This window comes from Haloarcula sp. HT12 (genome assembly GCF_055271655.1).
In genome coordinates this window covers 439,736-550,082 of the sequence record NZ_JBUXKW010000005.1, presented here as the reverse complement: position 1 = coordinate 550,082, position 110,347 = coordinate 439,736, and the positions used below count along the sequence as shown (strand labels likewise).

The window sequence follows — 110,347 nt, the reverse complement described above, 5'->3', positions numbered from 1 at the left end:
ATGGGCGCGTTCATCCTCGTGATGGTGTTCATCCACTGGGCGGCGTTCCAGCGACTGGCCGACCAGATGCGCGAGCCGGGCGAGGACGTCAGCGAGGCCGTCGCGGCCGACGGTGGCTCGCCGACCGGCGGCGACGGACAGGGAGGTGACGGCGTGTGAGCAACCTCGACCACGGGAAGTTCACGCGCGTGACGACCCTGTTCCACTCGCTGCTGGGCCTCGACGTGTTCCTGCTGTTTTTCACCGGCTACGCCATCATGTTCAACGACGAACTGTGGTGGATGCTGACACTGATGGGCGGGGCATCCGGTGTGACAGCGATCCACCGCATCACCGGTATCGGGCTGATCGCGCTCGTCGTCTTCTGGATTACGCTCCAGATTATCTCCCCGACCGGCCGGAGCAACTTCTCGAAGATACTCCCCGGAAAGGAGGACATCGACGCGTTCATCCAGGACATCCGGTTCGTTCTGGGCCGGGCCGACGAGCGCCACCCGAGCGCACGGCAGTTCGCCGGCTACAAGGCCGACGAGGTCCCGCTGCTGTCCTACATCGGCAAGGGCGTCGTGGCGATATTCTCCATCGAGCTGACGCTGCTCGCGATCTCGGGGCTGCTCATCTGGAGCAAGACCGGCCTCGCCGCGATGTTCCAGACCAAGGCGGCCGCGATGGCCTTCGTCACGTTCCACGGCCTGCTGGGCGTCATCATGCTGATGGGGGTCATGTTCCACATCTTCGAGCACGGGATGCATCCTGCCTTCTACCCCGTCGAGACGAAGGCGTTCATCCCGCGGAGCATGGTGCCCGAACACCACGGCGACGAGGACGAGGAGCCCGACACCACGGGCATCGAGCGGCTCTCGCTGTCGCCGTCCTGGCGCACTGTCTCGACGGTCTTCGGTGCGATGACCGTCATCGGCATCGTCTCGGTGCTCATCGGGAGCATCTTCGACGAGGGGTATCCGGTGCCACGGGAACTGGCTATCGGCGGCGGCCCGTCGAGCATCCTGCTGACCATCGGCATCAACCTCGGCATGGTCGTGCTGGGCGTCGGTCTCGTGCTGTCGATGTACGGGAACGTCCTGCGCATCCGCTGGGAACAGCAGCTAGAGCAGGAGCGGGAGCCGACGACCGCGGCCGACGGGGGCGAACCCCAGACGGACGGCGGTCGACCGAACGCTGACGACGCCGAGTCCGAGAACTAAACCGCCCGAGCGCCGTTTTTTCGGTAACTACGCGATCAGTGCCTGGCCTTCAGGCGAGAGCTCGACGTCGACGTCCTGTCGGGTCTGTTCCTGGATCTGGTTGAGGTTCCGAGTCAGGACCTGAAGGATGTCTTTCGGTTCCGGGTAGACGAGCATGTTGCCATCGCCGTCTTCCATGACTAGTTGCGTATCGGAGAGCGCGACTTGATCGCCCTCGATGCTGGCGACGATGACGTCCAGCGCCTCCGCGCCGCCGGGGTCGCCCTCTGTTACCCTCGTGATATAGAGCGCATCCAGCCCGATGAGGTCTTTGTACTCGCGCACCTGTTCGGCGCAGGCGACCATATCCTGTGTCACAGCCGTCTTCTCAGCGTTACCGTGATCGCCCTCGTAGCAGTGTTTACAGATTCGCAGTTCGAGACGCATGCCCCTGTCTATGTGATAGGGTCTCATTACCGTTGTGGAGCGGACTCGCTCAACCACTAATGTTTACTGGCCCGCCGTGCAATGGTACTACATGGCATCAGCACTCAACGCGGTGTATCTGGCACTGGTCGTAATCGTCGGCGTCGTCGGGACGCTGTTCGTCGCAAGCATCAGATCCGCCGATGTCCGGTCCCGGTGGCTCGAGCTGTCGTCAATCGGGGTCGTGGTACTGTTCCTGCTGGCACTCGGTGTCCAGTTCCTCGCGTAACCCTGTCGCCCTGATTTTACAGGACCTAACAGGATAGTATCGTAGCGATAGCTACTGCTGTGTCTCCAAACGGGAGATAGCTATGGACCGATTAGTTCCGGCACTAGCCAACTATAGTTGTCTACACCCAAAATTATGAACGTATTTTGCCCTATCTATTTTTCGAGTGCCAAACTATATCTATATCTCGAATGCTTAGATATAACCGCGATATTTAGCTATACTACTCCGAAAACCGGTGACTTCGGCAGCTATTTAGAGGGTATACAGTGATAAGAACGCCGTGATCACTGCGGCCGAGTTAGCGTAACAGTAGTACATGCATTATTCACCTGTGGACTGCACCAGCGCCGCAATAGTATCAGTCCTCCTAGATGACAATCGAAACCCGTTCAGTAATAATGAACGGGATGTGTTGACAGTATTCCTGGAGCTGACTCGGAAACTCGGATCCGTTCGTGCGGACTCAGGGTGATTGGACGCGGTTGGAAACCCGTTCGATATACCAGTACGGTAACTACTGGACTGGTGCTGGTCTCCAGCCGCTGTCCGTACCACTGGCCGAACACGGGCGTTACTGTCGAAAATTCGGCTGTTCGGTTATCTTTGCCACAAGGCTGCACTGTCGTTCACTGTTTTTGAACGCCGTCGTCACGAATAGGTGACGTTGAGTTCGATGACGTTTGCGACTTCGAGCACTTTCTGTGGCAGTTCCTCGCGGAACCGGTCGCCGCGGAACCGATTCGTCGGCCCCGAAACGCTGATCGCACCGATGACCTCGTTGTCGTGGTTGAGCACCGGCGCAGCGACACACCGAAGCCCTTCGAGGCGCTCCTCGTCGTCGAAGGCCACGCCGCGTTCCCGAACGTCGGCCAGTTCCGCCTCCAGTTCCTCGCGGGTACTGATCGACTTGCTGGCCTCGCCGCCAAGCCCGTGCCGGTCGACGATCGCATCGACCTCCTCGGTCGACATATGTGCGAGAATGGTCTTTCCCAGCGCAGTCGTGTGAAGGGGGACACGCGTTCCGACGTGGGCCTTGACCTGGACGGCTTTGTCTCCCCGAGCCCGGTACAGGTACGATCCGCGGCCGTGTTCTTCGACCAGAATGTTCGCGAGTTCGCCGGTTTCCGAGGCCAGTCGGTCGACTTCCGGCTTCGCGATCTTGAACAACTTCTCCCGATGGCGGGCGTACGCTCCCAGTTCCAGAAAGCGGAGGCCTACCTTGTACACGCCGTCCCTGTTGACGATGTACTCTTCCTGTTCCAGCGTGCTCAGATAGTTATGAACCGTACTCTTGGGAATATCGAGATGCTGGGCCAGTTCGGTGACACCGGCACCGTCGAGGTCTTTCAACGCGTCGAGGACCTTGAACGTCGTCTCAACGGATTTGACTGGGTTTTGCGCCGTCTTTGCCATACCCCGACATGGCACGCCCTCCTATTAAACAGTTGTTCAATCATCTGGGACAGAACAGGGAGTACTAAGCCGATCTCTACATATATCTATATATCAATATGTATTTGGGCTATCGCCATAGCAGTGTGCCACTGGAGAGTCGGCCGATGGTTGCGGGCGGTTATAACTCCGGTAGATGTGATCAAGCGGATTCTCTCCATCGCGCTACAGCTGTTCATAAATGTTGAACACGTAGGCGGGCATCCAGGATGAAACTGTTCATAAACAGCAACAGATGGGACACCAATCGAACTAACCCTCGTACTCACGGTCCTGTCGTGTGATTATTGAGTGCCGTTTATCGAATCTCTCACTAGAACACCTGTTCAGTAATATGGAACATACGGTCAGTGGATCGTCGCGGCAGCGCCGCCCCGAAATCCGACTTTCCGCGGGTTACTCCCACACCTGAGACACGTCGAACACCGGCTTGCACGTCTCGCCGCCGATGAACGACTCGAAGGCTTCGTCGGCGTCTTCAAGGGAGAACCGGTCGTCGATGAAGGTCTCACAGTCCACGTCGCCGCTGTCGATGAGTCTGAGCGCGCGCTCGAAGTCCTCGTACATCGACGCGTAGGAACACTGGAGGTCGATCTCGGAGCGGACCAGCGGGGAGTACTCCATCGTCGTCTCGCCGGTCTGGCCGACGAGAACGATCTGTCCGCCCTTCCGGACTGCGTCGACCGCCGACGGCAGCCCGGACGGATGGCCGGTCGTGTCGAAGACGACGTCGTAGCCGATGCCGTCCGTCTGTTCGTCGCGGCGGGTCTCGAAGTCGTCCTCGGCGACGTTGATGGTGTCAAATCCCAGATCTCCGGCCAGTGGTAGCCGATAGTTCGCGTCCGGTCCGACGCCCGAAACCGTCACTGTGCCACCCTGTGCGGCGGCGATCTGTGCGGTCAGTTGCCCAATCGGTCCGGGGCCCTCGACCAGCACGCGGTCGCCCGGGGAGACGTGTGAGTTCTCGATGACCGCCCGCGCGCCGATGCTCGTTGGCTCCACGACGGCGGCGTGTTGCTGGGGCACGGAGTCCGGAACCGGATGCAGTGCCCGCTCCGGGACGGTGATGAACTGCTTGTACGCGCCGTCGTGGTCGACGCCGGTGATGACCGCATCCTGGCAGACGTTCGCCGAGCCGATCTCGCACTGATAACAGTCGTCACAGCCGCGGATCGGCCGCTCGACGACGCGGTCGCCGACGGCGAACTTCGTGACGTTGTCGCCGATCTCGACGACACGGCCCGCGTACTCGTGGCCGATGACCGTCGGGAGGTCCATGCGCTCGAACGCGGACTCGAACTCGTAGATCCCCGCATCACTGCCACACAGCCCGGCGTAGTCGATCTCGACGAGCGCCTCGTCGGCTGCCGGCTCCGGCCGGTTTCGGTCGATAAACTCCATCGCGCCGCTGGTACGACTAACTTTAGCTAATCCTCGCATGTACGAGAGAAGACCGCCGGTCCGTATAATTCTATGGGATTTGCCCGCACGATCCCAAAAGCGTAATGTGGGCGAGCGTCGAGTACACGGGTATGGTTGCCTACGAACACACGCCAGTAACGGTCAGTGACAAGCGGGCCGTCGTCGTCGGCGGGACGAGCGGGATCGGACAGGCCATCGCACTGGGCTTCGCCACTGAGGGCGCGGACGTTATCGCCACGAGTCGGAGCGAGGACGCGGTCACTGAGACCGCCGACGCCATCGAGGAGCGGGGTGGGAACACCGCCCGCGTCACCTGTGACGTGACCGATGCCGACTCGCTGGAACGGCTCCGCGAAACAGCCGTCGACGAGTTCGGTGGGATCGACATAGTGGTCGCCTCGCAGGGCGCGATCTCCCGCGAGCGAATCCTCGACATCGGCGACGACGACTGGGACTTCGTCACCGACGTGGCACTCGACGGCGTCCGCCGCGTCACGCAGGAACTGGCCCCGGCGATGGACGGAGACGGCTCGATCATCAACATTTCCTCGCTCGCCGCTCGCCTGTCGATGGCCGACCTGCCGGCCTACGCAGCCGCCAAGGGCGGCGTCGAGGCGTTCACCCGTGCGTCCGCGAAGGAGCTAGCGCCGGGTATCCGCGTCAACGCCATCGCGCCGGGTTTCGTCATCACGCCCCAGAACGAGGAGACCTACGCCGAAGGTACGGAGAAGCGGGCCAAGATCGACGAGCGAGCGCTCGCCGGGCGCGTCGCCGAACGCGAGGAAATCGTCGGCGCCGCGGTGTATCTGGGCAGCGACGCCTCGTCGTACGTGACGGGTGACGTGTTGACCGTCGACGGCGGCTTCGCTGACAGCGCGCTGTAAGTCCGCAGGACTGTTTTTACACGTAGAATCGAGTCCCCGGACAAGCCCTCAGAGTCGAAGCGTCTCTTCGGTGAGGTCGAGCTGCCGGTTGTGCAGCGATGCGCCGGAGCTCCCGTCGAAGAAGTGGACCGCATCCGCCGGAAGCCGGACCGTGGTGTCGCTGTCTTCGGCTACGTCACGGAGCCCTTCGGTAACGGCGACGAGGTTGTCGGACATGGCGTCCGTTCCCGGTCGTGTGAGGTGGACGACGTTCTGGTCGCCCATCGGCTCGACGACGGTCACGTGCATTTCGTACTCGTGTTCCGGATCGCCGCCGACAGCCGTCTCGTCGAGGATCTCGATCTCCTCCGGTCGGATGCCAAGAACCAGTTCCGAGGTTCCGGCGACGGCGTCCTCTATCTCACGGCCCAGCGGGAACTCGAACAGTTCGCTGACGAACGCTCCGTCGCTGTACTCCCCGTAGAGGAAGTTCATCGAGGGCTCCCCGATGAAGCCGGCCACGAACATGTTGTTCGGGTCGTGGTACAGCTCCAGCGGTTCGCCGACCTGCTGGAGTTCGCCCTGGTCCATGACGGCGATGCGGTCGCTCATCGTCATCGCCTCTGTCTGGTCGTGGGTGACGTAGATCGTCGTCACGCCCAGTTGGCGCTGGAGCTGCTGGAGCTCGGTGCGCATCTCCGCTCGGAGCTTCGCGTCCAGGTTCGACAGCGGCTCGTCCATCAGGAACAGCTCCGGGTCCCGGACGATGGCGCGTCCGAGGGCGATCCGCTGTTGCTGGCCCCCGGAAAGTTCACCCGGTTTCCGATCCAGCAGATCGTCGATGCCCATCATCGCCGCTACCTCCTCGACGCGCTCCTTGATGTCGGAATCCGGGAGATCCGTCGACTCTTCGAGCCCGAAGGACATGTTCCCCCGTGCCGTCAGGTGCGGGTACAGCGCGTAGGACTGGAACACCATCGCGATGTCGCGGTCCTGGGTGTCCACGTCGTTGATGACGGTTCCGCCGAGCCTGATTTCGCCCTCGGTGATGGTTTCGAGGCCGGCGATCATCCGCAGCGTCGTCGACTTGCCACAGCCCGACGGCCCGACCAGCACCAGGAACTCCTCGTCTTCGATGTCGACCGAAATGTCGTCGACGGCGACGATTTCCTCGTCGTCGTCCTGGTACACCTTCGTCACGCGGTCGAGAGACAGATCAGACATTGCGCACCTCCACTTCGGATTCGAGACGGCGGTTGTGTAACGCCTCGCCGGTGGCCATATCGAAGACGTGGACGGTGTCCGGATCGACAGACACGACCACCTCGGTTCCCGCGTCTACGACGGTCGTCCCGGCGATGAGCGCGTCTATCGCCTCGGTCTCCGAGGCGTCCGCCGGGTGTCGGAGGTGAACGACGTTGCGGTCGCCGTGGGGTTCGACGACGGAGACGATCATCCGGAACTCGTGGTCCGCGAGGCCGCTAGAACCACTCTCGGGAAGTCGCTTCAGCTCGATGTCCTCCGGCCTGACGCCCAGCACCACGTCGCTGGTGTCGCCGACGTCGTCGCGGATCCCGCTGTCGAAGGGGTACTCGAAGAACTCGCTGGTGAACGTGCCGTTCCGGTGGGTTCCCTCGACGAAGTTCATCGCCGGTTCGCCGATGAAGCCGGCCACGAAGCGGTTCGCAGGGGCGTGGTACAGCTCCAGCGGTTCGCCGACCTGCTGGAGCGTCCCCTCGTTCAGCACGGCGATGCGGTCGCTCATCGTCATCGCCTCCGTCTGGTTGTGCGTGACGTACACCGTCGTCACGTCGAAGCGGTTCTGTAACTGCTGGAGTTCGGTGCGCATCTCCGCCCGGAGCTCCGCGTCCAGATTCGACAGCGGCTCGTCCATCAGGAACACTTCGGGGTCCCGGACGATAGCCCGACCGAGGGCGACACGCTGTTGCTGCCCGCCCGAGAGTTCGTCCGGGTTCCGGTCGAGCATCGACGAGATACCGAGTAGATCCGCGATCTCCTCGACGCGAGCGTCGCGCTCTTCGGACGTGTACCCAGATTCCTCCTCCAGGCCGAACCGGATGTTCTCCCGGACGGTCATGTGGGGGTACAGTGCGTAGTCCTGGAACACCATCGCGATGTCCCGGTTCTGTGGCACCCGGTAGTTCATGTGCTCACCGCCGATGTAGATGCTGCCCTCGGTCGGGGATTCCAGACCCGCGATACAGCGCAGTGTCGTCGACTTGCCACACCCGGACGGCCCGACGAGCACGAGGAACTCGCTGTCGGGGATGTCGAGGGAGAGGTCCTCGACTGCCGTCGTGTCGCCGAACCGTTTCGTCATGTGTGAGATTTCTATTCGTCCCATTGTTAGCCTCCTGTCTTGAGCCCTTCAGCGAACTGTTCTGCGAACGCGACGTAGATGATAATCGTCGGGAGTGCCGCGAGGAACGCCGCCGACATCCGGATGCCGAAGTCGACGCCGGAGGTCGACGCCCCGACGGCCGGCAGCAGCAGCGTCACGACGGCCTCTGGCGTGTCCGACCCGGAGATGAGCGTAAACGCGAAAAGGAACTCGTTGTAGATCTGGGTGAACTGGTAGATGAACACCACGCCGAACATCGGCTTCGAGATCGGCAGGATGATTCGGCGGTAGATCTTCGTGATCGACGCGCCGTCGATCTTCGCTGCTTCGACGTACGACGTTGGGAGTCCCTGGTAGTACGACCGGAAGAGGATCGTACAGATCGGGATCCCGTACGCGATGTGCGTGATGATCAGCGGCACGAGGTTCGCGTGATAGTCCTGCAGGATCGGGAGCGCGACGAACGCCGGCTCCACCATCGACGCGAGCGGGAAGATGTTGTTCCAGAACCGCGCGAGCGGAACCAGCACTGCCTGGTACGGCAGGAAAATGCCGATGAGGAACAACACGAGTACGCCCAGTTGACCGCGCCAGTCGACCATCGTGAGGCCGTAGGCGGCCATGCTCCCGAAGAGGACGCTCCCGATGGTCGCCGGGATCGCCATGAACAGTGAGTTGAAGAACGCACCGGAGAGCGCGTCCAGCGCGAACGCCATGTTATCGAGCGTGAACCCCTCGCCCAGCGGCGGCATGAGCGGAATCGTCTCCGCGACGGCGCGGTTCGTCTTGAACGCCGTCAGGATACCCGTCTCGAGCGGCGCGAGGAAGAACCCGATGAAGACGATGACAAGGACGTACTGGCTGATGCGATAGAGGCTGTAATCCTCGACGAGCGATGCCACGTCGAACGTCTGATCTGATGATGAACCCGCCATTGTTAGAGACTCCCCTGTCTGTACTGGTAGTAGAGGTACGGTGCGATGACACCGAGCGCCAGGATCAGGAGGTACGTGGCGATGGCGGCCGAATACGCCCACTTCCCGAGCTTGAACGCCTGGCGGACCATCAGCGTCGCCAGGATGTCAGTCCCGTTGGGCGGCCGGTAGCGGCCGGTCAGGGCATACAGGAAGGTGAACGCCTTCAGGGCGAACACCATCAACACGACGGCCGCGCTGACCGACGCCTCCTTCATCTGTGGGATGATGATCCGGATGTACGTCTTGAGCGTGCTCGCGCCGTCGACGTGTGCCGCTTCGAACTGGTCGTCGGGCAGGGACCGGAGCCCGGCCAGGTAGACGACCATCGTGTAGCCGCTGAACTGCCAGATGAGGGCGAAGATCACCGATCCGAGGGCGATAGACGGGTTCCCGATCCAGTCGACGGGGCCGATACCGACGGCTCTCGTGATGATGTTCATCAGCCCGAAGTCGTAGTTGTAAATCCAGAGCCAGACCTGTGCCGTGATAACGAACGACAGCGCCATCGGCAGCAGGTAGATCGTCTGCACCGTGTTGTTGTACCTGATGCCCTGATCGAGTAGGATAGCGAGAAACAGCCCCAGCAGTAGACAGATCGTCGTGAATACGATCAACAACACGAGGTTGTTCTGGGCCGCACTCAGGAACGCACTACTCCCCAGTGCTTCCGTGTACATCTCGAAATCCAGGTTAGCTGGGCTGTAATCCGGTGCCCCCAACCCACGAGCGTCTGTCAACGAAATGGCGGTGTTGAAGCCAATGCCGCCGTACACGGCGATCCCCATCAGGAGGAACGGGATCCCCCAGTACGGTGACGACCGAACGAGGTCGCTGTTCAGAAAGTACCGGACCTTCGTTTCCCATCCGACCTCCTCGGTTCGCGGTTTCGTTGATTCTGTTGTGTCAGTAGTACCCATAAATTGGATAATCCATGTTTCCGAAGTAAATCGTTCGGTTCGTTACCACTCACTCCGACACGGCGTCGAGGAGTCCGTCAGCGGCGGCTTCGACGTCGTACGGCCCCATCATGTGTTCGCTCATCGCCGTCTTGCAGTCGCCCATCTGTTCGGGCGTCACGGCGAGCCCGTGGGCGAGCGTCGGCGGATACGCGTCGGAACTGGTGAGGTCCTCGTAGGTCAGCCCGATGAAGTCCCCGAGTTCGCTCGGGTCGATGTCGGTCCGGAGCGGCACGGAGCCCTTGAGGTTGTTGAACGCGATCTGTGCCTCCTTGGTGCCGACGAACTTCTGCCACGCGATGGTTTCTTCCTCGCTCGGGTTGTTGGCCGGTGCGACGATAGCGTCGATGTGGTACGTGTACGTGCCTTCGGTACCGGGGAACGGGATCCAGTCCCAGTGCTCCTCGAAGTTGAACGAGTCGTCGACGCGGAACTGGCCGGCGAGCCAGTTCCCCTGGTGCATACAGGCGACTTCGCCGGCGATCATCTTGCCGCCCATATCGGTGAAGCTGGAAGTCGATGCGTCGTTCGTGATGTAGTTCTCCTGGATCTCTTGGACGAGTTCCAGCGAGTCGATGATCGCCTGTCGGTCGCCGTTGCCTTCGATGAAGTCCATGTACGCGTCGACGCCGGCCTGGCTCTGCAGGACCTGCACCCACAGCTGCAGGACAGTCCAGGGGGCGACCATGGCCTGTCCCATCGGCGCGATGTCGGTCTCCTGATCGACCGCTTCCAGGGCGTCCATCAGCGCATCCATGCTGTCGAGGCTGTCCGGATCAACTCCGGCGTCCTCAAACGCCGAGATATTGTAGAACAGGTTGTTCATCCGGTGTGAGCCCAGCGGGACCGCGGGCATCTGATCGTTGAACGTACACAGCTCGATTGCCCGGCTCTGCATGTTGTCTTTGTACCCTTCGGCGTCCCAGACATCCGCTTCGAGATCTCTGAGGTTCCCGCGGTAGCGTTCGAGGTTTTTGCCCGGCCAGTTGGCGAAGGAACTCATCGGGTTCCCGTTGACCATGCGTCGAAGGATCGTCGCGTTGAGGTTGACGTTCGCGCTCGCCCCGACCGCCTGGAAGTCCGTATCCATCTCGGGGTATTCCTCCTGGAACACCTCGATGAGGGCGTTGATCGCCGCTTCGCCGTCACCGCCAGCCCAGCCGTGGAGGACTTCAAGCGTGTTCGACCATTGGCTGCCACTGCTTCCGTCACCGCTTGTGCTGCCGCCGTCGCTGCCGTCACCGCTACTGCCGTCACCGCCGTCACCGCCGTCATCGCTACTGCCGTCGCCACCGTCACCCGAACAGCCCGCGACGCCTGCGGCGATCCCAGCACCGAGCGCCGCCATGTACTTTCGTCTGTCCGTACTCACTTCGAGTCTGTCATTATCAGTCATACACTATCGTACAGTGCGGGTAATACAGATAAATCTACCGGATCATTATACGACAATCATAGTTAATCCTGTAAAACAGCGGGTGAAACATCTACACCCCTGGGCGAGAGGAACCGAAGTCCGAGCCTTGCCAAGCATTTCTTGTCTGACGGCGCAGACGCGCGCTACACATGCGACGGCTCGGTCCAAACCATCGAGACACCATCCACCAGCCATCAGCGCGAGCCGACACAGTGCTATCGTCGGCTGCGGACGACGGCCGAAAACGCCCACAAACTACTGTTACCGTCCGGTCAGGTCCGCTGTAGTACCTCCCGAAGCCGACGGTCGGTTACTCGTCGAAGAGTTCCTGTCCGTCTGCGAGGTGTTCCTCGACGGCGTCGAAATCGAGCGTCAGGCCGAGCCCGGGCTCTTCCGGGATTCCCATGTAGCCGTCCTCGATGAGGTTCTCCTCCTCGACGAGGTCCTCCCACCAGCCCAGCTCGTAGGAGTGGTACTCGACGGCGAGCGCGTTCGGGATCGCCGCACCGACCTGTGCGGAGGCCATCGTTCCGATGGGTGAGGAGACGTTGTGCATCGCCACCGGCACGTAGAACATATCCGCGAGCGTGGCGATCTTGGCTGTCTCGCGCATCCCGCCGACCTTCGGGCAGTCGGGCGCGATGATGTCGACGGCCTGGTCGGTGATGAGTTGGCGCTGGCCGTGGGTCCGGTAGACGTTTTCGCCGACGGCGATGGGTGTCCCGGTCGACTGGGTCACCTCGCGCTGGACATCGTGGTTCTCCGGCGGGACGGGGTCTTCGAGCCACCAGACGTCGTACTGTTCGAGCCGGCGCGCGAGGCGCTTGGCGCTCCCGCTCGCAAAGGCCCAGTGGCAGTCGAAGGCCACGTCGGCGGCATCCCCGATCCGCTCGGTGACCTTCTCGACGATCTCGGCCTTGTGTTCGATTTCGGGCTGGCGGAGGTGCCGGTTCGCGCGGTCTTTCTCGTGGCCGGAGGGCACGTCAAGGTCGAACTTCAGGGCGTCGTAGCCCAGTTCGTGAACGACCCGCTCGGCCTCGTCGGCACAGGCGTCGGGGTCTGCCTCCTCCTCGGTGTGACAGTCACAGTAGGTCCGGACTTCGTCGCGGTACTTCCCGCCGAGCAGCTGGTAGGCCGGCACGTCGAGGATCTTCCCGGCCACGTCGTGCAGGGCCAGCTCGATGCCGGAGATAGCGGCGATGTCCTTCCCGGCGATGGAGCCCTCGCCGGACATCTTCTGGACCATGTGCTCGTAGAGGCGGTCGATGTCCAGCGGGTTCTCGCCGACGACGAACGGCTTCAGTCGCTCGACGATCTCCGGGATCGCGCCGCCCCAGTAGGCCTCGCCGTTGCCGGCGACGCCGGCGTCCGTATACACTCGGACGAGCGTCCACGGGTAGTTCCCGTCGACAATTACGGTCTGAACGTCGGTGATCTCCACGTCGCGCCTCTCGCCGCGGGAGTTGGTAAGTCCCATCGTCTCCGCCGAGAGGTCGCGCATGGTGTACTCTGCATTCGGGTCTCGTAGATCTGCGTAGCTCATGCGACAGACGGACATTCAGGCCCACAATAAAAACAGTTCCGGGTTGCGATGTGTTATCACGCTTTCCGTTCCAGAGAGTGGCGGCTACCAGTGATCCCGCGGCCACACCCCTGTTCGCTACCGAATCAGACGACGGTAACGGGATTTTTGAGCGTCCCGATGGATTCGATATCGATGACGACCTCGTCCCCTTCCTGCAGTGTGAAATTTTCGTCGGGCACGAGCGAGGTCCCGGTCAGCAACACTGACAGTTCGGGGACCGCGTTGTGCGCGGTGTAATACGAGACGAGGTCCTCACAGGTGCGTTTCATCTCGCTGGTGTTTGTTTCCCCGCGATAGACACACTCACCGTCGCGATAGATCGACATCGAAAGTGACAGCGAGTGCGGGTCTTCGATGTCCGTGACCACGTTCGGGCCGACCGAGCAACAACGGTCGTACACCTTGGCCTGTGGCAGGTACAGCGGGTTCTCCCCCTCGATTGACCGGCTGCTCATGTCGTTGCCGATGGTGTAGCCGACGATCTCCCCTTCGTAGAGGACGACCGCGAGTTCGGGCTCGGGCACGTCCCAGTCCGAGTCAGCACGGATCCCGACTTTTTCGCCGGGGCCGACGGTGCGGTTGGGCGTCGACTTGAAGAAGATCTCCGGCCGCTCGGCGTCATGCACGTACAGATACATCTCCGGCGTGTTGCTCTCTTCTTTCCGTGCCTCTTCGCTGATCTGGTATGTGACACCGGCGGCCCAGACCTCGTCCGCGCTGACGGGATCGATACCGTCCGTTTCGAGGCGCTTTTCCGACACCGCCTCAGCGGCATCGAGGTGGCGGGCACTGAGTTCGTCCGGCGTCGTATCCGCAATCGAGGCAGCCTTGAGCAGGTCGCGGAACGTCCGGAGCTGCGGCTTGACGCTGGTCAAATCGTACGCTCCGTCGTCGGTCCCGACTGCTAACCGCCGTGAGTTACCGTCGCGTAGCTGGTAGTACCTCATACAGAGTAGCAAACTACAACAATATATGAATCTTGTGCTGACAACGTCGTACTTGTCGGGTGGTGCGGACACCGACACCCCTTCCGGGAGACCAAGCTTTCATGAGTTCGTATGGGTTTCACGTAGGCTGTGGCACCTTCCCGGGAGCGTCCAGCGTGAGCTACTTTGCTGTCGGTGGCCGTGTTCCTCCGCCCGAACCGCTGTTCAGCAATACCAAACAGCTCGAATGACAGACGTACATACGTTATTCTGTTACCCCTGTAATCGTGTGGTAAAACATACCGTTACCGTGCCCAGAAACCGGTTCTGTGGAGGTACGGAGGTGCGGAAAGACAATACCACCGTCTGATTGGTGGCACCAACTGTCCCAAATGACTGAACATTCTTTCGTTATCTATGACTGGGTTCCCCATTCTACGGAATGGCTGTACCAATGAAAAGTACTATATAAAATTGTCTGAGCAGACGAAGCCGCTGTGTGAGGGGAACTACAGGCTGCCGCCGACTTCCCATATTTTAATCTACCGGACCAAACAACATCTCGTAGCGGCCAAGCGGATTGTGGTATCGCACACAATCCGGTCAGTCCGTTCCACGTTGGAAAACTGCCCGGTAGTACAGTCCTCTCCACAGGCGTTCACTCAGAATAGGTTGACGAACCAATCCATATGTATATTTTAGATCTCTCTGTAAAAAGCCACTATAGACATCCAAATACCTATGTTATATTTCGAGGTTCGAACGTATCTTCACAACGGTACGCGCCCTCTACCTGCGTACAACATATTGGGCACACCTATCGCTGTTAGGATTACTCCTCGAATCCCAAATCTTGTCGCCGGATACTCTCAGATAGGGGTATCTGTGCGATGGTCCTCACTCAGGGGAGCGGAATACGCGGATAGTATCCCGGTTTCCGTCCATCGAATCGAGTTCAGTAAGCCCATGGGCTGTGAAAACTGCGTTCCAGTCTCGATAGTACAGCGGAACGTTGTCATCGACGTAGTTTACGGTCCCTGCATCGCCACCTTCGTTCTCGACGGTGATCAGCAGGTCGTCGACAATCCGTGCCAGTTCCCCGAACGCCCAGTCAACGTCCGGATGGAGGTGTTGCAGCGTCTCGACGGAGAAGACGACATCGTACGCATCGTCCGCGACATCCGTGACGAACTCCTCGATAGCCATCGCGTGGAACGAGCCGCTAGCCGCAAGATCGGGATACGTCTCCGCGAGGACGTCTAACGCGTCGGCGTTGATGTCGACGCCGGTCAGATCCGAGTAGCCGGCATCGGACAGCGCAGCGAGGTGACGCCCGGAGCTACACCCAACCTCAAGAATAGCCGCGTCCTGCTCGACGTGCTCTGCGAGTATCGACCGCACCAGCTCACTCGTCTCGTCCGCCCCGTAGTACGCATAATACGCGGGAGAGTATTCGCCGGACCGGTCGGCCCACTCCTCGCGGATGTCGTTAGAGTCCACGGTCAACTCCGGAGGTGGGGACGGAAAGCTCTGCCGGCTCACCGTGCTGTTGGCGTCCCGACCGAAAAACGCAACACCGACGCAGTTGACCGGTACGCCATGGTCTGGACAGTGATGCCGGACTTCGAGGGGTACGACGAGGCACGCGACCGGTTCACCTGGGACCTGCCGGCGTCGTACAATCCGGCCGTCGATTTTCTGCGGAAACACGACGACCCCGACAGGGTGGCGCTCGAACAGGCGTACCCGGACGGGCGGCGCGAACAGTACACCTTCCGCGAGCTAGACAGGCTATCGGACAGGCTCGCGGCGGGGTTGGCCGATCTCGGTGTCGAGGCCGGCGACCGCGTCGGTGTCGTCGTCCCGCAAAAGCCACAGAACCCGATCACACACTTAGCGAACTGGAAACTGGGGGCCGTCTCGGTTCCGCTGACCGTCCTGTTCGGGACGGACGCGCTCCGGTATCGGCTGGACGACGCCGGCGCAACCGCCGCCGTTATCGACCCCGCCGTACGCGACGACATCGACGCGGTCAGGGACGACTGCCCGGCGCTGGAACACGTCGTCGAAATCGAAACCGCCGCGCCCGCGGGTGACGCTCACGCCTTCGAAGACGTACTCGCCGCGCCGGAGGATGCGGCTATCGATCCATACGACTCGACGCCGGACACTGACACGGCAATACTGTACACGAGTGGCTCGACGGGACCGCCGAAAGGCGTCCGGCACTCCCACGCACTCTGGCTCGGGCGGGCCGCAGCCGCCTACAACTTCTTCGATCAGGGACTGGGACCGGAGGCAACCGTCTGGACGCCCGCGGACTGGGCCTGGGGCGCGGCGCTCGGGGGGACGCTCTTTGCGACGTGGCACCACGGCGGAACTGTCGTCGGCTACCCCGCCTCGGGGTTCGATGCCGAAGCGGCGTTCAGCCTGCTCTCGGAGTTCGATGTCACCCGGTCGTTCATGCCGGCGACGGCCCTGCGACTGCTGATGGAGATCGAGGACCCGACCGCGGCGCACGATCTCGCCATCGAGACGTTCGCTGTCGGCGGCGAGTCGCTGACGCCCGAAATCGTCGATTGGGTCGCGGACACCTTCGATTCGGTCACGATCAACGAGTTCTACGGCCAGACGGAGCTGAACCTCGTCGTCGCTAACAACTCCAACTGGTTCGACACCCAGCCCGGCAGCATGGGCAAGCCGCTGCCGGGGTATGACCTGGCGATTCTGGACCCCGACGCCGCCGACCGTGGCGTTGCTGAGCCCCTTTCGACCGGCGAACTCGGCGAGATAGCGGTGCGACCCCACGACCGCTCGGTGTTCTTCGACGAGTACTGGCACATGCCCGAGAAGACGGCAGCCAAGGAGGTCGAGGGGTGGTTCGTGACCGGCGACCTGGCCCGGCAGGACGACGACGGCTACGTCTGGTTCAAATCGCGCAAGGACGACGTTATCATCACCAGCGGCTACCGCGTCGGCCCGATGGAAGTCGAGAGCGCGATTCTCGAACATCCCGACGCGGTCCAGGCCGGCGTCATCGGCGTGCCTGACGACACACGCGGCGAAATCATCAAAGCCTACGTCGAGACGGCCGAGGACGGACCGTCTCACGGGACGCTCCGTTCGGAGATCAAATCCGTCGTCAGAAAACACCTCGCCGAGTACGAGTACCCCCGCGAGATCGAGTTCGCCGAGTCGTTGCCACAAACGACGAGTGGGAAAATCCGGCGGAAGGAACTGCAGGAGTGGGACGCCGAAGGGAGTTCCGACGAGGGGTCATCGTAGGGGTATCGAGTTCTGCAACCGCCGAGAACTGTAGGCCATGGTAAAAATTACGACAGAAGCGATCTCTAAATATGAGTTTCACTATCGGCCGCAGAACTGCTGACGGAGTATATGTGTCTGATTTGTACCTGTCCTTATATCCTTCCTAAATACTATTAAATTGCAGCTTTATAATTTTATATTGGTGCTACTGACACACACCTGGCTTCGAACAGTCGAAAACACCCCGAGCGGAAGCATTGTAAAGCGATCATGCATAAAATAACTGGCTATTTAGAAACGGATGGGTCGAAAGCCATCCGGAACCATCGCTCTCTGGTCTCGAAAACAAAGGTATGAATGGAACGGACAGCCAGGATGGCCCGGCGTTCGGACGCGGGTAATCCCGTTTGCCTCCTCCACCCCGCGACCCCACGAGCGACGGGTGTTCGATGGTCCGCTGCTCACTTCCGTGCCTGGCGGAGTGCCATCGTTTAACCACGTGGGCGCACCCCTGCAGGTGCGGCCACGTGGACCGCCGTCCCCGTGGGACGAGGCTTCCATGTTAGCTCACGGGGTCCACGTCCGTCAGACCGGACGCCCCCGGTGTTCGGTCCCCGCTCAAGACCACAGTGCGGGCGAGGAGGGGGGCCTAGCCCCCCGACCTAGTCCGTTCGAAACTCCGCCGCCACCCCATAAGGGCCTTTCGGATGCGCCACAGACCGCTGGACGACGCCCCGGTGGCAAGACGGACCTACAGCAGGTCCAGCGCCCGCGCGAACCACGCGCCACCGAGCGGTATGAGCAGGCCAGCGAGGACGACGGCCCAGCGGTGGTGTTCCATCAGCGTCGACTCGGTCAGCCCCAGTACGAGGCTCTCGGGGACGGTGATCGCCCAGAGGACACTGAGCGCGACGATGAACACGCCCATCCCGATGCTCGCGCCCGCCGCGATACTCGGGTCCGAGCGCCCTTCACGGCCCGCCGCCAGCACGATGATGCAGACCATCGCGAAGACGCCCGGCAACAGCGGTGAGAGCGCCCCCGAACTGTAGTACGCCCCCACGGCACTCGTTGTCTCGACGAGCGCGTACGGGACCACGAGCGCAAGGAGATACAGAACGCAACCGACGATACCAACAGCCGGAGCGAGCCGCAGATCGTCCATATCGTCGCTCGGTCCGGCGGCGTCTTAACAGCGACGTTCGAGCGAAACGAGGAAATGTTCCCTCTCCGTACCTGTGGCTATGGGACTGGGTTCCACCGCGAAAAAGATACAGAAGGTCGCCGACATCGCCGAGGACCTCTACAAGAAAGTCAACGAGCTGAAGACACAGCTCGAAGACTTGCGAAGCACTGTCGACGAGACGAACACTCGCGTCGACGGGATGGAGCGGGAACTGGCTGAACAGCGCGCGCTCATCGAGGCACTCGCCGAAGAACGGGGCGTCGACACAGAGGCCGTCGTGGCTGAGGTCTCCGTTGACACTGATCCCGACACGGCTGAAGTGGCGTCGGAGTAATCCCGTGACTGCGGTCCCGTCGCGCGGCGGAACCGGTTGGTTTAAACCATAACGTCATCATACCATTGTACGTAGGGCGCTTAGCTCAGCTTGGACAGAGTGCTTGGCTTCGGACCAAACCGTCGGGGGTTCAAATCCCTCAGCGCCCGTGCAACGAACCGACGAGCACTGCGAGTCGGTGACGTGAACCGGCACTGCGGATTTGAACCCTGCCAGTCGCGCGCAGCAAAGCGAGCACGTCTGGCTCCGGTCCAAATCCCTCAGCGCCCGTCGCGGATTTTGACGGTACAAATCACCAGAAAGCGACGCGCCGGTATTGCCCACGAACGCAGTGTTGTTGCTTTCGTTCGCTAAACGAACGGTGGTAACTCTGGAGAGAATGCGTCGGTCAGATATTACCGGCATAGTTCGGTTTGGCGTGAGTCAGGCAGCTCTCTACGTCACAGAACGGCGCAATCTTTTTGCATATTACGCAAGCTATTTCGTATTATGCAAGAGCGTACGCGAGTCTGTCTCGATTTTCCGCTCCCAGAGGAGCGTATCTTCCGGTATCAGGCGATGCAAGATATTCTCCATCATCTCGTCAACAACCCGTTCGAAGGCTTCACACAGCAGGAACTGGCCTCGATGACCGGCGCGGACGTCTCTTCTGTCTCACGAGCAGTCGACCTACTCGAGACGGTCGGCGTCGTCACCGTCGAGGACGGGGTTCCGTCGCAGATTCACATCGATCAAGACCATTTCGAACGCGGAGACCCCCTGTTTTCCATACCACAAGCAGAGTTCAGAGCACCTGTCAACGAATTTCTCGGCGAGCTTCGTGACCGTGTCGATACGAAAGATGCAGTGACTGACATCGTCGGCGTCGTTCTCTTTGGGAGTGTCGCCCGTGGCGATGCCGACCGCAGTAGCGACATTGACCTCTTCGTCATCGTCAATGGTGACGGCACGCATGGTCGCCGTCTCGGGACCAAAATTGCCCGAGAGCTGGAAGAACAATCGTTCAATGGCGATCGCTATCAGTTCGAAGTGCTGGTCGAAACGCCCGAGAGTGCGAAGTCGCGTGGTGAGCGTCTGAAAGAGATATTCGACGAGGGGATCGTCTTGCTCCAGACGGACTGTTTGAGCGAGATTTGGGACGCAGCATACCGGTCCGCTGAGGAGGGTACATAGGGATGCCTATCGACCTCGACGATATCGAGCCACTCCTGTCCGATGCGGAAGCCGCATTCCGACGGGGCGGGCAGGAGACAGAGAACGGGCTGGATGTTTCCGATGCCGGGTTCGTCCAGCTACGGAAGGCGTGTCGCTCCCTCTCGGGTGGGGCCGAGCTTCTCGCTGATGGCTTCTACACGCTCGCTATCGAATCTGCGTTTACCTCAATAGAGAAGACGTTCATGTTCTGGCTCATCGCTGAGGGACACCAGGATCCAGCGAATCCGCCCCAGTCACATACAACAGCCATCAAGCGGAGTGCGACTGTCGGGTTCATGTCCACCGAAACGGCCGACCGACTCGTCGACCTCTGGGCGGAGAACCGAGCACAGACGTACTATCAAGATGGGAAGGCGACGCGAGAGCGTGCCGAGGCAATGATCGCACTCGCAGATCGGATCCATTCGCTTATCGTCAATCTCGACGGCGTGCAGCACGAGTGTGTCTGTGAGTGATCCGCCTCACTGAAACCCGGACCATGGGTAAATTGAACTGCCCGATTTCACAGTCTCAGGCCCAACAAGCAGAATCGTTCACACCTCGAACGAGCGCCCTCAGCGCCCGTAATTTCTACGCGAACGACAGTGAGCGCTGAGGAGCGTCGGCTGAGGGATTTGCAGTAGACCACGAACGACCACAGGGAGTGAGTGGGCGTAGTTCAAATCCCTCAGTGCCCGTAGCGTTTGGCTGCGAGCAAACCGCGAGCAGCAAGGTGCCATCTGATACTGCCAGACGGAAGCTGTTCTGGGATTTCGCCATCCTAGGGCGGGGACCGTCTCACAATAGGCACAGCCAGCAGTATGGGATGTAGCGAAGCGACTCCAGCGCCTATCCGACCGCCTTCTCACCCTCTCATACGGATTAGTATAGCAATGTACCGGTGTCTGCCGACCCCGGCGTCGGCGTCATCTGAAAATAATCTACACTAATCCGTATCAGTGGAGCATATCGAGGAGGAATATAGAGAGAAACCCGACGAAAAAGAGCGTCGTCGACACCGGTGTCTCGGGAACCTTCCCGGCCTTCACGAGCAGTTCCTCGGTGACGAGATATAACAGGGCAGCAGAGCCGAAAGCGAGGATAATCGCGATCGGCGCGCCGGTCACCCCTTCCAATGCAAACACGCCACCGGTAACCCCCGTCACGAGCAACAGCCCGAAGGCTGTCGGAACTGCGAGTTTCCGCATCATGCCCAGATCCCGTGGCAACGCGACGACGGCGGCAACGCCGAGAAAGAGCACCTCGATGGCCAGCGCAACGGCAATGATGACGCCGGTGTCGGGATTGTCGAGAAAAGTAACCCCGATAAGAACCCCGTCAATGAGCATATCGATGCCGACAGTGATGAGCAGTCCGGCCGCCCCCGCGAACTGCCCGCCGATATTGCGCTTCTCGATAGTCTTGCTCAGCCGGTGGATACCAAGCATCGTCACGACCCCGATGGCGAACCCGAGAACGACGACCTGGGGAGCCCGACCGTGAACGTCCGGCAGTAGCTCGGCAGCAACCGCAGCGGTAACGACCCCGGCCGCGAAGTGTTGGATGTTGCTTTCCATCTGTGGAGCCGGAGGGCGGTAAACGGCGATCACTCCGCCGACCAAGGCGGCTACGACCGCGAGTGCTGTGTATGACAACGCCTGAACAAGTACCATGCGACTCCATCCTGGTCGAAGCACAAAGAATCTTGAGTGCGTGGTGATGACCAGCCAGCGGGTGGTGTGGCTGCATAGCCAGTTCCGCGCTCGCTCACAGTGAACAGACGCCGACGTGTGCTCAGTCGTCGGCCGGTTCCACGACGCTGTCGAGTCCGGTCATCTCCAGGCCCCCGCCGATTGTGCGGTTCGGGTACGGGATGTTGATGTCCTCGGCGTCGAACCGCTCTTTGACCGAGGTCACGTACTCGCCGCGGATCTTGACGAAGTCGGCGCGACTCGGGTTATCGATCCAGATGCGGGACTGGAGTCCGACCGAGGAGTCGCCGAGTTCGGTCAGTCGAACGGACGGCTCGGGGTCGTCCATGATCTCCGGATGGTCTCTGGCCTCTTCCAGAATTATCTCGGTCGCCTTGTCGATGTCGTCGTCGTATCCGATGCCGAACATGAACTTCAGTCGAAGCTGTTCCTTAGCGACGGGATTCTTGATGACGCCGTCGGTCAGGTTCGAGTTCGGCACGGTCAGCAGCTCGTTGTCGAAGGTCCGGACGCGGGTAACACGGAGGCTGATGTCCTCGACGACGCCGGAGTGGTCGTTCCACTCGATCCAGTCGCCGATCCGGAACGGCTTGTCGGTGTAGATGAACACGCCGGCGACGAAGTTTTTGATGACGTCCTGCATCGCGAAGCCGATAGCCAGCGTCGCCGCGGCGGCAATGGTCGCCAGCGACTGCAGGAAATTCCCGTACTCGGCCATGCCAAAGGCAACGGAGATGGCGACGAAGACGATGCCGATACTGACGACTTTTTTTAGCGGTCGCCGAGCGTGGGCGTCGAGGTCCCGGGACTTGAGCGAGCGGTCGACGATGGGCAGCACAATCGCTTTCCCAAGGACGTAGACGAGGATGAAGACGACGAGGAAGACCACCGCAGAGGCGATGGATCCAGCCGCCGGCACGCCGAGCCCTGCGAGCAGGTCGGCAAGTGGTTGAACCTGCATCATTTCTCGAACACCGCGGTGTGGCCCCGGACCTGAATCACCTCTGCGTTGACCATCTCGGCTAGGTCGTCAGCGAGTTCATCGGCCGTCGTCCCGCCCCGGGACGACCGGAGGAACTTCACCTTCACGAGGTCCGTGTTTTCCAGTTGATCGTCGAGTTCGTCCGCCACCGATTCGATACCGTGTTTGCCGACGCGGAGCGTCGCGTCGAGGTCGTGTATCCGCGACTGTCGAGAAGAGTCACTCATGTAAACCGTTTAGCGAGGACAGCCCCTTAAAACCAGTAGTCGTAAAGAAACCTCAGTCGTACGGGTAGCGGGACTGTGCCCCACAGTCACACGTGATGACGACGTGGCCGGACTGGGTCCGGGACCGGGCGTTGTGTCCGTGCAGCAGGTACGTATCGCAGGCGTCACACGTCGACCGCTCGAAGGACCGCGGCAGGCGCAGGCGGTGGCGTTCGGCGATGCGCCGAGCGCGCCGGACGTACGACCGGGCGCGTTCCTCGCCGCCGGCCTGAACGGCCTCGCGGGCGAGCGACTGGAGGCGCTCGATCCGCTCGCGGGCGATAGTCGCCTCGTCCGTCATTGACGGTACTCGGTCGGCGGCGGGAAAATGCCTTCCGAACGAGCTAGCAATTGTCGACGCGCGATTTGGTCGCTTTGTGAACAGCCAGAAAGCCCCGAGACGCTGGGCTACTGCGACTCGCTGCGCGCTTCGCTCACTCTGTTCGCTCCAGTGCTTACGTCGTCTCGAACGCCCAGCGTCTCGCCCCTTTCAGTCCCACCCTGTGGTTGGGAAATCAGGCGACCCGGCCGGACTTTCTGGCTGTTATAGACTATTGTTTGGAAAGTAAAGACTTCCAATCCCATCCCCACAGACCAATTCGATAGGATTTTCGGCCCGGCCAGAGAGCCCCGAGACGTGCGTGTCCTGAACTATCTCGAACTGGCCGATCACCTCGACCGGTCGGGCATCGGCACCGCCGTGGACCACCAGCGGGCGGCGCTATCCGAAACCGACATCGAGGTGGAGACGACGCCCCTGCGGGATGGCCATCCAGCGTGGGCGCTGGGGGGGAACGTCGCCTTCAACGACCCGATGTTCCGCGAGTTCGACATCGCCCACTGCAACATGATCGGACCCGGCTCCGTCGCCGTGGCGCAGCACGCGACGCAAGCGGATATCCCGCTGGTCCTGCACGCTCACGTCACCCGCGAGGATTTCCGGGACAGTTTCCGAGGGTCGAACCTAGTTGCGCCGGCGCTGGGCCGCTATCTGAAGTGGTTCTACTCGCAGGCCGACCTCGTTCTCTGCCCCTCCGAGTACACGAAGGGGATCCTCGAATCCTACCCCGTCGACGCGCCGATACGGCCGATGACAAACGGCGTCGACATCGACGCGCTGGCGGGCCACGAGGACTTGCGCGAGGACTACCGGAACCGGTACGACCTCGACGGGATGGTCGTCTTCGCTGTCGGCAACGTCTTCGAGCGCAAGGGGCTGACGACATTCTGTGAACTCGCCCAGCAGACCGAGTACGACTTCGCGTGGTTCGGTCCCTACGACGCCGGGCCACAGGCCTCCAAGACCGTCAAGCGGTGGGTGAACGACCCGCCCGAAAACGCGACCTTTACCGGGTGGATCGAGGACATCCGCGGCGCGTTCGGGGCCGGCGACGTGTACCTGTTCCCGACGAAGGCCGAGAACCAGGGCATCGCCGTGCTGGAAGCGATGGCCTGCGGGAAGGCGGTCGTCCTCTCAGACATTCCGGTGTTCCGGGAGTACTACGAGGACGGCCACGACTGCCTCATCTGCGAGGACGAGGCGGAGTTCCGCGAGGCGCTGGAACGACTCGCCGAGAACCCCGACCTGCGGGAGCGACTGGGCGAGAACGCCAAGGAGACGGCCAGAGAGCACAGCCTGGACCGGGTCGGCCGGCGGCTGGTCGAGACGTACGACGAACTGGTCTGAGACGGTCGAAACAGCGCGATTGTTAGGCAGAGAGCGGTTCGCTGTCGACGGATATCGTCGGCGAGCGCCGCCAGACGACCGCGACCAGCACTGCGCCGACCAGCACCAGCGCGCCGGCGACGGCGAACGCAAGCAGGAAGTCGTAGCCGCCGAGCCAGCCGCCGAGTATCGACCCGACGCCGCTTGCCAGCCCGGAGATAGCAGTGTACAGCCCGAGGGCTTCGCCGCGGATCGCCGACGGTGCGAGCTGCGTGACGACGCTGGCCGCGGTGACGGCGATGACGGCCCAGGCGACACCGATGAGGGCGAACACGACGCCGTTGATAATCGTCCCCAGGAGCGTCGCCGACAGCAGGAGTCCCACGACGGCAACAGCCGGATGGAGCGCCGCGCGGGCGAGCAGGCCCCCCACCTGAAGCCCGCTCGGGGCGTACCGCTCGGCGAGCGAGCCGGCGCGGTCGTACCACAGCGCCGAGCCGACGCTGGAGACGAGATACAGTGCGAAGACGAGCCCCGATTCGTAGCCGAGCGTCCGCGAGAGATACAGCGGCAGCGGCCCCCAGAACACGCCGAAACCGACGAAGAAGGCGACGACTGCCCCGAAGTAGATGGTCAGCGAGGGGGAGAAACGGGCCGCGACTTCTCGGGGGTGTATCGACCGCGTGAGCCAGTACAGCCGACCCGGACCGACGGGGAACGTCGCGCTCCTGACCGGAAGCCGACGCGACCGGGCGATGGCCCGCGCCATCCGACTGGCCCGCGGCCGGTCGAGTTTGTCGGGATCGGGCGGCAGCCACTTCGCTGCGAGAAACGCCGACAGGCCGACGGCGGCCGCACACACCCACAGTAGCGACTGCTGGGCGAGGAGGGGACCGAGCGGGACCGACAACAGCGCCGTCCACACCAGCCCGAGGACGAGACCGCCGGCCCAGCCCCAGCCCTGATAGCGGTTCAGGACGGCGAATCGCGCCGGCCAGTCCCGCTCTACGGTTCCGACGGTGACAAGCAGCGTCAGCACCGGCGCGACAGCGCCCGCCGCGAACCACAGCAGGCCGTTGCCGACGATGACCAGCCACGGCTGCTCGGTGAGCGAGACGAGCAAAAGCGCCAGGGTCGCCAGCCCCAGCGCAAGGAGGACAAGCGACCGTCGCTTCCCCGTTTTGTCGGCGATGCGTCCGAAGATGAGCGCGCCCGGCGCACCCGCGGCGGCGGCCACCCCGGCGAGAACGCCCAGCATGAACGTCTCGCCGCCGATGGCGACGAAATACAGCGGGACGAGCAGCGATCCCGCGCCGAGTGCGACCGATGCGATTGCCCAGGCGTACAGCCAGCCATCCCGATCCATTATCCCCAATCTGCCACGGTCCCTGAAAAGAACTCTGGCACCCACACAGGGGTGACAGCCGTCTGACGGGTGGCTTGCCAATGGCAACGGTTTAAGCCCTGGTCCTGCTACGCCGCGGCGATGGCACTGCCGCACGTCGCGACGTTCACCGACACGTACCTACCGACCGTCAATGGGGTGACCTACACGGTCGAGACGTGGCGGGACCGCTGGCGCGACCGCGGCGGTCGCATGGACGTGGTCTATCCGGAGAGCGACCACGACCCCTCCGAAAACGAGTATCCCGTCCGGAGCCTCCCGTTCCCGTTCTACGAGGGCTTTCGTCTCGGAATGCCAGAGATTCCGAACGGTGTCAGGGACGCCGAACTCGTCCACGCACACACCCCCTTCAGCCTCGGAATGGCCGGCCAGCGACTCGCCGGCAAACTCGACATCCCCTTCGTCGCGTCGTATCACACGCCGACGAGCGAGTACGCCGAGTACGTCTCCTTCAACGGCGCTGTCGAGTCGGCGGTCCGCTCAAGCGCCGAGAGCTACGAACGCTGGTTCCTGGGCCGTGCCGACACCGTCATCGCGCCGAGCGAGCGCGCGGCCACCCACCTCCGCGAGGCTATCGGCCTGGATACGACGGTCACGGTCGTCCCGAACGGCGTCGACACGACCGTGTTCGAACCGGTCGACACGGTGGCGTTCCGCGAGCGGTACGACCTCCCTGACGGCCATATCGTCGGCTACACCGGCCGCCACGGCTACGAGAAGTGCCTGGAGGACATCATCACCGCCTGCGAGGGGCTGGACGTGACCGTGGTGTTCGGCGGCGACGGGCCGGCCCGCGAGTCGCTCGAAGAAACAGCCGAAGGCAGCGATGTCGACGTGCGCTTCCTCGGCTTTCTCGACCGCGCGGAGCTGCCCGAACTGTACTCGACGCTGGACGTGTTCGCGTTTCCCAGCCCCGTCGAGACACAGGGCCTGGTCGCCCTGGAGGCCAACTGCTGTGGGACGCCCGTCGCTGGCGTCGACGCCGGCGCGCTCAGCGACACCATCGACGACGGCGAAACCGGCTACACCTACGACGAAGGCGACATCGACGGTTTCCGTCGGGCTATCGAGCGCGTCCTCGATGAAAGAGAGCGTCTTCGAGAGCGCTGTCTTGCCCGGCGGGACGTCATCAGCGTCGAGCACGCCATCGACAAGCTGGTCGACGTGTACGACAGCGTGCGGTAGCTGTCGCCGGCGCAACGCTCGGTTCGCGCGACTCAGTTCCGCGAATGCGACCAGCCGATACCGAAGGCCAATCCGTTGAGTGTTCCAAGCAGTATCCCGAGATAAAAATCGCCCAGCGAAACGGCCAGTATCAGGCCGGCTCCGATTCCCAGCGCCAGGCCCTTCAGGACCGTCGGCCAGTGGAGCCAGCTCAAGCGCCCGTCGTCGTCGCTCATACGCTCTCTCTGGTCGCCGTCGAGTAAACTGTACCCCTTCGTCACGGCTGTCCGCGCTGGTCGAGGGCGGACTGCCGTTCTTCCAGAGCAGCGAGACGGTCGTCGATATCCGGGTGCGATCCGGGCAGCAGTCGCTCGGTGACGGTGTGCCAGCGATGGGCGATCCGCTCGGCCCGCCCCGCCGGCGGGTCGGGCGTCTCATCTGCAATCGCGTACGGGACCACGCAGAGTTCGCGGACGCCGGTCTCGGCGGTCCGGATGTCGTCGGTCGGACGGGGGTTCTCGGTCAGCACTTCAAGCGCGCTGGCAAGGGCTGCCGGGGAGCCACAGATGGCGGCGCCGCCGGCGTCTGCTGCGTACTCACGGATTCTGGACAACAGTCGGTAGCAGGCCGTGCTGGCGAGATACAGCGCCGCGGTGAACGGTATCGCGACGAGTGCGAACGCGGTCAGGGGGATGTGAAAATAGCCGGCGCCAACGGCATTTCTGCTGGGCTCGCCGTCGAGGAGCCAGTGGGTGAACAGCGACGTTTCGAGTATCGTTCTAAGCGCCCTTGTAGCGCGTGCGCTTACGATTGGCAGGAACGCCGCGGCCGTCATCACGAACGAATCGCCGTTTTTCAGATGGGCGAGTTCGTGGGCGAGGACGGCGTCCAATTCATCACCGTCAAGCTGGTCGACGAGCGCCGTCGTGACGAACAGCGTTCGCTCGCCGGGCCGGCTCGCGGCGTAGCTGTTCGGCGTCATCGAGTCGATGACGGTCACGTCGGGCGTCGTTATGTCTGCTGTTCGAGCGAGCCGCCCGATCCGCTTGCGGAGCTGTGTTGCCGTCCGCTCGTGTTTGATCGCAGTGAACCGCTCCCTGGTGGTTTCCGGTTCGGACGCTTCGGGCAGGTCCGGCCCGCCGGCGGCCTCGCGTAGCGTGACCCGGTAGCCGAACAGGAACTGGAGGCCCAGCACGAGCGGCGTTCCGGCCAGGACCACGGGCCGGAGCGGGGCCAGATGGAACCCGCGGGTCCAGAACGACGCCCCGACCGGGAGGCCAAACATCGGGAGCAGGCCGTAGGCGACGTGAGCCAGGACGTACGCTGTGACCACGGCGAGCACGTCGAAGGCGACCAGTCCGATGAGGAGGGCAGCCAGGCGCAGGCGGAGGGTGGAGTGGGTGGCGGGCACTATCGTTCGTATTTCATTACGCTGGAGAAAAAGGTTGACGGGGTGCGGTACCGGCCGGTGCAATGCCGGTTTCTCGGCTGCGGCTTCAGGCCAGCGCGCTGCCAGCCCGGATAATCTCTCGTTCGCCGAACGCCGGCCCGACCAGCTGCAGCCCCACGGGCAGCCCGTCGTCCGTCTCGCCGGCCGGAACCGAGATAGCCGGGAGGTTCGCGAGGTTAACGGGTGTCGTGTTGGCGTCGGCCAGATACATCGTGAGCGGGTCGTCGAGGCTCTCGCCGCGTTGCATCGGCGGCACGGGCATCGTCGGCGACGCGAGCACGTCGGCGTCCTCAAGTGCCTCATCAAAGTCCTGTTTGACCCACGCGCGGGCGTCCTGGGCCTTCTTGTAGTACTTGTCGTGGTAGCCCGCCGACAGGGCGTAGGTCCCGAGCAGAATCCGGCGCTTGACCTCCTCACCGAACCCCTCCTCGCGGGCGTTGGCGAAGGATTCGTTCCAGTTGCCGTCGTAGCCGCCCGATTGCCCGTAGCGGACGCCGTCGAACCGTGCGAGGTTCGAGGAGGCCTCTGACATCGCGATGACGTAATAGGCCTCGACGGCGTGTTCGACGCTCGGGAGGTCGACCTCGTGATAGCTCGCGCCCTTCGCTTCGAGGTCGTCCAACGCCGCCCAGAACGTCTCGACGACGTCCTCGTCGGCTCCGTCCAGCAGTTCCGTCGGGACACCGATTGAGAGTCCGTCGACGTCGCCGTCGGCCGCGTCCGCGTAGGAGCCGTCGGCTTCGGGCGCTTCCTGCGTCGTCGCGTCGTGTTCGTCCGGCCCAGCGATGACGTCAAGCAGTTCCGCGGCGTCTTCGACGGTTGGCGCAATGGGGCCGATCTGTTCGAGGCTGTTGGCGTAGGCGACGAGGCCGTACCGTGAGACCAGCCCGTAGGTGGGCTTGATGCCGACGACGCCACAGAACGCGGCCGGGCAGCGGATGGAGCCGCCGGTGTCGCTCCCCAGCGCAAGGTCGGCATCGCCAGCAGCGACGACGGCGGCCGACCCGCCGGAGGAACCGCCCGGCACGCGGCCCTCGGCGACGGGGTTCTCGACGGGACCGAACGCCGACGTTTCGGTGGTCGTTCCCATCCCGAACTCGTCCATGTTCGTCTTCCCGGGGATGGTCGCGCCGGCGTCTTTCAGGCGCTCGACGACCGTCGCGTCGTACGGCGGGACGTACTCTTCGAGCATCGCCGAGCCACAGGTCGTCCGGACGCCCTCGGTGGAGATGTTGTCTTTGACCGCGACAGTCCGGCCCGCGAGCGGGCCGTCCTCGGCCCCCTCGATGGTCTCCTCGGTGACGTAACCGTTGTACGCCGTCATCTACGACACCTTCGGCCCTTTGAACTGTCCTTCCTCGGTGTCGCTGGCGTTCCGGAGCGCTTCCTCTTGCGAGAGGCTTTCGCGCGTCTCGTCGGGGCGCATCACGTTCGAGAGTTCGGTGTCCCGTTCTGTCTCGGGCACGTCGTCGAGCGCTTCGAACGCGTCGAGGATGTCGCCCAACTGCTCGGTGAACCGCTCGATCTCGTCGTCTGCGAGGTCGACACGGGCGAGGTCGGCGACGTGCCGGACCTCCTCGGGATCGACGGCGGGGTCGCTCATGTCGGGCCGGAGTGCTGGACGCGCGGTAAGCGTTTCGAAACACCGGGGCGAACTCTAGAACCATTAACAAGTAATGAAGGGAATACACAAGAATTGCGAACTCTTGTTTCCCCTTCGGAAAATTGCGCTTCAGAAACGGACAAAAGTTTTAAGTCGCCGTAGATACAACAGTAGGTTACAACACGTTTTTCGGGTTCGATACCCGGTTGCCCCCATCCAACAAATGACCGATACCAGCATCCGCCGATACTCGAACGAGCGCGAAACGGAGACAGAGCAGACGGAAGAAGAGGAGTCTGAGTCACTCGTCTGTCCGGAGTGTAGCGGAGCCCTACTCTCCGACAGCGAGCGCGGTGAAACGGTGTGTGAAGACTGTGGGCTGGTCGTCGAGGAGGACGAGATCGATCCCGGTCCCGAGTGGCGCGCGTTCGATTCGAAGGAGAAAGACGAGAAATCCCGCGTCGGCGCGCCGACGACGAACATGATGCACGACAAGGGCCTCTCGACGAACATCGGCTGGCAGGACAAGGACGCCTACGGCAACTCCCTGTCCTCGCGCCAGCGCGAGAAGATGCAGCGACTGCGCACCTGGAACGAGCGCTTTCGAACCCGGGACTCCAAGGAGCGCAACCTCAAGCAGGCACTCGGCGAGATCGACCGGATGGCCTCGGCGCTCGGACTGCCGGAGAACGTCCGCGAGACGGCCAGCGTCATCTACCGCCGCGCGCTCGATGAGGACCTGCTGCCGGGCCGCTCCATCGAGGGCGTCTCGACGGCGTCGCTGTACGCCGCCGCGCGACAGGCCGGCACGCCGCGGAGCCTCGACGAGATCGCCGGTGTTTCCCGCGTCGAGAAAGACGAGATCGCCCGGACCTACCGCTACGTCGTCCGCGAACTCAGCCTCGAAATCCAGCCGGCCGACCCCGAGAGCTACGTCCCGCGGTTCGCGTCGGATCTGGACCTCTCCGAGGAGGTCGAGCGCCGCGCACGCCAGCTCCTCCAGAACGCAAAGCAGGAGGGCGTCCACTCGGGCAAGTCGCCGGTCGGCCTCGCCGCCGCTGCCGTCTACGCCGCCTCCCTGCTCACCAACGAGAAAGTGACACAGAGCGAAGTCAGCGAGGTCGCCAACATCTCGGAAGTCACCATCCGCAACCGCTACCACGAACTGCTGGAAGCGGAAGACAACATCCACCCCTGATCGGTATCGTAACCTAAACCACCGACTGTGCCCTTCAGTCGGTATGGAGACCACGCGTCATCTTGTCGCGACCGTCTACGTCGTCAGCGAGGGCTGCGTCGCGCTCCACGAACACAGTAAACTCGACATGTGGCTGCCCGCCGGCGGCCACATCGACCGCGACGAACTCCCCCACGAGGCCGCGTTGCGCGAGACGCGCGAGGAACTGGGCCTCGACGTGGACCTCATCGCACCGCAGCAGGACATCGAGAGCGAGACGGTCCAGTCGATACCCCAGCCTCAGCACTTCCTGCTCGAAGACATCAACGTCACTGCCGATGGCGAAGTCGGCCACCAGCACATCGACTTCATCTTCTACGGCCGCGCTGACAGCCGCGCCATCGCGCCAGAGCCGGGCGAACAGCCGGCCGACGACTGGGAATGGTTCTCCGTCGCCGATCTGCAGGACCGGCGCGAGGAACTCCCGGCGGATGTCGTCGAGGTCGGTCAGCAGGCAATCGAAGCGGTGGACCAAGTCTGACACACAGTCCACGGGGCGCGTCGAACGCCCCGCCCCGCGTCGCGTGGTGTCCGTCGCGAGGCCGTTCCGCGTACGCAGACCGGTCCGTTATCGCCAGCTGTTAGGTAGGTGATAACTAACCGCATTGACGGCGTAGTAGTCAGCATGTACCAGGTGGTACTCCCGGTCGATGACAGCGAGGAGCGGGCGACTGCACAGGCCAGTGCCACAACGGGGCTCCCCCACGCCGAGGATTCAGTCACGGCGACGGTCCTGCGCGTGTTCGACGACGAGGGGACGGCCGAGAAAACGTCGGTCGAGCAGACGCCGGCAGGGAAGGTGCTCGTCGAAACGTTGCAGGAAACGGGGGTCGACATCGAGACGGAGACCCGACACGGGGACCCGGAAGTCCAGATCGTCAACGTTGCCGAGGAGCGCGACGCGGACATGATTATCCTCGGCGGCCGAAAGCGCTCGCCGCTGGGCGCGCTCGTGTTCGGAAGCGTCAGCCAGAGCGTGATTCTGGACGCCGAACGGCCGGTCGCTGTGACCGGCAGCGCCAAGTGATTCACTCCACGAGCGATTCGACGTACTGCGTGACGTGGTCGTCCATCCGGCGCTTGTAGCCGGCCTGCCGGGCCAGACGGTCGAGTTCCCGGGCGGCGAGCGAGCCGTACTGTGCGGCCTTCTTATCTCTGGACGCGATTTCATCGGGGAGCGATCCGCGGGCTGCCGCCCGAAGCGCGACCTTCCGCGTCTCGCCGTCGACGAGCAGGTCGCCGTCCAGTCGGAGCGCGGCGGCGACGACGCGGTCGTGTAACAGCGGCGTCACCGGTTCGACGCCGGCGGCCCGCAGTGCGAGCACGTCCCGCTCCAACTGGTCCGGGAGCGAAGCGATCACTTCTCGTTGGGCCCCGCGAACGGTGTCGGCCTCGACACGGGGGTCATCGGGGGCCTTTGCGACTTTCGCGTAGCCGCCGAACAGTTCGTCGGCCCCCTGGCCGAGTGCCAGCCGGTCAAAGCCGTCTGCGGCGACCTGTTCAGCAACGAGGTACAGCGGGAGCGCGATCTGGACCGCCATCGCGTTCGTGCGTGCGGTCGCCCGGGCGATTTCGGGGACCGCCCGCTCGATGGCGTCGTGTGTGAGTTCGACGACGCGGACCTCGGTTCCAAGCAGGTCGGCGGCCGACCGCGCCGCCTCGACGTCGTGGCTGTCGGGGAAGCCGGCGACGTACAGCGGCACGTCGAGCCGGGCCGCAAGCAGCGCCGAGTCGACGCCGCCGGAGAACGCGATGGCGAGGGCATCGGTGTCGACGGCGTCGATGCTCGTCTCGACGGCTTCACGGACCCGCTCGATAGCCATATCGCGGTCGCCGAACGGCTCGGGCGACGGCAGCGTAAAACGGCGTCTGCGCCCCTCCTCGTCGCGGACGTACCCGGCGGGGAACGACCGCGGGTCGGCCAGCGCCGTCGGGTCGTGGCTCCACTGCTCGGGGTCGAGTCGCTCCTCGTCAGAAACAGCACGCTCCACGAACAGCGGGTATCGCCCGAGAACGTCGCGGACGAGCGTCCCGTCCAGTTCACCCGCGAACCCGCCGGTGCTCGGGAGTGGGGCGCCGCTTTCGAGGGCGTCGGCGACGGTGTCCGGATCGGCTCCCTGCATCACTGGAGGAGTTCGGCGATGCCGTTCTTGACGCGTCGCTTCGCCCCGCCGGCGGCCTGCCGGAAGCTGATGCGCCACGGTGTCCGTTTGCCCTCGACGGTGGTCTTGCCATCGCGGACGGCGTCGAGGATCGCCTCGACCGTTCGCTCGTCCGTGCCGACGTTGGTGACCGCCTGCCCGACCATCTCCGCGATATGGGCGTCGCTGCCGGCGGTCATCGGCAGCCCCTCCCGACGGGCGAACCGCTCGGCCTGCCGGTTCGACCGCCCCGTCAACAGCCGCGAGTTGTACACTTCGATGGCGTCGGCAGTCGCGAGTTCGGCCTTCGAGATGTGTTCTAACACGCCGTGGCGGGACTCCTGGAACGGATGCGGGACGACCGCGAGCCCGCCCTGGTTGCGTATCCGGTCGAGGGTCTCATCGAACGGGAGATGGGGCGGGATGGCCTCCTGAATCCCCAGGGCGAGGACGTGTCCGGCGGCACACGTGACCTCCATCCCGGGAATACCGACGAGGCCGTACTCCGGGGCGAGTTCGGCCGCCCGGAGGCTGGCGTCGATTTCGTCGTGGTCAGTCACGGCCAGCGCGTCCAGGCCGACGGCGCTGGCTTGCTCTAAGAGGAGCTCGACTGGGTCCCGGCCGTCGTACGACAGCGACGAATGCGCGTGTAGCTCAACCGACTGCACAGGTGTCGATAACGGGGGGCAGGGCAAAAACGCCCCGATCCGCCCCGGTGCTCACAGAGAACAAACCGGCCGCCGTGTCGATGGCGGCCGAATGCCCGAAGGAACGCCCATCTGTCCCACGAGACTGAGCGTGTGTTTCCCGACGACACGACCGTCAATCGACGGTCGCATGTGACAGTTACCGATACGCATGAATGAGTCGTCGCCCTCAGCTTGGCGGGGTTTAAAATGGGACGGAGAGCTGGCGACTCAGTCGGCTGAACTCCCGCTCGCTACCGAGTTCTCCCCGGTGTCAACGGGCGGCGATCCGCGGATCTCCTCGTCCTCCAGGTAACACTGCGGGTCCGGGGCGAACAGGTCGTCTTCGACGGTGAGGGCCCGGAGCCGGGAGGCTCCGCGGCAGATCTCGGCGTAGCGGCAGTCGGCGCATTTCCCCGTGAGGTGCTCTTCGCGGTTACGCAGCGCCGTCAGAAGCGGGTTCGACTCGTCTTCCCAGATAGCGCCGAACGAGCGGTCGCGGACGTTCCCCAGCGAGTACCCCTGCCAGAACTGCGTGAGGTGGACGTTACCCTGGTAGTCCACATCCGCGACGCGTTCGCCGGTCGGGTCGCCGCCGTTGACCCGCAGGTACTCGTACACCCGCTGGGCCTGCGCGTCGCCCATGTGTTCGCGGGCGTACTCGACGAGGTAGGCCGCGTCGGCGTAGTTGCCGACCAGCAGCGTCTCGATCTCCTCGCCGCGGTCGTGGTACTCGCGGGTCATGTCACAGACCCGCTTTACTGCCTGCCGGCGGTCGTCGGGTGTGAGGTCGGCGTCGACGATCTCGGTCCCGCGGCCGCCGTAGTCGAGGTGGTAGAAACAGAAGCGGTCCACGCCCACGTCGGTCAGCAGGTCGACGACGCCCTCCAGGTCCGCGGCGTTGCGCTCGGTGATTGTGTACCGGAGGCCGGTCTTCAGCCCCGCGTCCAGGCAGTTCTCGATCCCCTGGACCGCGCCCTCGAACGCGCCGTCGACCCCGCGGAAGTCGTCGTTTCGCTCCGGCAGGCCGTCGACGGAGACGCCGGCGTATTTCAGCCCGGCGTCCTTGAGCGACCGGGCGCGCTCCTCGGTGATGAGCGTCCCGTTGGTCGACAGCACCGGCCGGACGCCGACCTCGTTCGCGTAGGCGACCAGCTCTTCGAGGTCCTGCCGGACGAGTGGCTCGCCGCCGGAGAACAGCACCACTGGCGCACCGTAGTCGGCCAGGTCGTCGAGCAGCGCTTTCCCCTCGGTGGTCGAGAGTTCCCCGTCGGCGATTTCGGTGTCGGCGGCGGCGTAACAGTGGTCACAGTAGAGATTACACTGCTTGGTGACGTTCCAGACGACGACCGGCCGGCGCTGCTTCTCGTTCCGGATCTGGCGTTTGGTCGATTCGTTGGCCGCGTCGTACCGGAGGCCGTCCCCCTCGGCGTCGAGGTCACAGAGCAGTTTCGAGACCGATATCATCGGTTCTCTCCCCGGAGCGTCTCCGACTCCATCTCGTCGACGCTCATGGTGGCGTCTTCGCCCGGTTGCCCCGCTCCGAGCGTCGCAGCATCCGTCTGATAGCGGTGCGTCTCGTCGGCGGGACACAACCACAGTGTGACGGCAGTCCGCGCGAACAGTGACGCTGCCTGCTCCCTGGCAATGTCGGCGGACGGCGCGCTGACGCTTCCGACGTGGGTCAGCGGGTCCGCCGTGTCCTCGCGGACGAACACTTCCCACTCGCGACTCGTTGCGCCGCGCGGGGCGTCTACCTCGTGGTCGAACTCTTCCATACCCCTCTGTTAGACTCCCTCAAAAAAACGGGGCTAGCGCGTTCTCAGCTACTGGGAACCATAGCTAAATTCGATATAGCGGTATGGTATTTACTACGACGTTCGTGCGAGAACTACCCGTATCGAGTCTGCCCTTTGAAATCGTCCGAGAAACAGCGTCTGTGTCGTGGTTACTGCAAATCGAACGCCGGATTACGCTTCGTAACCCGCGTACTCCATCAGCTGTTTGAAGATGTCGGTGTCCATCGCCTCCTTGTAGACGACGCCGGTAACCATCCCACCGGGGTAGGAGTTCCCGTTCATCGCGTGGCTGACCTTGTGACAGTGGGCGAGATAGATCCCGGGATCTGCGTCGGCCTCGAACTCGATGGTGTGCCGTCCGGCGGGTGGGATACTGGTGATGTCCTGGTCGTGGCGGGCGGCTTCCGGTATCTTCCCGCCGTCTTTGTGGGTCACCTGGAAGCGGTGGTTGTGGATGTGCATCGGGTGGTCCATGTACCCGTTGTTACACAGGTGAAGCCGGACCGTGTCGCCCTGCTCAACGATGATCGGCGAGCCGTCCTCCGGGTGGAGCGTTCGGGGAGCGGCCTTGCCGTTGATGGTGAACGTGTCCGGACGGCGGTTCCGGACGTCGTAACTGGCGTCCATGCCCGCCATCTGGCGGTTGAGCCGGGAGTCCCACTCCTTCAGCGTCATGAAGTACTCCTTGTCGGCCGGCTCGTAGCCCTTCGGATCGACACGGAAGATGCCGTACATCCCCATGTCGATGTGGCGGTGAGTCTGGTAGTGGCAGTGGTAGAGGTGCGTGCCGGGGACGTTGGCGGGGATGGTGTAGGTGTGTTTCTCGCCGGGGTCGATGCGGATGCCCGTCGTGGTCGGGACGCCGTCGTCCTCCCACTGCTTCTGGACGGCGTGGAAGTGGACCGTGTGCGGGCGCATACCGTCCGTGTTGTCGAACGTGACCTCCATATCTTCGCCCTCAGTCGTCCGGAGGATCGGTCCGGGGACGCTCGGCTCGCCGTCGTCAGCTTTGAACGCCCACACCTGCGGTAGCTCGACGGGGCCACCCATCGACTCGCCGGGGTGGGCCTCGTGTTTGGCCGGGACAGAGGACAGCGTCACTTCGCCACCCTGTTCGTCGACGTTGACGATCTCCGGCGGCGACGTGGTCGGGAGGTCGCTGTCGGATTGTGCCGGGGTTGTGCTGGTGTCGACTGACTCTTCGGTTGGGACCTCACCCGGAGCGGTACAGCCCGCGAGGGCGACCGTGCCGCCGAGGCCGGACGCTTTCACGAAGTCGCGACGGGAGATGCCCGATCCGGGTGCGCCGATCTGGTCTTCCATAAGCACTTGAGGATAATATCCCACAGTATAAACCCCCTGAAGGGAGTTCCCAGGCCGACAGAACCGTTCTCAGTTTTTGGGAACGGGCCATCGGATACTGATAAATCCCCCATATATTGCGTGCTGTGGGACGGAAACGTCGGCCCTGTCGGGCGGTAAGCGCTCCTAAGTCGGTTAGATTAAACGTCTTGGGCGGGCAGTGTCGGGCAAGGATGGTCCGGGACCCCTTCGCTGACGAGGAGACGCCGGAGTTACAGGCGGTCCTCGACGCACTCGACGACGAGGACTGTCGTGCCATTGTCAGCGTACTGGAGGAACCGTTGACGGCAAGTGAGATATCCGACCGGAGCGGCGTACCGCTATCGACAACCTATCGAAAGCTCGAACTACTGACGGAGTCCTCATTGCTGTACGAGGGCGTCGAGGTCAGATCGGACGGCCAACACGCGAGCCGCTACGCTATCGACTTCGAGGAAGTCGTCATCAGTCTCGACGAGGAACTGTCGCTCACCGTCGACATCTCACACCGCGCTCGGACGCCGGACCAACGGCTCGAAAACCTCTGGTCCGAGGTACGAAAGGAGACATAACCATGGTACACATCCCAAGTTCACAGGTCGGCATCGTCGTCTCGAAGACACTGATCCTCATTCTTGGCGGACTGATAACGTACTACTCGTATCAGGCCTACAGCCGGACGAAAAGCCCCCAGCACAAGTGGCTCACATACGGGTTTGGGGTAGTGACCCTCGGTGCGTTTACCGGCGGTGTCATCGACATCGTTGTCGGCCGGTATCTCGGGCAGCAACTGCTGCCCGTGAGCGTCTTCACGTCGAGTTCACTGACGGCCATCGGTCTGGGCATCATCCTGTACTCACTGTACGTTCGCTAGGACGGCTTCGAGCGGCCTCGGGATAGTGTCTGCAGCTTTTTTGCGCTCGGTATCGAGTGGGTCGACGACGGTTCCGTATCGTGCCGAAGGACTGGTATTCTCACCGGGTGGAAACGCGACTGACGGTATATTTACGAGGACGTATCAAACAGAGGCATGCTTGGAGCGAACGCCGTGTTGTTAATCGGGATGAAGACGGTCACGCTGTTTTGCGGTGTGATACTGACGACGCTGACCTACCGCGCGTATCGCCGTACTGAGGCCCCGGCGATGCGAGCGCTCTGTCTCGGTATCGGGTTCGTCACACTGGGCGCAATACTCGGGGGTAGCCTCCATCAACTCATCGGCATGCCGGTCGCACAGAGCGTCACCGTCGAAGAGCTGTTCACGGCTACCGGGTTCTTCGTGCTGACTTACTCGCTGTACACGGACCAGCCGGCGACGGCGGGGTGAGTTACGAGTCCTCAGCGGGCGTGGGCTCGCGTCCGGTCAGCAGTGTCGGCAGCGATTGCGGGCTGTGTTCGACGAGCACAGCGACGAGGTTGCCTGCGAACAGGGCGGTCCCGAAAAACGCGAGCGCCCCGGCGACCAGCGCCGTGCCGTCCGGCGTCTCAAGCCACTGCGTGCTCACGAGGAGACCGTACGCGAGCGTCAGCGCCACGCCGTCCACGGCGGCGATGCGGTGGTCGTACAGGTCATCGACCATGGGCACGTCTTCGAAGCCGAGGCGGTCGCTGTACCGGTGGACCCAGACGATGAACGGGACGACGTGATACAGCGTCCCGAGAACGACGAACCCGACGCCGCCGACGAGTAGCACTGTCGATGGCTGACCGAGCAGCCCGGCGTACGCCAGCGGGTCGTCCCACCAGGCGACCACTGTCAGCCCTGCCCAGAGGAACAGCGACAGCGCTGCGACGCTGTAGCGGGTCAGCATCGGGGACCACTCGACGCGCGCACCGACGAGCTGTCGCGCCAGCAGCGCCGCCACCACACCGAGACTGACGGCGACCAGAACCGCACCGAGTCGGGCCAGCATGGGCGACCCGACCAGCCGACCGCCGGCGAGCGCAAGAACACCGAACGGATAGACGCCCGTCTCTGCCCGCTGGGCCGCTGCAGCGATTCTGCCCGTATCGGCCTGCGTGAACATCGGAGCGAGTTGGGCCAGTGCGCCCGCGACAGTCGTCAGGACCGCACCGAACACGGCGAGTGTTCCGTGGGCAAGCAAGAGTCCCTGTCGCCCGATGCCCAGAATCGGGAGAATGCCGGCGGCATGGTCCAGCGCTAGCACGAGCCCGGCCCCCGTCACGAGGGCGAAAAACACCAGCGCCCAGCCGAAATGGATAGCCGTGACGTCGGGCTCTGCGGCGAGAAGCGTCCGCCCGATGTTGTAACAGAGGGTCCAGACGCCGACCAGCGCGAGCGCTCCGGCGACCGGTAATAGGGCAGGAGTCGCCGTCAAGAAGCCGGCTGCCAGGCCCGCGAACCCGGCCGAGGCGAGTGGTAGCTGCGCCGCAGCGAGGCGACGCGAATGGAGTTCGACCCCGCACCAGACCGGGACGAACTGCGTCAGCGCGCCCATGATGGTGAGACAGACCCATCCCGCGAGCAGGAGGTGGACCTGTGCGAGATGCCCGGCCCGTCCCTCGACGATGCCGACGGTGACGCCGGCGATCAGAAACGCCAGCGCGACGACGAAATGACGCAGCGGAATCGTCATCGGCGGTGCGGCGTTCGCGTCCACGTCGGCAGGTATCCCGCTCATTACCGTCTAGTACGAGCCTGTCCCTGCTGGCAATGTGGCCGAATATGTTCGGGGAAAGGGTCGGCCCGCTCACAACCGAACCAATACACATGGCCCCGGATCATCAGTCCACAGAGCAAGTCGCGGCCCTGGTTGCCGAGACGGATGCACCCGCTGGCGCGCCGACGGAACGCCTCAATGTGCAGTCGCTCGGGCCGCCGAAGCCGCTCAAGCAGACGCTGGAGCGGCTTGCGGATCTGGACGACGACACCGTCCTCGTCCAGGTCAACGACCGCGCCCCACAGCACCTCTACCCGAAACTCGAAGACAGGGGCTACGACTTCGAAAGTATTGAAACCGACGACGCCACAGTGACTGTCATCTGGCGCAGATGAGTCGGGACACGGAGTCGCCTGTCGACGTCGACGAAGCGATCGCTCGTATCGACAGCCGCGGCGCAAAGATTCAGCGGGAGCAACTCGAAGAGACGCTGTCACAGCTCCGTCAGGACGGTGAGCTCACGGCTTCTCAGCGGGTAGCGGTCGAAAAACTGAGCGAACGGCTCGTCGAGCGACTGCTCGCCGTCCCCCGGGCGAGTCTCCAGGACGCAGCGAGGAGCGCGGACGAAGAGCGGATCGAAACGGCGATCTCCCTGTTCGAGTGACCTACTCCGACGACGCTGCGAGGACGAGCAATGCCTCGCTGTCCGCCGTTGCGGCGGGTGAGATGTCCTGGTCCCCGTCGAACCGAACGATATCTCCGGGCGCGAGCGACAGCGTCTCGTCGCCAAGGGTCAGATCCACGGCGCCCGACCGGAGGTGGAACACGATATCCCGGCCGGGATGCGTGTGGGCCGGAATCGACTCGCCCGCATCGAGGGTCAACCGGATCGTCTTCGGTTCGCCCTCGAACAGTCTCGTCCTGCCGGCCGCGTCACCGTCATCGAGTGAGACCCGCTCCGTTTCTGCGGCAGTGGATTCGCTCATTGTTTCGGGAGATCGGCGACGTACTTCTGTGGTCCTTCCTGCTCGCACCGGTAGTTCGCCGCGTCGAACGCGTCGACTTCGGCTTGCAGCTCGTAGAACAGCGGCTTGGGCTCGTGGTCGTTGATGATCCGAAGCGTCTCCCCGGAGGACAGCGCTTCGAAGGAGTCGTGTATCTTCGGATGGCGTTCCGGCGGCGGCATCTCACGCAGATCAAGTGTGGTTGCTGGCATCACTTGCAGTTCGCCGGGCGTCGGGGAGGGGGTTCCCCCGAACACGTTCGGGAATAGGACCTGATGCGTGCCGCCCGTTCGTTTCAGTATGAGCCTTCTCTCCGGCCTCCGCGGCGGCTCAGACGTCGGGTTCGATAGCTACGGGACGTTCGTTCCCGAACACAACCCTGACCCCGGCCCGTTCCTGTCTGAGACGGCAGTACTGACCGGCACCGACCACGCCGCGTTCCACCGACTCACGATGGATCTGTTCGACGAGCGCGGCGTGTACGACATGACCTTCGGGTACAACCTCGCACGGCTGAACCTCGACCATCGACATCCGGACGCCGGATTCCGCTACGGCCGTGAAACGGACGACAGTGGCGTGTTGCGTGCCGAGTTCACCCCGACGACGGAGTTCTGCCCGCAGAGCGACACCCTGACTGTCGGCGCGTTCCGTGCCTGGAACGGGCTGTCGGACCGCCACGAGTACGACATCGTCCGTGTCCGCGTGAGCCCGGAACACCACCAGAGCACGAGGATCAACGACAAACTCCAGAAACTCGAAACGCAGTACCAGCGAACCGGCGAACTCCGGACGGACGAGGAAGACGAACCGTCCGACGAGAGCGTGCCGTTCTGACCGTAGACGGTCATCAGCGTAGCGCTCTCCGTGAATACAGCTCCAATCGCTGGAATACGTAGCCGGTCTGGCGATCACACAGCTGCATTATTGTGGGGACAGATCGCTTGTTTTGACGGCTAAAGACATGGAAAAAGTTATACCGTTTGCTGAGCGACATATCGTAGACTGACCCTCCTGGATGGGGCAGCAGTGGCCTGGTGGGCTAGTGGAGCTACTCTCCACAACAGCAAGCAGCAAGGTGTCATACACGATGAGAATGGATTACTTCCAGCGCGGCAACGGGGCTGGCCGGAGGAGGGGCTGAGATGGGCAGCGGCGTCTTCCGGGACGCGGACGGCAGGTACAACAAGCGGCTTCTCGGACTGGTACTTCTCGTGGTACTTGCCGTCATCGGGGCTGGCGTCGGGACCCTCGGCCTCACGGATACCAGCGGCTCGGCACCCGATGCCGGGATGACGCCGAGCCCGACAGAATCGACGCCGGACGGAACTGTCGCCGCTCCGACCGAGAGCGGCGGCAGTGGCTCGCCGCCGCCGAGTGCGCTGCTGACCGAAACCCCGACTGAAACCCCGTCTGGCAGTCAGTCAGATGGGCGTACTACCAGCAACGCGACGGATGGATAGTCCGGAAGCGGGACGACGGCTCCTCAGGAAAACAGCAGATTGAGATTGAACGCAGTCACACCGAGTCCCATCACTGTCAGGAGTGCCGGCGGGCCGTAGTACAGCAGCGGGTCCTCCTCGAGGATGCCGCCCCAGATACTCACACCGAGACAGGCGTAAATGACGAGGAGTTTGAGCCCGAGGAAGCCGCCGCCGCCAAAGGACTGGATCGCCCACCGGATCGCCGGGTTTGCCTCCGTAAACGTCGGGACGAAATAGACGATAGCGATCGTGGTAACTACGTCGCCGACACCGTACGTCGCCAGCGCCACCGCCCACACGCTGGAGAAGGACCGTCCGGAGAAGGAACTCCCATCCAGCGTCAGCCAGTCACTATCGGCAGCACCCATACTGTCTTCGGGTATGGCTAGCGGCCATATATACTCCGAGGACCAGTTATCTGATTTGAAAAGGGGATCGACGTGATGCGCATCTCATTGTTGATCCACATTCCTCGGTTTGGCCACAGAGGGGCCATATCGTAGCTCTTGAAACGCCATAGCCGAGGCCAGTACCCGCTCGTATTCATTTGTGATTCTATCATTGAAGTCGAGTGAGGGGTCCCGCAGCAGGCACCCGCTCCAGCAGCTATCGGTCCCACACTGCCGGCGCGGGTGCATGGAAAGGGACTTATCCGGCGGGCGGCCACGGAGAGGTAATGAGCCTGTCCGACGCGGACCACGAACTCGTGGTCGAGGAGATCGGTCGGGAGCCGACACGGGCGGAGGCCGCTCTCTTCGAGAACCTCTGGAGCGAGCACTGCGCGTACCGCTCCTCTCGCCCCCTGCTATCGGCGTTCGACTCCGAGGGCGATCAGGTCGTCATCGGCCCCGGCGACGACGCGGCCGTCGTCTCCCTGCCGACCCACGGTGACGGCGAGGAGATGTACATCACGATGGGCGTCGAGTCCCACAACCACCCGTCGTACGTCGACCCGTTCGACGGGGCGGCGACGGGCGTGGGCGGCATCGTCCGCGACACGCTGTCGATGGGCGCCTACCCCATCGCGCTGGCCGACTCTCTGTACTTCGGCGACTTCGACCGGGAACACTCCCGCTATCTCTTCGAGGGCGTCGTCGAAGGCATCTCCCACTACGGGAACTGCATCGGCGTCCCGACCGTCGCTGGCAGCGTCGCCTTCCACGACGACTACGAGGGGAACCCGCTCGTGAACGTCTCCTGTATCGGCCTGTTAGAGCCCGAGCGGACCATCACCGCCGAGGCACAGGAGCCGGGCAACAAGCTGGTCCTCGTCGGCAACGCGACGGGGCGGGACGGCCTGGGCGGCGCGTCCTTCGCCAGCGAGGACCTCGCGGAGGACGCCGAAACGGAGGACCGGCCGGCCGTCCAGGTCGGCGACCCGTACTCGGAGAAGCTTCTCATCGAGTGCAACGAGGCGCTGCTTGACGAGGACCTCGTCGAGTCGGCCCGCGACCTCGGAGCGGCGGGGCTGGGCGGAGCCTCCTCCGAACTCGTCGCGAAGGGCGGCCTCGGCGCGCGCATCGAACTCGACCGCGTCCACGAACGCGAGCCGAGCATGAATGCCATGGAGTACCTGCTCGCCGAGAGCCAGGAGCGGATGGTGTACGAGGTCGCACCGGAGAACGTGGACCGCGTGGCCGAACTCGCCGAGCGCTACGACCTCGGCTGTTCTGTCATCGGCGAACTCACCGAACCGGGTACGAACTACGTCTGCACGTTCGAGGGCGAGACCGTGGTTGACGTCGGGGCCGAGTTCCTCGGCGACGGCGCACCGATGAACGACCTGCCCAGCACCGAGCCGCCGGAACAGGAGCGGGACCTGCCGACAGTGTCGCTGGACGCAGCCTTCGAGCAGATCGTCGGGAGCCCGAACTGCGCTTCGAAACGGTGGGTGTACCGCCAGTACGACCACGAGGTGCAGGTCCGGACGAGCGTCCTGCCCGGCGACGACGCCGCACTGCTTGCCATCCGCGAAGCCGGCACCGGGCTGGCCTTTTCCGCCGGGGCAGACCCCAACTGGACCGACGCCGCGCCCTACGAGGGGGCCCGTGCCGTGGCGCTGGAGAACGCGACCAACGTCGCCGCGAAGGGCGCGACGCCCCACGCGGCCGTGGACTGCCTCAACGGTGGCAACCCCGAGAAGCCCGACGTGTACGGCGGCTTCAAGGGCATCGTCGACGGGCTGGCGGATATGTGCAGCGACCTCGACGTGCCGGTCGTCGGCGGGAACGTCTCGCTGTACAACGACTCCCAGGACGGACCGATTCCGCCCACGCCGACGCTCGCGCTGGTTGGCGTCAAGGAGGGCTACGACGCGCCGCCGCTGTCGCTCTCGGGTGAGGGCACGGTCGTCGTCGTCGGCGACAGCGCGCTGGAGGGCGAGGCCGACCCGCGACTCGGCGGCTCCGAGTACACCGCCCAGTTCGGCGGCACGGACCGCTTCCCCGAACTTCCGGCGGACTCGACGGGACTCATCGAGACGATTGCCGAGGTCGCCGACGCCGACCACGTGCTGGCGAGCCACGACGTGAGCCACGGCGGCCTCGCGGTGGCGCTCGCGGAGATGGTCCACGAGGACGCCGGCGCGTCGGTCGAGATCGAGACGGTCGAGCGCGGCACCCGGAAACGCCTCCTGTTCAACGAGCGACCCGGTCGCGTCGTGTTCGAGACGACTGACCCGGCGGCTGTCCGGGAGGCCTTCGACGGCGTCGCGCCGGTGACGGAACTGGGCGAGACGAATGGCTCGAACCGGCTCGATATCACCGTCAACGACGAGACGCTGCAGTACGACGCCGCCGACATCGCCGACCTGCGGTCGGTCATCGAGGACGAACTGGCATAGACGCGGCGACGGACTATCTTGAAGTACGATTACTCGGCGAAAAAAGCGAGTCGAGAGTCAGGCCAGCGCCAGCGCGATTCCGAACGTAAGCACCAGTCCGACCAGCAGCACGCCGAGCCCCGTGCCGACCTGGGACATCGTGAACGCGCTCTGTGGTGCCGTCGACCGAAGCGGCGGTTCCCGCGCGGGGAGTTCGACGTGTTCGGGGTCGTAGTCCGGACGGTCCTCCTCGTGGTGGTCGTCTGCCATGAGCGTTGGTTCTGGGGCGGGCTACGTGTAGCTGTCGGATTGCTGCCGGGCAATTGACCGCACGCTTGCACCAGTCGAAACGGTCAAACGGCGCTGTGGCGAACTCACGTGTATCTGATGACGCTCACGAAACGGATCATCCCCTGTATCGACGTCGACGTAGACGAGAACGGGGACGCGGCGGTGTACACGGGAGTCAACTTCGAGGACCTGGAGTACACCGGCGACCCGGTGGAGATGGCAAAGGCCTACAACGAGTCCGGGGCCGACGAGTTCGTCTTTCTCGACATCACCGCCTCCGCCGAGGGCCGGGAGACGATGCTCGATACGGTCTCGGCAGTCGCCGACGAGGTGTTCATCCCGCTGACCGTCGGTGGCGGCATCCGCACCCGCGACGACATCAAGGAGACGCTGCGGGCCGGCGCGGACAAGGTGTCGATCAACTCCGGCGCTATCGCCGAACCCGACCTTATCGACGAGGGCGCGTCGGCGTTCGGGAGCCAGTGCATCGTCATCTCGGTCGACGCCCGCCGTCGCTTCGACGAGGAGGGCGAGTACTACACCGAAGTCGACGGCGAATCCTGCTGGTTCGAATGTACGGTCAAGGGCGGCCGCGAGGGGACCGGACTGGATGTCGTCGAGTGGGCCACCGAGGCGGAGGAGCGCGGCGCTGGCGAACTGTTCGTCAACTCCATCGACGCCGACGGGACCAAGGACGGCTACGACATCCCGCTGATGAAAGCCGTCTGTGACACCGTCTCGACGCCGGTCATCGCCTCGTCGGGCTGTGGTGGCCCGGAGGACATGGAGGAGGTGTTCGTCGACGCCGGCGCGGACGCCGGCCTCGCCGCTTCCATCTTCCACTTTGGCGAGTACTCCATCGCCGAGACGAAAGAATATTTGGACAGCAAGGGAATCCCCGTTCGGTTGTAGTCCCGGACCGAACGGAGTGAGGGCCGGTTTTTTCGCCCACGGTTTTCAACGAGTGGTGCCCGCAGCGAACGGAGTGAGCGAGGACACCCGAGGCGAAACACGGTGGAAACGGGGTATCTGGACAGCAATGGGGATTCCGGGCCGGCCGTAACGCCGTCTCCGATTTAGGATAGCATTATTAAATACCCACACCTGTCATTATCTCTGTATGACGCAGTTCTTCTGTCGCCTCGGATACCTCGGTTTTCCCCGTGTCCCGGCGTTCGATATCGGTTCTGTATGTCAGCCGACATGTCTCTTACAGTCACTGCTAGCAACTGTCAATGGGGTCGAACAGCCCCGATGAGTTACCCAGTGGCCGAGCGACTGTGGGGGAACATCGCCACAGAACCGCAACACCGCGGTTCAACACCGGGCAGGTTTTATCCGGCCAACACGGAGATTCGACAATGAAATGGCGGTGTGAATGGTGTGGGAAACCTCACGAGGAGGACGACCCGCCGTGTGACAACTGCGGGCACGGAACCTTCGAGGAGGCCGTGACGCAGGTCAACGAGGGGGTTGTCGAGGGTGGGCCCCGATGGGTCTGTCTGGACTGCGGTCGCCAACACCAGAAGAACTCCCCGCCGTGCAAGCGCTGTGGCGGGAGTAACTTCGAGCGACGGACCGGACCGCCGGAGGACGACCCGCTCGATGAGATCCAAACCGGCTGGCTGGATGTGATGGAAACGAAGTACGTGATCGGCTACGCCGCCGTAGCGGTGTTGCTCGGACTCATCGTGCTCGCTGCCGTGGGTGGCATCACGCTGCCGGGCTTTGCCGCCGACACTCCCGCCGGCCCACCGGAGACTGCGTCCCCGGCCGGGAGCGGCGACACCGTCAACTCGCTCTCGCTCGCCGGAGTCGAGGACACCTACCTCGACGTGTACAACGTCCGGCGGTCGGGCGTCGGCGGCGGGACGGTCTCGCGGAACGCGACTTTAGACGATGCCGCGGCCTACTACAACAAGGGCCGCGTCGATGCGCGATACGACAACGCGGAACCGCCGACGCGGGAGGGCGTCTCTCGGTTCCCGATCCCGTGTGACCGCCCGGCAGTGGTCAGCTACGAGGTGGCCTACGACCGGACACCGCGGTCACTCGATCAGTTCGGGAACGAGACGGCGCTGGCGACTGCCCTCGTCGATAGCTACTTCGAACGGGGCAACAGGATTCAGCGGGCGGAGGCCGGGCTGGTCGGTCTCGACATCCACGTCGGCCCAGACGAACGCGTGTTCGTCACGTACGTGCTCTGCTAGTTACGCAGCCGCTTCGAACGCGTCGGTGAAACTGTCTGCCTTCTCGATGACGGCGTCGGTCCCGTCTTCGAGAGCCTCCAGTGCGTCAACACCCTCCTCGGTCTTGATGGTCAGAACCGGGTCCGTCTGGCCCCCGGACTGCTCCGGGTTCACGTCGTAGGTCGCCGCGGTGACGCCGTCGGTCTCCAGCAGCGCTCCCTTGATGACGTTCATGAACGTGTGGTCCTCACCGGCGATCTCAATAGAGAGTTCCGTGTCGGATTTATCGATAACGCGAAGGTCCATACCCACTGTTTGGTCGCCTCCGACCCATCAACGCTTCGCTTCCCGCCCGCTTCTGGCGGTGTGGCGTGAGCGCGAACCGCAGGCTACACGAGGGCGTAAATCATCAGCAGGCCGAAGTAGATGAGCACGAGCGCGCCGAGTGCCTGGAGTCGGAACGTCGCGAGCGACTCCTCCTCCTCCTCGTGGGCCGTCCGGAAGGCCTCGACCTCCGCGTCGTCGAGTTCGTTGGGGTGAGCCAGCCCGCGGTGGAGCGCGAGCCAGGACTCGCGGGCGAACGGCCGGCCGCAGTACGCACAGGTGAAGGCCGTGGTGTCGGCCGGAACGTCGTACGTCTCGTCCGCGGCGGTTGTCGATACTGACTGCTCGTCCGTGGTTGCTACTGTGTCAGTCATAGATGGGGGAGTGCCACCTCCGGCTGGCTGACGACCCAGAGGCTCGTCATCGTGTAGAACACCATGACCGCGATGAAGGGGTACTGCGACCGGATCGCCTGCAGTCGCGCGGGAAACAGGTCGTACGCGGCGGCGTGGGCCACCCAGATGGCGACCAGGTGACCGACGATGACCGACGCCAGCGCAATCGCGCCGAACCACTCCGGCAGGTCGACGGTCGGTACCGTCGCCGGGTTCGCAAACGGCGACGTGAGCGCGACGGCAAGTGAGGGCGCGAGCACGAGGAAGTATCCGAGGTAGTGTGCGAAGTGGTAGCCGACGGCGATGGCGACGAGCGGCGGCGCGAACCGCCGTGCGAGCACCGCCGGAGCCAGGTACGTGTCCGACATGTCGCGGGAGAGCCGGACCGCGAGCCGGTACACGCCGAGGAAGCCGGCAAAGCCGACCCCCAGCGCGACCGGATACAGGAGGTGCGGCGGGACGCCGGCCGCGACGAGTGGCGTCGTCAGGTCCCGCCAGGCGGGCGTCGTGACCAGCCCGTCGTAAGTCGTGACCCACAGCAGGGCGACCACGAAGGCGACCTCGTCCGGGCCGTCGACCAGCCGCGGCGTCGAGAGGTCCATGCCGGGGAGCCGAAGTCTGATCCCGTTCTCGTCGCGGCCGATGGGCGCAAAGCGGCCGTAGTAGCGAAACACCCGCTCGACGGGGTCGGCGTGGGCGAACCAGTCGTCGGGACCAAAGACGAATGCGCCCGCGAGAGTCAGGACGGCGTAGCCCGCGACGACCGATGCGAGCAGTCGCGGCTGGTCGGCCAGCGGGCTGACGACCTCCAGCCACACCAGTACGAGCAGGCCGCCGACGGCGGGCCAGGACCCGATGCGGGCCGGGTAGGTCCGGTCAAGCGTCGGGAGGAGCCCGGCGAGCGTCTTGAACGGATTGAGCGTCGCCCAGGCGTTGCCCAGGAGGTACGTCGTCATCGCCAGCCCGGCCCACCAGCCGACCCAGACGAGCAGTATCCCGAGGTTCGTCTGCGCGTTCGTCGGGCCGAGGAAGCCGACGATCAACACCGCGGCGAGGCCGGCAAGTCCGATGAGCTGGCCGGCGAGCCCCAGAACGCGCTCGTACTCGCCCGACAGCGGGCGTCCCCAGTCGTGGATGCGCTCGATGAACGCCCGGTCGGTGACGAACGAAGCCAGCAGGAACGACGCTCCAACGGCCGCGCCGCCAGTACTCAGGAAGAGCCACGTCGGTATCGTCAGCGACTCGCGGCCGCCGCCGGCGAGACTGCCGCCGTGTGCGCTCGCCGTCCCCGTCGCGGCCAGCCAGCCCAGCCCACACACCACCAGCGCGACCGTACGACGCCTCCCAGATGTCATCGTCGACAGTTGGGTCTTCGTCCCCGTGTAGCTTCCGGGACGCCGGCGGGCCACCCGTTCGATAGCGGGGTGGCGGCGGCACACGCCGCAGGGAATTGGATGGGCTTTTAGTATTCCGTTCGCAAGGGCCATAGTATGAGTGTCTCCGATGAACACGCGGACGACGGGCACGGGGAGCACCACCTCCCGGCGACGGAGGACTGGCCCCACGGGTTCGGCGAGGCCAGCTGGTGGCCCTTCGTGACGGCGATAGGTGGCTCAGGGATCTACGTCGGCGCGGCCCTGCTCGTACTCTCGATGGGCGAGAACGCACTTGTCAGCCAGACTATTGGGGCGGCCGCGACGGCCGGGAGCGTCGGCATCTTCCTCGTCGGCCTCTACGGCTGGCTGTATCACGCCTTCGTCTCGGACTTCTGGGAGCGGGGGACGGACTACCACTCGGACAAGACGCTGAAGTTCGCGATGTTGCTGTTCCTCGGGACCGAGCTCGCCACCTTCGGCGCTGGCTTCGTCTACTACTTCATCGTTCGCGGCGGCGAGGTCTGGACGCGGGCGGTAGTGCCCGAGGTGTTCGGATCGCTGGTGATCATCAACACGCTGATCCTGATCGCCAGTTCGGTGACGCTTCACTTCAGCCACCTCGCGCTCCGGAACGGCAACCGGAGCCGGTTCCTGAAGCTCCTCGGTGCGACGCTGTTGCTGGGAATCGTCTTCATCGGCGGACAGGTGTACGAGTACTACGAGTTCATCGTCCACGAGGGCTTCACGGTCGGTGGCGGCATCTACGGCTCCGCCTTCTACGGGCTCACGGGGCTCCACGGCCTGCACGTCACGATGGGCGCCGTGCTCCTGGGTATCGTCTTCGTCCGCGCGTACTACGGGCAGTACTCGGCTGAACGGCACACCTCCGTCTCGACGGCGTCGATGTACTGGCACTTCGTCGACGTCGTCTGGATCTTCCTCGTCGTCGTGCTCTACATGGGCGCGAATCTGGTGTAAGCCGCCGACGAGTTTTAGACGGCCGCCACTCGTTTCACACGCATGGCCCAGCTAGATGTCAGCGGGAGCTTCGACGTACACGAGTACCGTCATGGGCTCAAACTGCTGAAAGACGACCGCGGGACGATGACGCTGTCGAACCGGAACGGGTTCGACTGTCCGGCCTGTGGTACCGAGTTCGAGACACTCTTCATCAGCGAGAAACGGACGAACACGTTCGGAAAGCCTGATTCGCCCTTCTGTCTGGTCCGGACCGACGACCAGCTGCTGGTCCTGACACATTGAGCCGGACCGGCATCGGTAACAAGGCTTATTCCACCGCATCCGATTCGGTGAGGTATGCATCGGATTATCCCCGCAATCGGCCTCGCTGTCCTCGTTGTCCTCTCTGGCTGTGTGACAGCCACCGTCGACTCGACGGTCGCTGCCGACGGCACGGTCTCGGAGTACGACCTGACGCTCGAGATGTCCCCGTCGGCGTACGACGGCCTCCAGAGCCAGGCCCAGCAAGAAGGGTACGATTCGGTCGAGGAGTATCTCCTGGCCGACGTGAACACCACCCGGATGGAGAACCACACGTACGAACAGGAGCTGGAGGGTGAGAACGTCACCCTCTCGATGACGTTCACGGACTGGAACCCCGGCCCCGAAAGTGACGTGTCGACCAACGTCAGCGGGAGCAATGTCACGTACGAGGACCGAACGTTCGTCACTGCGAACGAGGATACCGACGTGGCCTTCGGCGACGGCGTCGCGGTCGAGTACCGCCTGACGATGCCCGCCGACATCACGTCCTCGAACGCCGACCTCGTCCAGAACGAGACCGCCGTCTGGGAGTACGCGGCTGACGAACCGGTCGACGAACCGATCCGCGCGACCAGCCCCGCGCCGTCGTCGGCCTTCGGGCCGGGCATGGGGATTCCAGTCGCTATCGTGGCGCTGCTCGGGGCCGCACTGCTGGCCAGTCGTAGTCGAGACTGAGCGACTGGAACCGTCACCGAACGCAGTAGCTCTCGGATTTTGGATGCAGGGACTACCGGCCCCAGTCTGGTCGCTGTTGCTCTCTACTGACGACGGTAAGCGCACCGTCCGGGATCTATTCGATATTTTATACTGTACGTTTATTGCTGTTTCGCGCTGACATGGAACGATGCGCGCAGCCAGACTCCACGAGTACACGCACGACATGTCGAACGGCCTCTCGATAGACGAGGTGGATGCGCCACAGGTCGCATCCGGGGACGACGTTATCGTCGAGGTCGAAGGGGCCGGCTGGTGTCAGACGGACAACCACATCATCGAAGGGATGTGGGAGCAGTACGTCCCGCAGGACCTCCCGTTGACACTGGGCCACGAAAACGCCGGAACAGTCGTCGAGACCGGCGACGACGTGGACATCGTTTCCGAGGGGGATCAGGTCATCTGTCACCCGGTCCAGACCTGTGGGACCTGCCGGCCGTGCCGCCAGGGCGAGACGATGTACTGCGAGAACGACGCCTTCAACGGCCTGACGACCGACGGCGGCTTCGCCGACCAGTTGCTGACCAGCGACCGGTCTGTCATCCCGCTGCCCGAAGGTGTCGACCCGGCCGAGATCGCGCCCCACGCCGACGCCGGCATCACGGCCTACCACGCGGCGAAGAAGGCCGTCGACGGCCTCAATCCGGGCGACACCGCGGTCGTCATCGGTATCGGCGGGCTCGGCCACATCGGTCTCCAGTGTCTCGACGCGATGTGTGCCGCCGACCTCGTCGCCGTCGACATCAAGCAGTCCGCCCGCGACCTCGCCACCGACCTCGGCGCACACTACACCATCGACCCGGAGAGCGAGGACGTCGCCAGCAAAGTGGAGGCTATCAGCGACGGCGTCGGTGCCGCACAGGTGCTCGATTTCGTCGGGGCCGACGAGACCACGGCGCTCGCGCCCGACATCTGTGCCGCCGGCGGCGACCACCACATCATCGGCTACGGTGGCCACATCCACGAGCCCTCGCAGGCGCTCGTCAACGGCGAGTTCGCCTATCAGGGCAACATCGTCGGCCAGTACACCGAACTCCAGGAACTGGTCGCGCTCGTCGAGCGGGGTGCGGTCGACCTGCACACGACCCAGTACGGCCTCGACGACGTGAACACCGTCGCACAGAAACTCGAAGACCGGGAGATCGACGGCCGGGCGGTCATCACGCCCTGAGTCGCCTGCGGTACGGCGTCGCATCGCCGGACTGGCCAGCAATCCAGCGGCTCAGCGACCGTCGGCGTGGGTCTGTTCCGCCTGGTCGCGGTAGCGTCTGAGAAACTCGCTTCTGTCCACCGTCCCGGCCCCCGCCGCTTCGAGGCGGTCTTCCAGCCCGGTCCGGTCGACGTGCCAGCACTCCTTGTAGCAGGGCTTGCACAGATACTCGAAGGACTTGCCGTCGCGGTTCCAGCGGTCGCCGTACTTGTCGTACTCCCGGGCGTCCGACCGGGCGACCGTTTCACCGCAGGCGATGCAACGGACCGCTTCGTCGGTACCCCGGTGCCAGGCGTTTCTGAAATCCATCAGAACCACACTCCATCCGACTGTCCGCGAGTGCGTCCGTTGTGCCGCTGCGGGTTCGCTGCAGTACCCACCGGTAGTTCGCACTGTGTGACCATCGTTTACAGCCAAAAGTTCCGTCCAGCAGCCCGTTGCCGTATCGCTTCACTGATGAGGGTCGTTTTTATACGGCTCGCGGGGTTCGGTCAGGCCAGCCACACGGTGCCCACGGCTGCTGATAGGTCGTCTTCGGTAGGAAACGTACTTGGCAAAACGACGCTCGAAGGAGGAAGCCGGTAGAGGGAGTAGTGAACCACGGTCGGAGCAACGCTCCTCCCTGATCCAAATCCCTCGTCAGCTTTCGCTCGTCACGTTCGTTCCTCGCAGAGAGCCGGTGGAGGGATTTGAACCCTCGGCCTAATCCTTACGAAGGATTCGCTCTGCCAGTCTGAGCTACACCGGCGCCGCGCTCGCGTACATCAGTCCTTGGACGCATAACCGCAATAAGGATTGCGAATCGGACCCGGCGAGGGAGTCGCTCTCACTCCTCGCGAGCACCGACGACGGTGACCGGGTCGTCCGCCTCAAGCAGGACCTGCTGGGAGACGCTCCCGAACACCGCTTTCCCGGTCGGCGACCGCTTTCTGGATCCCATGACGATCTGGTCGGCATCGAACTCCTCGGCCAGATCGATGATGCCCTCCGCGGGCGGTTGCTGCCCCTCGGCCAACTGGACATCGACGCCGTGGTCTTCGAGGTAGTCGCGCACGAGCCTGACTGTCGAAATGCGCTCGACGTTGCGTATCTCCTCGGGCGCTTCCGCCTCTTCCTTGGTCAGTGCGTGCGTGATGACGGCCGTGATATCGGTATCAGCAGCCGGTAGCTCCGCGACGAAGGCGGCCTGGCCGCGGGCGCGGTCCTCGTCGGCATCGACGGGTACAAGTATCGTGTACATCTGTCAGCCTCCTAGATACAAGCGTCCGACTTCCTCGTCGTTAAGCAGTTCGGTCCCCGTGCCGGTGAACTTGATTTCGCCGCTGGCGAGGACGAAACCCCGGTCGGCGATAGACAGTCCCTTCTCGGCGTTCTGTTCGACGAGCAGGATGGTCGTCCCCAGGTCGTTGAGTTGCTCGATGCGCTCGAACACGTCGTCGATGAACCGGGGTTCGAGCCCGATAGACGGCTCGTCGAGCATCATCACGTCCGGTTCGACCATCAGTGCGCGGGCCAGTTCCAGCAGGCGGCGCTGGCCGCCCGAGAGGGTGCCGGCCGACTGGCTCCGGAGGTCGGCCAGCACCGGGAACTCCTCGTACAGTTCCTCGGCGCGGGCGGCGGCGCGGTCGTCGTCGTTGAACACGTAGCCGCCCATCAGCATGTTCTCGTGGACGCTCATCCCCGGGAAGACGCTGGCGTCCTGCAACACGTAGCTCATCCCGTTGGCGAGGTTCTGCTGGGGCGACCGGCCAGTGATCTCCTCGCCGCGGAACGATACCGTCCCGGACTGGACGTCCGCAAAGCCGTAGATGCTCTTCATCAGTGTGGACTTACCCGAGCCGTTCGGGCCGATGAGACAGGCGACCTGTTGGTCCTCGACGGCGATGCTCACGTCGTGCAGGACGGTTGTGTTGCCGTAGCCGGCCGTGACGTTCTCCATCCGAAGCACCGTGTCCTCGGTCGGTTCGCCCGTGGCGTCTGGTGTGGATGCCATACTCACTCCCTCCCGAGGTACGCGTCGAGCACGCGCTGGTCGTTCTGTATCTCTTCGGGCGTCCCCTCGGCGATGCGCTCGCCGTGTGCCAGGACGTAGATACGGTCGGCGATGTCCATGACGAAGTCCATGTTGTGTTCGATGAGGAAGATGGTCGACTCCTGTTCCTCGTTTGCGCTGCGGATGTACTCGATGAGGTTCCCGAGCATCGAGGGGTTGATGCCGCCGGCGGGTTCGTCCATCAGCAGGATTTCGGGTTCCGACATCAGCTCCATCGCGAACTCGAGCAGCTTTTGCTGGCCGAAGCTCATCCGCCCGGCGCGGGTCTCCGCTAACCCACCGAGATCGACGTAATCGAGTAGCTCATCCGTTCGAGCAAGCAGCGAGCTGTCGGGGCGACGCAGGAGGCTGCTGATATCAGCGCCGCCCTCCTGGGCCGCCAGCAGCAAGTTCTCCCGAACGGTCATGTCTCCGAAGATGCGGGTCTCCTGGAACATCCGCCCCAGGCCGGCCCGCGCGATCTTGTGTTCGGGCCAGTCCGTCACGTCCTCGCCCTGGAGGTAGACACGGCCCTCGTCGGGCGTCAGCGTCCCGGTGATGCAGTTGAACAGCGTGGACTTGCCGGCCCCGTTCGGCCCGATGAGGCCGACGATTTCGCCACTGTGGATCTCGATGTCCACGTCGTCGACGGCGGTCAGGCCGCCGAAGCGCTTCGTGACACCGTCCGTCCGCAGCACCGCACGGTCGCTGTCCGTGTCGGCCGTCGGGCCGCTCGTCGCTTTACTCATCGGCACTCACCTCCGATCCGTCATCGGTGCCCGTGGCGGCCATGCCGCCGTGTTTGTAGTAGTCCATCTGGCTGGCGTATTCGCTGAGCGTTCCGACGACACCCTTTGGGAAGCCGATGACCGTGACGATGACGGCTCCACCGAGCAGGACGAGCTGCCACCCGACCGCGAACGTCTCCACGAGTTCGATGATCGTGTGGAGGCCGAACGCGCCGATGACGGGGCCGGCGACGGTGCCGGACCCGCCCAGCAACGCCATCGCGATGAGTTCTACGTTCCACGCGCCGTTGTAGGCCGTCTGGGGGTCGATGAACGTGTTGAACAGGCTGTACGCGGCGCCGGCAAAGCCCGTGAACAGGCCGGCCAGCATCCACGCGGCCGTCTTGTAGTAGGTGGTGTTGAACCCCATCGCCGTGGCCTTCTCCTCGTCGTCGCGGATGGCGTTCAGAACGAAGCCAAAGCGCGTCCCCGAAATGTAGTACACCAGTCCGACTTCGACGACGAGCAACCCGAGAAACAGGTAGTAGAACGTCTCGGCAGTCGGTGTCTCCAGTAGTATCTTCCCACTTGATCCGCCGGTAATGTCGAGAATCCGTGACACCTGCTGGGCAACCAGCAAGACACCTAACGTTGCGATTGCGAAGTAGTGCCCGCGGAGTCGGAGCACGATGATGCCGATGAACCCCGCGAAGCTGACGGCCAGCAAGCCGGCCAGCAGGAACGCGGTCGGGAACGCGAGCGCGAAGTCCTTCGTCAGGATGGCTGTCGCGTACGCACCGATGCCGAAGAAGGCCATGTTCCCGAAACTCGGATAGCCGGTCTGTCCACCGACGATATCCCAGGAGAGCGCCAGAATGGCGAACAGATACATCTCCGTGAGGACAGTCATGTAGTAGCCGCCCTCCAGGCCGAGAACGGGGAACGAGGCCCCGACCAACGCACCGACCAAGAGCAGCGCCCAGCCGTAGTGGTCACACGTATTGATGAACCAGTCGACCTGCTTCGGCGGCAGTATCGACCGGAGTGCGCCGTCTGACTCCTCTTCTGTCGTGCTCATTGTTCAGCCCCCTCGCCAAACAGGCCCTTCGGTTTGACGACGAGCAACACGATGAGCAGCGAGAAACTCACCGCGAGCGTCCACTGTGAGGAGATGAACCCCGAAACCAGTTCCTCGACGGACCCAAGCAGGAGACCGCCGACGAGCGCTCCGGGAATGCTCCCGACGCCGCCGAACACCACGATAATGAAACTCTTGAGCGTGTAGATGAGCCCCATCTGTGGCTGGATGTTCAGAATGACGGCGATGAACGCGCCGATCCCGCCGGCGATGGCCGATGAGACGCCGAATGTGACTGCGCGGGTGTGCTCGACGTCGATGCCGACCAGCGCCGCAGCCTCCGGGTTCTGTGAGACAGCCCGGATAGCGCGACCCGTCCGGGTCTTCTGGAGAAAGACGTACATGGCGACAGTGAGGACGAGCGCGCCGGCGAAGGCGATGAGTTTCATTTTCGGCACGACAATGCCGCCGAGTGACATCGATTGTTCGGCGAATCGAACCTGGATAGACCGGGGGTTGGCCGTCCACGCCCGGATCGCCAGTTGCTGGATAGCGATGCTCGCACCGAACGTCACCAGCAGGGTCAGAAACACGTCCGTCCCGATGACGCGCGAGACGAGGGTCCGCTGCAGGAAGTACCCGACGACGAACAGCAGCCCGATTGCCACCGGTATCGACGCCAGGAACAGGAACACTGAACTCTCCGCAGTGCCAGTCCCGACTTTCAGTACCCAGTAGGACGTGTACCCGCCAAGCATGACCATCTCGCCGTGTGCAAGGTTGATGATGTCGACCACGCCCCAGATGAGCGCGAAGCCGACAGCAACGGCTGCGAACAGCGCACCGACGAGCAGCCCGTTGACGACGAACTGCGTTGCTGCCATCGCTCTCAGCGCTCGCTCCAGTCCGGCATCGGATAGATGGGCTCGGACTGTCGCACGTTGTCCGGATAGACGGTCTGGAGCCCCGGGTCCGGCTGCCACTGTCTGACGAGCATGTTCTTGTCGATGACGCCGGAGTCGTCGAACTCGACTGTGCCGTACACCGTCGAGAACGACGCCTGGCGGATGTGGTCCCGCACTGCCGTCGGACCGAGTTCGTCAACGCTCTCGAAGGCGTCCTTGAACGTGATGATAACGGCCTCCCCGGCCGCACTGTGGTAGTCCGGCGCGCTGTCGTAGTTGTCGTTGATGGCCGAAACGAAGTCCTGTGTGCCGCCGAACACAGGGTCCTCGAAGTCAGCGTTGATGTCCCAGGACGTCGGGCCGTAGATGTAATCACCGTTGGCGCCGACCTCGTCTTTGAACGAGTCGTTGAGGCTGCCGACGGTTCCCATCGCCATATCGGGGTTGACGTTCTGGCTTTCCATCTGGTTGGCCAGGATGATGTTGTGCTTCTGGTGGGCACAGAGAAGCACAACGTCGGCATCCTCATCCCGAACTTTCCCGAGGCTCGTCGAGAGGTCCGACGTGTCCGACGGGAAGGTCTCATCGACGACAAGGTCGAGGCCCGCATCTTCGATTTTCGAGCGGGCCCCCTCCGCCGTAGACTGGCTGAAGGTGTCGTCTTCCGCGAGGATGGCGACTGATTCAGGCGGCGAGTCCTGTGCCAGTGCCATGTCGAAGCCGCTGAGTGCGTACTTGTTCGCCGTCGGCAGGAGGCCGAAAATCCACTCGTTGCCCTGCGCGAAGATCTCCGGGCTCGCACCGCCCCCCTCGACCATCGGTTTCTGGTTCTGTGCAGCCACGGCGCTCGCGGGCAGGGTCACCGTGCTGGAGTACGGCCCGAGCAGATAGTCGATCCCCTCGCGGTCGATGAGTTCCTGATAGATGGATTTCGACTGGGAGGCGTCGGTCCCGTCGTCCCGGAGGACCATCTCCAGTTCGTAGGTGTTGCCGTCGCCGGCCTCGACGCCGCCGGACTCGTTGATACGCTGTATCGTCAGTTCGTAGGCGTCCTTGTACAACTGCCCGAGGTCTGCGTTGTCCCCGGTGAGACTCATCGAGCCGCCGAGCTTGATGACGTTCGTTCCACTGCCGCTCTCTCCGGTGGACCCGCCATCGCTGCCGCCGCTGCCGTCACTACCGCCGTCGCTACCGCCGTCACTGCCGTCGCCCCCGTCGCTACTGCCATCGCCACCATCACCCGAACAGCCAGCGAGGCCGGTCAGTCCGAGGACACCTGTGCTTCCTGCCGCCTTCAGAAACGTACGCCGGTCTTGTTTTCCAGTCATAGGTCGTTTTGCGCCCGTGTATCAATGATACACGGCCTGTACGTTCCGTTGTGACATACCCTATTAAATGTTAAGGATACCTGGAAAAAATGTAGTTATGCTTATATACACTTCCTCAAGAACGAGCCACACTGAAGAGTGGCCTACCAGAGCACGCGGGGCCAGAGGACCGCGAAGGAAGCGAGGACGAGCCCCGTCAACACGAGCGTCATCAGGACGTTCAGCACGACGCCGGCCCGAATCATGTCTCGTTGCTCCAGGTGGCCGCTGCCGAAAACGATAGCGTTCGGCGGGGTGGCGACGGGGAGCGCGAACGCGAAACTCGCCGCTATAGCCCCGGTAACGGTCAGCGTGACGGCCGCCTGTACCGGTTCGACGCCGAGTGTGCCGGCCAGCACGCTCCCGAGGCCGATGAGGACCGGGGCGAGTATCGTCGTCGTCGCCGTGTTCGATGACAGTTCGGTCACCAGCACGGTAAAAACGATGACGGCGAGTACAACGAGGGCGAGCGGCGCGCCGATTAGCGTGTCGAAGACAGTGCGTGCGAGCCACGTCGTCGCCTCGGTTTCGGCAAGCGCGTCCGCCAGCGAGATGCCGCCGCCGAATAGAATGATGGTTCCCCAGTCGATGTCGACCAAGTTCTCCCAGTCGTCAGCCCCCGAGAGGACGAGTGCTGGGATGGCGAGCAGTCCGACCACCACGAAGTACAGGATGCCGCGATGCCCAGTCAGACCGAACACTGTTTCGCCCCCGCCGCCGAACAGCGTCACGAACACGGGATCGGGAAGAATGCCTTCGAACAGGAACCCGAGCCCGCCGAGAATCCACAGGCCCGCCGTGGCCGCGAAGATGTACGCAGCGCGCCGACCGCTCGCTGACAGCGGTCCTTCCTCTTCGAGGTACGCTTTCGCCTGCGCCTTCGCTCCGCTCACGTCCTCGACCTCCGGGGGATACAGCCAGAACGTCAGGACGTACCAGGTCAGCGGGAGGGTCAACACGACGATGGGAAGCCCGATGGCCAGCCACTGCACGAACGAAATCTCGACGCCGATGAGCCTGTCGAGAAACGCCACGGCGACGACGTTCGGCGGCGTGCCGATGAGCGTTCCGACCCCGCCGACGCTTGCCGCGTAGGCCGTGCCGAGCAAGGTCGCGATACGCATGTTCGAGGCCTCGCCATCGGGGACATCTCGACCGACGACCTCGGCAAGCACACCCAGTGCGACCGGCGTCATCATCGCCGTCGTCGCCGTGTTCGACACCCACATCGAGAGAAACGCCGTCCCGATCATGATCGCCAGAATGAGCAGCCGCGGTGAGCGCCCCATCCAGCTAATCAGGTACAGCGCGATTCGGCGGTCGATGTTGTGGGTCTGGAGCGCCTTCGCGAGCATGAACCCTGCCACGAACAGGTAGATCAGTGGGTCGGCAAAGCCCGAGAGTGCGGCCTCCATCTCGGTGTAGATACCGAACACCGTCAGCAACACCGGTATCAACAGCGCCGTCACCGGGAGCGGCAAGGCGTCCGTCACCCAGAGAATCGCCGCGAAGGCCATCGTCGCCAGCGCGTACTGGGCGGCGATACCGAGTCCGGGCGGCGTCGGGGCCGCGGCTATCGCGGCCGTCGAGGCGAGCGCGACGACGATCGCCGCTGCCGTTCGCCGCGGTCGCGTTCGGCCCGACCAGGTCATGGCCGGCCCCGCTGGTCAGCCGCCGCGTCTCGGCGTCCGTGGAATGTCCGTTCGGTCATGGTTAGAAGTTCGAAACCAGCGCGCGAACCTGCTCGGTGGTCAGTTCCGACTGGTACAGTTCGAACAGCACTTCGAGCCGTTGCTCCGAGAGGCTCCGGTTGTTGTTCTCCAGCATGGAGATGTGAGCCTGCATGATGTCGTCGATTTCCACCTCGACCTCCCGCTGGCCGAACCCCGCCGCGACGCGGAGGAGTCGCCACGCTGTCGGCGAGATGTTGTGGATGTCGATGTCGTCATCCTCGCTCACCTCCATCTGCTACTATTCCCCACCATCAGACGAATGAATATAACTGTTCGTTTCAGCGTGTCAATCGAACGTCGAGAACGACGTTGTGTTCCTTCGGGGCATACGACCGAACGGTGTGGCGCGTTTCGACCGTCACGTCGTAAACCGGCTCCGCAGCCGACCGGATCGCCCGCTCGCCGGGACCGAACAGGTCGTCCTCGTGCTGGATGTCGTAGTAGTGAAGCACACACTCTTCGCCCGCCAGCCGGACAGCGGTCTCCAGGAAGTCGTCGGCGCTGTGGGGCAGGTTCATCACGACGCGGTCGGCCCAGTCCTCGTACTCCACGGCGACCTCGCGGACGTCGCCGTGGATACCCGTCACACGGTCGGCGACGCTGTTCTGTTCCGCATTCGCACGCAGGTACTCGATTGCCGTCTCGTTGATGTCGGTTCCGACGCAGGTCGCCCCGCTCTTGGCGAACGGAATCACGAACGGGCCGACGCCCGCGAACATGTCGAAGGCCTGCTCGCCCTCGCTGACCTGCTCGGTGACGCGATGGCGCTCCGTCGCCAGCCGCGGCGAGAAGTACACCTCGGCGAGGTCGAGGTCGAACGTACAGCCGTACTCCCGGTGAGTGACTTCTGTCCCCTCGCCAGCGAGGATCTCCCAGTCCCGGACCCGCTGCTCGCCTTTGATCTTCGATGCACGGTTCAACACCGCTCGCACGGGGAGGTCCGAATCCATGATCGCATCGGCGAGCAGCCCCGCCCGCTCGTCGTCGTCCTCATCGACGATCGCCACGTCGCCGATGCGTTCGTAGCTCGGCTCGAAGTCGAGACCGTCCGCTGGCATCGTCTGGCCCTCGCGGACCGGCGGGTCTGCCTCCACGACGGTGAGGTCCGACGGCACCGCCGTGGGGTCGGTGACGGGGACGTACAGCTGTCCGTCGACGACTGTGATGTCGTAGCCGTCGTCGACGAGGTTTGCCTCGGCGAGGCGCTGGCGCGTCTCTTCGCCGGCCTCGCGGGGAACGCGAACGCAGGGAACGCCCATACCCCCTCTCCCAGACCGCGGGCGGTAAGCCTGACGCTTCGCGCCCTTTATCCCCGACGGCGACCCACTCCGGATATGCTCACATTCGTCGGACTGGGCCTCTACGACGAGCGCTCGGTCACGGTCGCCGGCCGCGACGCCATCCGGGACGCCGACCGCGTGTTCGCCGAGTTCTACACGAGCCGGCTGGTCGGCACCGACCTCGAAACCCTGGAAGCCTCGCTGGAGACGACTATCGAAATCAGGGACCGGGCCGGCATCGAGCAGAACCCGGAACCGATCCTCGCAGCCGCCGAGAACGAGGACGTCGTCTTTTGTACCGCCGGCGATACGATGGTGTCGACGACACACACCGACCTCCGGCTTCGGGCTGCGGACCGCGGTATCGGGACCCGGATCGTCCACGGGACGACCGCTCAGACGGCCGCCGGCTCGCTGACGGGCCTGCAGAACTACCGCTTCGGGAAGGCCACGACGCTGCCCTTCGAGGACGCCCACGGCGGCGACGGCGTTCCGGACAGCGTCGTGGCGACCATCGAGGACAATCGGGATCGGGATCTGCATACGCTCGTCTATCTCGACATCAAGGTCGACGACCCCCACTGGGACGAGAGCGACGACACGTACATGACCGCCAGCCACGCCGCCGAACTGCTGTCGGAGCCGTTCCCGGACACGCTCGGCGTCGTCGTCGCCAGGGCCGGCAGCCCGGACCCGTTAGTCGTCGCTGATACGCTCGATGACCTCGCCGGACAGACGTTCGGCGAGCCGCTCCATCTGCTCGTGATTCCCGGTTCGCTCCACCCGCTCGAAGCGGACGCGTTAGCGTCGATTGCCGGAGCCGACCTAGAATAGCGCCGTCCCAGTTCAGTCGTCGCCGGGCGTTGGGCTACCGGGCTCGGTCTGGTCTTTTTCGAACGCCGTCCCGAGGTCGTACTCCGTGCCGGTCACCAGAAACAGGAGGTCCTCGACGATGACGGTGAGCTCCGGAAGCTCCCGCATCAGCACCCACGTAAGCCCAACGAGGACGATAACGGAGCCGAACTGCGCCAGAATCCGGTCGACGATGTAGTAGGACACCAGCTGTGCGTCGCTGAGACCGAACAGGGTCATGACCGTCTCCGGGAACAACTGGGCCTTCTGGAGGCCGAAGGCCAGTGCGATTCCGACGTTCCGGAGCAGATTCAGGGCATAGATGATGCCGACAGCCGCGACTAGCACGCGAAGCTTCCGCCGCCACGGAGCCGCGACCGCCAGTATCCCGCCAGCGAATATGGAGATGCTGCCGATGCCCGTACACGCGAGGATTATGGTGTACGTTATCGGCCGCTCGTTGCCGTCAAACCAGAACGTGTTCTCGTAGGGGTACTGCTTCGATGCGATATCAATGCCGTTGTGCGAGAGCCCGCCGACAACCGTCGGGTCGTAGCCGATGAGGGTCATGAGGAAGGCCACCTGATCGGTGACGACCTCGATGATAGCCTGCCGCAACGGGCCGATAGTGAGAAAGGGGACGTAGATGACGCCCATGATACCGATGGCGCGGGTCAACACCAGCAGCGACTCCCGACCGTTCCAGAGCAGGTAGCCGGTGTACAGCGACAGCGGGACGGCGATGACGCTTCCCAGCCCCTCGACGACGCTTTTCTGTATCAGGATGAAATGCGGCGCCAGGACGAGCCAGTACGCCGCGAACACCACCCAGCCGACCGTCCCGACAGGGCGGGCTAACCGCTCGTCGTACTGAGCGACGGCCACGCTCCCCAGAAACGTCGCGAGGACGAGCCACATCAGCGGCTCCGAGACCGTGACCGGGTCGAACGACAGTCCAGCGATGTCGACGCCCGCTTGCAGGACTGTCTCACTCATTGGTCGTACGTTAGCCAAACCGGCGTATATGTTTTGTCGTTGCGCTACTGTGCGGTGTCGCCGTCAGACCGTCTGTCGATAGTGCTACCGCTATCGGCGTAGCGCGCGAAAGAAAGAACGGTGTTCAGGGACCGGAACTGCTCCGGTTAGTTGTCGCGTCGGACAGCGAGGAGCGCAGCGGCGACCAGCGCGATGAGCGCGATGGCTGCCGTGAAGCCGGGACCTTCCTCTGCGGTGGTCTCGGGCTCAGGCTCTTCGGTGTCCATGTCGGTTTCCGTTTCGGTTTCAGTTTCCGTTTCGGTTTCGGTTTCCGTTTCGGTTTCCGTTTCCGTCTCGGTTTCCGTTGCCGTTTCCTCGACGATGGTCACGTTCGCACTGTCCGTGACAGCCGTACCGTTCGAGGTGTACGGACCGTCATCGCCGGGGAAGTCGTACGCTTCGTTGCCGTTGGTGTCGAGGTGCGGCATCGCGACCGCGGTGAAGTCCTCGTCCTGCGGCTCGTCGAGCGTGATCGTGATGTCGTCGTGGCTACCTGCTTCGAGGTAGTCGGAGTTCCCGATGACGTCGCCGGATGCGTTACCGGCGTGGACGGCGATGAAGCCACCCTCGGACAGCTGCGCGCTGTCGACAGTGACTTCGCTACCATCGGATTCCTGGTCGCTGATGCTGACAGTTGCCGTGTCAGCTTCGACGATGCGACCGTCTTCCTCGTCACTGAAGTCATCGTCACCGTCGACGTCTAGCGTCTGGACGGTGAAGTTCGTTCCAGCGGAGTAGTCGCTGAAGTCACCCACGGCGGTGTATGTACCATCGGTGGCGACATCAGTTTCGGGACGGAGGACGAACGGGTTCGCGTCGTTCTCGGACTCCATCTCGACTTCGAGCTCGGAGCCGGGTGCGACGTTCGTCTCGCCGGTCACTTCCTGACCCGCGGCAGCCGAGACCGTGACGAGGTTGTCGTCGTCAAGGTCCAGCTGCGCGTCGCGCTCGGACGTCCGGTAGAGTGCGCTTTCGCTGTTCCGGTCGTCGGTCAGCGGCCCTTCTCGGACGGAGAAGGTGGCGTTGAGGCGCGTGTCCTCTTCCTTGGCGATCGTCTTGCCGTTTTCGAATGCAACGTCGCTCGTATCAACAGCGACGAAGTAGGTGTTGTTGTCCGGGTCGTCGACAACAGTCACCGCGTCACTGCTGTTCGAGAAGTCGATCGGCTGCGGGTCAGCGTTTGCACCGACGTCAGTCCGGTTGACGTAGAGTCGGAGACCCGAAACCGTCGAGTCACCGCTGTTGATGCGGTCCGGCGTGGTGTCGGTAGCTGCGATGAACGCCTCAGTTGCGTCAGAGGCGCTTCCATCTTCCTGTTCGTATTCGAGTGCACCTTCCAGGCCGGAGGCCTGAATCTGGTGGACAACAACGTCCTCAGCCGCGACGTTGTCGGACTGCGTGAGGTTCACACCGATGCGGTCGTAGACATCGACATCATCGTCGCTAATGTCTGCGTCACTCGGTGCGGCCCACGTCTGCATGCTCTCAACGGAGTTGTCGTTGAGTCGGACCGTTCCAACCGTGTCAGGGCTGGTGACGTCCGGGGAGGTTCCAGCGGTCACGTTCATCGAGTAGGAGCCGGCTTCGAGCGTGTCGCCGCTCAGGCCGCCTCGGGCGTAGTCGCCACCCTCCTCGATGTTATCAATGTCGTCGTCACCGGGGACGCTGAGGACCGTACTGTTACTGTAGTCACCAGCGGTGTAGCTGTTGAACTGAACAGTGACTTCGCCGTCACCGTCGTCATCCTCGAGCTGACCCTGGATGTAGTAGTTGTCGTCGTTCTGGTCGCCGACGTTGATGACGGCGTTTTCAGTGTTGTCGACCTGCACTGTGATGTTGACAACGTCACCGACCTCGTCCTGGACGGTCGAGGTTTCGAAGCTCGCCTCACCCTCGTCGGACTCGGAGACGTTGATCTGGTCGGACTCCGCAGAGACGCCGGTCGTGTTGTCCGTCACACGAACGTAGTACGGACTGTCGTCGGCGCTCACGTTGTTGAAGTCGAACACGACGTTGCTGTTGCCTTTCAGCGTCTTGAACTGCGGATTCTCCCTGTTGTTCAGGTCGCTTTCTGCGACCGGGTCGTCATCCGCGTTGAACAGCGTCGCGTTGGCGGTGGAGCCACCGCGGTTCGTCGAAACGTTGACTGCGAGAGTATCCGTGTCGTCGATGTTGGCACCGTCGCCGACATCGTCGTCAATGTTCACTTCGAGGTTGAGGTCGCTGACGGTGAAGGTGTCCTCGTTCTGGCCAGCAACTGAGACGTTGTACGTCTGACCAGTGTCGAGGTTCGAGGTATCGACAGTGTACACCTGACTATCCGTGGCGTAGTTGTCGCGGAACTCAACGCTACCGCCCTGTTCTTTGACTTCAACGCTGGGAGAGGTCCCGGCGTTTGCGGTCGTGTCTTCGATGGCAATGACCTCGCCGCGGAAGATACTCTGGTCCTGGTCGTCACCTGAACCGTCTGCAACGACTTCACTGGATGTCACATCGATATCTTCAGCAGTGAGGACAGCATCGCCGGTGCTGTTCGTAACACCGATCTGGACAGTCAGGTTGCGGCTAGGTTCGACATCCTTGTCGAGGGGGATGAAGACCCGCTGGTCATTCGTGCCCTGCAGGGCACCGCCTTGTTTGCCGCTGTTGTTACTGACTATGTACTTGCTGGGGTTCTTGTCACCATCAATGTAGATGGTGGCGTTGTCAAGCTGGAAGTTGCTGCCGGAGTTGGAACCCGTATCGGTCAGTGCTATTTCGATCTGTGCGGGGTTTGCCCCATTATTCGCGCTATACTCTACTGCCTGCTCAATGCCCACGTTTGCGCCGGCGGCGGCTGCGCCACCGGAGAACGCGATGGTCCCGGCGAATACCGAGAAGACCATCAGCGCCGTGAGGAACAGGCTTCTGATTTTTTCGTTTGTATCTGTCATAGTTTGTGTTTGCTATCGGGCGACCCCAGCAGTTTTCCGCGTGGTCGGAACGCGGTCACCGCAACCGCGCATAGACCGAACCGGCGTACTCACTTCTGGCGTCATGGGTAGGGGTATCGGTACATTACCAGAAGTGTGGTAAATGCTTTGTGGAATGAAGGTGGTAAGTATATTACAAATACCTATCACTCAGTAATGTATTTCAAAATGTACGTATTGTTGTAATGGATGTTTTCTTGACTTGACTGGACATAGAGTGGAGGCAGACCCCCGCTGAAACAACGTTCTATCTGCTGATTCGCACGGTCAGTGTTTCGGATTGGTTTTGCGAGACGAGATCTCACCGGAACGGAGAGTAGTCCGTACTGGCAGTAATTGGTAAGTAAATAATATACAACTGAAGTTGGAAGGATAAGATGAGAAGATGACGCAGTTGTATGATAAACTCCAAGAGTCGCCACAGACGGGCGTCTCTCGGGCGGAGTTGAACTTCGACGAGCGGGCCGAGGTACGGGCGATTCAAGTTACGGGTACCACGGGGTTGGCACAGGCCAACAATCCGGGGAAGTTCACCGACGTGTTCTACCTCGAAGGGGACGAACGGGCGGCCGCGGAGACGTTCGCCGACGTGAACGCCGAGCTACTGGAGCAGGTCGACTTTACCGCTCGAAACGTCCTGCAGACGAGTCTATCGCGAGAGATGTACGACCTGCTCCTCGATGCCGCAGGCGACCGGGACATCACGAAGTTCCCGACCGTTGTCGTGGAAACGCGAGCCGGCGGGACGCAGTGGATCATCAACCGCAACCGTTACGAATCGCAGGTGGACCGACGGTATACGACAAACGAGACCGGAACCGCTCGTATCCCGTCGACGACGTCGCCCCGAGCAATCTACGACAAGCAGGGCCACACAATTGCCGAAGCGGACCTCACGTCGACGACAATCGAGGGAGATGTCCGGCAAGTGCTGGATTACTACCGCGTCGCGCCAGCGTTCGACTGTGATCCAGTCACGACTGATGACCAGCAGTTAGCCGTGCAGAAGCGACCGGAGTAGCTCCCTAGCCGACAACGAGTCGGATGTCGTTCTGCGGACTGCCGGCACTACCGGCGTAGCGCACGAAAGAAAGAACCGTGTTCAGGGACCGGAACTGCTCCGGTTAGTTGTCGCGTCGGACAGCGAGGAGCGCAGCAGCGATGAGCGCAATGAGCGCGATGGCTGCCGTGAAGCCGGGACCTTCCTCTGCGGTGGTCTCGGGCGCTTCAGTCTCGGTATCCATCGGTTCCGTTTCGGTTTCTGGCGGTTCCGTTTCGGTCTCCGTTTCGGTCTCCGTTTCGGTCTCCGTTTCGGTCTCCGTCGGCTCTTCGCCGGAGACAGTCACGTTCGCACTGTCCGTCACGGCGGAGCCGTTGGCAGTGTACGGACCGTCAGCGTCCGGGAAGTCGTACTCCTCGTTGCCGTTGGTGTCGAGGTGCGGCATTGCGATGGCCGTGAAGTCCTCGTCCATCGGCTCGTCTAGCGTGACCGTGATATCGTCGTGGCTACCTGCTTCGAGGTAGTCGGAGTTACCGACGACGCTACCTTCGACTTCTCCTTCGAGGAGGGAGCTGTCGTGAATGACAACGAACCCACCCTCGGACAGCTGCGCGCTGTCGACCGTGACTTCGCTACCGTCAGATTCCTGATCACTGATGCTCACAGTGGCTGTCGCAGCTTCGACGATGCGACCGTCTTCCTCGTCACTGAAGTCTTCGTCACCGTCGACATCTAGCGTCTGGACGCTGAAGTTCGTTCCAGCGGAGTAGTCGCTGAAGTCTCCAGTTGCAGTGTACGTGCCGTTAGGCCCGACAGTCGCTTCGGGACGGAGGACGAACGGGTTCGCCTCGCTCTCGGACTCCATCTCGACTTCGAACTCGGAGCCAGGTGCGACGTTCGTGTCGCCAGTCACTTCCTGCCCTGCGGCAGCCTGAACGGTGACGAATCCGTCATCGTCGAGGTCCAGGTCTGCGTTGCGCTCGGACGTCCGGTACAGCGCACTAACACTGCTCTGGTCGTCAGTCAACGGACCCTCTCGAATGGAGAAGGTGGCGTTGAGCCGGGTGTCTTCTTCGTCGACGATCGTATCACCGGAGTTGGTGAATTCGACGTCGCTCGTATCGACAGCGACGAAGTAGGTGTTGTTGTCCGGGTCGTCAACGACAGTGAGCGGGTCACCCGCGCTGAAGTTGACGGGGTCAGGGTCGGCGTTAGCACCGACGTCACTCCGGTTGAGGTAGAGCGTCAGATCGGCAGTACCGGTGCTGCTGGAGTCACCATCAGTGTCAACGGCCTGTGCGAACGCTTCTGTCGTTCCGCTGGCGCCACCGTCTTCCTCTTCATATTCGATGGCACCTTCGATACCGGATGCCTGAATCTGATGGACGACAACGTCCTCAGCCGCGATTCTGTCTGACTGCGTGAGGTTCACACCAATGCGGTCGTAGACATCGACATCATCGTCGTCGATATCAGCGTCACTCGGTGCGGCCCACGTCTGCATGCTCTCAACGGAGTTGTCGCTGAGTCGCATCGTCCCGACCGAGTCAGGACTGGTGACGTCCGGAGAGGTTCCAGCGGTCACGTTCATCGAGTAGGAGCCGGCTTCGAGCGTGTCGCCGCTCAGGCCGCCTCGGGCGTAGTCGCCACCCTCCTCGATGTTGTCAATGTCGTCGTCACCGGGGACGCTGAGGACCGTACTGTTACTGTGGTCGCCAGCGGTGTAGCTGTTGAACTGGACAGTGACTTCGCCGTCACCGTCGTCGTCCTCGAGCTGGCCCTGGATGTAGTAGTTGTCGTCGTTCTGGTCGCCGACGTTGATGACGGCGTCTTCGGTGTTGTCGACCTGCACTGTGATGTTGACAACGTCACCGACCTCGTCCTGAACGGTCGAGGTTTCGAAGCTCGCGTCACCGTCATCGGATTCGGAGACGTTGATCTGGTCGGACTGTGCAGAGACGCCGGTCTGGTTGTCCGTCACTTCGACGTAGTACGGACTGTCATCAGCGCTCTGGTTGCCGAAGTCGAACACGACGTTGCTGTTACCTTGCAGGTTCTTGATCTGCGTAGCAACCTTGTCATCATCTTCATTGAACAGCGTCGCGTTGGCTGGCTCGCCACCGCGGTTCGTCGAGACGTTGACTGCGAGGGTGTCTGTGTCGTCGATGTTGGCACCGTCGCCGACATCGTCGTCGATATTCACTTCGAGGGCGAGGTCGCTGACTGTGAAGATTGCTTCATCTTGATTGTCGACCTCGATGTCGTAGTCTTCACCAGTGTCGAGATTGCTCGTATCGATGGTGTAGACCTCGCTGTTGTCCGTGTACGTATCAGACAGAACGATACTGTCTGCCCCAACCTCGATGGATGGGGAGTTGTCGGTATCATCTGCACCAGTATCTTCAACAGCGATCACTTCGCCACGGAAGGCGTTGAAGTCCGTGTCATTCGACCCAGTCGTTGTGACCGTTGTGGAGGTCACATCAATGTCCTCAGCGACGACCGTGCCGTCACCGCCGGTAAGATTGCTGACCTTGACAGTCAGATTGCGGTTAGGCTGAACGTCTTGATCTAAACTGAATTCGAGGCGTTCAGTCGTCCCGTCATCAGTCCCGTCAACGGTGATCGGGGTGTAGTTATCCGGATTCTCATTCCCATCGATATAGATATCGATATCTTCCGGACCAACTGCATTCCCAGTAGAGCCATTTAGTGCCAATTCGACTGTTCCGTCGTCGTACTCTGCGGCCTGTTCGACGCTGACGTTCGCGGCGGCGGCTGCGCCACCGGAGAACGCGATGGTCCCGGCGAATACCGAGAAGACCATCAGCGCCGTGAGGAACAGGCTGCGTATCTTGTCTGAATTTCCTGTCATAGTTTGTGTTTGCTATCGGGCGACCCCAGCAGTTTTCCGCGTGGTCGGAACGCCGTCACCGCGACCGCGCATAGACCGAACCGGCGTACTCACTTCTGGCGTCATAGGTAGGGGTACAGTCCTAACGTTAGCTGTCTATTATAAATGTTTTGTGGTTTGGACAACGGTATGTCATGAACTGGTACGTGCAGAAACCGACGAAATCATCGGTTAGAGTGTAATATATGGGTTTTGTGGCTCTTGACAGTTGGCTGTCGTTCGGGCGTCTGACAGCCGGATTTACATAATGCGGATGCTGTCGACGTCTTGAGAAGCCAGGCCTATTCGGGGGCTGACTACCGAATGAGGAACCCCTGTCAAAAGTACCGGAGGCTGCCGCTCAATGCGTGCGGACGTGCCGCAGAACTGACGGTTACCAGCCGTCAGCGCGATCAGTTCGTTACGATTTCGATTTCGCGACCGTCTGGGTCTTTGGTGAATGCGTAGCGGTCGTCACAGCTCTCGGGGTCGCGGTAGTCCTCGGCGTGGCGACCCATCAGCGTCTCCCACGCGTCGTGGAGGTCATCGGTTCGGACTGCCAGATGCCCCCAGGCATCGCCGAGTTCGTAGGATCGGCCGTCGTAGTTGTAGGTGAGTTCGACCGACATCGCTTCCTCGGGGGCGTCCTCGGGCTTGAGGAAGTACAGTGCGAAGTCGTCGAACTCCTCGCGGCGGAACAGGTCGTAGTCGAGCTTCCGGACGTACCAGCCGATAGCCTGCTCGGCGTCCTCGACGCGGATCATGGTGTGGTCGAGCGACCACTTCGCGCCGTGGTCTCGCTCGACGATCTCGATCTCGTGGCCGTCGGGGTCTGTGACGAACGCATACGAGCCACCACAGGAGTCCGGGTCGCGGTAGTCCTCGACGCCGGCGTCCATCAGTTCCTCGTAGGCGTCGTACACGTCCTCACAGCGGACGGCGATGTGTCCCCAGGCGTCGCCCATCGTGTACGAGCGGCCGTCGTGGTTATACGTCAGTTCGAGCAGCGCACCTTCGTCGTGAGAGTCTTCGGGGCCGAGGAAGACATTGGTGAAGGTGTCGGCCTCCCAGCGGCCCTTCTCCTCGTAGTCGAAATGCGTCTGATACCAGTCCAGCGACGCGTCCAGATCCTCGACGCGCATCATCGTATGATCGAATGACCACATACACGGCCCATGGTGCGAGCGGGCGAAAAGGCTACCGCCACAGGTGGTTCCGTCCGGATCCGATACCGTGAGTCACGTGCCGGTCACCCCGAACGGATCGCCGGCAGGTAGTACCACCAGACCACGGCGAGCAGGACGAGTGAGCCGACCGGGACAGCCACGTAGTTGAGCCGCCTGTTGAACCCCAGGAGCAGTGGAATCTGGGACAGCCCCGCGCCTGCCAGGGCCAGGGCTGTGAGCCGAAGGTCCTCACGCCAGACGACGCCGGCAATAGCGCTGGTCAGGGCAAACACGTACAACAGGACGCCTGACCCCCACGATTCGATGAACTGCGGGAGCCTGCCCGTAAACCGGAGGAAGAAGTCATAGACGGGGAGCAGTTCCGGCGGATTCGTATTGAACAGGCCAAACGAGAACACGAGTGTCAGTTCGGTTCCGACCACCACCGCTGTCCAAGGGATGAGTCCAGCAACGACGACAGCGATGAGGCGGCGTCGGGGACCGTGGTCCATACGTGGTGGCAGGACGCCACACCCATGAACGCGTCTACTTCTTCATGCTGTGAGACTACGCGTCTACTTCTTCAAGCTGTGAGAACTAATACTTAGCGCGTACACGCGGACGCCACGACAAACACGAACTACCGATTGGCGACGATTCGCAGGATGTCCTCGTCCGCGAGTTCGTGGTCACGGCCGACCTGCTGTTCGTCGTGCTTGGCACTCGGGCCGGTCACACGGGCGAAGCGGAACCGTTCGTCGAAGCTCCCACCGAGTTTCTCGCAGGCGTCGTCGACGGTGTCGCCCTCGCGGAGTATCAGCGGTTCCTCCCGGTCGACACCCCGACCCGGTTTGTCCATGTAGATCCGAATCAGACCGAGTTCCTCCCAGATCCGTTCCGTGAGGCTGTCGAGCCCTTTCTCCTCCTCGGCGCTGATGAAGATGGCCTCATCGGGGTCGATGTCCCGGTCTCTGAGTTCGTCTTCCACCTTCGGGAGGTAGTCGGGTTCGATGAGGTCGGCCTTGTTGACGGCGACCAGGGAGGGCAGGTAGACGCGGTTGTCCATCACCCCGTCGATGAGCTGGTCGATATCTATCTGCTCGCCGATGGTCACGTCGGCGTTGACGTAGCCGTGCTCGCGCAGGACAGCTTTGACGGTCTCGTCGTCGAGTTCGACGCCGGAAGCCGTGTTGACCGAGATCCCGTCCTTGCCCTTTTTGCGGACGTTGACCCACGGCGGGTCCTGGTCGAGCCGTATCTTGTTCTTGTACAGTTCTTCGCTGAGGCGGTCGTACTGGTCGATCTCGAAGACGGAGATGAGGAAGACGATGAGGTCCGCGGTCCGGACGACCGACAGCACTTCCTTGCCGCCACCGCGGCCGCCAGCCGCCCCCTCGATGAGGCCCGGAACGTCGAGGATCTGGATGTTCGCGCCCTTGTACTTGAGCATCCCCGGATACACGTCGAGCGTCGTGAACTCGTACGCGCCGGTCTCGGATTCGGCGTTGGTCAGGGCGTTCAGCAGCGTCGACTTGCCGACGCTTGGGAACCCGACGAGCGCGACGGTCGCGTCGCCGTGCTTCTCGACGCCGTAGCCACCGCCGCCACCCGAGGAGGCCTGCTGTTCGAGCTTCTCCTTTTTCTCGGCGAGCTTGGACTTCAGCCGACCGATATGGGCCTCTGTGGACTTATTGTAGGGAGTGCTGGCGATTTCGTCTTCGAGTTCCTGAATCTCCTCTTCGAGCCCCATTAGGTGTATGTCGGCCCCTCACACCGAATAAGGCTTTCCTCCCTCACCGACGCCCGCCCTTCGGTATGCATGAACGATGCGGGCCTGGCGTTCGGAATGGTCAAACGACGCTCATGTAATTCGACACACCTATAGGGTATCCTGCGTCATGTGTCGATAATGGGAGCGGCGAGTCGGTTCCGCGACAGCACACAGATACTGCTGCCAGTCGGTGCGCTCGACGGCATTCGCGAGGAGCTCGAACAGCGGTTCACCGTGAGCGTTCACCACGAAGGTGAGCGGGTTCGGATAATCGGCTCCCCGGTCGAGATCAAAGACGCGAGCGATTTCCTCGCGCGAAACGGCGTCACGTTCGCCTGAACTGCCGGAGCTTCAGTCTTTGTCGCGCTGGCCGTACTGCCAATGTGTTCTAAACGGTGAGTGTTCGTGCGTGTGGAGGCCTCACGGGGCGATCCGTGAAACGCAATCCTTTAAACTGCCGCGAGGATTCCACTATGTATGGCTGGAACTATCGAAGTCCTCGTTCCCGGTGGAGAGGCCAACCCTGGCCCGCCACTCGGTCCGGAACTCGGCCCGACACCGGTGGACGTGCAGGCAGTCGTACAGGAGATCAACGACCAGACGGCAGCGTTCGACGGCACCGAAGTCCCCGTCACCGTCGAGTACGACGACGACGGCTCCTTCGAGATCGAAGTCGGTGTCCCGCCGACGGCCGAACTCATCAAGGACGAGGCCGGCTTCGAGACCGGTAGCGGCGAACCGCAGGAGAACTTCGTCGCCGATCTCTCGGTCGACCAGGTCAAACAGATCGCCGAGCAGAAGCATCCCGACCTGCTCTCTTACGACCTCAAGAACGCCGCGAAGGAAGTCGTCGGGACCTGTACCTCCCTCGGTGTCACCATCGAAGGCGAGAACCCACGCGAGTTCAAGGAGCGCATCGACGCGGGCGAGTACGACGACGTGTTCGCGGCCGAAGCACAAGCGTAAGTCGGACTGGCTTGTCGGGCGACTGGCGCGCGTTTTTCCTTGCGTTCGGCGTCGTCGAGCCACCGCACAGTCGACGGAACCCCTATCAACGACTGGCCCCTGCGAACCGGAAACACGCCCGTCAGCGGTCCTTGTGCTGGTTCGACGGGTTTAAGTGTCGCATTGGCGTCTACCCGCACGAGACAGGCATCCGCCTGTTTCACTGACCCGTAGAAGCCGATTGGCGTACTACGGAGGTGAACAATGGCAGATCAGGAAATAGAGAACGCAGTCTCGCGCGCACTCGAGGACGCACCTGAGCGGAACTTCCGCGAAACGGTCGACCTCGCTGTGAACCTGCGCGACTTAGATCTTAACGACCCGTCGAACCGCGTCGACGAGTCCGTCGTGCTTCCTGCTGGCACCGGCCAGGAGACCACTATCGTGGTCTTCGCCGAGGGCGAAACCGCCCTCCGTGCCGAGGAAGTCGCAGACGACGTACTCGACGAGGACGAACTCGAGGAACTGGGTGGCGACGACGACGCCGCCAAGGACCTCGCCGATGACACTGACTTCTTCATTGCGGAGAAGGACATGATGCAGGACATCGGCCGGTACCTCGGGACCGTCCTCGGTCCGCGTGGGAAGATGCCGGAACCGCTCGACCCCGACGACGACGTCGTCGAGGTCATCGAACGCATGAAAAACACCGTGCAGCTCCGCAGCGGGGAACGGCGAACGTTCCACACGCGGGTCGGCGCGGAGGACATGTCCGCCGAGGATATCGCGGACAACATCGACGTTATCCTCCGCCGTCTGCACGCGGACCTCGAGAAGGGCCCGCTCAACATCGACACCGTCTACGTGAAGACGACGATGGGGCCTGCGATGGAGGTGGCCTGATATGAGCGCCGAATCCGAACGCAAGACCGAGACCATCCCCGAGTGGAAGCAGGAAGAGGTCGACGCCATCGTAGCGATGATCGAGTCCTACGAGAGCGTCGGCGTCGTCAACATCGCCGGGATCCCGTCCCGCCAGCTGCAGGACATGCGACGTGACCTGCACGGGACCGCCGAACTCCGCGTTTCCCGGAACACGCTGCTCGAGCGTGCGCTGGACGAAGTCGACGACGGACTCGAAGACCTCAACAGCTACGTCACCGGGCAGGTCGGGCTCATCGGGACCGACGACAACCCGTTCTCGCTGTTTCAGGAACTCGAGGCCTCGAAGACGCCCGCACCGATCGGTGCCGGCGAGGTGGCCCCGAACGACATTGTGATTCCGGAAGGCGACACGGGCGTCGACCCAGGGCCGTTCGTCGGCGAACTCCAGAGCGTGGGTGCCGACGCACGCATTCAGGAAGGCTCCATTCAGGTCCTTTCTGACTCGACGGTGCTCGACACCGGCGAGGAAGTCTCCCAGGAACTCGCGAACGTGCTGAACGAGCTCGGTATCGAACCGAAAGAGGTCGGTCTCGACCTCCGCGCCGTCTTCGCCGACGGCGTGCTGTTCGAACCCGAGGAACTGGAACTCGACGTCGACGAGTACCGGAGCGACATCCAGGCGGCTGCCAGCCGAGCGTTCAATCTCTCGGTCAACACCGACTACCCGACCGCGACGACGGCCCCGACGATGCTCCAGTCCGCTCGTGGCAACGCCAAGAGTCTCGCGCTCCAGGCGGCCATCGAGGACCCCGAGGTCGTGCCTGACCTCGTGAGCAAGGCCGACGCACAGGTCCGTGCGCTCGCCTCGCAGATCGACGACGAGGAGGCGCTCCCGGAGGAGCTCCAGGGCGTCGAGGCCGCCGCTACTGAGGAACCGACTGACGACCAAGACGAGGACACCGCATCCGAGGACGACGGCGACGCCGACGACGCGGCCGAGGAGGCCGACGACGGCGACGATGACGACGATGACGAGGACGCCGGCGACGCGCTCGGAGCGATGTTCTAACAACTCACACTACAACAATGGAATACGTATACGCTGCACTCATCCTGAACGAATCGGGCGAAGAAATCAACGAAGACAACCTCACAGACGTGCTCGACGCCGCTGGCGTCGACGTCGAGGAGTCCCGCGTCAAGGCCCTCGTCGCCGCCCTCGAGGACGTCGACATCGAGGAGGCCGTCGACCAGGCCGCTGCGGCACCGGTGCCGGCAAGCGGCGGCGCGGCCGCACCCGCAGAGGGTGACGCCGACGAAGCCGACGAGGCCGACGAGGACGCCGACGAAGAGGCTGCCGACGACGGCGGCGACGACGATGACGACGAGGACGACGAGGCAAGCGGCGAGGGCCTCGGCGAACTCTTCGGCTAACTCGGTTCAACACAGCTCAGTTTTTCTTTGCGCACAATCGGTGAGAGCCATCTGTTTCGGAGTGTCGCCGCGACCGTTTAGCTGCCGAGTGTCACCGTATCGGAGTCGACTGTAACCGGCGAATCGTTGCCGGTCGCGCCGCTCTCGTCGACGTTCTTCAGATAGATTTCGCCCGTCGCAGTGTCGGCCACGGTGCCACGCGCTGTCTCGTTGTACACGGTCACCTCGTAGGTGTAGTAGCCGGGGTCGAGGGCAACGTCGTAGCCGGCCCACGCCGGGTACGCGTCGGTGCCGGTCAGATCCCCGGTCCCGGCAGTGACCATCTCGGAACCTGTGAAGACGGTCGCCCCGTCGCTTTTGTTCTTGATCGTGAGGTTCACTTCCCGCTCGTCACCCACCGTTCCGTTGTTGCGCACCTCGACGGTCATTCGCTGGGCACCGCCGCGACGCTCGATTAGTTCTGCGGTGTTGTAGTTCTCCGCGCCGATGTTGACCGACTGCGTATCGTTGACGACGAAGTTCGACCGCCCGACGAAGAACGACTGCTCCGGGGACGTGGAGTTCGACGTTTCCACGTAGTAGGTGTAGTTGCCGCGGTCGGTCGGCATATCGAGCGTAAATTGCCGCGTGTCGCCGGGGGTGAGGATCGTCGACATGGTCTTCGAGTCGACGGTTGTGAACGACGGGCTGGGGTCGTCCGTGTTTTTCGCTCGGAGGACAACCGTGTCCGTTCCAGCCTGTCCACCGACGTTGGTGACGTTGACGGTCGCCGTCGCGGTGTCACCGTTGTCAATGACTCCCGGCGCTCGGACCGAATCGACCTGCATGAACTGCTCGTCCAGTTCGCCGACGTAGATGTTCCCGCGCCAGCGCTCGTCAGTGTCGGTGAGCGCCAGATCGTACTGATAAGACTTTTCCGGCGGTTTGCTGTCGGTATCCAACTCGAACGAGACGGTCGCCGTCTCCCCCGGTTCGACGTGTTTCGATTTGCTACCGACCACCGACCCGTCGAACGTGGTTTCGAGCGTCGTCGTTCCGGGCCCGTCGCCGACGTTTCTTATCTTCGCCGTCACATCGGCGTCGCTCGTCTCGTCGACCCGTGCCGGCGCTTCGACGTCGATGATCCGGTATTTCGGGCCTGTTTGTACGTCCTTCTCGATTGCGTTGACCGTGAACAGTACAACGGCGTCGTTGTAGTCCGGGTCACCCTCGTCCCCGGCGTTCGCCGGATCAGCGTTTCTTTTCGAGAGTTCGTAGAGGAACGCACGCTCGCCGTCGCCTAACTGAAGGTGGCCCGTGTCGTTGACGCGGCTTCCGAGTGTGTCCCGGATGTCTCGCTGGTACCACTGTGCCTGTTCGAACGCCGGGAGTTCGTCGCCATCGCCGAGGATGACGAGGTTTTCGCTGTTCTGTGTCTGGCTGACCTCAATCCGCTCGCCGCCCCAGTCGACACAGTGCATAGTATCGTACCCCGCAAGCTGGATCGTCGGATCAGTCTCTCGATGGCCGGAGCAATAGTGTGACTGCGCGAAGACCGAAATCTCCGTTCCGGGATCGAACGAGTCGGAATGAACGTAGGGGTTGTTATGCTCGTCTGAGACAAGTCGCTGTTCGGCGTGTGGCCCGTTGACATCGCCGTTCTCGTAGCCGCGCCAGAGCCCGATAGATCGGGTCTCGGATTCGTTTTGGACGTACAGCGACATCTGGACGGGTGCGTGGATTATACGTGAGTCCCACATACCCTCCAGGTCCGCCCCTTTCAACGAAACTGAGGCGTTGACCGACTGCTTGATCGTGACCGTCGACCCGTTCCCCTCAACTAGGGAGTCCGGCTGGACGTTCAACGTCAACCACCGCGACCGGTTCGCCGTCGAGAACGTCACCGGATACTTCCCGGGTTCTGGGGGGGCGGTGACCGTCCGATTGAGCGTCACACTCTCGCCGGGATCGAGCTGTTCGTTCTCCGCCACCACGGTCGTGCCATTGCGCCTGACACGCAGCGTCTGCTTCCCTTCGGTTCCACCGGTGTTCGTGACGGTGAACTCGACGCTCGTCTGATTGCCCGGTGCGACTGGATTTCGCACGTCCGCGGTAGTGATTTCGAACAACGGCGGCGGCGATGCACCAACGACGAACGATCCCGATTGGGTGGCGTCCGGGGTCTCCACAGCGTAGGTGTAGTGTTGTGGCGAAGCGACTGTTATCGGGCTGCTGGTGACTGATGCGGTCCCCGATTCGGTCCCCCGGCGTGTCCCATTGAGTGTAAGGCTCGTCGTCTGTGACGCGATGACGCTCCCCGTCGAGGCGTTCTTGATACGCACCTCGACAGGGGCAGATTTCCGAATGTCACCGGTGTTTTCGATTGTCGCGTCAACGGTCGCCGTATCACCGCTCTCCAGACCACCCGGCGGCGAAACGGACGCTATTTCGAACACGCCTGCGTCACCGACAACGAAGTAGTGCCCGTCGTCGCTGTATTGTGAGTACGTGTCGTCATCCGTCTCGACACCAAGTTCGTATGTTCCGTTCTCGTGAGTCGGCATCGACGGACCGAAGTCGATGGTCCGGCTCTGTCCCGGGTCGACCACCACGTTCCGCGTCTCGTTCACGGACCCGTTGACGAGGAATGTGACCTCCTGATCCGCGGTCATCTCTCCGCTATTCGTGACCGTGACTGTCGCTGTCGGGACCTGGTTCAGTCGGGCTCTGGCCGGCATCGAGTTACCCGTGATGTCCAACGACGGTGTGCCGGGAACGGTCGTGTACTCGATGACCTCGGCGGCTGTATCGTGATCTGACTCGACACTGAAGTTGTGTGGTTTCGCCGTAGCGACGTCGACCGTGTCGGTCACAGCGGTCGCTTCCCCGCCGTCAAGCGTCACCGTCTGGTCCACCTCGCTCGGACTCCCCGAACGGTTGTGTTTCAACGTGATCCGCTGGGTGTCCTTCAGTCCGCCAGTGTTGGTGACAGTCGCCGAAACAGTTGCATTGCCGGGATTCGATGGATCCGGCGTCACAGTGATATTCTCGACGGCGAACGTCGGGTTCGATACGTCACCGAGTGCAAACCGAATACGGACGGTCTCGCCGCGCTCGACTGTGGCCGGCGTCACGGTGACGTACTTGTCATCGTAGGAACTCCGCGCCCAGTCCGCCCAGGCACGGGCGTAACTGCTGTTCTCGATAGTTAACGTCGCGTTGGCGACCTGCGCTGGAATACACTCATAACTGGGTGTTGAAACCGAGCCGGTTCGCGCGTCCTCGTAAGACACATCGGTGAACAGGGCCATCTGCATTGCCGCCTCGTGTGACCGCTTGGCCGTCGCGTTCGACTGGATCGAAACCGAACTCCCCTCGATCCGCTGGCCCGAAATGTTTGCGAACGATACCGACAACGCCCCGTCGTCGTAGTTTACCGCCGGCGGCGACGACATCGTCGCACCCGACTCCGTCATCCGCCACACGCCACCCCCCTGGTAGCCGACCTGTTGCCCGTTCTTTTGATACCGGATCGTCTGCAGCGAGCGGTTCCCCGTCGAACAGGCCGGGCGGTCGTTCAGCGTCAGATTGTATGTCGCGTCGTTGGAAACGGCGACGTCAGACCGAACCCGATCCGGAATCTCGACTGATTCGTCGGTGTCCGAGCGCTGAAAGCTCTGATCAACCGACAGCAACACCTCCTCAGCGAGTTCGACGTTCGCATCGTCGTTGACATCCCCGATCGTCTGCTGCCCCACCTGCACGATCAGTATTGCGCCGATGATGACGGCACTTGCCAACAACACCACACCCAGTACGTGTGATACACCCCGGTCTCCAGCCCCCCGGCTGCCCCACTCGAACATACTCAATTACATACCAACTATTGTACATAAGTGTATTGTTTCACAGTATTTTAATAAAAAATCTATCACAGGCTGTCGGCTTTGAACTGTAGCCATTCAATCCCGAAACAGCACTGCTTCTGGTGGAAGTGACGGCCTCCGCACGCTGTGGCACATATCTTACCGGTGTTACATCTGACAGTATGGGATCGATGCACCAGAACCGACACAGTACTGCGGCTATCCGCTCCAGACGGACAACCGAGGCTGCTAATTAGATGCCAGTCCCCAGCTATGACAGTAAAATTAGGATGGACTCGCCGGGATTTGAACCCGGGGCCTCTCCCATGCCAAGGGAGTGATCTACCCCTGATCTACGAGCCCTTGCGTGCAATCACTGGTTCCCGATGGGATTGCTTAAACCCATCGAAGCACCGGGACATAGAGAACCGACCCCACACGGTTTCGACACGAACCGGTATTGCACCGCCCTCGCATGGCGTGTGAAAATCTGGTAATCGCAGTTACAGTACGGCCACAATGGTTATAACGCCTGATACCATCCCTACAGTAATCTCAGTTTAGTGACTCAGGCTTATGAACCGTAGGAGAAACGAGACGCAGTCTAACAGCCGGCTTGTCAGCCGGTCATTCTGGATCGACGAGCGCAAACGCGGGCAGACCACGCTCGATTTCGCGATCGGGATGAGCCTGTTTTTGAGCGTGCTGATATTCATTTTCCTGTTCATTCCGGGACTGTTGTCACCGTTTTCCGCGGGGGTCCAAGAGGAGACGGTCACGACCGACAGAGTCGCTGATGGACTCACAATGGGGATGCTCGGTTCGCCACAGCAGCCGTACGTCCTGGACGAACACTGTACACGGGAGTTCTTCGCTGGGAACGCACCGCCCTCTGAGTGTGGCTACGAATCCGGCGGGAGTACGGAAGAGCGGGTGGGACTCGACCCGGTTCGGGAGAACGTGAACGTAACGATCCGGGGGAACGCGACGGCGACGCCAGCCGCCGACGAAATTCTCTGTTGGGACGGAGCGAACGAGGAACTGGTCGAGGCCGGGGCTGGCTGTGGAACGACACTCACTGCGGGTGGCAACCCGCCGACAAGCAACGACGCGTCGGTCACTGCGTTGCGAGTGGTTTCACTGAACGGACAAGACGTCACAGTACGCGTGGTGATGTGGTAGCATGCGTGCGCAGGCGCACACGCTCGAAGCCATCGTCAGCGGGATGTTGTTACTCGCAAGCCTGGTGTTCGCGCTGCAGATGACAGCGGTGACGCCGCTGTCCGCGAGTACGTCGAGCCAGCACATCGAGAACCAGCAGCAGGCAATCGGCCACGGCGTCCTCGCCTCCGCGGCGGCAGAGGACGCACTGAAACCGGCCGTCCTGTACTGGAACAACAGCACGGCACAGTTCCACAACACGGCCGGTGGGCGGGAGTACTACACGAACGGGCCGCCGGACAATCGGTTCGGAGAGTTGCTGGAGCGTGCGTTCGACCAACGGGGAATCGCCTACAACGTGTATATCAGGTTCCAGAACACGGAGGAACGAACCGTCACGACCCGATACATCTACAGCGGCGAACCGAGCGATAACGCGGTGCGTGCCAGCCATACGATCACGCTCATGGACGACGACCACCTGCGCGACGAGGACGGGACGCGCAACAGCACACGGCTCGGCGATCCGACGACCGATTACACGGTGTCGGACACCGGAAAGAACGTCTACAATACGGTTAGCGTGGAGGTGGTCGCGTGGCGCATCTGAACGACGACGACCGCGGACAAATAATCCTCATCGCCGCGTTGGCCCTGGCGGTGACGTTCATCGGGCTCGCGCTGGTCGTCAACTCCGCGATCTACACGCAGAACCTCGCCAGTCGGGGCGAGATCGCCGGGAGCAACGACGCGCTGGAGATGCGGGCGATGGTCGAAACGAACGCCGGACAGGGCGTCACCGCGGCCAACAGGTACAACCACTCGTCCCAGGCAGCGCTCGAAACCAGTTTGCGTGAGAGCATGGGGACCGTCAGTACGCAGACGGAGCGCCAGCGGGTAACCAGCGGGACGCTGGTGAACGCCACCCTCGCCGGTTCGCCGACCTATGGTACGCGAATCGCTCAGACCGACACGTCAACGTTTGAATCCGGCGAAGCGACGCCGAGTGCCGATTGGATGGTCAGAGAGCGGGTCACGCGCCCGGGCGACGGGACGAACGCGACCAGACGGTTCGTCATCAACGCGACAGCACTCCCCAGTTCGGGAAGCGAGTTCGTCGTCAGGGCGAACGGGACCGGCGGCAACCCGAAATGGACGATGCGAATTTGGGGTGCTGTCGGACCCAGTGGAGCCGTGAACGTGGAAGTCGAACCACCGTCTGGCGGGACACAGACGTGCTCCGTCCCCATAGAGGAGCCGTACGCTCATATCGACGTGACCGGCGGAACAGTCCAGGGCGAACCCTGTCTCTCGCTCCAGGGCGGGAGCTTCGACGGGCGGTTCGCCCACGGCGTCGGCGACGAGTACAACATCACCTACGAGTCGGGCGATCAGATTCGGGGAAACTACTCGATGGTCGTCCTCGATAGCACGCCGGCCAACACGCTCGATACAGCACCCGCGTCACCGTTCAGTACGACCGCGATATACAACGCGACCGTCCGCTACCGCTATGACACGTCGAACTTACAGTACGAGGCAAAGATACGGGTGGCCCCGGGTGAGCCGGATGCGTCGTAACCGCGCCGTCTCGACGACGCTGAGCTACACGCTGAGTCTGGCCATCGCCTCGATTCTGGTGTCCGGACTTCTGATTGCCGGCGGAAATTTCGTCGAGAGCCGGCAGGAGCAGGTCATCAGGGACGAACTCGAAGTCATCGGACAGCAGGTCGCCGCCGACATCGCGCGTATCGACCGGCTGGTGGTTGCCGCCGACAACGACCCGACAGCGCGGCTGAATCACACGTTCCCGACGCGGGTGAGTGGCAGCACCTACCGGGTCTCGATTGACCCTCCCGCCGATGAACTCGTCCTCGAATCGACTTCACCGGACGTGTCGGTGACTGTCACACTCAAGAGCCGGACAGATCTGGGTGACTCCACCGCTGGCGGCGGTGTGATAACCGTGTTCTACGACGAATCGAGCGGGCAACTGGAGGTGCGAGATGGCTGACCGCGGTGTCAGTGAGGTGCTGAGCTTTGCCCTGGTGTTCAGTCTCATCGTGGCGTCGATAATTCTCGTCTCAGTGAGCGGCCTGGGGGCGTTACAGAACGCCCGGGACGCGGAGCAGATGGAGAACGCCGAACGGGCGTTCGACGTGCTCTCCGACAACATCGCGGACCTCCACAAACAGGGCGCGCCGAGCCGCGCGACGGAGGTCAGTCTCGGTGAAGCGTCGCTCAGGACGGGCGAAAACACGACGATATCGGTGCAAGTCCACGACGGGACCGCCCCCAAGGACGTCGGGACGTGGGAGATACGACCGATCATTTACGCCGGCAATCAGGAGCGAGAGCTCGTCTACGAAGCGGGGGCCGTATACCGAACGAACCGGGACGGTGGAGTGCAAAAACGGACGCCGCCGATACTCGTCTCGGACGACCGCGTGCTTATCACCGTGGTCGGCACCACCGCCGGTGACCAGCAGAGCCTGGGCGGGTCGACGGTGCTCGTTCGGACGAACCACCGGAACAGCAACGTCTCCTTTGCCGATACCGGCGGCAACATCGAACACGTCAACGTCAGTGTCGACTCGGACCCACAGCGAGAGGCGCTCTGGCAGTCGTACTTCGAGCGGGAGGGGTTCGCCTGTGGGGCCAACGGCTGGTGTAACTTCACGGCGTCCTCGGGTGGAATCGACCGGACGTACGTCGTCTACCACGACATTGCAGTCGGAATCGACCAGTAGCCGGCGACTACCCGCTAGTGACGTTGATCCGGTTCTCCGAGACGTGGAGGTACGTCAGCCGGATGATGTTCGTGTTCTTCGGGACGGCTCGTTCGTTTCTGAGCGCCCGGTCGTAGTGGACCAGCCCGCCGTTATCGACCTCGACGGAGCCGGCGACGAGGCCACCGTACAGCTCGGCCTTTTTCACGTAAACGCTGCTGGCACCAACGCCGCCAGCGGGTGCGTATATCACGCCCTCGAACTGCGGGGTGGCGGTATCGCCCTCGATAGCGGCGTCGAAGTCCGACTGACCGTACACCCAGAACTGCTTCGAGTTCCTGGCGGTATCGATGTCGACGCTCCCTTCCCGGTAGATGTGGAAGTGGTGGCCGCTGGCGGACATGGCGTCGCCTTTGACGTAGAGACGGACTTTGCCGCCGCCGTTGATTTTGATCCTCCCGTTGTTCTCGATATAGACGTAGTCCCGGACGGCGATGGTCACGTCGTCACCGCCCGTGTTAATCGTCAGCGTCTCGCCGCTTAGCGTCAGGTCCTCCAGGTAGTACGTGCCCGCGTCCAGCGTCTGGTCACCGGCGGAAAGCTGGTTCCCGGAGATACTGCCGGTCGCGCTGTTGTTGTTGGTGCTGCTCGCGTTGGCGACTCGTCGGTTCACCAGGCCGTCGATGGCGCCGGCCCCCTCGACGCCCGAGATCTGCCTAACATCGCCGTTCACAGTGCCCTTGATGTGCTTCGTTGTCGAGTACTCCACGTCGCGGGTGACGACGCCGCTCCCCTTGACCTCGACACGCTCACCGGACCGAACGGAGCCGTTTACCTTGCTGTTTCCTTTCACGTAGATGTCACCGGCTGTGGTGATCGTGCCGAACGATCCCCGTGAGGCCGAGTAGTCGCCGACAGACGAGTTGTAGCTGTCCGTTCGGGCGGGGTCGGTGCCGCTGCCGGAGAGCGTAATCTGTCCGCCGGCGGAGGTGGCCGCGACAGCACTCGTCACTTCTCGCGGCCCCGTCGGCACGACTAGCGTCGTGGTGACGCTTTCGTTTTCGTGGTCGTAGTGTGCGTCGCCGTCAGTCCGTTCTTCGAAGTAGCGCCCCCAGGACCGGTAGTACTCGCTCTGGACGGTGATGTTGACCGTCCCGGTATCCAGCGGATTGATGTTCCCTGCCTCCGGGTCGGGATACACCTGCGTCGTGCCGGCTTTCGAGATGCTCGCCCGTGAGCCAAGCGAGCGGTCACCGCGGACGGTAATAAGCGGGAGCGTCAGCGTCGCGTCGCGGTAGTAGAACTCCGGCGGCGAAACCATGACACTCCCGCTGTCGGAGCGCCGCCACACCCCGCCGCCCTGATAGGCGACCTTCTGGTTCCCGTTTTCGTAGATGACCGCCCCGAGTCGCTCGTCCATCAGCGTAACCGTCGTCGGGGGCGACGCCGAGTGGTTGGTGATGTTGACGGTCATCCGACCGGCGGTGTCGTCGATCCGGTACGTGGATTTGTCCGTCCCAACGAGCGACACCCGCTGGCTGTCGGAGTTCCCAAGCGCCACCAGGGCCGCCTGGGAGTCCAACTGGGTCATTCCCGTTTCCGCCCGGGAGACATCAAGCCCGGACTCAGTATCGACCAGCGCCGTCGCTCCCAGGCTGACAACGACGCCCGACCCGACAATGACGAGACTGAGGACCAGTATCAGCCCGAGCGGGGCCGATTGTGCCCGTCGCTGATCCCGACCCTGACCCCAGGGGAGTTGCATTATCCGACAGTAGTTATCACAGCTGATAAGGTTGCTGGCCGGAGCATCAATAGTTGTCACCAGCGGCCATCTCTGGCAGCTACAGTGAAAATAGGCCGCCGGCAAGCCCTACCAACTTTGATAGTGATGCAGTGGACGTGTCGGCTGTCAGTTGGACGTGATATTGACGTCGTTCGTCGAAATGTGGAGATAGGTGATCGCAACCACGCTCGTGTCCTTGGGAATCGTCCGCCGCTGTTGGAGCGTCTGATCGAAATGGACGCTCCCCTGTTGCTCGAGTTCGACCTCGCTCGTTACTACACCGCCGTAGAAATCGCTCTGCCGTATCTCGAACCGACTCGACCCAGCGTCACCGCCAGGGGCGTAGATGACACCGGTCACTTTAGCGCCGCCCGACCCCTTTTCGACTCTGGCCTGCATATCGTCTTGCCCGTATATCCACACCTGTGACGAGTTCTCGCTGACGCCGCCGGTCGTGAGGATGTCGCCGTCCTCCGAGAAGAAGTGGTAATCGCTGCCACCTTTCGAAACTGCGTTCGCACCACGAACGTATATCTTGACCTCGTTCGGGCCGGACACCTCGATGGTGCTGGCACCAATATCGACGTAATCTTCGACACCGATAACGACATCGCCGCCAGTCGTATCCAGTTCGACATCGTTGCTCAGATCGATCTTATCGACGTGATACCGGCCTGCTGACAGCGTCGTCGTCCCTTCGGTCCCATCGATGACGCCGTCGCCGGCGATGGTCCCGCTGTTGTCGTTCGAGGACTGGAGTCCGTCAACAGTCGTGTTCACGTACGAATTGATGTTCTGTGGTCCCTCGAACGAGTCGATCTGTTCGTCGGAACAAGTCGGCGGGTTACAGTTCCCGTGGGAATCATCGAACGCAGTCGCCCATTCGACCCGCTGTCCGTTGTAGGTCATAGCGTTGCTGCTGAATTCAACACGCCCGCCTGACGTGATGTTCCCGTTCAGCGTCGCCTTCCCGGTAATAATGACATCGCCAGCGGTAGAGAGATTCCCGCCATTGCCCGCCTCGCTTGCAGTGTAGCCGTCACCGTCGCCGGACGAATAGCTGTCGGTGAAGGCACCGTTCCCGGACATCTTGATCGACCCCGAACCGGACGTCGCCGCGACGGCGTTTCGCACCTTGCGGGGGCCTGCTGGCACCTTCAGAACAATGGATACCTTTTCGGAGTTGTCATGAAAGGTCACCTCCCCGTCCGTCCGTTCCTCGAAGTAACGGCCCCATGCTCGGTAGTACTCGCTCTGGACGGTGATGTTGACCCGCTTTTGTTCCAGCGGGTTCGTGAAGTTCTCGTTGCGAGTGCTGTTCGGGAAGTGCGACGTCGTCCGGTTGTGGGATATCGACGCCCCGTCGCTGATTGCCCCGGACCCGCTCACTGTCACGAGGGGAAGCGTCAGCGTCGCGTCCCGGTAATGAAACTCCGGCGGGGACACCATCACCGACGTTCCGTCGCCGTTGGACCGCCAGACGCCGCCCCCCTGATACGCGAGTCGCGTCTCGTCACTGCCGTGATAGGCTACCTCGCCCATCGACTCGTTGAACACAGTCGTTCGGTTCCCGGATGTCGTATTCTGATAGGAGACGTTCATCCACCCGGCGTCCTCGTCGATACGATACCCGCTCGAACTGCTCGCGGGAAGGGAGACCTGCTGGACGTCCGTCTGTCCGAGCGCTACGAGCGCGGTTTTGGAATTGAATTCCGTCAGTGACTTCTCAGTCCGTTCCACGTCGAGTTGCGTCTGCGTGCTCGTGATTGCGTCGGCACCCAGTGCGACGACCGCTGTCGTCGAGATAATCATTACCGCAAAAACTAGCGCAAGCCCGAGCGGAGCACTCTGTCCACGACGTCCGAGTCTCCGCTCAGCGTTACCCATACTACTCACATCTATCCCGACAGATTACTTAAAAGAGGCGGGCAAGTTATCAATTGTAATACTGCAAAGATGTCGCCTGCGGGCGGATTCGCCAGCGGCGTCGCCGGTTCGAGACACGACCGGGAAGCGGAACGGTTTAGTCGCCCCCTCTCAGACAGGGAGGTGGGAACAGCACGACCGCAAATCTGACTCGCCGTGGGTTTCCATGGCTCGGGATTGCGGCCGTGTTCGGCACTGTACAGTGCCAATACGCCTCGTAACGAGAGCGGTTCGTGCGGTTCCAACCAGATTACAATGGCACGAATGCATACACGCCGTCGCGGTTCGTCCGACTCGGACAAACCGGCGGCAGACGAACCCCCGGAGTGGAGTGACGTCGACGAGGACGCAATCGAAGAGCGCGTCGTCGAACTGGCCGAACAGGGCCACTCGCCCAGCGAGATCGGCCTGAAGCTGCGCGACGAGGGCGTTCAGGGCACGCCGATCCCTGACGTCTCGCTCGCGACCGGCAAGAAAGTCACCGAGATCCTCGAGGAGAACGAAGCCGAGCCGGACCTGCCGGAAGACCTTCGGAACCTGCTCGAGCGGGCCGTCCGCCTTCGCGACCACATGGACGAGAACCCCGGTGACTACCAGAACAAGCGTGCGCTCCAGAACACGCAGTCGAAGATCCGACGCCTCATCGACTACTACCGTGGTGACGAGGTCGACGAGGACTTCACCTACAGCTACGACAACGCCGTCGAGGCGCTGGGTCTCGAATAGATGTCGGCGACCGGTCGGGAACCGACGCCAGCCACGTCGCCGGGCGACCTCGCCGAGTCGCTGCGCGATGCCGACTTCGGGCGCCTCGTCAGCGACGCGACCGGTGAGGCGCTGGCCGCGACAGGCTTGCTGGCGCGGGCCCTGGACGACACGCCGTTCCAGGCGACCGTCGTCCGCCCGTTCGAGGACCCCGACCGGACCACGGAGACCGACATCACCGTCGCCATCGGTCGCACGCAGCCGACCGCCGACGTGGCGCTGACCGACCGCGTTGCCGCGACCGCCTTCGAGACCGCCCGCGAACTCGGCGGGACGGCCGACCCCGCGCTCGCCCTGGCTGGCACGATTGCCGCCGGGGAGGTAGATGGGACCATCGCCGAAGCGGCCGAGCAGGCCGGCCTCGAACGCAGGCCCGGCGTCGCCGTTCCAACGGCGGACCTCGCGGACGGGCTGGCCCACTTGGCGCTGTTCGTCGCGCCCTTCTCGGGCGATACCGACTCGGCGCAGGCCACACTCGCCGACCTGGGTCTCGACGCGGACCAGATTCGGTCCGCGGACCGCTCGGCCGACGACCACCGACGCCTCGCGTCGCTGGTCGCCCTTGCCGTCACCGCGGACGCGCCGCCCCGGGCCGCCGACGCGGTCCAGCGCGCGCTCCGCCCGACCGTGGGCGGCCCGTTCGAGACGGTCGGTGGCTACGCCGACGTGCTCGACGCCGCTGCCCGCGAACAACCGGGCGCCGCTATCGCGCTCGCGCTCGGCCACGAGGCCGCCCGCGAGGACGCGCTGGCCGCCTGGCGCAGTCACGCCACGCGCGCCCACGAAGCAGTGTCCGTGGCGACCACGGGCCGGTACGACGGCCTGTTCGTCGCCCGCGGCGACGCGATGCCGACCGGCACCGTCGCCAGACTGCTCGCGGACTTCCGCTCGCCGGAGCCGGTGACGCTCGTCGTCACCGACGACCGGGCCGCGGCCCGCGCCACGGACGGCCGGGATGTCGCAGCGGCGATGGATGCAGCCGCCGACCGCGTCGGTGGCGACGCCATCGGGACGGGCGACCGCGCGCGCGCTCGGTTCGACGTCTCGACGGCGGATTTCATCGAAGCGTTCCGGGAGGCAGTATGAGACGGGCCGAGATTCGGACGACGCACGACTCGCCCGAACGCGTCGCACGCGCGGTGCGGCCCGACAACACCGACGAGATGACCACGCGCGTCGAGGGCGACGCCGTGGTCACGACCGTCGAGCGCGACTCGACCGGCGGCCTGCAGGCGACCGTCGACGACTACGTCGTCAACATCCGGGTTGCAGCACAGCTCGCAGACCAACACACACAATCCAACCATGAGTGAACGAAGCGTTTCAAAGCGCACAGAACAGAAACGGTGGTACACCGTGCAGGCTCCCGAGCAGTTCGACCGGGAGGTTCTCGGTAAGACACCGGCAGACGAACCGGACAAGGTGCTCGGACGCACCATCGAAACCACGCTGGGCGAACTCACGAACGACGCCAGCGAGAACAACACGAAGCTGACCTTCAAGATCAACGAGGTCGCCTCGGACTCGGCGTATACGGAGTTCATCCGCCACGAGCTCACGCGGGACTACCTCCGCTCGCTCGTCCGACGGGGCTCCTCGAAGGTCGAAGCCTACATCACCGTGCTGACCACGGACGACTACCGCGTCCAGATCCAGCCCGTCGCCGTGACGACGAAGAAGGCCGACGCCTCCCAGGAGAAGGCCATCCGCCGGACGATGATCGACCTCGTTCGTGAGACGGCCAAAGACCGCACGTTCGAGCAGCTCATCGACAGCGTCGTCGAGGGTCGGCTCTCCTCCGCCATCTACGGCGAGGCCAAGGACATCTACCCGCTCCGACGCGTCGAGATCAAGAAGACCACGCTCGAAGCGCGGCCGGAAGAAGTCGCCGCCGAAGAGGAGACCGCTGTCGACGTGGACGAGGAAGACGTCGACGTCGAAGCCTAACTTCGTTACTGCACCGACGTTCGATTTTTCCGCCGCAACGAAAGAACGAGCCTGACAGCGACGCGGCCGGCGTGGACTCTGACAGCGACGCGGTCGGCGTGAACTGCTGGATCATAGCGGAGTGGACACTCGACGTAGTGCCGACAGCGTCCGTAGCACGCCGAAAAAGCACCCAGCATTAACAGAGTGGCGACAGCGGCGGCGTTACTCGCTGTCCGTTACTGCGTCCGGATCCTCGGTCACCACGACGGTCCCGACCATTCCGGCTCGCTCGTGTGGAATGCAGAAGTACGCGTACTCGCCGAGCACCTCGAAGGTGTGCGTGAAATCGTCACCCTCGTACATCGTCCCGCCGGAGGAGTTCCCCCAGTTGTCGCGGGCCGCCTGCTCGGTGTCGAAGCCGCCGGAGGCGAAGTAGTCGGCCTCGTCGGGGATATCGTCTTCGTATGCTGTGACCGAGTGGCCCTGCTTGCTCGTGTTGAGCCACCGCACGGTCGTTCCCGGTTCGACGGCGATGCGAACCGGGCGAAACGCCTTCGCGGACATCCCCACGTCGTAGTCGGTGTCAGCGCTCCCACCGCCGAGACAGCCGGCGAATCCTGCGACCGCTGCCGGGCCGGCCGCACGGAGGAAATCCCGTCGGTCCATACAGTGACTCGGGACCGCAGAGCCAAAGACCGCTCGGTTCCGGACCGCGGAGAGCCCACCGGGCAGTCCGCGGCCTTCACTCGGAAGTCAGTCTGTCGAATCGAAACGCAGCCCGTCACGGAGGTCGCGGGCGTCGGCGAGCAGGCCGTCACGGTCGTCAGCCGTCAGCGTCACGTGCCCCATCTTCCGGAGCTCGTACACCTCGCGCTTGCCGTACCAATGCAGGTGCGCCCGCGGCGTCTCCAGCACGCCGTTTTCACCCTGCAACTCCGCCGGCTGGCGCTCCGCAACGTCCCCGAGGATGTTCGTCGAAACAGTGGGGAACCGCTGGTCAGTCGACCCCAGCGGCTTGCCGGTGACGGCCCGCAGGTGCTGCTCGAACTGCGAAGTGTGACACCCCTCGATAGTCCAGTGGCCGGAGTTGTGGGGCCGCGGTGCGATCTCGTTGAGCAGAATCTCCCCGTCGCTCGTCTCGAACAGTTCGATGCCGAACACGCCGCGGCCGTCCATCGCGTCGAGTACGTCGTGGACGACCTCTCGGGCGCGCTCGCGGACCGTGGCCGAGGCTCGCGCCGGCGCGACGGACTCCCGAAGGATCTCCTCGCGGTGGATGGTCTCGGTCACCGGGAACGTGTCACGCTCGTCCGCGCCGCGACAGCCCATGACCGCGAGCTCGCGCTCGAAGTCGACCATCTCCTCGACCATCGCCGGCCCCGCAATCGCATCGACGGCGTCCTCGACGTCGTCGGGGCCCTCGACGGGGACGTTCCCACGGCCGTCGTAGCCGCCGGTCCGGGCCTTGAGCATCGCGGGGTAGCCCAGTTCCTCGCAGGCCTCACGGAGGTCCGCGGCGCTGTCGACGGCGCGGAACTCGGGGACCGGGACGCCAGCGTCGGCCAGCCGGCGCTTCTGGACGAGCTTGTCCTGAATCGTCCGCAGCGTCTCGGGGTCGGGGTGGACCGGCGTCCCCGTCTCCTCGGCGACCCGTTCGAGGACATCGGGGTCGGCCAGTTCGATCTCGAACGTGAGGTAGTCGGCACGTTCGGCGAGTTCTCGGAGGGTCGATTCCTCGTCGAAGTCGCCGACGAGCTGATCGCGGACCACCGGCGCGGCCGGACAGTCCGGGGTCGGGTCGGTCACGAGCAGTTCGAGGCCGAGCGGCGCGGCCGCCTCGCCCAGCATCCGGCCGAGTTGGCCACCGCCGACCACGCCGACAGTCGGTCCTGGTGACGTGAGCGTCATACCGCGCGCTTTCACAGGAACGGGGTTAAGCGTTCGTTTCTCGGCCGTACGATTCGTGGACCCACACCGTCATGTCGTTCGAGCTGTACTTCGTCCGCATTCGGTGGGTTCGGGGCTCGTATCCGGCGGCTTCGAGTCGGTCGACGGGGACCGTGCTGTCGATCCGTTGGGTAATTACTATCGGCGGCTGCCCGTCCTGGGCCTGTTCGGCGAGCGTATCGGGTCGGTTCTCACACGAGACGTTCACGTCGCCGGCCGCGTAGTACCACGGCAGCGGAAGCGAGTTGTACCACTGCAGACAGGTCGGTCTGGTGTTCCACCACGAGTCGTTCCACTGGCCGCGGTTTTCCTTGACGTAGGCGTCGTCGCCGTCGTAGGCGTCGCCGCTCTCCCCGTGATACATCACCACGTCAGTGCCGTTTCCGTTGGCCGTCGCGATGCGGTCCATCTCCGCCAGATCCGCCCGGAGCGATTCCTGTGGCTGGGCGTACTGGACCAGCGGGTTCCCTTCGAGGTGCTCGTTCGTGTACACCCGCGTGGCGGCAGTGTTGACGACGAGCGCGGTAACGAGCAGAACGAAGGCGGCGGCGATTGCAGCTCCGGTCACGTCGTCGGCCGACAGCGATTCGCTCCCCCACCGAACCACGGCGGCGAGTCCGACGGCGGCCGGAATCGACAGCGGGACGACGACGTGGACGGCGAGCCACGGCGCGCCGATGTCGGTTCCGATAGGGTAGCCCAGAATGGAGACGTAGCCGCCGTAGGCCGCAAACGGAACGAGGTGCCGCGGTTCGACCGTCCCGAGTCGGTCGAGCGCGTATCCGAACAGCGAGAACAGGAGCAGCGGTGCGGCGGTGTAACCGAGCGCTTTCAACAGCACCTCGTAGTGGCCGTCGACGCTCTCGTAGAACGTCTCGATGGATTCGACGAGGCCCGTATCTGTCGTCGTCGCCTTCTCCGAGGCCGGCGAGAACCACTCGCTGTACTGGTCAGCGACGCGCTCCCAGGTGGCCTGGACGAGTTCGGGAAACAGCGACGGGTTCGTCACGCCCGACCAGAAGTTCACGTCGCCGCTTGCCGCCGGCGCTGGCGGGTGTTCGAGGCCGGCGACGCCAGCCCCGCGAGGGGCGTAGAAGAACAGCGAGATCAGGCCGAACACCAGCGCGGCGAGGACGATATGACTCGCGTACGCCGCGAGGACGGACGCGGCGCTGTCGTGGCGGTCACGGAACGAGCGGCCGATGTCGCGGACCAGCCGGACGTCCGCCCAGAAGCGGCCCGACAGCCGGCCCCAGATTGTGCCGGCACTCGGGATGCGACGGAGGAAGCCGAACGCGTCGCGGTAGCCGTTCGGGAGGACGAGCACCTTCGCCAGCAGCAGGCCGGTCGCGCCCAGCCACGTCAGCACGTAGATGATAGCGTTCTCCTTCGAGGCGAACCCCAGCGCCATGAACGCCCCGACGCCGTAGAGATAGCGCGCCTTCCGGGTGTCGACAAACCGAACGAGCAGACCGAAGGCGGTGAACATGAACGCCGCGACAAGCACGTCGCTGCGCATGAACCGCGAGAAGTACAGGAGGACAGGGTTGAGCGCGAGAAAGGCGGCCATGAGCACCGTCTCGTCCGACCGGAGATGCTCGCGGAACAGCAGCGCCGTCAGCGGGAGGAGGCCGCCGACGATAGCGACCGGAAGCCGCATCGTGAAATCCGTCGGCGCGGCGACGGTGAACACCCAGCTATCGACGTGCTGGATGAACGGGCCGTGGATGATGTAGCGGTACGCGAACGAGCCGGAGTCGCGGAGATGCAGCGCCCAGTAGGCCACCCGGCCCTCGTCGAAGTGGGCGACGCGGCTCCCGAGCGCTACGACTCTGAGGACCAACCCGAGAAGCGTCACGGCGACGACGAGCTTCACGGTGGCGCGGGGGTCGTCCGCGAACCAGGACCGGCTCCGGTCCCGGATATCGTGGAGGGCAGACGGCAGGGACGACTCAGCCATACCTGGCTCAAGCACATGGGGCATTAGAATCCTTCTGGTTTCCAACAGGTGTCGCGTGGCTGACAATCTGTGGCCGACACTGCGCGGAGCAGGACGGAACGGTAGTTCTTTAGTCGCCCCTGCCTGGAAATCAGATATGGTGCAGCTCGGGCTGGTCGTCGCCCAGTACGACAAACACGGGGCAGTTATCGAGGAGATGGAGCACGGGGCTCACGAGGCCGCTGCCGACAACGACGCTGAGATTGTCGCATCGATTGACGTTCCGGGGTCCTACGACACGCCGCTGGCTGCCGACCGGCTCGCGCGCCGGTCGGACGTCGACGCCGTGGCCGTCCTCGGTGCGATCATCAGCGGCGACACCGACCACGATCAGGTCATCGGCAACGCCGCCGCACAGGGGCTGACCGACGTGTCCCTCGACCGCGACACCCCCGTCACGCTGGGCATCATCGGCCCGGGTATGAGCCAGGACGAAGCCGAGGCCCGAACCGACAAGGGCGCTTCGGCCGTCCGGAGCGCGATCGAACTCGCCACAGAACTCGAACAATGACTATGGACTTCGCTTCCCGCGTCGAACGTGTAGAACCGAGCGCGACCCTCGCGATCAGCAACAAGGCCGCAGAGCTGGAAGCCGAGGGGAAAGACGTCGTCGACCTGAGCGTCGGCGAACCCGACTTCGACACGCCCGAAAACATCAAGAACGCCGCCAAGGAGGCACTCGACGCCGGCCACACCGGCTACACGTCCTCGAACGGCATCCCCGAACTGAAGGAAGCCATCGCCGACAAGCTTCACGAGGACGGCCTCACCCAGTACGGGCCGGACAACCTCATCGTCACACCCGGTGGCAAGCAGGCGCTGTACGAGATCTTCCAGACCGTCATCGACGACGGCGACGAGGTCGCGCTGCTCGACCCGGCCTGGGTGTCCTACGAGGCGATGGCGAAACTCGCCGGCGGGACCCTGACCCGCGTCGACACCGCCGCCCACGACTTCCAGCTAGAGGGCGCGCTCGATGACCTCGCCGACGCCGTCTCCGACGAGACGGAACTGCTCGTCGTCAACTCGCCGGGCAACCCCCACGGCGCGGTGTACTCCCGCGAGGCGATGGAAGGCGTCCGCGACCTCGCCGTCGAACACGACATCACTGTGATCTCCGACGAGATCTACAAGGAGATTACCTACGACGGCGCTGAGGCTATCTCGCTTGGCACGCTTGAGGGCATGGAAGACCGGACGGTCACGCTCAATGGCTTCTCGAAGGCCTACTCGATGACCGGCTGGCGGCTTGGCTACTTCGCCGGACCGGAGGAACTGGTATCCCAGGCCGGCAAGGTCCACTCCCACTCGGTCTCGTGTGCCGTCAACTTCGTCCAGCACGCCGGCGTCGAAGCGATCCGGAACACCGACGACGCCGTCGAGGAGATGCGCCAGGCCTTCGCCGAGCGCCGCGAGTTCCTCATTGGCCTGTTCGAGGACCACGGCGTGCACGTCCCCGAGCCACAGGGCGCGTTCTACATGATGCCCGAAATCGCTCCCGACGGAGACGACACGGAATGGTGCGATCAGGCTATCTCGGAGGCGCAGGTCGCCACTGTCCCCGGAACCGCGTTCGGGACGCCCGGCTACGCCCGCATCTCCTACGCCAACAGCAAGGAGCGACTGGAGGAGGCCGTCGACCGGCTGGCCGAGGCTGACCTCATCTGAAGAACTGGCAGTACCCCTTCTCGCCGACAATCGATAGCACATCCGTCTGGACGCGGCAAAAGATTGTGCTGGGCCGCGGAAACGGCTACTTTCGCTACGTTACGACGAACACGGTCACCAGCGTGAGGATGACCAGCGTCTCGGGCAGGACTGTGAGAATGAGTCCCCGGCCGAACATATCGGGATCCTCGGCGATGGCTCCGACCGCCGCCGCGCCGATACCGCGTTCGGCGAACCCCGATCCCAGCGCCGCTAACCCGACGGCGAGGGCCGCGAGTCCCCCGGCGAGATAGCTGGCCGCCTCGGCGGAGATCGCGGGACCCCCTGTCTGTAACACGACCGCGCTTGCGGTGGCTGACATGGCAGTTTCCCGTTCGAGGGCGGGGACAATCACCTGACCGATGTATTCCAACCCCTGGTATTCATGGTCGTCTTTTAGCGTGGTCGGCGGCGAAGAAACACGGATGTACAGTTTTCCCGGAGCTTTACTCTCGGTTTCTGCACAGCGCCGGCACTCGGACCGGACAGGGCTTCAGCAGTTCCCGTGCGAACCGTTTTCCCCCGACCGCTGGAACAGCCGGTATGCGAACTCGGAGAGCGATGCTCGCCTGCTCGGCCGGAACGCTCTTTCTAGCCGGCTGTGGGGCCCCTGGCGGCGGCTCGGGCGGCAGTCTGGCAATCGAAACGTCGGACGCGACCGCCGCGGCCGGTGAGACGGCGCGGATAGAGGTGCAAGCCTCGTCCGTCGGCGTTATGACCTGGCAGCTGGCCGAGATTCCCGAGAACTGGCAGGTAACACACGAGAGCTTCGAGCCCGAACCCACCGCTATTCGGGAGTCCTATCCGCCCGAACTGGTCTGGGACCCCGTCGCCGATTCGGTGACGGGAACGCTGGCCGTCGCCGTCCCGGACGACGCGTCGGCCGGGGGGTACGCGCTGGCGGTCGAGGCTGGAACGGATTCCTCGGACGAACGCGTCGTCTCGGAGGCGACGGTCACCGTCGAGGGCTGAGGGGTGCGAGCTACAGGTCCGGCTGCTCGACGTGCCGCTCCCAGAAGGCTGGCTGCGTGTACTTCGCGTAGGCTCCTTGATAGCCGGCGAGTTCCGCAACTGGCGTGAGCAGGTTCGACAGCGATTCGAGCCGTTCCTGTCTCGTGAAGACGGTGTTGCCGTCGAGGCGGTCCGCGATGAGGACCTGCTGGAGCGGGTTGTCGGGGTCGCCCTCCTTGTCGTGAGCCAAGCCGCCAAGCGTCGGGAGCACCTGCCGGAGCCGGCCCGGCGAGTGGATCCGTGTAGTGACGATGGCGCGTTCGTCAGTGTGGTTCTCGAAGGTGTGGGTCACGCCCGTCTCGACGGTGGCCGTCTCGCCCGCTGTCACCTCGCGGTCCGTCCCATCGAGCGTCATCGTCAGCGAGCCACGCTCGACCTCGAAGCGTTCCGGGCTCTGCTCGTGGTAGTGTTCGGGCGGTCCGCTGTAGCCGGCTCCGAAGACGCTGAGGGTCCGGATCGTATCACCCGAGCTCTCTAGCGGGATGCCCCACACGGGCCGTGTCGGGTGTGAGCTGATGGGACCGGTCCACTCCCGGATCCGGTCGGCGAGCCAGCTGTCGGGGTCCAGTTCGAACCCGGTTCCTGCCACTGGGTTGCCGTGGTCGTCCAGCGTTCGGCCTATCGTAACGGTCGACATAGCACTTAGTTGGGCTGTAACCCCGAAAATATTGTCTTCTCAGCAGCGTTCGTCGATAATGCGGTCGATGATGTTCCCCGTGGAAAGCAGTCGCTCGGACGCTTGTGCCTCCAGCGGGCTGGCCCGACGGATCTCACAGTCGATACCGCGGGCGGACAGCGCCGCTTCCAGTTGCTCGTCGTCGTGGTGCTGGTCGTAGCCCAGCGCGATGATGTCCGGTTCGATGCGCTCGATGGGAACGAAGATGTCCTCGGGATGCCCCAGGTGGGCGGTGTCGACCGGTTTGAGCGCGCCGACCATCTCCCGGCGCTGCTCGTCCGGGACCACCGGCGGTTCCTTGTGTGTGACGTTGACCGTGCGGGCGACGATGACGTGCAGTTCGTCGCCCATGTCTGCGGCGTCCTGCAGGTAGTGGACGTGGCCCGGATGCAGAATGTCGAAGGTCCCCTGTGCGACGACGCGGGTCACTGATCGAACTCCTCCTCGCGCAGTTCCGCGTCGATGTCGGCCTGGTCGAAATCGAAGAAGGACTCCTCCGGCGGCTCCACGTCGAGTACCGGGAGGTCGACGACCGAGCCGTCGCTGTCGAAGGCTTTCCAGTCGTCTTGGCCGTACGGGTAGCCGACGATGATGTGGACGTCGCCGCGACCGAACGTGGCGAGGTCGGCGTCGCTAGGCTTGAGAACGCCGTTCGGGTGGGAGTGAATCGACCCCGCCGCTCGCATGTCGTTTGGAACCATGCTCGTCTTGACGGTCGCGCTGACCGGGTTCGACTCCGTCCCCGGAATGACCAGTACGTCGGTCAGCACTGTGCCGTCGTCGTCGAGCCCGAGCTTGCTGGCGTCATCGCCCCGGAGAAAGCCCATGTACTCGTTGGGATGGGCCTCCTCGGAGGCTGCGAGCGCGAACTCGAGTGCGGACTCCGCGATCCCGAGTATCCCGCTCGTTCGGAACAACCCCATACCACGAAGTCGGGTCGGGCGCTTTTTACGCGTTGTGTTCGCCCCTCCGCGGATTCCGAAGAGTACAAACGGGGGAGCACCGAAGGATTGACAAATGTCTTCGCCAACTGGCACCGGTGACGGTGCCACGGTCCCCGACGGCGGGACCATCGTCTACGATCTCGCGGACCAATGTACGTCCGATGATCTCGAAGAAGGCGCACTGTACCACGCAACCGTCAATGGCACCGTCGAATACGGCGTATTCGTCGATCTTTCCGACGCTGTCTCCGGACTCGTCCACGACTCGAACCTCCTGGGCCAGTACGATGTCGGCGACGAGCTTATCGTCGAACTCGGTGAGATTCGCCCCGACGGCGACCTGAGTTTCGAGGAAGTGCAGGTCGCCGACTACGAGGAACAGCACGTCGCACACGGTGATTCGGCCACCGTCAGCGACCTCGGCGACGCCACCGGTACGACGGTCATCGTCGAGGGCCAGGTCGTCCAGATAAAACAGACCGGCGGCCCCACTGTGTTCCAGGTCCGCGACGAGACCGGTATCGTCCCGTGTGCCGCCTTCGAGGAGGCCGGCGTCCGGGCCCACCCCGACGTCGAAATCGACGACATCGTCCGCGTCTCCGGACGCGCCGAGGAACGCGACGACGGCCTGCAGGTCGAGGCCGAATCGCTGACCGTCCTCGACGGCGAGGCAGCCGCCGACGTCCAGAGCGACCTCGACGCCGCACTGGCCGAGGCCGCCGAACCGGCCGACGTGGAGCCGCTGGTCGAGTGGCCCGCCTTCGAAAAGCTGTGGGACGACCTCCGCGAAGTCGCGACGGAACTCCGCAAGACGGTGCTTTCGGGTCGCCCGATCCGGATGCGTCACCACGCCGACGGCGACGGGCTCTGTGCGAGCGTCCCGCTGCAGGTCGCGCTGGAGTCGTTCATCGCCTCCCAGTACGAGGACGCCAGTGCCCCCCAGCACCTCCTCAAGCGCCTGCCGAGCAAGGCCCCCTACTACGAGATGGAAGACGTGACCCGGGACCTCAACTTCGCGCTGGAGGATCGCACCCGCCACGGCCAGAAACTCCCGATGCTGTTGATGCTTGACAACGGCTCCACCGAGGAGGACACGCCGGCCTACCGCAACCTCCGGCACTACGACATCCCGGTCGTCGTCGTCGACCACCACCACCCAGACCCCGAAGCCGTCGAGCCACTCATCGAGCAACACGTCAACCCCTACCTCCACGACGAGGACTACCGCATCACAACGGGTATGCTGTGTGTCGAACTCGCCCGGATGATCGACCCCGACCTCACCGAGGACCTCCGGCACGTCCCCGCGGTCGCGGGCCTGTCGGACCGCTCGGAGGCCGAGGCGATGCGGGACTACATCGACCTCGCCGGCGAGAAGGGGTACGACGAGAGCGACCTGCGCGACATCGGCGAGGCGCTGGATTATGCGACCCACTGGCTGCGCTACAACTCCGGCGAGGAACTGATTACTGACGTGCTCAACGTCGACTGCGACGACCGAGACCGCCACGGGGAAGTCGTCGAGTTCCTCTCGGAGCGGGCCGAGCGCGACGTCGAGGACCAGCTCGATGCCGCGATGAGCCACGTCGACCACGAGCGCCTCGACAACGGCGCGCACCTTTACACAATCGACGTGGAGAACCACGCCCACCGCTTTACCTACCCCGCGCCGGGCAAGACGACCGGCGAGATTCACGACCGGAAGGTCGCCGAGACCGGCGACCCCGTCATCACCATCGGCTACGGCCCGGACTTCGCCGTCCTGCGCTCGGACGGCGTCCGGCTCGACATCCCGCGGATGGTCACCGAACTGACCGAGGAAGTCGACGGTGGCGGCGTCTCCGGCGGCGGCCATCTCGTCGTCGGCTCCATCAAGTTCGTCAAGGGCCGACGCGAGTCGGTCATCGACGCCCTCGTCGAGAAGATGGCCGAGGCCGAGATCGACGAGGAACTCGGAAGCTCGACGGCGCTGCCGGAAGAAGTGTAGGCCGGCGACGCTGGTCCAGCGCACCGCCGGACTCGGTTTCTACCGCTCGAACGCGACCCGACGAGCGGCGAGTCCGGCAACCACGAGAATGCCGAGCAGGGCAACGAGGACCCCGACCGGCGTGTCGAACCCGCCGGCGTCCCAGTCAGCGTCGAAGACAGCTCCGAAGTAGTCGGCCGCGTCGCTGCCGTGAAGCACCAGTAAGACTTCACGGTTTTCGGTCGCTGCCTGTTCGTTCCAGTTGAGGCTGCCGACGACGACACGCTCGTCGTCGATGACGGCACCCTTCGCGTGGATCTTCTCATAGCGGCCGTCGGGGTCGGCTACCTTTGCTGTCAGTGGCGCGTCGTTGCGGTTGGCCCACTCCTGAAACCGCTGTGCCGTCTGCTCGTTCTCCTCGCGGACGTACCAGGCGTCACTGAGCAGCAAGCGGACCTCGACGCCGCGCGACGCGGCCCGGCGGAGCGCCCGGAGCAGCGGGCTGTCCCAGTTCCCGACCGTCGGCTGGATAACGTCGATAGTGTCGTCCGCGTCGTCTATCGTCCCGACGAGTTCACGCTGGGCGTTGTCCGGGGTGACCAGCAGGTCCGTCCGCTGGACTGAGACCGACTCTGCCTCGAACTCCTTCGGGTACGACCCGGTCGCCGGCTCCCCCTGTTCGAACTGCCGGCCCTTGCGGTACTCCTGCCACCGCCGACTGTCCCGCCAATCGGCATCAGATCGGAACGTCTGATTCAGCCCGGTGACGACCCGCGGCTGTGACGTAACGACGCCCCAGCCGCGGCTGCTGTTGCCGCCGGTGCCTGCGGGCTTCCAGTTCTCCGTCAGCACGATGGCCCGCCCGTCGGCGACGGCATACTTCGCGTGGTGATACCGGTATCTGGCCCGGGGGCCTGTCAGCACTTGGACCGAGATGCCGGCGTCGGTCAGTCGGTCAAGGGTGCTTGCTTCAGTGGCTGTGCGGCTGCCAACGGGGTCCCCCTCAAGCAGGATGTGGACCGTCGCACCGCGGCGCTGGGCGGCGATCAGGGCGTCCGCGACTCTGTCCGAGGAGAGTGTGTAGCCGGCCAAGAACACCCGCTCATCAGCATTACGTATCGACCGAAGCGGGGCAGCGGGGGCGTCCGGCAGGGCGAACGCACGGACCTCGCTGCCGGCGGCCCTGACGACCGGACGGTCGCTCGCCCCCAGCGGCCGCCAGCGGATGACTGACCCGTTCACGACGCCGAGTTCTCCCTCCACGGCGTCCGTGTACCGGACGGCGTCGACGGTCTCGTTGCCCCGTTGAAGCCGAATCCGCTCGCCGCCGTTTGCCAGCGCGAGATGTCCGTCGAGACCGACCACAGACCGGTCGGTGAGTTCCCGCGTTCGGTTCGGTGCCGTCGAGACGGCGACGCGCCCGCGCACAGTCGTATTCGGAATGCCGGCGGTGCTATCGCCGTCAGTGAGTGCGTACTGTCCGATATCGGTTCCGTCGGGAACGTCGAGGACGACGAACTCCCCCTCGTCGCCGCCGGCGACAGGGTCCGGGTACACCGCGTGAATCGACGGCTCGGCGGGACTACTGGCTGTTGTTCCGGCAAGAGATTCCGGTCCGACTTGTCCGACTGCGATATACGGACCTATCGCGGTGAGGACGAGCACGCAACAGACGAGTGGGGCGAACGACCGCATCGGGGCGTCTGGCCGCCCGTTCGTACAAAAAGGTTCCCACACTCATACGGACTGCTGTACGTCATTTCCGCTGCAACCGACAAGACCCCGGTGCCGACCGGAAACAGGTACAGCAGTCCGTATCAGGCGCTCGCTGCCTTTTCGGCTTCGGCCTGAACGAGGTACGCGCGGTCGTCCGTGTAGCGGGCGGCTTCCTCAAGCGCCGCTTCGGTTCCGATCTGTCGGAGCGCCCACGCGGCGGAGGCGCGCACGGAGTCGCTGTCGTCGGATTTGAGGATGTCGCTCAGTGGCTCGATAGCGCGGGTGTCACCGAGCAGGCCCAGGGCGCGGGCCGCGACCGAGCGGACCTCCTCGCTGTCGGCGTCGAGTCGGTTGGCGACCGGCTGGACCGACTCCGCGCTGCCGATAGCGCCCAGCGCGCGCAGCGTAACTTTCTGGAGCGCGGGGTCGCCGTCACCGTCGATGTAGTCGTGCAGCGTCTCGGTCGCGCGCTCGTCGCCGATCTTCCCCAGCACCTCGATCGGTCCCTTGTCGCGCTTCTGTGCGCGCTGGTGCATCGCGTCGAAGGCCGGTTCGGCGTCGCTCCCGAGGTTGTACAGGAGGTCGACGATGTACCCGTCGAAGAACTCCGACCCGAGCTTGTCGTAGGCGAACAGGACCTGCTCGAAGTCTCCCTCCTCGGCGTGGAGCTTCGCGGCGTTCCACTCCGGCGGGAAGTCCTTCCGGTTCTCGTTGGTCAGTATATCGTAGAACCCGCGGGCGTCGAGTTGCTCCTGGACTGTCAGGTCGTCCCAGACTTCGGCCTCGTCGAGACCCGTTTCCAGGGTTTCCGCCGCTTCGAGGAGGCCCTCGATTGTCTCCGTGTCTTCGTCGGGGTCGAGGTTTGCCGCTTCGATTGCGTCGGCGACCGTCCCCAGCGCGTCCCCGGCGGCGACGAACTCCCCGCCCGTGTCGGCGCCGTGGTCGACGAACTCCGCGCTTGCGTCGAGGAACGTCTCGACGGCCTCCTGGGCCTCTCCCTCACCGTCGTCGGTCCACTTGCTGTCGGTGACGGTGTCCTGTGCGTCGGTGACGATAGTGACCACGTCCTCGGCGTAGGGGCCGCGCTGTGATTCGAGATCGTCTCGGAGGTCCGAGAGCTGTGACTCCAGTTCCTCGCGGGGGTCCTCGGCTTCGTCGTCGTCCTCGTCGGGTTCGGGCAGGTCGGCGGCTTCGAGGTCGCTCTCGATGTCGTCGAGGGACGACTCCACGTCGTCGAGGTCGGCCTCCGTCTCTGCGGCCTCCAGGGCGTCGCCGGCCTCGTTGAGACGCGATTCCAGTTCTTCGGCGGTCACGTCGATCTCGTCTGCTGCCTCGGCGTCGTCCGACGCGTCGGCATCGTCGTCCCCGTTGCTCATGTCCAAGACTGTGTCGGAGCGGGCCAAGAGCGTTTTCCTTTCGAGGCGGGTCCCGAACTGTCGCAGTGCTGTCGTCCGCTGTGCCAACGAGCAAAGAATATGTATCGGGAGTTGCAGTCCCATGGGTAGCGAGCATGACTGACGCGACACCGCCGGAGGACGGCCAAAACCCGACGACACCGGAGGAACCGAAAACGGCCGGTTTCGTCGAGTACGGCATCGACGACAGGCCGCCGCGAAAGCAGGCGATACTGCTCGGCGTCCAGCACTACCTGACAATGATCGGCGCGTCCGTGGCGATCCCGCTCGGGCTCGCAGGCGCGATGGGGATGTTCGAGGCCGCGCCCGATCAAGTCGGCCGTCTCATCGGGACGTTCTTCGTCGTCTCCGGTATCGCAACGCTCGCCCAGACGACGCTCGGGAACAGATACCCGATCGTCCAGGGCGGGACGTTCTCCATGCTCGCGCCCGGGCTGGCCATCATCGGCGTGCTCGCCCAGCAAGGGGCGGACTGGCAGACCATGCTCGTCGAGCTACAGGGGGCCGTCATCGTCGCCGGTATCGTCGAGATGGTCATCGGCTACAGCGGCCTCATGGGGAAATTGAAGCGGTACGTCGGTCCAGTGGTCATCGCGCCGGTCATCGCGCTCATCGGCCTGGCGTTGTTTAACGTCCCGCAGATAGCGAACCCGAACTTCGGCGACCCCGGGACCGGCCAGAACTGGTGGCTGCTCGGACTGACGATGCTCTCGATCGTCGCGTGTTCGCAGTACCTCGACCGACGCCACCGGGCGTTCAAGCTCTTTCCCGTCCTGCTGGGGATTCTGTTCGCGTGGACCGTCGCGGCCGTGCTATCGGTCACCGGCGTCTTCGCCGCTGGCTCGGTCAGCTACGTCTCGCTGGGCTCAGTCGCGAGCGCGCCGCTGGTTCAGCCGGTGTACCCCTTCCAGTGGGGGCTCCCGCAGTTCACGCCGGGGTTCATCGTCGGGATGTTCGCCGGGATGCTCGCCTCCGTCATCGAGAGCTTCGGCGACTACCACTCCGTGGCCCGCATTGCCGGCCGCGGCGCGCCGAGCGGCCGCCGAATCAACGACGGCATCGGGATGGAAGGTATCGGAAACGTCTTCGCCGGCATCATGGGCACCGGCAACGGGTGTACATCCTACACCGAGAACGTCGGGGCAATCGCTATCACCGGCGTCGCCTCCCGCTACGTCGTCCAGATCGGGGCCGTCGTCATGATTCTGGTCGGCTACTTCGGTCCGGCGGGCCAGCTGTTCGCGACGATCCCGTCGCCGATCATCGGCGGCCTCTACATGGTCATGTTCGGACAGATCGCCGCCGTCGGACTCTCACAGCTCAAGTACGTCGATCTCGACGCCAACCGGAACGTCTTCATCGTCGGCTTCGCGCTCTTTGCCGGCCTCGCAGTGCCCGAGTATATGAGTCAGCTCGGACAGGGAATGGACGTCGGCGGCTCGACGGCCCTCCAGCAGGGCCTTGCGGCTGTCCCGGTTCTGGGGAGCGTCCTCGGGACCGATGTCGTCTCGACCACGCTGTTCGTCATGGGCGGCACCGGAATGGTCGTCGGCGGCATCGTCGCCTTCGTCCTCGACAACACCGTCCCCGGAACCCGCGAGGAGCGCGGTCTCGCAGCCTGGGCCGCGCTCACGGAGGACGACAGCGAATACGTCTCAGCGATAGACCGCATCCGCGGGCGCGGCGATGAGCGTCCGCCAGCAGTGAGCGACGACTGACCGTGGTCGACGACAGCGACGGTGCGGCTGCAGACGCCACATCACCCATTAGGGCCGAGCGGTACACCGGCGCGCTCCGAACCGGGGGGACTGTCGTCCTCGGTGCTGACCGCCTGGTGGTCGACCGTGGCGACGATCCGGTCGTTGTCGACCTCGACGATGTGGTCGAGGTGAGTCTGCAGGACATCGACTGGTTCCTCGCGGTGATGAGCGTCGCGCTGGTCGGGTTCGGCCTGCTGTCGCTCGACCGATCTGTCCTGCTCGGCGGGGCCTTCGCCGTCGCCGGCGCAGTCAGCCTCGCGCTCACCTACCGCAAGCGGAACGCCCTCAGGATACGGGTCGCTGGCCGTACCGACCCGCTCAGATGTTTCCCCGCAGAACCACAGACACTGCTTGCCGAACTGGAAGCGGTGCTGGCCGACTGACCGGAAACCGCCTACACTTACGCCGGTCCCGGTTCCAGTCGGTCGTATGCCCGCAGACAGCGTCCAGTCGCTCATCGACCAGTTGCACGACGAGGCCGAGATGGACCGACCGAACGACCTGACGCCCGACGTTGGTATCATCATGGGGTCGGATTCGGACCTGCCGACGATGGCCGGCGGACAGGGCAGGCGGCCCGGGGCATATGTGGCACTCGCCGACGAACTCGGCTTCGAGGAGCAGACTGACTACACCGACGCGCCCGAGAGCCGCTTCACGTTCGAGACGTTCGTCTGCTCGGCCCACCGGACGCCGGACCTGATGTACGCGTACGCTGAAACGGCCGCCGACCGCGGCATCGACGTGATTATCGCCGGCGCTGGCGGCAAGTCCGCGGACCTGCCCAACATGACCGCAAGCATCGCCTACCCGCTGCCGGTCATCGGCGTCCCGGTCCAGGAGAAGTCCGTCGACTCCGTCATCGGGATGCCACAGGGCGCGCCGATCACCGCGGTCGACGCCGGCAAGTCGTTCAACGCCGCGCTCTCGGCGGCACAGATTCTCGCGCGCCAGCACGACGAACTCCGTGACCGCCTCGTCTCGTATCACGAGGGGCTCCAGACCGAGGTGGGCGAGGTGTCGCGAGACCTCCACGAACTCGGGACGCCGGGGTTCAAAGACGAGTACTGGGGGGAGTGACCGTCGGGGGGTGTCACACCCTAAGCGGCGCGGCGGATGCGGGAACCATGATTGAGAGCGTGTCGGCCCTTAAAGACCCGCAGGGCCGAAAAACCGAACAATGAACCCTTATATGCGAGTACATCTAACCGGCAGACGATAGGAGATACCGGAATGAGTAATCCATGGATCGCCATCGGCGCGCTCGCGGTCGTGGCACTAGCCATCCCATTAACCATGATGGCAGTTTCGAGCCTCTTGCGGCCCAGCGTGCCGGAACAAGGCAAACGCACCACCTACGAGTCCGGTGAAGTGCCGACTGGCAGCAGCCAGCAGATCAAGTTTAATATCCAGTACTACATGGTCGCGCTGCTGTTCGTCGTCTTCGACATCGAGACCGTCCTCATCTTCCCGTGGACGGTCATCTACAGCGACGCTGTCGCCGAGGTCGGGATGACCAGGGCACTGCTACCGATGGTCGTATTCATCGGCATTCTCGTCGTCGGACTCGGTTGGGCCTGGCGTAACGGCGCAGTCCAGTGGGTGCGCAGTCCGCGCGCCACGAAGGGGGCAGACACATATGAGTAGTGACCAGACACCACCGGCCGTCGAAGACGTATCGACACAGGAGGCCCGCATGGGTGACGGGGCCGACGACCGCTTCAACTCGACGCTGCGCGAAGCGTTCGGATCGACGCCGTTCATCCTGACCAAGTTCGACAAGTTCATGAACTGGGTTCGGGGCTCCTCGATGTTCATGCTCCAGTTCGGGATCGCCTGCTGTAGCATCGAGATGATCCACACCTACGCGATCAAACACGACCTCGACCGCTTCGGCTCAGGGGTGCCACGCGCCTCCCCGCGCCAGGCGGACGTTATCATCGTTCCGGGGACCATCGTCTCGAAGTTCGCGCCGCGGATGAAGCGCGTCTACGACCAGATGCCCGAGCCGAAGTTCGTCGTTTCGATGGGGTCCTGTACCATCTCCGGTGGCCCGTTCCAGGAAGGGTACAACGTCATCAAGGGCGCGGAGGAGGTCATCCCGGTCGACATCCACGTCCCGGGCTGTCCGCCCCGCCCCGAGGCACTCATCTACGGCGTCGCCAAGCTGCAGGAGCGCATCGCCGAGGGTGAGTCCTCACCGGTGACGGTCAAACCCTACGAACTGGAGCAGTTCGGCGACCTCGAACAGGACGAGCTCGTGGACAAACTCGCCAGCGAAATCGACGAGGAGGACCTCGTCATGCGGTACAACTGGAACGACTCCCCTTAAGCCATGAGTTTAGAGAAACCATCACGCGATACGGCGCTCGACGTCGGCGTTACGGAGGACGGACTCGATTACGACGCACTCGCGGACCTGCTCGGGGGCCACGTCCTCGACCGCGAACAGCACGTCAACGCGGAAGGGTTCGTCATCCGTCCCGACGAGGTTCAAGAAGTCCTCTCGACGCTGAAAGAGGAGGCCGGCTTCGACCACTGCGCCTGTGTCACGGCACAGGAGTACGACGACCGGTACGAATCCATCTACCACCTCCGGAAGTACAACGACCCGACACAGGAGCTGTCGATCATCGTCCCGTCGCCGAAGGACGACCCGCACAACGAGTCGGCCGCTCGCGTCTACGACACCGCGGACTGGCACGAGCGGGAGGCCTACGACCTAGTCGGTATCAACTACGACGATCACCCGGATCTGCGTCGCATCCTCCTGCCCGAGACCTGGCAGGGCCACCCGCTGAGCAAGGACTACAACCAGGACCAGCCACAGATCGTCTCCCTGCGCGAGCACGCGAACCCGCTGCAGGACGACAAGCGCAGCGAGGACGACCCGGACACGATGTTCGTCAACATCGGTCCGCACCACCCGGCGACCCACGGCGTGCTCCACGTCGAGACGGTACTCGACGGCGAGCAGATCGCCGACATCGAACCCGATATCGGCTACCTCCACCGCTGTGAGGAGCAGATGTGCCAGCAGGGCACCTACCGCCACCAGATCATGCCGTACCCGGACCGCTGGGACTACATCTCGGCCGGTATCCTCAACGAATGGGCGTACGCGCGCGCAGCCGAGGACCTCGCGGACATCGAGGTCCCCGAGTACGCACAGGTCATCCGGACGATGTCGGCGGAGATGTGCCGGATCGCCTCCCACGAGCTCGCGCTGGCGACGTTCGCGCTGGACGTGTTCGGCGACTTCACCGCCGTCTTCCAGTACGGCATCCGCGACCGCGAGATCGTCCAGAACCTGCTGGAGGACCTGACCGGCCAGCGGCTGATGTTCAACTACCTCCGACTTGGCGGGGTCGCCTGGGACCTGCCCGAGCCCCGCGAGGAGTACTTCGAGAAGATCCGCGACTTCCTCGACGACCTCCCGCACAAGCTCGAGGAGATTCACGATCTCGTCACCGGCAACGAGATCTTCCAGATGCGGTGTGTCGACACCGGCGTCCTCTCGAAGGACCAGGTCAAGCAGTACGGCGCGACCGGCCCCGTCGCACGTGGCTCGGGCGTCGATTACGACCTCCGGCGGGACGACCCCTACGGCTACTACGACGAACTCGACTGGAACGTCGTCACCGAAGAGGGCGGCGACAACTTCAGTCGCGTCCTCGTCCGCCTCCGTGAGGTCGAGGAGTCGGCCCGCATCATCGAACAGTGTGTCGACCTGCTGGAGCAGTGGCCGGAGGACGACCGCGAGATCCAGGCCAACGTCCCGCGGACGCTCCGTCCGGACCCCGACAAAGAGATCTACCGCTCCGTCGAGGGTGCGAAGGGCGAACTCGGCATCTACATCCGCTCTGACGGGACGGACAAGCCGGCGCGGTTCAAGATCCGCAGCCCGTGCTTCTCGAACCTGCAGACGCTGCCGGAGATGTCCCAGGGCGAGTACATCCCTGACATGATCGCCTCGCTCGG

General features: G+C 63.5%; 115 protein-coding genes, 3 tRNA genes and 1 other RNA gene (2 of these 119 cut by a window edge). 54 read left to right on the top strand and 65 right to left on the bottom strand.

The genetic code is table 11. The features are described from left to right. Positions 1-159, top strand: the 3' portion of a protein-coding gene (locus ACY9XZ_RS19265; RefSeq protein ID WP_463458609.1) for a hypothetical protein. Its footprint begins 252 nt before the window's first position; 159 of the gene's 411 nt are visible here — the last part of the coding sequence; the start codon falls outside the window, past its left edge; it ends in the stop codon at positions 157-159. After that, a complete protein-coding gene (locus tag ACY9XZ_RS19260; RefSeq protein ID WP_463458608.1) occupies positions 156-1,205 on the top strand; it encodes a cytochrome b/b6 domain-containing protein in 1,050 nt (349 codons plus the stop codon). Before ACY9XZ_RS19265 ends, ACY9XZ_RS19260 begins: the two co-directional genes overlap by 4 nt. Before the next feature lie 27 nt (positions 1,206-1,232). Here ACY9XZ_RS19260 and ACY9XZ_RS19255 read toward each other — a convergent pair whose 3' ends face one another. Continuing rightward, positions 1,233-1,631 carry a hypothetical protein gene (locus ACY9XZ_RS19255; RefSeq protein ID WP_463458607.1) on the bottom strand — a complete coding sequence of 133 codons (399 nt, stop codon included), beginning with the start codon at positions 1,629-1,631 and terminating at the stop codon, positions 1,233-1,235. 91 nt (positions 1,632-1,722) lie between these two features. On the opposite strand from ACY9XZ_RS19255, the gene ACY9XZ_RS19250 reads away from it, so the two are divergent. Further along, the gene (locus ACY9XZ_RS19250; RefSeq protein WP_463458606.1) at positions 1,723-1,899 is read left to right on the top strand and encodes a hypothetical protein; all 177 of its coding nucleotides are present in this window, start codon (positions 1,723-1,725) and stop codon (positions 1,897-1,899) included. Positions 1,900-2,550: 651 nt separating this feature from the next. Here the strand turns inward: ACY9XZ_RS19250 and ACY9XZ_RS19245 are convergent. Next, complete coding sequence (locus ACY9XZ_RS19245; RefSeq protein WP_463458605.1) at positions 2,551-3,315, bottom strand: IclR family transcriptional regulator; 765 nt, start codon at positions 3,313-3,315, stop codon at positions 2,551-2,553. 435 nt (positions 3,316-3,750) lie between these two features. Continuing rightward, complete coding sequence (locus ACY9XZ_RS19240; protein ID WP_463458604.1) at positions 3,751-4,794, bottom strand: zinc-dependent alcohol dehydrogenase; 1,044 nt, start codon at positions 4,792-4,794, stop codon at positions 3,751-3,753. Between the two features lie 92 nt (positions 4,795-4,886). On the opposite strand from ACY9XZ_RS19240, the gene ACY9XZ_RS19235 reads away from it, so the two are divergent. Further along, positions 4,887-5,660, top strand: coding sequence for an SDR family NAD(P)-dependent oxidoreductase (locus ACY9XZ_RS19235; protein WP_463458603.1), 774 nt, complete (start codon positions 4,887-4,889; stop codon positions 5,658-5,660). A 48-nt stretch (positions 5,661-5,708) separates the two neighbouring features. On the opposite strand, the gene ACY9XZ_RS19230 is transcribed toward ACY9XZ_RS19235, so the two are convergent. From ACY9XZ_RS19230 to ACY9XZ_RS19195, 8 genes are all read right to left on the bottom strand, one after another. Further along, entirely contained in the window at positions 5,709-6,863 is a 1,155-nt protein-coding gene (locus ACY9XZ_RS19230) for an ABC transporter ATP-binding protein (protein ID WP_463458602.1), read from the bottom strand. Beyond that, positions 6,856-8,004, bottom strand: a complete 1,149-nt coding sequence (locus ACY9XZ_RS19225) for an ABC transporter ATP-binding protein (protein WP_463458601.1) — start codon at positions 8,002-8,004, stop codon at positions 6,856-6,858. The genes ACY9XZ_RS19230 and ACY9XZ_RS19225 overlap by 8 nt, the downstream gene beginning before the upstream one ends. A gap of 2 nt (positions 8,005-8,006) precedes the next feature. Then, positions 8,007-8,936, bottom strand: a complete 930-nt coding sequence (locus ACY9XZ_RS19220; RefSeq protein WP_463458600.1) for a carbohydrate ABC transporter permease — start codon at positions 8,934-8,936, stop codon at positions 8,007-8,009. A gap of 2 nt (positions 8,937-8,938) precedes the next feature. Beyond that, on the bottom strand, positions 8,939-9,895 hold the full coding sequence (locus ACY9XZ_RS19215; RefSeq protein ID WP_463458599.1) for a carbohydrate ABC transporter permease: 957 nt from the start codon (positions 9,893-9,895) through the stop codon (positions 8,939-8,941). A gap of 49 nt (positions 9,896-9,944) precedes the next feature. Continuing rightward, a complete protein-coding gene (locus ACY9XZ_RS19210) occupies positions 9,945-11,282 on the bottom strand; it encodes an ABC transporter substrate-binding protein (RefSeq protein WP_463458655.1) in 1,338 nt (445 codons plus the stop codon). Positions 11,283-11,661: 379 nt separating this feature from the next. Continuing rightward, positions 11,662-12,894: a mandelate racemase/muconate lactonizing enzyme family protein gene (locus ACY9XZ_RS19205; protein WP_463458598.1), complete on the bottom strand. Its 1,233-nt coding sequence runs from the start codon at positions 12,892-12,894 to the stop codon at positions 11,662-11,664. A gap of 125 nt (positions 12,895-13,019) precedes the next feature. Beyond that, positions 13,020-13,883: a fumarylacetoacetate hydrolase family protein gene (locus tag ACY9XZ_RS19200; RefSeq protein ID WP_463458597.1), complete on the bottom strand. Its 864-nt coding sequence runs from the start codon at positions 13,881-13,883 to the stop codon at positions 13,020-13,022. A gap of 876 nt (positions 13,884-14,759) precedes the next feature. Further along, positions 14,760-15,362 carry a class I SAM-dependent methyltransferase gene (locus ACY9XZ_RS19195; RefSeq protein WP_463458596.1) on the bottom strand — a complete coding sequence of 201 codons (603 nt, stop codon included), beginning with the start codon at positions 15,360-15,362 and terminating at the stop codon, positions 14,760-14,762. A 99-nt stretch (positions 15,363-15,461) separates the two neighbouring features. On the opposite strand from ACY9XZ_RS19195, the gene ACY9XZ_RS19190 reads away from it, so the two are divergent. Next, positions 15,462-17,147 (top strand): acyl-CoA synthetase, encoded by a 1,686-nt coding sequence (locus tag ACY9XZ_RS19190; protein ID WP_463458595.1) that lies wholly within the window; start codon positions 15,462-15,464, stop codon positions 17,145-17,147. A gap of 342 nt (positions 17,148-17,489) precedes the next feature. On the opposite strand, the gene ffs is transcribed toward ACY9XZ_RS19190, so the two are convergent. Together ffs and ACY9XZ_RS19180 are read right to left on the bottom strand one after the other, a co-directional pair. Next, positions 17,490-17,802: signal recognition particle sRNA (gene ffs / locus ACY9XZ_RS19185), an RNA gene on the bottom strand. 78 nt (positions 17,803-17,880) lie between these two features. Then, entirely contained in the window at positions 17,881-18,294 is a 414-nt protein-coding gene (locus ACY9XZ_RS19180; protein WP_463458594.1) for a DUF7548 family protein, read from the bottom strand. Between the two features lie 79 nt (positions 18,295-18,373). On the opposite strand from ACY9XZ_RS19180, the gene ACY9XZ_RS19175 reads away from it, so the two are divergent. The 4 genes from ACY9XZ_RS19175 (at position 18,374) to ACY9XZ_RS19160 (ending at position 20,319) form a co-directional block, all read left to right on the top strand. Then, the gene (locus ACY9XZ_RS19175; protein ID WP_463458593.1) at positions 18,374-18,649 is read left to right on the top strand and encodes a DUF5798 family protein; all 276 of its coding nucleotides are present in this window, start codon (positions 18,374-18,376) and stop codon (positions 18,647-18,649) included. 74 nt (positions 18,650-18,723) lie between these two features. Then, positions 18,724-18,798, top strand: a tRNA-Arg gene (locus tag ACY9XZ_RS19170). A gap of 340 nt (positions 18,799-19,138) precedes the next feature. Then, positions 19,139-19,822 (top strand): nucleotidyltransferase domain-containing protein, encoded by a 684-nt coding sequence (locus tag ACY9XZ_RS19165; RefSeq protein ID WP_463458592.1) that lies wholly within the window; start codon positions 19,139-19,141, stop codon positions 19,820-19,822. Positions 19,823-19,824: 2 nt separating this feature from the next. Beyond that, positions 19,825-20,319, top strand: coding sequence for a hypothetical protein (locus tag ACY9XZ_RS19160; RefSeq protein WP_463458591.1), 495 nt, complete (start codon positions 19,825-19,827; stop codon positions 20,317-20,319). A gap of 480 nt (positions 20,320-20,799) precedes the next feature. Here ACY9XZ_RS19160 and ACY9XZ_RS19155 read toward each other — a convergent pair whose 3' ends face one another. From ACY9XZ_RS19155 to ACY9XZ_RS19140, 4 genes are all read right to left on the bottom strand, one after another. Then, complete coding sequence (locus ACY9XZ_RS19155) at positions 20,800-21,516, bottom strand: ZIP family metal transporter (RefSeq protein WP_463458590.1); 717 nt, start codon at positions 21,514-21,516, stop codon at positions 20,800-20,802. Positions 21,517-21,637: 121 nt separating this feature from the next. Beyond that, a complete protein-coding gene (locus ACY9XZ_RS19150) occupies positions 21,638-22,516 on the bottom strand; it encodes a mechanosensitive ion channel family protein (protein WP_463458589.1) in 879 nt (292 codons plus the stop codon). Beyond that, positions 22,516-22,764, bottom strand: a complete 249-nt coding sequence (locus tag ACY9XZ_RS19145) for a YhbY family RNA-binding protein (RefSeq protein WP_463458588.1) — start codon at positions 22,762-22,764, stop codon at positions 22,516-22,518. The genes ACY9XZ_RS19150 and ACY9XZ_RS19145 overlap by 1 nt, the downstream gene beginning before the upstream one ends. A gap of 52 nt (positions 22,765-22,816) precedes the next feature. Continuing rightward, positions 22,817-23,104, bottom strand: coding sequence for a ribonuclease P protein component 4 (locus tag ACY9XZ_RS19140; RefSeq protein WP_463458587.1), 288 nt, complete (start codon positions 23,102-23,104; stop codon positions 22,817-22,819). 336 nt (positions 23,105-23,440) lie between these two features. On the opposite strand from ACY9XZ_RS19140, the gene ACY9XZ_RS19135 reads away from it, so the two are divergent. Further along, a complete protein-coding gene (locus ACY9XZ_RS19135) occupies positions 23,441-24,490 on the top strand; it encodes a glycosyltransferase family 4 protein (protein ID WP_463458586.1) in 1,050 nt (349 codons plus the stop codon). Between the two features lie 22 nt (positions 24,491-24,512). Here the strand turns inward: ACY9XZ_RS19135 and ACY9XZ_RS19130 are convergent, their stop codons facing one another. Continuing rightward, a complete protein-coding gene (locus tag ACY9XZ_RS19130) occupies positions 24,513-25,880 on the bottom strand; it encodes an MFS transporter (RefSeq protein ID WP_463458585.1) in 1,368 nt (455 codons plus the stop codon). A 75-nt stretch (positions 25,881-25,955) separates the two neighbouring features. Between ACY9XZ_RS19130 and ACY9XZ_RS19125 the strand changes: the two genes are divergently transcribed. Next, positions 25,956-27,059, top strand: coding sequence for a glycosyltransferase (locus ACY9XZ_RS19125; protein WP_463458584.1), 1,104 nt, complete (start codon positions 25,956-25,958; stop codon positions 27,057-27,059). 32 nt (positions 27,060-27,091) lie between these two features. On the opposite strand, the gene ACY9XZ_RS19120 is transcribed toward ACY9XZ_RS19125, so the two are convergent. The 4 genes from ACY9XZ_RS19120 to gatC all read right to left on the bottom strand — a co-directional run bounded on the left by ACY9XZ_RS19120 (position 27,092) and on the right by gatC (position 30,091). Continuing rightward, positions 27,092-27,274, bottom strand: a complete 183-nt coding sequence (locus ACY9XZ_RS19120) for a hypothetical protein (protein ID WP_463458583.1) — start codon at positions 27,272-27,274, stop codon at positions 27,092-27,094. Positions 27,275-27,315: 41 nt separating this feature from the next. After that, a complete protein-coding gene (locus ACY9XZ_RS19115; protein ID WP_463458582.1) occupies positions 27,316-28,449 on the bottom strand; it encodes a M48 family metallopeptidase in 1,134 nt (377 codons plus the stop codon). Positions 28,450-28,534: 85 nt separating this feature from the next. After that, positions 28,535-29,812: an Asp-tRNA(Asn)/Glu-tRNA(Gln) amidotransferase subunit GatA gene (gene gatA / locus ACY9XZ_RS19110; protein WP_463458581.1), complete on the bottom strand. Its 1,278-nt coding sequence runs from the start codon at positions 29,810-29,812 to the stop codon at positions 28,535-28,537. Then, positions 29,813-30,091, bottom strand: a complete 279-nt coding sequence (gene gatC / locus ACY9XZ_RS19105; RefSeq protein WP_463458580.1) for an Asp-tRNA(Asn)/Glu-tRNA(Gln) amidotransferase subunit GatC — start codon at positions 30,089-30,091, stop codon at positions 29,813-29,815. A 223-nt stretch (positions 30,092-30,314) separates the two neighbouring features. On the opposite strand from gatC, the gene ACY9XZ_RS19100 reads away from it, so the two are divergent. The 3 genes from ACY9XZ_RS19100 (at position 30,315) to ACY9XZ_RS19090 (ending at position 32,355) form a co-directional block, all read left to right on the top strand. After that, positions 30,315-31,289: a transcription initiation factor IIB gene (locus tag ACY9XZ_RS19100; RefSeq protein ID WP_463458579.1), complete on the top strand. Its 975-nt coding sequence runs from the start codon at positions 30,315-30,317 to the stop codon at positions 31,287-31,289. Between the two features lie 43 nt (positions 31,290-31,332). Beyond that, a complete protein-coding gene (locus tag ACY9XZ_RS19095; RefSeq protein ID WP_463458578.1) occupies positions 31,333-31,809 on the top strand; it encodes an NUDIX hydrolase in 477 nt (158 codons plus the stop codon). A 144-nt stretch (positions 31,810-31,953) separates the two neighbouring features. Then, positions 31,954-32,355 carry a universal stress protein gene (locus ACY9XZ_RS19090; RefSeq protein WP_463458577.1) on the top strand — a complete coding sequence of 134 codons (402 nt, stop codon included), beginning with the start codon at positions 31,954-31,956 and terminating at the stop codon, positions 32,353-32,355. A gap of 1 nt (position 32,356) precedes the next feature. Here the strand turns inward: ACY9XZ_RS19090 and ACY9XZ_RS19085 are convergent, their stop codons facing one another. The 5 genes from ACY9XZ_RS19085 to ACY9XZ_RS19065 all read right to left on the bottom strand — a co-directional run bounded on the left by ACY9XZ_RS19085 (position 32,357) and on the right by ACY9XZ_RS19065 (position 37,277). Then, complete coding sequence (locus tag ACY9XZ_RS19085) at positions 32,357-33,451, bottom strand: asparagine synthase C-terminal domain-containing protein (RefSeq protein WP_463458576.1); 1,095 nt, start codon at positions 33,449-33,451, stop codon at positions 32,357-32,359. Further along, the gene (locus ACY9XZ_RS19080; RefSeq protein WP_463458575.1) at positions 33,451-34,137 is read right to left on the bottom strand and encodes a PHP domain-containing protein; all 687 of its coding nucleotides are present in this window, start codon (positions 34,135-34,137) and stop codon (positions 33,451-33,453) included. The genes ACY9XZ_RS19085 and ACY9XZ_RS19080 overlap by 1 nt, the downstream gene beginning before the upstream one ends. 249 nt (positions 34,138-34,386) lie before the next feature. After that, positions 34,387-35,622: a TIGR04347 family pseudo-SAM/SPASM protein gene (locus ACY9XZ_RS19075; protein WP_463458574.1), complete on the bottom strand. Its 1,236-nt coding sequence runs from the start codon at positions 35,620-35,622 to the stop codon at positions 34,387-34,389. Continuing rightward, a complete protein-coding gene (locus tag ACY9XZ_RS19070; RefSeq protein WP_463458573.1) occupies positions 35,619-35,933 on the bottom strand; it encodes an Htur_1727 family rSAM-partnered candidate RiPP in 315 nt (104 codons plus the stop codon). Before ACY9XZ_RS19070 ends, ACY9XZ_RS19075 begins: the two co-directional genes overlap by 4 nt. A gap of 192 nt (positions 35,934-36,125) precedes the next feature. Continuing rightward, entirely contained in the window at positions 36,126-37,277 is a 1,152-nt protein-coding gene (locus ACY9XZ_RS19065) for a multicopper oxidase domain-containing protein (protein WP_463458572.1), read from the bottom strand. 212 nt (positions 37,278-37,489) lie between these two features. On the opposite strand from ACY9XZ_RS19065, the gene ACY9XZ_RS19060 reads away from it, so the two are divergent. From ACY9XZ_RS19060 to ACY9XZ_RS19050, 3 genes are all read left to right on the top strand, one after another. Next, positions 37,490-37,867, top strand: coding sequence for a helix-turn-helix domain-containing protein (locus ACY9XZ_RS19060; RefSeq protein WP_004516178.1), 378 nt, complete (start codon positions 37,490-37,492; stop codon positions 37,865-37,867). Between the two features lie 2 nt (positions 37,868-37,869). After that, the gene (locus tag ACY9XZ_RS19055; protein ID WP_463458571.1) at positions 37,870-38,169 is read left to right on the top strand and encodes a DUF7521 family protein; all 300 of its coding nucleotides are present in this window, start codon (positions 37,870-37,872) and stop codon (positions 38,167-38,169) included. A 156-nt stretch (positions 38,170-38,325) separates the two neighbouring features. Next, positions 38,326-38,622 (top strand): DUF7521 family protein, encoded by a 297-nt coding sequence (locus ACY9XZ_RS19050; protein WP_463458570.1) that lies wholly within the window; start codon positions 38,326-38,328, stop codon positions 38,620-38,622. 1 nt (position 38,623) lies between these two features. On the opposite strand, the gene ACY9XZ_RS19045 is transcribed toward ACY9XZ_RS19050, so the two are convergent. Continuing rightward, a complete protein-coding gene (locus tag ACY9XZ_RS19045) occupies positions 38,624-39,937 on the bottom strand; it encodes a hypothetical protein (RefSeq protein WP_463458569.1) in 1,314 nt (437 codons plus the stop codon). Between the two features lie 89 nt (positions 39,938-40,026). Between ACY9XZ_RS19045 and ACY9XZ_RS19040 the strand changes: the two genes are divergently transcribed. Next, positions 40,027-40,311, top strand: a complete 285-nt coding sequence (locus tag ACY9XZ_RS19040) for a DUF2249 domain-containing protein (protein WP_463458568.1) — start codon at positions 40,027-40,029, stop codon at positions 40,309-40,311. After that, positions 40,308-40,580: a glutamyl-tRNA reductase gene (locus ACY9XZ_RS19035; protein WP_463458567.1), complete on the top strand. Its 273-nt coding sequence runs from the start codon at positions 40,308-40,310 to the stop codon at positions 40,578-40,580. The genes ACY9XZ_RS19040 and ACY9XZ_RS19035 overlap by 4 nt, the downstream gene beginning before the upstream one ends. Before the next feature lies 1 nt (position 40,581). Here the strand turns inward: ACY9XZ_RS19035 and ACY9XZ_RS19030 are convergent, their stop codons facing one another. Then, positions 40,582-40,902, bottom strand: coding sequence for a cupin domain-containing protein (locus tag ACY9XZ_RS19030; protein ID WP_463458566.1), 321 nt, complete (start codon positions 40,900-40,902; stop codon positions 40,582-40,584). Further along, positions 40,899-41,132, bottom strand: a complete 234-nt coding sequence (locus ACY9XZ_RS19025) for a DUF2249 domain-containing protein (protein WP_463458565.1) — start codon at positions 41,130-41,132, stop codon at positions 40,899-40,901. The genes ACY9XZ_RS19030 and ACY9XZ_RS19025 overlap by 4 nt, the downstream gene beginning before the upstream one ends. Positions 41,133-41,220: 88 nt before the next feature. Between ACY9XZ_RS19025 and ACY9XZ_RS19020 the strand changes: the two genes are divergently transcribed. Both ACY9XZ_RS19020 and ACY9XZ_RS19015 read left to right on the top strand, forming a co-directional pair. Further along, the gene (locus ACY9XZ_RS19020; protein ID WP_463458564.1) at positions 41,221-41,757 is read left to right on the top strand and encodes a hypothetical protein; all 537 of its coding nucleotides are present in this window, start codon (positions 41,221-41,223) and stop codon (positions 41,755-41,757) included. A gap of 308 nt (positions 41,758-42,065) precedes the next feature. Further along, entirely contained in the window at positions 42,066-42,383 is a 318-nt protein-coding gene (locus ACY9XZ_RS19015) for a hypothetical protein (RefSeq protein WP_463458563.1), read from the top strand. Between the two features lie 23 nt (positions 42,384-42,406). Here the strand turns inward: ACY9XZ_RS19015 and ACY9XZ_RS19010 are convergent, their stop codons facing one another. Beyond that, positions 42,407-42,772, bottom strand: coding sequence for a hypothetical protein (locus ACY9XZ_RS19010; RefSeq protein WP_463458562.1), 366 nt, complete (start codon positions 42,770-42,772; stop codon positions 42,407-42,409). Between the two features lie 308 nt (positions 42,773-43,080). On the opposite strand from ACY9XZ_RS19010, the gene purL reads away from it, so the two are divergent. Then, positions 43,081-45,246: a phosphoribosylformylglycinamidine synthase subunit PurL gene (purL, locus tag ACY9XZ_RS19005; RefSeq protein WP_463458561.1), complete on the top strand. Its 2,166-nt coding sequence runs from the start codon at positions 43,081-43,083 to the stop codon at positions 45,244-45,246. Between the two features lie 57 nt (positions 45,247-45,303). On the opposite strand, the gene ACY9XZ_RS19000 is transcribed toward purL, so the two are convergent. Continuing rightward, positions 45,304-45,495 carry a DUF7550 family protein gene (locus tag ACY9XZ_RS19000; protein WP_336329257.1) on the bottom strand — a complete coding sequence of 64 codons (192 nt, stop codon included), beginning with the start codon at positions 45,493-45,495 and terminating at the stop codon, positions 45,304-45,306. Positions 45,496-45,612: 117 nt separating this feature from the next. Here ACY9XZ_RS19000 and hisF point away from each other — a divergent pair, with 117 nt between their 5' ends. Together hisF and ACY9XZ_RS18990 are read left to right on the top strand one after the other, a co-directional pair. Continuing rightward, positions 45,613-46,428 carry an imidazole glycerol phosphate synthase subunit HisF gene (hisF, locus tag ACY9XZ_RS18995; protein ID WP_463458560.1) on the top strand — a complete coding sequence of 272 codons (816 nt, stop codon included), beginning with the start codon at positions 45,613-45,615 and terminating at the stop codon, positions 46,426-46,428. Between the two features lie 449 nt (positions 46,429-46,877). After that, on the top strand, positions 46,878-47,726 hold the full coding sequence (locus ACY9XZ_RS18990) for a hypothetical protein (protein WP_463458559.1): 849 nt from the start codon (positions 46,878-46,880) through the stop codon (positions 47,724-47,726). On the opposite strand, the gene ACY9XZ_RS18985 is transcribed toward ACY9XZ_RS18990, so the two are convergent. The 3 genes from ACY9XZ_RS18985 to ACY9XZ_RS18975 all read right to left on the bottom strand — a co-directional run bounded on the left by ACY9XZ_RS18985 (position 47,727) and on the right by ACY9XZ_RS18975 (position 49,746). Further along, on the bottom strand, positions 47,727-48,011 hold the full coding sequence (locus ACY9XZ_RS18985; protein ID WP_137684216.1) for a DNA-directed RNA polymerase subunit L: 285 nt from the start codon (positions 48,009-48,011) through the stop codon (positions 47,727-47,729). It lies immediately after the preceding gene. 83 nt (positions 48,012-48,094) lie between these two features. After that, positions 48,095-48,403: a DUF7410 domain-containing protein gene (locus tag ACY9XZ_RS18980; protein WP_463458558.1), complete on the bottom strand. Its 309-nt coding sequence runs from the start codon at positions 48,401-48,403 to the stop codon at positions 48,095-48,097. After that, positions 48,400-49,746, bottom strand: a complete 1,347-nt coding sequence (locus ACY9XZ_RS18975) for a hypothetical protein (RefSeq protein ID WP_463458654.1) — start codon at positions 49,744-49,746, stop codon at positions 48,400-48,402. Before ACY9XZ_RS18975 ends, ACY9XZ_RS18980 begins: the two co-directional genes overlap by 4 nt. A 168-nt stretch (positions 49,747-49,914) precedes the next feature. Between ACY9XZ_RS18975 and ACY9XZ_RS18970 the strand changes: the two genes are divergently transcribed. From ACY9XZ_RS18970 to ACY9XZ_RS18955, 4 genes are all read left to right on the top strand, one after another. Further along, positions 49,915-50,778, top strand: coding sequence for a cytochrome c oxidase subunit 3 (locus ACY9XZ_RS18970; RefSeq protein WP_463458557.1), 864 nt, complete (start codon positions 49,915-49,917; stop codon positions 50,776-50,778). Between the two features lie 42 nt (positions 50,779-50,820). Then, positions 50,821-51,063 (top strand): DUF7385 family protein, encoded by a 243-nt coding sequence (locus ACY9XZ_RS18965; protein ID WP_463458556.1) that lies wholly within the window; start codon positions 50,821-50,823, stop codon positions 51,061-51,063. 54 nt (positions 51,064-51,117) lie between these two features. Next, positions 51,118-51,759 (top strand): PGF-CTERM sorting domain-containing protein, encoded by a 642-nt coding sequence (locus ACY9XZ_RS18960; RefSeq protein ID WP_463458555.1) that lies wholly within the window; start codon positions 51,118-51,120, stop codon positions 51,757-51,759. Between the two features lie 169 nt (positions 51,760-51,928). Continuing rightward, positions 51,929-52,969: an NAD(P)-dependent alcohol dehydrogenase gene (locus tag ACY9XZ_RS18955; RefSeq protein WP_463458554.1), complete on the top strand. Its 1,041-nt coding sequence runs from the start codon at positions 51,929-51,931 to the stop codon at positions 52,967-52,969. Positions 52,970-53,020: 51 nt separating this feature from the next. On the opposite strand, the gene ACY9XZ_RS18950 is transcribed toward ACY9XZ_RS18955, so the two are convergent. From ACY9XZ_RS18950 to ACY9XZ_RS18900, 11 genes are all read right to left on the bottom strand, one after another. Continuing rightward, positions 53,021-53,317, bottom strand: a complete 297-nt coding sequence (locus tag ACY9XZ_RS18950; RefSeq protein WP_463458553.1) for a DUF7562 family protein — start codon at positions 53,315-53,317, stop codon at positions 53,021-53,023. Positions 53,318-53,682: 365 nt separating this feature from the next. Next, a tRNA-Thr gene (locus ACY9XZ_RS18945) sits at positions 53,683-53,756 on the bottom strand. Positions 53,757-53,834: 78 nt separating this feature from the next. Then, complete coding sequence (locus tag ACY9XZ_RS18940) at positions 53,835-54,248, bottom strand: universal stress protein (protein WP_463458552.1); 414 nt, start codon at positions 54,246-54,248, stop codon at positions 53,835-53,837. A gap of 3 nt (positions 54,249-54,251) precedes the next feature. Further along, on the bottom strand, positions 54,252-55,001 hold the full coding sequence (locus ACY9XZ_RS18935) for an ABC transporter ATP-binding protein (protein ID WP_463458551.1): 750 nt from the start codon (positions 54,999-55,001) through the stop codon (positions 54,252-54,254). Between the two features lie 2 nt (positions 55,002-55,003). Continuing rightward, on the bottom strand, positions 55,004-55,789 hold the full coding sequence (locus tag ACY9XZ_RS18930) for an ABC transporter ATP-binding protein (protein ID WP_463458550.1): 786 nt from the start codon (positions 55,787-55,789) through the stop codon (positions 55,004-55,006). After that, the gene (locus ACY9XZ_RS18925; protein WP_463458549.1) at positions 55,782-56,846 is read right to left on the bottom strand and encodes a branched-chain amino acid ABC transporter permease; all 1,065 of its coding nucleotides are present in this window, start codon (positions 56,844-56,846) and stop codon (positions 55,782-55,784) included. Before ACY9XZ_RS18925 ends, ACY9XZ_RS18930 begins: the two co-directional genes overlap by 8 nt. Next, the gene (locus ACY9XZ_RS18920) at positions 56,843-57,730 is read right to left on the bottom strand and encodes a branched-chain amino acid ABC transporter permease (protein WP_463458548.1); all 888 of its coding nucleotides are present in this window, start codon (positions 57,728-57,730) and stop codon (positions 56,843-56,845) included. The genes ACY9XZ_RS18925 and ACY9XZ_RS18920 overlap by 4 nt, the downstream gene beginning before the upstream one ends. A 5-nt stretch (positions 57,731-57,735) precedes the next feature. After that, positions 57,736-59,079: an amino acid ABC transporter substrate-binding protein gene (locus ACY9XZ_RS18915; protein ID WP_463458547.1), complete on the bottom strand. Its 1,344-nt coding sequence runs from the start codon at positions 59,077-59,079 to the stop codon at positions 57,736-57,738. 143 nt (positions 59,080-59,222) lie between these two features. Next, positions 59,223-60,770, bottom strand: a complete 1,548-nt coding sequence (locus ACY9XZ_RS18910; protein WP_463458546.1) for an SLC13 family permease — start codon at positions 60,768-60,770, stop codon at positions 59,223-59,225. A 61-nt stretch (positions 60,771-60,831) separates the two neighbouring features. After that, positions 60,832-61,083 (bottom strand): hypothetical protein, encoded by a 252-nt coding sequence (locus ACY9XZ_RS18905; protein ID WP_463458545.1) that lies wholly within the window; start codon positions 61,081-61,083, stop codon positions 60,832-60,834. A 46-nt stretch (positions 61,084-61,129) separates the two neighbouring features. Continuing rightward, complete coding sequence (locus ACY9XZ_RS18900; protein WP_463458544.1) at positions 61,130-62,110, bottom strand: class I SAM-dependent methyltransferase; 981 nt, start codon at positions 62,108-62,110, stop codon at positions 61,130-61,132. A gap of 75 nt (positions 62,111-62,185) precedes the next feature. Here ACY9XZ_RS18900 and dph5 point away from each other — a divergent pair, with 75 nt between their 5' ends. After that, entirely contained in the window at positions 62,186-62,965 is a 780-nt protein-coding gene (gene dph5 / locus ACY9XZ_RS18895; RefSeq protein WP_463458543.1) for a diphthine synthase, read from the top strand. A 12-nt stretch (positions 62,966-62,977) separates the two neighbouring features. Here the strand turns inward: dph5 and artA are convergent, their stop codons facing one another. After that, entirely contained in the window at positions 62,978-63,979 is a 1,002-nt protein-coding gene (artA, locus tag ACY9XZ_RS18890) for an archaeosortase A (RefSeq protein ID WP_463458542.1), read from the bottom strand. Positions 63,980-64,125: 146 nt separating this feature from the next. Then, positions 64,126-66,951 (bottom strand): DUF7282 domain-containing protein, encoded by a 2,826-nt coding sequence (locus tag ACY9XZ_RS18885; RefSeq protein WP_463458541.1) that lies wholly within the window; start codon positions 66,949-66,951, stop codon positions 64,126-64,128. A 424-nt stretch (positions 66,952-67,375) separates the two neighbouring features. Here ACY9XZ_RS18885 and ACY9XZ_RS18880 point away from each other — a divergent pair, with 424 nt between their 5' ends. Then, entirely contained in the window at positions 67,376-68,011 is a 636-nt protein-coding gene (locus ACY9XZ_RS18880) for a hypothetical protein (RefSeq protein ID WP_463458540.1), read from the top strand. Positions 68,012-68,114: 103 nt separating this feature from the next. Here ACY9XZ_RS18880 and ACY9XZ_RS18875 read toward each other — a convergent pair whose 3' ends face one another. The 4 genes from ACY9XZ_RS18875 to ACY9XZ_RS18860 all read right to left on the bottom strand — a co-directional run bounded on the left by ACY9XZ_RS18875 (position 68,115) and on the right by ACY9XZ_RS18860 (position 73,799). Beyond that, positions 68,115-70,865: a DUF7282 domain-containing protein gene (locus tag ACY9XZ_RS18875; protein WP_463458539.1), complete on the bottom strand. Its 2,751-nt coding sequence runs from the start codon at positions 70,863-70,865 to the stop codon at positions 68,115-68,117. Between the two features lie 431 nt (positions 70,866-71,296). After that, on the bottom strand, positions 71,297-72,049 hold the full coding sequence (locus ACY9XZ_RS18870; RefSeq protein WP_463458538.1) for a VOC family protein: 753 nt from the start codon (positions 72,047-72,049) through the stop codon (positions 71,297-71,299). Positions 72,050-72,132: 83 nt separating this feature from the next. Then, entirely contained in the window at positions 72,133-72,561 is a 429-nt protein-coding gene (locus tag ACY9XZ_RS18865) for a TIGR04206 family protein (protein WP_463458537.1), read from the bottom strand. Between the two features lie 128 nt (positions 72,562-72,689). Beyond that, the gene (locus ACY9XZ_RS18860) at positions 72,690-73,799 is read right to left on the bottom strand and encodes an OBG GTPase family GTP-binding protein (protein ID WP_463458536.1); all 1,110 of its coding nucleotides are present in this window, start codon (positions 73,797-73,799) and stop codon (positions 72,690-72,692) included. 159 nt (positions 73,800-73,958) lie between these two features. Here ACY9XZ_RS18860 and ACY9XZ_RS18855 point away from each other — a divergent pair, with 159 nt between their 5' ends. The 5 genes from ACY9XZ_RS18855 to rpl12p all read left to right on the top strand — a co-directional run bounded on the left by ACY9XZ_RS18855 (position 73,959) and on the right by rpl12p (position 77,084). Then, a complete protein-coding gene (locus tag ACY9XZ_RS18855; protein ID WP_463458535.1) occupies positions 73,959-74,159 on the top strand; it encodes a VNG_1110C family protein in 201 nt (66 codons plus the stop codon). A 138-nt stretch (positions 74,160-74,297) separates the two neighbouring features. Beyond that, complete coding sequence (locus tag ACY9XZ_RS18850; protein WP_463458534.1) at positions 74,298-74,786, top strand: 50S ribosomal protein L11; 489 nt, start codon at positions 74,298-74,300, stop codon at positions 74,784-74,786. A gap of 243 nt (positions 74,787-75,029) precedes the next feature. After that, the gene (locus ACY9XZ_RS18845) at positions 75,030-75,668 is read left to right on the top strand and encodes a 50S ribosomal protein L1 (protein ID WP_463458533.1); all 639 of its coding nucleotides are present in this window, start codon (positions 75,030-75,032) and stop codon (positions 75,666-75,668) included. A gap of 1 nt (position 75,669) precedes the next feature. Further along, a complete protein-coding gene (locus tag ACY9XZ_RS18840) occupies positions 75,670-76,719 on the top strand; it encodes a 50S ribosomal protein L10 (protein WP_463458532.1) in 1,050 nt (349 codons plus the stop codon). A 17-nt stretch (positions 76,720-76,736) separates the two neighbouring features. Further along, positions 76,737-77,084: a 50S ribosomal protein P1 gene (gene rpl12p, locus ACY9XZ_RS18835; RefSeq protein ID WP_463458531.1), complete on the top strand. Its 348-nt coding sequence runs from the start codon at positions 76,737-76,739 to the stop codon at positions 77,082-77,084. A gap of 77 nt (positions 77,085-77,161) precedes the next feature. Here the strand turns inward: rpl12p and ACY9XZ_RS18830 are convergent, their stop codons facing one another. Together ACY9XZ_RS18830 and ACY9XZ_RS18825 are read right to left on the bottom strand one after the other, a co-directional pair. Continuing rightward, entirely contained in the window at positions 77,162-80,929 is a 3,768-nt protein-coding gene (locus tag ACY9XZ_RS18830) for a DUF7289 family protein (protein ID WP_463458530.1), read from the bottom strand. Between the two features lie 291 nt (positions 80,930-81,220). Continuing rightward, a tRNA-Ala gene (locus ACY9XZ_RS18825) sits at positions 81,221-81,292 on the bottom strand. A 213-nt stretch (positions 81,293-81,505) separates the two neighbouring features. On the opposite strand from ACY9XZ_RS18825, the gene ACY9XZ_RS18820 reads away from it, so the two are divergent. From ACY9XZ_RS18820 to ACY9XZ_RS18800, 5 genes are read left to right on the top strand one after another with little or no spacing between them, the layout of a single operon-like run. Then, positions 81,506-82,111 (top strand): DUF7287 family protein, encoded by a 606-nt coding sequence (locus ACY9XZ_RS18820; protein ID WP_463458529.1) that lies wholly within the window; start codon positions 81,506-81,508, stop codon positions 82,109-82,111. A 1-nt stretch (position 82,112) separates the two neighbouring features. Beyond that, on the top strand, positions 82,113-82,700 hold the full coding sequence (locus ACY9XZ_RS18815; RefSeq protein ID WP_463458528.1) for a DUF7288 family protein: 588 nt from the start codon (positions 82,113-82,115) through the stop codon (positions 82,698-82,700). After that, a complete protein-coding gene (locus tag ACY9XZ_RS18810; protein WP_463458527.1) occupies positions 82,688-83,671 on the top strand; it encodes a DUF7261 family protein in 984 nt (327 codons plus the stop codon). Before ACY9XZ_RS18815 ends, ACY9XZ_RS18810 begins: the two co-directional genes overlap by 13 nt. Then, positions 83,661-84,104 carry a DUF7266 family protein gene (locus ACY9XZ_RS18805; protein ID WP_463458526.1) on the top strand — a complete coding sequence of 148 codons (444 nt, stop codon included), beginning with the start codon at positions 83,661-83,663 and terminating at the stop codon, positions 84,102-84,104. Before ACY9XZ_RS18810 ends, ACY9XZ_RS18805 begins: the two co-directional genes overlap by 11 nt. Beyond that, positions 84,097-84,840, top strand: a complete 744-nt coding sequence (locus ACY9XZ_RS18800; RefSeq protein ID WP_463458525.1) for a DUF7289 family protein — start codon at positions 84,097-84,099, stop codon at positions 84,838-84,840. The genes ACY9XZ_RS18805 and ACY9XZ_RS18800 overlap by 8 nt, the downstream gene beginning before the upstream one ends. 7 nt (positions 84,841-84,847) lie before the next feature. Here the strand turns inward: ACY9XZ_RS18800 and ACY9XZ_RS18795 are convergent, their stop codons facing one another. Together ACY9XZ_RS18795 and ACY9XZ_RS18790 are read right to left on the bottom strand one after the other, a co-directional pair. Continuing rightward, positions 84,848-86,584, bottom strand: a complete 1,737-nt coding sequence (locus ACY9XZ_RS18795) for a polymer-forming cytoskeletal protein (protein ID WP_463458524.1) — start codon at positions 86,582-86,584, stop codon at positions 84,848-84,850. 147 nt (positions 86,585-86,731) lie between these two features. Then, positions 86,732-88,492, bottom strand: a complete 1,761-nt coding sequence (locus ACY9XZ_RS18790) for a DUF7289 family protein (protein ID WP_463458523.1) — start codon at positions 88,490-88,492, stop codon at positions 86,732-86,734. Between the two features lie 294 nt (positions 88,493-88,786). On the opposite strand from ACY9XZ_RS18790, the gene ACY9XZ_RS18785 reads away from it, so the two are divergent. From ACY9XZ_RS18785 to ACY9XZ_RS18770, 4 genes are read left to right on the top strand one after another with little or no spacing between them, the layout of a single operon-like run. Then, complete coding sequence (locus tag ACY9XZ_RS18785) at positions 88,787-89,257, top strand: 30S ribosomal protein S15 (protein WP_008313088.1); 471 nt, start codon at positions 88,787-88,789, stop codon at positions 89,255-89,257. Then, positions 89,258-90,382, top strand: coding sequence for a hypothetical protein (locus ACY9XZ_RS18780; protein ID WP_463458522.1), 1,125 nt, complete (start codon positions 89,258-89,260; stop codon positions 90,380-90,382). Further along, positions 90,379-90,609, top strand: coding sequence for a KEOPS complex subunit Pcc1 (locus ACY9XZ_RS18775; protein WP_004518217.1), 231 nt, complete (start codon positions 90,379-90,381; stop codon positions 90,607-90,609). Before ACY9XZ_RS18780 ends, ACY9XZ_RS18775 begins: the two co-directional genes overlap by 4 nt. After that, positions 90,602-91,243: a 30S ribosomal protein S3ae gene (locus ACY9XZ_RS18770; protein WP_151100177.1), complete on the top strand. Its 642-nt coding sequence runs from the start codon at positions 90,602-90,604 to the stop codon at positions 91,241-91,243. The genes ACY9XZ_RS18775 and ACY9XZ_RS18770 overlap by 8 nt, the downstream gene beginning before the upstream one ends. A gap of 204 nt (positions 91,244-91,447) precedes the next feature. On the opposite strand, the gene ACY9XZ_RS18765 is transcribed toward ACY9XZ_RS18770, so the two are convergent. The 3 genes from ACY9XZ_RS18765 to ACY9XZ_RS18755 form a co-directional block, all read right to left on the bottom strand. Then, positions 91,448-91,735, bottom strand: coding sequence for a plastocyanin/azurin family copper-binding protein (locus tag ACY9XZ_RS18765; RefSeq protein ID WP_463458521.1), 288 nt, complete (start codon positions 91,733-91,735; stop codon positions 91,448-91,450). Between the two features lie 243 nt (positions 91,736-91,978). Next, positions 91,979-93,133 carry a 5-(carboxyamino)imidazole ribonucleotide synthase gene (locus tag ACY9XZ_RS18760; RefSeq protein ID WP_463458520.1) on the bottom strand — a complete coding sequence of 385 codons (1,155 nt, stop codon included), beginning with the start codon at positions 93,131-93,133 and terminating at the stop codon, positions 91,979-91,981. A 25-nt stretch (positions 93,134-93,158) separates the two neighbouring features. Then, positions 93,159-95,132 (bottom strand): flippase activity-associated protein Agl23, encoded by a 1,974-nt coding sequence (locus tag ACY9XZ_RS18755; RefSeq protein ID WP_463458519.1) that lies wholly within the window; start codon positions 95,130-95,132, stop codon positions 93,159-93,161. Positions 95,133-95,268: 136 nt separating this feature from the next. Here ACY9XZ_RS18755 and ribH point away from each other — a divergent pair, with 136 nt between their 5' ends. Beyond that, complete coding sequence (gene ribH, locus ACY9XZ_RS18750) at positions 95,269-95,682, top strand: 6,7-dimethyl-8-ribityllumazine synthase (RefSeq protein ID WP_463458518.1); 414 nt, start codon at positions 95,269-95,271, stop codon at positions 95,680-95,682. Further along, a complete protein-coding gene (locus tag ACY9XZ_RS18745; protein ID WP_463458517.1) occupies positions 95,679-96,839 on the top strand; it encodes a pyridoxal phosphate-dependent aminotransferase in 1,161 nt (386 codons plus the stop codon). The genes ribH and ACY9XZ_RS18745 overlap by 4 nt, the downstream gene beginning before the upstream one ends. A gap of 94 nt (positions 96,840-96,933) precedes the next feature. Here the strand turns inward: ACY9XZ_RS18745 and ACY9XZ_RS18740 are convergent, their stop codons facing one another. Beyond that, positions 96,934-97,200, bottom strand: coding sequence for an ATP synthase subunit C (locus ACY9XZ_RS18740; RefSeq protein ID WP_463458516.1), 267 nt, complete (start codon positions 97,198-97,200; stop codon positions 96,934-96,936). Positions 97,201-97,421: 221 nt separating this feature from the next. On the opposite strand from ACY9XZ_RS18740, the gene ACY9XZ_RS18735 reads away from it, so the two are divergent. After that, complete coding sequence (locus ACY9XZ_RS18735; RefSeq protein WP_463458515.1) at positions 97,422-97,850, top strand: hypothetical protein; 429 nt, start codon at positions 97,422-97,424, stop codon at positions 97,848-97,850. A gap of 10 nt (positions 97,851-97,860) precedes the next feature. On the opposite strand, the gene ACY9XZ_RS18730 is transcribed toward ACY9XZ_RS18735, so the two are convergent. The 3 genes from ACY9XZ_RS18730 to ACY9XZ_RS18720 are packed head-to-tail and all read right to left on the bottom strand — an operon-like array spanning position 97,861 to position 99,488. Continuing rightward, positions 97,861-98,526: a cupin domain-containing protein gene (locus ACY9XZ_RS18730; protein ID WP_463458514.1), complete on the bottom strand. Its 666-nt coding sequence runs from the start codon at positions 98,524-98,526 to the stop codon at positions 97,861-97,863. A gap of 39 nt (positions 98,527-98,565) precedes the next feature. Further along, a complete protein-coding gene (locus tag ACY9XZ_RS18725; RefSeq protein WP_463458513.1) occupies positions 98,566-98,994 on the bottom strand; it encodes an adenylyltransferase/cytidyltransferase family protein in 429 nt (142 codons plus the stop codon). Next, positions 98,991-99,488, bottom strand: a complete 498-nt coding sequence (locus ACY9XZ_RS18720) for a Mov34/MPN/PAD-1 family protein (protein WP_463458512.1) — start codon at positions 99,486-99,488, stop codon at positions 98,991-98,993. The genes ACY9XZ_RS18725 and ACY9XZ_RS18720 overlap by 4 nt, the downstream gene beginning before the upstream one ends. A gap of 94 nt (positions 99,489-99,582) precedes the next feature. Between ACY9XZ_RS18720 and ACY9XZ_RS18715 the strand changes: the two genes are divergently transcribed. Next, positions 99,583-101,496, top strand: coding sequence for a DHH family phosphoesterase (locus ACY9XZ_RS18715; protein ID WP_463458511.1), 1,914 nt, complete (start codon positions 99,583-99,585; stop codon positions 101,494-101,496). A 39-nt stretch (positions 101,497-101,535) separates the two neighbouring features. Here the strand turns inward: ACY9XZ_RS18715 and ACY9XZ_RS18710 are convergent, their stop codons facing one another. Both ACY9XZ_RS18710 and ACY9XZ_RS18705 read right to left on the bottom strand, forming a co-directional pair. Continuing rightward, complete coding sequence (locus ACY9XZ_RS18710; protein WP_463458510.1) at positions 101,536-103,170, bottom strand: phospholipase D-like domain-containing protein; 1,635 nt, start codon at positions 103,168-103,170, stop codon at positions 101,536-101,538. Positions 103,171-103,292: 122 nt separating this feature from the next. Further along, a complete protein-coding gene (locus ACY9XZ_RS18705; RefSeq protein WP_463458509.1) occupies positions 103,293-104,567 on the bottom strand; it encodes a HEAT repeat domain-containing protein in 1,275 nt (424 codons plus the stop codon). A gap of 134 nt (positions 104,568-104,701) precedes the next feature. On the opposite strand from ACY9XZ_RS18705, the gene ACY9XZ_RS18700 reads away from it, so the two are divergent. The 6 genes from ACY9XZ_RS18700 to ACY9XZ_RS18675 form a co-directional block, all read left to right on the top strand. After that, positions 104,702-106,324 (top strand): uracil-xanthine permease family protein, encoded by a 1,623-nt coding sequence (locus ACY9XZ_RS18700; RefSeq protein ID WP_463458508.1) that lies wholly within the window; start codon positions 104,702-104,704, stop codon positions 106,322-106,324. Positions 106,325-106,326: 2 nt separating this feature from the next. Then, positions 106,327-106,749, top strand: a complete 423-nt coding sequence (locus ACY9XZ_RS18695) for a hypothetical protein (protein ID WP_463458507.1) — start codon at positions 106,327-106,329, stop codon at positions 106,747-106,749. A gap of 46 nt (positions 106,750-106,795) precedes the next feature. Next, positions 106,796-107,446 carry an AIR carboxylase family protein gene (locus ACY9XZ_RS18690; protein WP_463458506.1) on the top strand — a complete coding sequence of 217 codons (651 nt, stop codon included), beginning with the start codon at positions 106,796-106,798 and terminating at the stop codon, positions 107,444-107,446. A gap of 153 nt (positions 107,447-107,599) precedes the next feature. Further along, the gene (locus tag ACY9XZ_RS18685; protein WP_463458505.1) at positions 107,600-108,013 is read left to right on the top strand and encodes an NADH-quinone oxidoreductase subunit A; all 414 of its coding nucleotides are present in this window, start codon (positions 107,600-107,602) and stop codon (positions 108,011-108,013) included. Further along, entirely contained in the window at positions 108,006-108,698 is a 693-nt protein-coding gene (locus tag ACY9XZ_RS18680; RefSeq protein ID WP_004957101.1) for an NADH-quinone oxidoreductase subunit B, read from the top strand. The genes ACY9XZ_RS18685 and ACY9XZ_RS18680 overlap by 8 nt, the downstream gene beginning before the upstream one ends. A gap of 3 nt (positions 108,699-108,701) precedes the next feature. Continuing rightward, positions 108,702-110,347, top strand: partial view of an NADH-quinone oxidoreductase subunit D gene (locus ACY9XZ_RS18675; protein ID WP_463458504.1) — the 5' portion only. Its footprint extends 37 nt past the window's final position; only the first 1,646 of its 1,683 coding nucleotides appear in the window; the start codon lies at positions 108,702-108,704; its stop codon lies beyond the right edge, outside the window.

Excerpts from the sequence above, each read along its gene's own strand:
- ACY9XZ_RS19255 (WP_463458607.1), bottom strand. The coding sequence starts at position 1,631 with ATGCGTCTCGAACTGCGAATCTGTAAACACTGCTACGAGGGCGATCAC.
- ACY9XZ_RS19250 (WP_463458606.1), top strand. The coding sequence starts at position 1,723 with ATGGCATCAGCACTCAACGCGGTGTATCTGGCACTGGTCGTAATCGTC.
- ACY9XZ_RS19245 (WP_463458605.1), bottom strand. The coding sequence starts at position 3,315 with ATGGCAAAGACGGCGCAAAACCCAGTCAAATCCGTTGAGACGACGTTC.
- ACY9XZ_RS19240 (WP_463458604.1), bottom strand. The coding sequence starts at position 4,794 with ATGCGAGGATTAGCTAAAGTTAGTCGTACCAGCGGCGCGATGGAGTTT.
- ACY9XZ_RS19235 (WP_463458603.1), top strand. The coding sequence starts at position 4,887 with ATGGTTGCCTACGAACACACGCCAGTAACGGTCAGTGACAAGCGGGCC.
- ACY9XZ_RS19230 (WP_463458602.1), bottom strand. The coding sequence starts at position 6,863 with ATGTCTGATCTGTCTCTCGACCGCGTGACGAAGGTGTACCAGGACGAC.
- ACY9XZ_RS19225 (WP_463458601.1), bottom strand. The coding sequence starts at position 8,004 with ATGGGACGAATAGAAATCTCACACATGACGAAACGGTTCGGCGACACG.
- ACY9XZ_RS19220 (WP_463458600.1), bottom strand. The coding sequence starts at position 8,936 with ATGGCGGGTTCATCATCAGATCAGACGTTCGACGTGGCATCGCTCGTC.
- ACY9XZ_RS19215 (WP_463458599.1), bottom strand. The coding sequence starts at position 9,895 with ATGGGTACTACTGACACAACAGAATCAACGAAACCGCGAACCGAGGAG.
- ACY9XZ_RS19210 (WP_463458655.1), bottom strand. The coding sequence starts at position 11,282 with ATGGCGGCGCTCGGTGCTGGGATCGCCGCAGGCGTCGCGGGCTGTTCG.
- ACY9XZ_RS19205 (WP_463458598.1), bottom strand. The coding sequence starts at position 12,894 with ATGAGCTACGCAGATCTACGAGACCCGAATGCAGAGTACACCATGCGC.
- ACY9XZ_RS19200 (WP_463458597.1), bottom strand. The coding sequence starts at position 13,883 with ATGAGGTACTACCAGCTACGCGACGGTAACTCACGGCGGTTAGCAGTC.
- ACY9XZ_RS19190 (WP_463458595.1), top strand. The coding sequence starts at position 15,462 with ATGGTCTGGACAGTGATGCCGGACTTCGAGGGGTACGACGAGGCACGC.
- ACY9XZ_RS19180 (WP_463458594.1), bottom strand. The coding sequence starts at position 18,294 with ATGGACGATCTGCGGCTCGCTCCGGCTGTTGGTATCGTCGGTTGCGTT.
- ACY9XZ_RS19175 (WP_463458593.1), top strand. The coding sequence starts at position 18,374 with ATGGGACTGGGTTCCACCGCGAAAAAGATACAGAAGGTCGCCGACATC.
- ACY9XZ_RS19165 (WP_463458592.1), top strand. The coding sequence starts at position 19,139 with ATGCAAGAGCGTACGCGAGTCTGTCTCGATTTTCCGCTCCCAGAGGAG.
- ACY9XZ_RS19160 (WP_463458591.1), top strand. The coding sequence starts at position 19,825 with ATGCCTATCGACCTCGACGATATCGAGCCACTCCTGTCCGATGCGGAA.
- ACY9XZ_RS19155 (WP_463458590.1), bottom strand. The coding sequence starts at position 21,516 with ATGGTACTTGTTCAGGCGTTGTCATACACAGCACTCGCGGTCGTAGCC.
- ACY9XZ_RS19150 (WP_463458589.1), bottom strand. The coding sequence starts at position 22,516 with ATGCAGGTTCAACCACTTGCCGACCTGCTCGCAGGGCTCGGCGTGCCG.
- ACY9XZ_RS19145 (WP_463458588.1), bottom strand. The coding sequence starts at position 22,764 with ATGAGTGACTCTTCTCGACAGTCGCGGATACACGACCTCGACGCGACG.
- ACY9XZ_RS19140 (WP_463458587.1), bottom strand. The coding sequence starts at position 23,104 with ATGACGGACGAGGCGACTATCGCCCGCGAGCGGATCGAGCGCCTCCAG.
- ACY9XZ_RS19125 (WP_463458584.1), top strand. The coding sequence starts at position 25,956 with ATGGCACTGCCGCACGTCGCGACGTTCACCGACACGTACCTACCGACC.
- ACY9XZ_RS19120 (WP_463458583.1), bottom strand. The coding sequence starts at position 27,274 with ATGAGCGACGACGACGGGCGCTTGAGCTGGCTCCACTGGCCGACGGTC.
- gatA (WP_463458581.1), bottom strand. The coding sequence starts at position 29,812 with ATGACGGCGTACAACGGTTACGTCACCGAGGAGACCATCGAGGGGGCC.
- gatC (WP_463458580.1), bottom strand. The coding sequence starts at position 30,091 with ATGAGCGACCCCGCCGTCGATCCCGAGGAGGTCCGGCACGTCGCCGAC.
- ACY9XZ_RS19100 (WP_463458579.1), top strand. The coding sequence starts at position 30,315 with ATGACCGATACCAGCATCCGCCGATACTCGAACGAGCGCGAAACGGAG.
- ACY9XZ_RS19095 (WP_463458578.1), top strand. The coding sequence starts at position 31,333 with ATGGAGACCACGCGTCATCTTGTCGCGACCGTCTACGTCGTCAGCGAG.
- ACY9XZ_RS19090 (WP_463458577.1), top strand. The coding sequence starts at position 31,954 with ATGTACCAGGTGGTACTCCCGGTCGATGACAGCGAGGAGCGGGCGACT.
- ACY9XZ_RS19085 (WP_463458576.1), bottom strand. The coding sequence starts at position 33,451 with ATGCAGGGAGCCGATCCGGACACCGTCGCCGACGCCCTCGAAAGCGGC.
- ACY9XZ_RS19075 (WP_463458574.1), bottom strand. The coding sequence starts at position 35,622 with ATGATATCGGTCTCGAAACTGCTCTGTGACCTCGACGCCGAGGGGGAC.
- ACY9XZ_RS19070 (WP_463458573.1), bottom strand. The coding sequence starts at position 35,933 with ATGGAAGAGTTCGACCACGAGGTAGACGCCCCGCGCGGCGCAACGAGT.
- ACY9XZ_RS19065 (WP_463458572.1), bottom strand. The coding sequence starts at position 37,277 with ATGGAAGACCAGATCGGCGCACCCGGATCGGGCATCTCCCGTCGCGAC.
- ACY9XZ_RS19060 (WP_004516178.1), top strand. The coding sequence starts at position 37,490 with ATGGTCCGGGACCCCTTCGCTGACGAGGAGACGCCGGAGTTACAGGCG.
- ACY9XZ_RS19055 (WP_463458571.1), top strand. The coding sequence starts at position 37,870 with ATGGTACACATCCCAAGTTCACAGGTCGGCATCGTCGTCTCGAAGACA.
- ACY9XZ_RS19050 (WP_463458570.1), top strand. The coding sequence starts at position 38,326 with ATGCTTGGAGCGAACGCCGTGTTGTTAATCGGGATGAAGACGGTCACG.
- ACY9XZ_RS19045 (WP_463458569.1), bottom strand. The coding sequence starts at position 39,937 with ATGAGCGGGATACCTGCCGACGTGGACGCGAACGCCGCACCGCCGATG.
- ACY9XZ_RS19040 (WP_463458568.1), top strand. The coding sequence starts at position 40,027 with ATGGCCCCGGATCATCAGTCCACAGAGCAAGTCGCGGCCCTGGTTGCC.
- ACY9XZ_RS19035 (WP_463458567.1), top strand. The coding sequence starts at position 40,308 with ATGAGTCGGGACACGGAGTCGCCTGTCGACGTCGACGAAGCGATCGCT.
- ACY9XZ_RS19030 (WP_463458566.1), bottom strand. The coding sequence starts at position 40,902 with ATGAGCGAATCCACTGCCGCAGAAACGGAGCGGGTCTCACTCGATGAC.
- ACY9XZ_RS19025 (WP_463458565.1), bottom strand. The coding sequence starts at position 41,132 with ATGCCAGCAACCACACTTGATCTGCGTGAGATGCCGCCGCCGGAACGC.
- ACY9XZ_RS19020 (WP_463458564.1), top strand. The coding sequence starts at position 41,221 with ATGAGCCTTCTCTCCGGCCTCCGCGGCGGCTCAGACGTCGGGTTCGAT.
- ACY9XZ_RS19015 (WP_463458563.1), top strand. The coding sequence starts at position 42,066 with ATGGGCAGCGGCGTCTTCCGGGACGCGGACGGCAGGTACAACAAGCGG.
- ACY9XZ_RS19010 (WP_463458562.1), bottom strand. The coding sequence starts at position 42,772 with ATGGGTGCTGCCGATAGTGACTGGCTGACGCTGGATGGGAGTTCCTTC.
- purL (WP_463458561.1), top strand. The coding sequence starts at position 43,081 with ATGAGCCTGTCCGACGCGGACCACGAACTCGTGGTCGAGGAGATCGGT.
- ACY9XZ_RS19000 (WP_336329257.1), bottom strand. The coding sequence starts at position 45,495 with ATGGCAGACGACCACCACGAGGAGGACCGTCCGGACTACGACCCCGAA.
- hisF (WP_463458560.1), top strand. The coding sequence starts at position 45,613 with ATGACGCTCACGAAACGGATCATCCCCTGTATCGACGTCGACGTAGAC.
- ACY9XZ_RS18990 (WP_463458559.1), top strand. The coding sequence starts at position 46,878 with ATGAAATGGCGGTGTGAATGGTGTGGGAAACCTCACGAGGAGGACGAC.
- ACY9XZ_RS18985 (WP_137684216.1), bottom strand. The coding sequence starts at position 48,011 with ATGGACCTTCGCGTTATCGATAAATCCGACACGGAACTCTCTATTGAG.
- ACY9XZ_RS18980 (WP_463458558.1), bottom strand. The coding sequence starts at position 48,403 with ATGACTGACACAGTAGCAACCACGGACGAGCAGTCAGTATCGACAACC.
- ACY9XZ_RS18970 (WP_463458557.1), top strand. The coding sequence starts at position 49,915 with ATGAGTGTCTCCGATGAACACGCGGACGACGGGCACGGGGAGCACCAC.
- ACY9XZ_RS18965 (WP_463458556.1), top strand. The coding sequence starts at position 50,821 with ATGGCCCAGCTAGATGTCAGCGGGAGCTTCGACGTACACGAGTACCGT.
- ACY9XZ_RS18960 (WP_463458555.1), top strand. The coding sequence starts at position 51,118 with ATGCATCGGATTATCCCCGCAATCGGCCTCGCTGTCCTCGTTGTCCTC.
- ACY9XZ_RS18955 (WP_463458554.1), top strand. The coding sequence starts at position 51,929 with ATGCGCGCAGCCAGACTCCACGAGTACACGCACGACATGTCGAACGGC.
- ACY9XZ_RS18950 (WP_463458553.1), bottom strand. The coding sequence starts at position 53,317 with ATGGATTTCAGAAACGCCTGGCACCGGGGTACCGACGAAGCGGTCCGT.
- ACY9XZ_RS18940 (WP_463458552.1), bottom strand. The coding sequence starts at position 54,248 with ATGTACACGATACTTGTACCCGTCGATGCCGACGAGGACCGCGCCCGC.
- ACY9XZ_RS18935 (WP_463458551.1), bottom strand. The coding sequence starts at position 55,001 with ATGGCATCCACACCAGACGCCACGGGCGAACCGACCGAGGACACGGTG.
- ACY9XZ_RS18930 (WP_463458550.1), bottom strand. The coding sequence starts at position 55,789 with ATGAGTAAAGCGACGAGCGGCCCGACGGCCGACACGGACAGCGACCGT.
- ACY9XZ_RS18925 (WP_463458549.1), bottom strand. The coding sequence starts at position 56,846 with ATGAGCACGACAGAAGAGGAGTCAGACGGCGCACTCCGGTCGATACTG.
- ACY9XZ_RS18920 (WP_463458548.1), bottom strand. The coding sequence starts at position 57,730 with ATGGCAGCAACGCAGTTCGTCGTCAACGGGCTGCTCGTCGGTGCGCTG.
- ACY9XZ_RS18915 (WP_463458547.1), bottom strand. The coding sequence starts at position 59,079 with ATGACTGGAAAACAAGACCGGCGTACGTTTCTGAAGGCGGCAGGAAGC.
- ACY9XZ_RS18910 (WP_463458546.1), bottom strand. The coding sequence starts at position 60,770 with ATGACCTGGTCGGGCCGAACGCGACCGCGGCGAACGGCAGCGGCGATC.
- ACY9XZ_RS18905 (WP_463458545.1), bottom strand. The coding sequence starts at position 61,083 with ATGGAGGTGAGCGAGGATGACGACATCGACATCCACAACATCTCGCCG.
- ACY9XZ_RS18900 (WP_463458544.1), bottom strand. The coding sequence starts at position 62,110 with ATGGGCGTTCCCTGCGTTCGCGTTCCCCGCGAGGCCGGCGAAGAGACG.
- dph5 (WP_463458543.1), top strand. The coding sequence starts at position 62,186 with ATGCTCACATTCGTCGGACTGGGCCTCTACGACGAGCGCTCGGTCACG.
- artA (WP_463458542.1), bottom strand. The coding sequence starts at position 63,979 with ATGAGTGAGACAGTCCTGCAAGCGGGCGTCGACATCGCTGGACTGTCG.
- ACY9XZ_RS18885 (WP_463458541.1), bottom strand. The coding sequence starts at position 66,951 with ATGACAGATACAAACGAAAAAATCAGAAGCCTGTTCCTCACGGCGCTG.
- ACY9XZ_RS18880 (WP_463458540.1), top strand. The coding sequence starts at position 67,376 with ATGACGCAGTTGTATGATAAACTCCAAGAGTCGCCACAGACGGGCGTC.
- ACY9XZ_RS18875 (WP_463458539.1), bottom strand. The coding sequence starts at position 70,865 with ATGACAGGAAATTCAGACAAGATACGCAGCCTGTTCCTCACGGCGCTG.
- ACY9XZ_RS18870 (WP_463458538.1), bottom strand. The coding sequence starts at position 72,049 with ATGTGGTCATTCGATCATACGATGATGCGCGTCGAGGATCTGGACGCG.
- ACY9XZ_RS18865 (WP_463458537.1), bottom strand. The coding sequence starts at position 72,561 with ATGGACCACGGTCCCCGACGCCGCCTCATCGCTGTCGTCGTTGCTGGA.
- ACY9XZ_RS18860 (WP_463458536.1), bottom strand. The coding sequence starts at position 73,799 with ATGGGGCTCGAAGAGGAGATTCAGGAACTCGAAGACGAAATCGCCAGC.
- ACY9XZ_RS18855 (WP_463458535.1), top strand. The coding sequence starts at position 73,959 with ATGGGAGCGGCGAGTCGGTTCCGCGACAGCACACAGATACTGCTGCCA.
- ACY9XZ_RS18850 (WP_463458534.1), top strand. The coding sequence starts at position 74,298 with ATGGCTGGAACTATCGAAGTCCTCGTTCCCGGTGGAGAGGCCAACCCT.
- ACY9XZ_RS18845 (WP_463458533.1), top strand. The coding sequence starts at position 75,030 with ATGGCAGATCAGGAAATAGAGAACGCAGTCTCGCGCGCACTCGAGGAC.
- ACY9XZ_RS18840 (WP_463458532.1), top strand. The coding sequence starts at position 75,670 with ATGAGCGCCGAATCCGAACGCAAGACCGAGACCATCCCCGAGTGGAAG.
- rpl12p (WP_463458531.1), top strand. The coding sequence starts at position 76,737 with ATGGAATACGTATACGCTGCACTCATCCTGAACGAATCGGGCGAAGAA.
- ACY9XZ_RS18830 (WP_463458530.1), bottom strand. The coding sequence starts at position 80,929 with ATGTTCGAGTGGGGCAGCCGGGGGGCTGGAGACCGGGGTGTATCACAC.
- ACY9XZ_RS18820 (WP_463458529.1), top strand. The coding sequence starts at position 81,506 with ATGAACCGTAGGAGAAACGAGACGCAGTCTAACAGCCGGCTTGTCAGC.
- ACY9XZ_RS18815 (WP_463458528.1), top strand. The coding sequence starts at position 82,113 with ATGCGTGCGCAGGCGCACACGCTCGAAGCCATCGTCAGCGGGATGTTG.
- ACY9XZ_RS18805 (WP_463458526.1), top strand. The coding sequence starts at position 83,661 with ATGCGTCGTAACCGCGCCGTCTCGACGACGCTGAGCTACACGCTGAGT.
- ACY9XZ_RS18800 (WP_463458525.1), top strand. The coding sequence starts at position 84,097 with ATGGCTGACCGCGGTGTCAGTGAGGTGCTGAGCTTTGCCCTGGTGTTC.
- ACY9XZ_RS18795 (WP_463458524.1), bottom strand. The coding sequence starts at position 86,584 with ATGCAACTCCCCTGGGGTCAGGGTCGGGATCAGCGACGGGCACAATCG.
- ACY9XZ_RS18790 (WP_463458523.1), bottom strand. The coding sequence starts at position 88,492 with ATGGGTAACGCTGAGCGGAGACTCGGACGTCGTGGACAGAGTGCTCCG.
- ACY9XZ_RS18785 (WP_008313088.1), top strand. The coding sequence starts at position 88,787 with ATGGCACGAATGCATACACGCCGTCGCGGTTCGTCCGACTCGGACAAA.
- ACY9XZ_RS18780 (WP_463458522.1), top strand. The coding sequence starts at position 89,258 with ATGTCGGCGACCGGTCGGGAACCGACGCCAGCCACGTCGCCGGGCGAC.
- ACY9XZ_RS18775 (WP_004518217.1), top strand. The coding sequence starts at position 90,379 with ATGAGACGGGCCGAGATTCGGACGACGCACGACTCGCCCGAACGCGTC.
- ACY9XZ_RS18770 (WP_151100177.1), top strand. The coding sequence starts at position 90,602 with ATGAGTGAACGAAGCGTTTCAAAGCGCACAGAACAGAAACGGTGGTAC.
- ACY9XZ_RS18760 (WP_463458520.1), bottom strand. The coding sequence starts at position 93,133 with ATGACGCTCACGTCACCAGGACCGACTGTCGGCGTGGTCGGCGGTGGC.
- ACY9XZ_RS18755 (WP_463458519.1), bottom strand. The coding sequence starts at position 95,132 with ATGGCTGAGTCGTCCCTGCCGTCTGCCCTCCACGATATCCGGGACCGG.
- ribH (WP_463458518.1), top strand. The coding sequence starts at position 95,269 with ATGGTGCAGCTCGGGCTGGTCGTCGCCCAGTACGACAAACACGGGGCA.
- ACY9XZ_RS18745 (WP_463458517.1), top strand. The coding sequence starts at position 95,679 with ATGACTATGGACTTCGCTTCCCGCGTCGAACGTGTAGAACCGAGCGCG.
- ACY9XZ_RS18740 (WP_463458516.1), bottom strand. The coding sequence starts at position 97,200 with ATGTCAGCCACCGCAAGCGCGGTCGTGTTACAGACAGGGGGTCCCGCG.
- ACY9XZ_RS18735 (WP_463458515.1), top strand. The coding sequence starts at position 97,422 with ATGCGAACTCGGAGAGCGATGCTCGCCTGCTCGGCCGGAACGCTCTTT.
- ACY9XZ_RS18730 (WP_463458514.1), bottom strand. The coding sequence starts at position 98,526 with ATGTCGACCGTTACGATAGGCCGAACGCTGGACGACCACGGCAACCCA.
- ACY9XZ_RS18720 (WP_463458512.1), bottom strand. The coding sequence starts at position 99,488 with ATGGGGTTGTTCCGAACGAGCGGGATACTCGGGATCGCGGAGTCCGCA.
- ACY9XZ_RS18715 (WP_463458511.1), top strand. The coding sequence starts at position 99,583 with ATGTCTTCGCCAACTGGCACCGGTGACGGTGCCACGGTCCCCGACGGC.
- ACY9XZ_RS18710 (WP_463458510.1), bottom strand. The coding sequence starts at position 103,170 with ATGCGGTCGTTCGCCCCACTCGTCTGTTGCGTGCTCGTCCTCACCGCG.
- ACY9XZ_RS18705 (WP_463458509.1), bottom strand. The coding sequence starts at position 104,567 with ATGAGCAACGGGGACGACGATGCCGACGCGTCGGACGACGCCGAGGCA.
- ACY9XZ_RS18700 (WP_463458508.1), top strand. The coding sequence starts at position 104,702 with ATGACTGACGCGACACCGCCGGAGGACGGCCAAAACCCGACGACACCG.
- ACY9XZ_RS18690 (WP_463458506.1), top strand. The coding sequence starts at position 106,796 with ATGCCCGCAGACAGCGTCCAGTCGCTCATCGACCAGTTGCACGACGAG.
- ACY9XZ_RS18685 (WP_463458505.1), top strand. The coding sequence starts at position 107,600 with ATGAGTAATCCATGGATCGCCATCGGCGCGCTCGCGGTCGTGGCACTA.
- ACY9XZ_RS18680 (WP_004957101.1), top strand. The coding sequence starts at position 108,006 with ATGAGTAGTGACCAGACACCACCGGCCGTCGAAGACGTATCGACACAG.